Annotated in this window: 67 protein-coding genes and 4 pseudogenes; 45 read left to right on the top strand and 26 right to left on the bottom strand. The window is 65.2% G+C overall.

Translation table 11 applies throughout. From position 1 onward, the window contains the following. The coding region (locus tag IE243_RS23155; RefSeq protein ID WP_210319843.1) for a hypothetical protein at positions 1-196 on the bottom strand (196 nt) is incomplete at its 3' end. A 161-nt stretch (positions 197-357) separates the two neighbouring features. Here IE243_RS23155 and IE243_RS11015 point away from each other — a divergent pair. Beyond that, positions 358-1,659 carry an SAM-dependent methyltransferase gene (locus tag IE243_RS11015; RefSeq protein WP_191319447.1) on the top strand — a complete coding sequence of 434 codons (1,302 nt, stop codon included), beginning with the start codon at positions 358-360 and terminating at the stop codon, positions 1,657-1,659. Between the two features lie 55 nt (positions 1,660-1,714). On the opposite strand, the gene IE243_RS11010 is transcribed toward IE243_RS11015, so the two are convergent. The 3 genes from IE243_RS11010 to IE243_RS11000 form a co-directional block, all read right to left on the bottom strand. Beyond that, the gene (locus IE243_RS11010) at positions 1,715-3,361 is read right to left on the bottom strand and encodes an AMP-binding protein (RefSeq protein ID WP_191319446.1); all 1,647 of its coding nucleotides are present in this window, start codon (positions 3,359-3,361) and stop codon (positions 1,715-1,717) included. Positions 3,362-3,545: 184 nt separating this feature from the next. Then, the gene (locus IE243_RS11005; protein ID WP_191319445.1) at positions 3,546-4,799 is read right to left on the bottom strand and encodes an ABC transporter substrate-binding protein; all 1,254 of its coding nucleotides are present in this window, start codon (positions 4,797-4,799) and stop codon (positions 3,546-3,548) included. A gap of 114 nt (positions 4,800-4,913) precedes the next feature. Further along, on the bottom strand, positions 4,914-5,156 hold the full coding sequence (locus IE243_RS11000) for a hypothetical protein (protein WP_191319444.1): 243 nt from the start codon (positions 5,154-5,156) through the stop codon (positions 4,914-4,916). Between IE243_RS11000 and IE243_RS10995 the strand changes: the two genes are divergently transcribed. The 3 genes from IE243_RS10995 (at position 5,155) to yghU (ending at position 9,728) form a co-directional block, all read left to right on the top strand. After that, positions 5,155-6,216, top strand: a complete 1,062-nt coding sequence (locus IE243_RS10995; RefSeq protein ID WP_191319443.1) for a glycosyltransferase family 4 protein — start codon at positions 5,155-5,157, stop codon at positions 6,214-6,216. The genes IE243_RS11000 and IE243_RS10995 overlap by 2 nt on opposite strands. A gap of 212 nt (positions 6,217-6,428) precedes the next feature. Beyond that, the gene (locus tag IE243_RS10990; RefSeq protein ID WP_373301656.1) at positions 6,429-8,648 is read left to right on the top strand and encodes an amylo-alpha-1,6-glucosidase; all 2,220 of its coding nucleotides are present in this window, start codon (positions 6,429-6,431) and stop codon (positions 8,646-8,648) included. A gap of 207 nt (positions 8,649-8,855) precedes the next feature. Then, on the top strand, positions 8,856-9,728 hold the full coding sequence (gene yghU / locus IE243_RS10985; protein ID WP_191319442.1) for a glutathione-dependent disulfide-bond oxidoreductase: 873 nt from the start codon (positions 8,856-8,858) through the stop codon (positions 9,726-9,728). 192 nt (positions 9,729-9,920) lie between these two features. On the opposite strand, the gene IE243_RS10980 is transcribed toward yghU, so the two are convergent. Both IE243_RS10980 and IE243_RS10975 read right to left on the bottom strand, forming a co-directional pair. Further along, positions 9,921-10,970, bottom strand: coding sequence for an NAD(P)-dependent alcohol dehydrogenase (locus tag IE243_RS10980; RefSeq protein WP_373301661.1), 1,050 nt, complete (start codon positions 10,968-10,970; stop codon positions 9,921-9,923). A gap of 92 nt (positions 10,971-11,062) precedes the next feature. Further along, on the bottom strand, positions 11,063-11,854 hold the full coding sequence (locus IE243_RS10975) for a PaaX family transcriptional regulator (RefSeq protein ID WP_191319440.1): 792 nt from the start codon (positions 11,852-11,854) through the stop codon (positions 11,063-11,065). A 165-nt stretch (positions 11,855-12,019) separates the two neighbouring features. Here IE243_RS10975 and IE243_RS10970 point away from each other — a divergent pair, with 165 nt between their 5' ends. The 7 genes from IE243_RS10970 to IE243_RS10940 all read left to right on the top strand — a co-directional run bounded on the left by IE243_RS10970 (position 12,020) and on the right by IE243_RS10940 (position 21,649). Beyond that, positions 12,020-12,799, top strand: a complete 780-nt coding sequence (locus IE243_RS10970) for a crotonase/enoyl-CoA hydratase family protein (RefSeq protein WP_191319439.1) — start codon at positions 12,020-12,022, stop codon at positions 12,797-12,799. A 54-nt stretch (positions 12,800-12,853) separates the two neighbouring features. Beyond that, positions 12,854-14,383 carry a class I adenylate-forming enzyme family protein gene (locus IE243_RS10965; protein ID WP_191319438.1) on the top strand — a complete coding sequence of 510 codons (1,530 nt, stop codon included), beginning with the start codon at positions 12,854-12,856 and terminating at the stop codon, positions 14,381-14,383. A 323-nt stretch (positions 14,384-14,706) separates the two neighbouring features. Further along, entirely contained in the window at positions 14,707-16,221 is a 1,515-nt protein-coding gene (locus IE243_RS10960) for a protein adenylyltransferase SelO (protein WP_191319437.1), read from the top strand. A 272-nt stretch (positions 16,222-16,493) separates the two neighbouring features. Then, entirely contained in the window at positions 16,494-17,699 is a 1,206-nt protein-coding gene (nhaA, locus tag IE243_RS10955; protein ID WP_191319436.1) for a Na+/H+ antiporter NhaA, read from the top strand. Between the two features lie 171 nt (positions 17,700-17,870). Continuing rightward, the gene (locus IE243_RS10950; RefSeq protein WP_191319435.1) at positions 17,871-18,632 is read left to right on the top strand and encodes a crotonase/enoyl-CoA hydratase family protein; all 762 of its coding nucleotides are present in this window, start codon (positions 17,871-17,873) and stop codon (positions 18,630-18,632) included. Positions 18,633-18,914: 282 nt separating this feature from the next. Further along, positions 18,915-20,003 (top strand): ligase-associated DNA damage response exonuclease, encoded by a 1,089-nt coding sequence (locus tag IE243_RS10945; protein ID WP_191319500.1) that lies wholly within the window; start codon positions 18,915-18,917, stop codon positions 20,001-20,003. Beyond that, positions 20,000-21,649, top strand: coding sequence for a cisplatin damage response ATP-dependent DNA ligase (locus tag IE243_RS10940; RefSeq protein ID WP_191319434.1), 1,650 nt, complete (start codon positions 20,000-20,002; stop codon positions 21,647-21,649). Before IE243_RS10945 ends, IE243_RS10940 begins: the two co-directional genes overlap by 4 nt. A 146-nt stretch (positions 21,650-21,795) precedes the next feature. On the opposite strand, the gene IE243_RS10935 is transcribed toward IE243_RS10940, so the two are convergent. After that, positions 21,796-22,956 (bottom strand): acyl-CoA dehydrogenase family protein, encoded by a 1,161-nt coding sequence (locus tag IE243_RS10935; protein ID WP_191319433.1) that lies wholly within the window; start codon positions 22,954-22,956, stop codon positions 21,796-21,798. Between the two features lie 169 nt (positions 22,957-23,125). After that, positions 23,126-24,463: a PQQ-dependent sugar dehydrogenase gene (locus IE243_RS10930; protein ID WP_244643071.1), complete on the bottom strand. Its 1,338-nt coding sequence runs from the start codon at positions 24,461-24,463 to the stop codon at positions 23,126-23,128. 327 nt (positions 24,464-24,790) lie between these two features. Here IE243_RS10930 and ilvA point away from each other — a divergent pair, with 327 nt between their 5' ends. After that, entirely contained in the window at positions 24,791-26,053 is a 1,263-nt protein-coding gene (gene ilvA / locus IE243_RS10925) for a threonine ammonia-lyase IlvA (protein ID WP_191319432.1), read from the top strand. A gap of 101 nt (positions 26,054-26,154) precedes the next feature. Here ilvA and IE243_RS10920 read toward each other — a convergent pair whose 3' ends face one another. After that, positions 26,155-26,931 (bottom strand): enoyl-CoA hydratase, encoded by a 777-nt coding sequence (locus tag IE243_RS10920; protein WP_191319431.1) that lies wholly within the window; start codon positions 26,929-26,931, stop codon positions 26,155-26,157. Between the two features lie 157 nt (positions 26,932-27,088). On the opposite strand from IE243_RS10920, the gene IE243_RS10915 reads away from it, so the two are divergent. The 4 genes and pseudogenes from IE243_RS10915 to repC all read left to right on the top strand — a co-directional run. Further along, positions 27,089-28,153 carry a hypothetical protein gene (locus IE243_RS10915; RefSeq protein ID WP_191319430.1) on the top strand — a complete coding sequence of 355 codons (1,065 nt, stop codon included), beginning with the start codon at positions 27,089-27,091 and terminating at the stop codon, positions 28,151-28,153. Between the two features lie 86 nt (positions 28,154-28,239). Then, a pseudogene (repA, locus tag IE243_RS10910) lies at positions 28,240-29,395 on the top strand (plasmid partitioning protein RepA). Then, positions 29,395-30,423, top strand: a complete 1,029-nt coding sequence (repB, locus tag IE243_RS10900) for a plasmid partitioning protein RepB (protein WP_191319427.1) — start codon at positions 29,395-29,397, stop codon at positions 30,421-30,423. The pseudogene repA and the gene repB overlap by 1 nt, the downstream one beginning before the upstream one ends. 493 nt (positions 30,424-30,916) lie before the next feature. Further along, a pseudogene (gene repC, locus IE243_RS10895) lies at positions 30,917-32,215 on the top strand (plasmid replication protein RepC); the annotation flags it as partial. 269 nt (positions 32,216-32,484) lie between these two features. Here the strand turns inward: repC and IE243_RS10890 are convergent. Next, positions 32,485-33,621 (bottom strand): HPP family protein, encoded by a 1,137-nt coding sequence (locus IE243_RS10890; protein ID WP_191319425.1) that lies wholly within the window; start codon positions 33,619-33,621, stop codon positions 32,485-32,487. A gap of 320 nt (positions 33,622-33,941) precedes the next feature. On the opposite strand from IE243_RS10890, the gene IE243_RS10885 reads away from it, so the two are divergent. The 5 genes from IE243_RS10885 (at position 33,942) to IE243_RS10865 (ending at position 42,022) form a co-directional block, all read left to right on the top strand. Beyond that, complete coding sequence (locus IE243_RS10885; RefSeq protein WP_191319424.1) at positions 33,942-34,370, top strand: hypothetical protein; 429 nt, start codon at positions 33,942-33,944, stop codon at positions 34,368-34,370. A gap of 239 nt (positions 34,371-34,609) precedes the next feature. Continuing rightward, entirely contained in the window at positions 34,610-36,769 is a 2,160-nt protein-coding gene (locus IE243_RS10880) for a TonB-dependent receptor family protein (protein WP_191319423.1), read from the top strand. 214 nt (positions 36,770-36,983) lie between these two features. Next, positions 36,984-37,568, top strand: a complete 585-nt coding sequence (locus IE243_RS10875) for a TetR/AcrR family transcriptional regulator (protein ID WP_191319422.1) — start codon at positions 36,984-36,986, stop codon at positions 37,566-37,568. A 14-nt stretch (positions 37,569-37,582) separates the two neighbouring features. Continuing rightward, complete coding sequence (locus tag IE243_RS10870; protein ID WP_244643070.1) at positions 37,583-38,842, top strand: efflux RND transporter periplasmic adaptor subunit; 1,260 nt, start codon at positions 37,583-37,585, stop codon at positions 38,840-38,842. Between the two features lie 9 nt (positions 38,843-38,851). Further along, positions 38,852-42,022, top strand: coding sequence for a multidrug efflux RND transporter permease subunit (locus tag IE243_RS10865; RefSeq protein ID WP_191319421.1), 3,171 nt, complete (start codon positions 38,852-38,854; stop codon positions 42,020-42,022). Positions 42,023-42,210: 188 nt separating this feature from the next. Here IE243_RS10865 and IE243_RS10860 read toward each other — a convergent pair whose 3' ends face one another. Further along, positions 42,211-43,434: an aminotransferase-like domain-containing protein gene (locus IE243_RS10860; protein WP_191319420.1), complete on the bottom strand. Its 1,224-nt coding sequence runs from the start codon at positions 43,432-43,434 to the stop codon at positions 42,211-42,213. A gap of 292 nt (positions 43,435-43,726) precedes the next feature. Here IE243_RS10860 and IE243_RS10855 point away from each other — a divergent pair, with 292 nt between their 5' ends. After that, entirely contained in the window at positions 43,727-46,054 is a 2,328-nt protein-coding gene (locus IE243_RS10855; protein WP_244643068.1) for a TonB-dependent receptor, read from the top strand. Positions 46,055-46,220: 166 nt separating this feature from the next. Here IE243_RS10855 and IE243_RS10850 read toward each other — a convergent pair whose 3' ends face one another. Further along, positions 46,221-47,165, bottom strand: coding sequence for a hypothetical protein (locus IE243_RS10850; protein ID WP_191319419.1), 945 nt, complete (start codon positions 47,163-47,165; stop codon positions 46,221-46,223). Positions 47,166-47,544: 379 nt separating this feature from the next. Between IE243_RS10850 and IE243_RS10845 the strand changes: the two genes are divergently transcribed. From IE243_RS10845 to glpK, 10 genes are all read left to right on the top strand, one after another. Further along, complete coding sequence (locus IE243_RS10845) at positions 47,545-48,042, top strand: MarR family winged helix-turn-helix transcriptional regulator (RefSeq protein ID WP_191319418.1); 498 nt, start codon at positions 47,545-47,547, stop codon at positions 48,040-48,042. Further along, a complete protein-coding gene (locus IE243_RS10840; RefSeq protein ID WP_191319417.1) occupies positions 48,035-49,654 on the top strand; it encodes an MFS transporter in 1,620 nt (539 codons plus the stop codon). The genes IE243_RS10845 and IE243_RS10840 overlap by 8 nt, the downstream gene beginning before the upstream one ends. After that, on the top strand, positions 49,654-50,730 hold the full coding sequence (locus IE243_RS10835; protein ID WP_373301660.1) for an HlyD family secretion protein: 1,077 nt from the start codon (positions 49,654-49,656) through the stop codon (positions 50,728-50,730). The genes IE243_RS10840 and IE243_RS10835 overlap by 1 nt, the downstream gene beginning before the upstream one ends. Before the next feature lie 134 nt (positions 50,731-50,864). Then, positions 50,865-52,085 (top strand): acyl-CoA dehydrogenase family protein, encoded by a 1,221-nt coding sequence (locus IE243_RS10830; protein WP_191319415.1) that lies wholly within the window; start codon positions 50,865-50,867, stop codon positions 52,083-52,085. A gap of 210 nt (positions 52,086-52,295) precedes the next feature. Further along, positions 52,296-52,520 (top strand): acyl-CoA carboxylase biotin carboxyl carrier protein subunit, encoded by a 225-nt coding sequence (locus IE243_RS10825; RefSeq protein WP_191319414.1) that lies wholly within the window; start codon positions 52,296-52,298, stop codon positions 52,518-52,520. A gap of 29 nt (positions 52,521-52,549) precedes the next feature. Next, complete coding sequence (locus IE243_RS10820) at positions 52,550-53,518, top strand: NAD(P)-dependent oxidoreductase (protein WP_191319413.1); 969 nt, start codon at positions 52,550-52,552, stop codon at positions 53,516-53,518. Positions 53,519-53,559: 41 nt separating this feature from the next. Further along, on the top strand, positions 53,560-54,546 hold the full coding sequence (locus tag IE243_RS10815) for a glutathione S-transferase family protein (protein WP_191319412.1): 987 nt from the start codon (positions 53,560-53,562) through the stop codon (positions 54,544-54,546). A gap of 354 nt (positions 54,547-54,900) precedes the next feature. Then, positions 54,901-55,731 carry a metallophosphoesterase family protein gene (locus tag IE243_RS10810; RefSeq protein WP_191319411.1) on the top strand — a complete coding sequence of 277 codons (831 nt, stop codon included), beginning with the start codon at positions 54,901-54,903 and terminating at the stop codon, positions 55,729-55,731. A 172-nt stretch (positions 55,732-55,903) separates the two neighbouring features. Further along, positions 55,904-57,451: a glycerol-3-phosphate dehydrogenase gene (glpD, locus tag IE243_RS10805; RefSeq protein WP_191319410.1), complete on the top strand. Its 1,548-nt coding sequence runs from the start codon at positions 55,904-55,906 to the stop codon at positions 57,449-57,451. Between the two features lie 122 nt (positions 57,452-57,573). Next, the gene (glpK, locus tag IE243_RS10800) at positions 57,574-59,076 is read left to right on the top strand and encodes a glycerol kinase GlpK (protein ID WP_191319409.1); all 1,503 of its coding nucleotides are present in this window, start codon (positions 57,574-57,576) and stop codon (positions 59,074-59,076) included. A 38-nt stretch (positions 59,077-59,114) separates the two neighbouring features. Here the strand turns inward: glpK and IE243_RS10795 are convergent, their stop codons facing one another. Together IE243_RS10795 and IE243_RS10790 are read right to left on the bottom strand one after the other, a co-directional pair. Next, positions 59,115-60,365, bottom strand: coding sequence for an NAD(P)/FAD-dependent oxidoreductase (locus IE243_RS10795; RefSeq protein ID WP_191319408.1), 1,251 nt, complete (start codon positions 60,363-60,365; stop codon positions 59,115-59,117). A 246-nt stretch (positions 60,366-60,611) separates the two neighbouring features. Further along, the gene (locus IE243_RS10790; RefSeq protein ID WP_191319407.1) at positions 60,612-61,919 is read right to left on the bottom strand and encodes a glycerate kinase type-2 family protein; all 1,308 of its coding nucleotides are present in this window, start codon (positions 61,917-61,919) and stop codon (positions 60,612-60,614) included. A gap of 163 nt (positions 61,920-62,082) precedes the next feature. Here IE243_RS10790 and IE243_RS10785 point away from each other — a divergent pair, with 163 nt between their 5' ends. Next, positions 62,083-63,279: an ABC transporter substrate-binding protein gene (locus tag IE243_RS10785; protein WP_244643075.1), complete on the top strand. Its 1,197-nt coding sequence runs from the start codon at positions 62,083-62,085 to the stop codon at positions 63,277-63,279. A 128-nt stretch (positions 63,280-63,407) separates the two neighbouring features. Here the strand turns inward: IE243_RS10785 and IE243_RS10780 are convergent, their stop codons facing one another. Next, a complete protein-coding gene (locus IE243_RS10780) occupies positions 63,408-64,307 on the bottom strand; it encodes a glycosyltransferase family 2 protein (protein WP_191319405.1) in 900 nt (299 codons plus the stop codon). A 580-nt stretch (positions 64,308-64,887) separates the two neighbouring features. On the opposite strand from IE243_RS10780, the gene IE243_RS10775 reads away from it, so the two are divergent. After that, a complete protein-coding gene (locus IE243_RS10775) occupies positions 64,888-66,411 on the top strand; it encodes an oligosaccharide flippase family protein (protein WP_191319404.1) in 1,524 nt (507 codons plus the stop codon). Between the two features lie 208 nt (positions 66,412-66,619). Here the strand turns inward: IE243_RS10775 and IE243_RS10770 are convergent. Then, positions 66,620-66,853 (bottom strand): annotated as a pseudogene (locus IE243_RS10770) (transposase); the annotation flags it as partial. A 162-nt stretch (positions 66,854-67,015) separates the two neighbouring features. Then, positions 67,016-67,879, bottom strand: coding sequence for a formyltetrahydrofolate deformylase (gene purU, locus IE243_RS10765; RefSeq protein WP_191319403.1), 864 nt, complete (start codon positions 67,877-67,879; stop codon positions 67,016-67,018). A gap of 368 nt (positions 67,880-68,247) precedes the next feature. Here purU and IE243_RS10760 point away from each other — a divergent pair, with 368 nt between their 5' ends. After that, on the top strand, positions 68,248-68,508 hold the full coding sequence (locus IE243_RS10760) for a hypothetical protein (protein ID WP_191319510.1): 261 nt from the start codon (positions 68,248-68,250) through the stop codon (positions 68,506-68,508). A 155-nt stretch (positions 68,509-68,663) separates the two neighbouring features. Here IE243_RS10760 and IE243_RS10755 read toward each other — a convergent pair whose 3' ends face one another. Continuing rightward, positions 68,664-69,449 (bottom strand): SDR family NAD(P)-dependent oxidoreductase, encoded by a 786-nt coding sequence (locus IE243_RS10755; RefSeq protein ID WP_191319402.1) that lies wholly within the window; start codon positions 69,447-69,449, stop codon positions 68,664-68,666. Between the two features lie 328 nt (positions 69,450-69,777). Between IE243_RS10755 and IE243_RS10750 the strand changes: the two genes are divergently transcribed. Continuing rightward, positions 69,778-71,376 (top strand): long-chain fatty acid--CoA ligase, encoded by a 1,599-nt coding sequence (locus IE243_RS10750; protein WP_210319842.1) that lies wholly within the window; start codon positions 69,778-69,780, stop codon positions 71,374-71,376. Between the two features lie 182 nt (positions 71,377-71,558). On the opposite strand, the gene IE243_RS10745 is transcribed toward IE243_RS10750, so the two are convergent. Both IE243_RS10745 and IE243_RS23925 read right to left on the bottom strand, forming a co-directional pair. Then, positions 71,559-72,683: an ATP-binding cassette domain-containing protein gene (locus IE243_RS10745; protein ID WP_505661110.1), complete on the bottom strand. Its 1,125-nt coding sequence runs from the start codon at positions 72,681-72,683 to the stop codon at positions 71,559-71,561. After that, positions 72,678-73,157 (bottom strand): annotated as a pseudogene (locus IE243_RS23925) (ATP-binding cassette domain-containing protein); the annotation flags it as partial. The pseudogene IE243_RS23925 and the gene IE243_RS10745, both read right to left, overlap by 6 nt. 356 nt (positions 73,158-73,513) lie before the next feature. Here IE243_RS23925 and IE243_RS10740 point away from each other — a divergent pair. From IE243_RS10740 to IE243_RS10715, 6 genes are all read left to right on the top strand, one after another. Next, positions 73,514-74,479 (top strand): metal ABC transporter substrate-binding protein, encoded by a 966-nt coding sequence (locus tag IE243_RS10740; protein ID WP_210319847.1) that lies wholly within the window; start codon positions 73,514-73,516, stop codon positions 74,477-74,479. Then, positions 74,476-75,342 carry a manganese/iron ABC transporter ATP-binding protein gene (locus IE243_RS10735; RefSeq protein WP_191319399.1) on the top strand — a complete coding sequence of 289 codons (867 nt, stop codon included), beginning with the start codon at positions 74,476-74,478 and terminating at the stop codon, positions 75,340-75,342. The genes IE243_RS10740 and IE243_RS10735 overlap by 4 nt, the downstream gene beginning before the upstream one ends. Further along, positions 75,339-76,229 carry a metal ABC transporter permease gene (locus IE243_RS10730; protein ID WP_191319398.1) on the top strand — a complete coding sequence of 297 codons (891 nt, stop codon included), beginning with the start codon at positions 75,339-75,341 and terminating at the stop codon, positions 76,227-76,229. The genes IE243_RS10735 and IE243_RS10730 overlap by 4 nt, the downstream gene beginning before the upstream one ends. Next, positions 76,226-77,080: a metal ABC transporter permease gene (locus IE243_RS10725; protein ID WP_191319397.1), complete on the top strand. Its 855-nt coding sequence runs from the start codon at positions 76,226-76,228 to the stop codon at positions 77,078-77,080. The genes IE243_RS10730 and IE243_RS10725 overlap by 4 nt, the downstream gene beginning before the upstream one ends. A 540-nt stretch (positions 77,081-77,620) precedes the next feature. Beyond that, positions 77,621-78,853, top strand: a complete 1,233-nt coding sequence (locus tag IE243_RS10720) for a multidrug effflux MFS transporter (RefSeq protein WP_244643066.1) — start codon at positions 77,621-77,623, stop codon at positions 78,851-78,853. Positions 78,854-79,053: 200 nt separating this feature from the next. Beyond that, on the top strand, positions 79,054-79,842 hold the full coding sequence (locus IE243_RS10715; RefSeq protein WP_191319396.1) for a hypothetical protein: 789 nt from the start codon (positions 79,054-79,056) through the stop codon (positions 79,840-79,842). 690 nt (positions 79,843-80,532) lie between these two features. Here IE243_RS10715 and IE243_RS10710 read toward each other — a convergent pair. From IE243_RS10710 to IE243_RS10690, 5 genes are all read right to left on the bottom strand, one after another. After that, positions 80,533-81,219, bottom strand: a complete 687-nt coding sequence (locus tag IE243_RS10710; protein ID WP_244643064.1) for a sugar transferase — start codon at positions 81,217-81,219, stop codon at positions 80,533-80,535. Between the two features lie 910 nt (positions 81,220-82,129). Beyond that, a complete protein-coding gene (locus IE243_RS10705; RefSeq protein WP_191319395.1) occupies positions 82,130-83,257 on the bottom strand; it encodes an acyltransferase family protein in 1,128 nt (375 codons plus the stop codon). A gap of 398 nt (positions 83,258-83,655) precedes the next feature. Beyond that, the gene (locus IE243_RS10700) at positions 83,656-85,134 is read right to left on the bottom strand and encodes a hypothetical protein (protein WP_191319394.1); all 1,479 of its coding nucleotides are present in this window, start codon (positions 85,132-85,134) and stop codon (positions 83,656-83,658) included. Positions 85,135-85,732: 598 nt separating this feature from the next. Next, positions 85,733-86,761: a glycosyltransferase family 2 protein gene (locus IE243_RS10695; RefSeq protein WP_191319393.1), complete on the bottom strand. Its 1,029-nt coding sequence runs from the start codon at positions 86,759-86,761 to the stop codon at positions 85,733-85,735. Between the two features lie 340 nt (positions 86,762-87,101). After that, complete coding sequence (locus tag IE243_RS10690; protein WP_191319392.1) at positions 87,102-87,974, bottom strand: hypothetical protein; 873 nt, start codon at positions 87,972-87,974, stop codon at positions 87,102-87,104. Positions 87,975-88,585: 611 nt separating this feature from the next. Between IE243_RS10690 and IE243_RS10685 the strand changes: the two genes are divergently transcribed. Genes IE243_RS10685 through IE243_RS10675 form a run of 3 tightly spaced genes read left to right on the top strand, consistent with a single transcriptional unit; the run spans position 88,586 to position 101,155 of the window. After that, positions 88,586-90,568, top strand: a complete 1,983-nt coding sequence (locus IE243_RS10685; protein ID WP_210319839.1) for a non-ribosomal peptide synthetase — start codon at positions 88,586-88,588, stop codon at positions 90,566-90,568. Further along, entirely contained in the window at positions 90,565-98,589 is an 8,025-nt protein-coding gene (locus IE243_RS10680) for a hybrid non-ribosomal peptide synthetase/type I polyketide synthase (RefSeq protein WP_191319390.1), read from the top strand. The genes IE243_RS10685 and IE243_RS10680 overlap by 4 nt, the downstream gene beginning before the upstream one ends. Before the next feature lie 4 nt (positions 98,590-98,593). Then, complete coding sequence (locus tag IE243_RS10675) at positions 98,594-101,155, top strand: condensation domain-containing protein (protein WP_191319389.1); 2,562 nt, start codon at positions 98,594-98,596, stop codon at positions 101,153-101,155. A gap of 1,088 nt (positions 101,156-102,243) precedes the next feature. Here IE243_RS10675 and IE243_RS23920 read toward each other — a convergent pair. After that, entirely contained in the window at positions 102,244-102,987 is a 744-nt protein-coding gene (locus IE243_RS23920; RefSeq protein WP_373301653.1) for a 4'-phosphopantetheinyl transferase family protein, read from the bottom strand. Positions 102,988-104,292 lie beyond the last annotated feature (1,305 nt).

Below are 104,292 nucleotides of genomic sequence, written 5' to 3'. Positions count from 1 at the left end.
CGCGGCGGCTGGCGCGGCGTCGCGCCACCCGCCGCATGGCTTCGGTAAAGCTGGCGACGCTCCATCTCACCATGATGGCGCGCACCAGGGTTTTCAGGGGAAGCAGTCGCCCCTCCCTGAAAATCCATCGGACCAGGGCGCCGGATAATTGCGCCGCTCCATCGGACCGGGGCCAGCGCGTTACCGGCCCTGTCATAAACCATAGGGAACAATGCGCCTTTGACGGCGCCGTCATGCCTCGCATGATTGCCCCCTGGCGGCCCAGAGCCGTGAGACTGGCCCGACGGGACGCCATGCGGACGGCCGTCTGCGCCCCTCTGCCGGCTCAGTAAATCTGGCGGCGAAACAGGAACAAATATGTCAGCAGAAAAACGCCTCGCCACGTTGACGCAATTGCTGACGCATGTGCGGGAGCGACTGCAGCTGAAACCGGGGTTTTTCCTGTGGGACGGCTCACGGGTTCCGGCGGACTACCCCGATGACGGTCTTGGCGTTTATCTCGGCGATGAAGGGGTGATCGGCGCCTTGGTCCGCCGCCCGTCGGTGGCCACGCTTGCCAATCTGTGGGCGGCCGGCCGCGTCGATATCCGCAATGGCGACGTCTTCGATCTTGTGGCGGCGAAACCCGCCGTGCGCACCCGCGAATTCCGCCGCACCCTCGATCGCAAACTGGCCCTGCGCGCCGGCGCGCAATTCCTGTTCACGCCGCGCGGCGGCCCCTGGCCGCTGGAAGACATCGCCAGATCGGCGCCGAGCGACGGCGACGCTGGCGAGAACCGCAAGAACATCAGTTACCATTACGATGTTTCCAATGAATTTTACCGGCTATTCCTTGATGAACGCATGGTTTATACCTGCGCCTATTACAAGGACTGGACCAATTCGCTGGAACAGGCGCAGGTCGACAAGCTGGAGATGACCTGCCGGCGATTGCGTTTGCAGCCTGGCGAGACTTTCCTCGATATCGGCTGCGGCTGGGGCGCGCTGATGGCCCACGCTGTCACGCATTTTGGCGTCACGGCGCACGGCGTCACCCTATCCGAACAGCAGGCGGAACTGGCGCGCGCCCGCTTCCAGAAGCTGGGAATCGCCGATCGCTGCACGGTTGAGCTGATCGACTACAGCAAGCTGCCCGGCGCGGAGCGCTTCGACAAGATCAGCTCGCTGGGCATGATCGAGCACGTGGGCATCGCCAATTACCCGACCTATTTCAGCACGATGCAGCGTCTGCTGAAGCCCGGCGGCCTGTTCCTCAACCATGGCATTGTCCGGCCCGGCAAAAGCGCCACCAAAAAGAAGAAACGGGCGGATTTCGCCGCCCTCACCCGCTACATTTTCCCCGGCGGCGAGCTGGATACGCTGAGCGGCACGCTGACGGCCATGGAGCGCGGCGGCTTTGAAATCCGCGACGTGGAATGCTGGCGCGAACACTACATGCGCACCTGCCGCGTCTGGCATGACCGGTTGCTGGCCAACCGCGACGCGGCCATCGCCGAAGTCGGCGAGGTGAAATACCGCGTCTGGCTCATGTATCTGGCCGCCTGCTCAATCGCTTTCGAACGCAACAACGTCGGCATATACCAGACGCTGGGTCAGAAGCGCCTGAAGGGCCCTTCCAACCTGCCGCCAACGCGCGCCGACCTCTACCGGGTGGTGTGAGGCGGCGCGTCAGGCAGAACCCGCCGCCTGGCGCGAATTTGCCGCCGTCCGCCATCTACCCCCGCTTTTTCAACGCCCGCAGATCGATGGCGCCATCGGTCTTGCGCGGATCGGCGCCGGCGGCGAACAGTTCGCTCTTCTGCACCTTCTGGGTGCTGGTTTTGGGCAACGCATCCAGGAACAGCACCCAGCCCGGCGGCTTGAAATAGGCCAGCCGCTCATTGGCCCATGTGAACAGCTCCCGCGCCTTGTCCTCGCTGGCCGCCTCCCGGGCCCGCAGCACGATGCAAGCGAAGACTTCCTGCTCGCGCACCTCATCGGGCGCCGCCACCACCGCCACCTCCGCCACATCCGGATGCGCCAGCAACGTCGCTTCGACTTCGGCGGCCGCGATGTTTTCGCCCGAGCGGCGGATGATGTTTTTGTTGCGGTCGACGAAATAGAGCATGCCGGTTTCATCCTGGCGCACCACGTCGCCAGTGTGGAACCAGCCGCCGCGCCAGGCCTCAGCCGTTGCCTCCGGATTTTTCAGATACTCGCGGAACATGCCGAGGCGCGGATTGTCGCCGCAGCGCCGCACCAGTAATTGTCCCTCGTTCCCAACCGGAACGTCGTTGTCATCGGCGTCGACGACGCGGGCGTCGAGATCGAGTCCTGGCCGGCCGAGCGGCCGGCCCATGGCGCGGGTGTGGATCATGCGCGGCTCCGCGTCAGCGAAGAAGCCGCCGCCGGTTTCCGTCATGCCCCACAATTCAAGCAGCGGCGCGCCGAAGCGCTCTTCAAACGCGCCGTGAATCTCGGGTTCGACGCCGGCGCCCAGCATGAAACGCAACCCGTGCGCCCGGTCCTGCGGCGACGGCTCCAGCTTCATCAGCATGCTAGGAATGACCCCGAGATAATGGGCGATGGTGGCGCGGCTGTCGGCCAGCTCCCGCCACCAGCTATGGGGATGGAAACGGTCGGGCAGGATCACGCAACCGCCGTTCATCACCGCCGCCATGAAGCTGAACACGCCGGCGTTGATATGAAACAGCGGCAACGGATTGTAGGTGCGCTCCTGGCCCTCGCGGTATTGTCCAAGGCCGGTATTGCTGCAGCACCCACGTCCAACGCTCAGATAATACTGGTTGGTAGCGACGCAGCCCTTGGGCCGTCCGGTGGTGCCGGACGTATAGTAAAGGCAGGTTTCCGTATCGAGATCCGGCGCCGCCTGCCCCGCCGGCGTTCGCGCCGGAGGAAACGGCGCCCCTGAGGCCACGTCGTGCAGCGGCGGCGGGTCAGCGCACAGGTCGAGCGCCCGCTGCGCCTGCTCAAGGCGCTCCGGCAGGGCGACCAGCAACGACGCCTCCGCGTGCTCGAGCAGATAGCGCATTTCATCGGGCCGGTAGTCCGGATTCACCGGGGCCAGCGATGCGCCGAGGCTGTTAAGGGCGAGAAAATGGAAGAAATGCTCCGGCCGGTTCTCCAGCAGGACCGCAACGCGATGCCCTGGCCCATAGCCACCGGCGCGATAGCGGGCGGCCAGATCGTCAACAATGGCCCGGGTGGCGGCGTAGGTATATTCCACGCCCTCCGGCAGATATGGCCGCGTCGCGAGTGGACCGACGGCGATGAAGGCATTGTCCGGATACAGGCTGGCGACATTGTGGAAGATGGCGGAAACCGTGGGCGCGGCAAGCGTCTCCGGCGTGATGCGGTTCATGGCGGCGTCCCTGCCCTGGAGCGTTTTTGCGGCGCGGACACCGCTCTGTGTCGAGAAAACGCGTCAATTCACATGGGTGGAGCAGAACCTGTCCGGCATGCACGGATTCTGCCCCTGTCCTTTCGCTGAAAAGCTGCCGGCGGCGTCCAGGAATGGCGGCGCCACATGAACGGCCGGCGCGCCGTCAGCGTTTCTTTGAGGAATCGATCACCGGTCCAAACCGCACATACTGCTTTCCATCAAACCGGATGAGCTGCAGTTGCTCGATCGGATAGTGATCATCTGGCGCCGTATTGATCTCGATGCCCGGCAACAGCAGATCAGACCGGAAGTGCCGGATATTGGCCGCCTGCTTCATGATGTTGGCGGGGGTGACGTCGTCGCCGGCCTGGCGCAGCACCTGTTCCATCGCCTGCGCGGCGACATAGGCGTAGACGGTCAGCGCGTCCTTGCGGTCCGCTTCGGGCAGGTATTTGTCATAGAAGGCATTCCATTTCCTGAACGCCGGATCGTCCTTCCACTCGGGATCGTTGGCGTCCTTCAGATAGGCGCTGGAGATAATGTCCTTCGCATTGTCCAGTCCGGCCGGCCCGAGCACCGCCGCGATGGAATTGGCGTTGCTGCCCAGATAATGCGTCGGCTTCCAGCCCAGTTCGGCGATCTTGCGAATGGCCTGGGCGGCGAATTTCGGCGTGGTCATGTTCATGAACACGTCGGCGCCGGAGGCCTTCAGCTTGACGATCTGGGAATCGATGGTCGGATCTGTGGATTCATAGGAGGCTTCGGCGACGATCATCTTCGCCTTGTCGCCAAGACCGTCCTTGAAGCCCTTGAGGACATCGCGGCCGAAATCATCGTTCTGATAAAGAACCGCGATCTTCGCATCTGGTTTGGTCTTGAGAATATTCGCCGCGAACGCCTTGCCCTCGGTCTGGTAGCTGGGCTGGAAGCCCATGGTCCACGGCCATGCCGCCTGATCGCCGAATTTCGTCGCGCCTGAAGCGATGAAGACGTGCGGAATCTTGTGGCCGTTGAGATACTTCAGCGTCGCCGAGCTGGTCGGGGCGCCCAGCGAGCCGTACATCACCGACACCTGATCGTTTTCCACCAGCTTGCGGGTCTGCTCCACCGTTTTCGGCGGGCTGTAGGCGTCGTCGTAGGTGATAAAGCGGATCTGGCGCCCGCCGACGCCGCCCTGATCGTTCATCATGCGGAAATACGCCGCCGGAACCTTGCCAAGCACCGCATAGACAGCGGCGGGACCGCTATAGGCGTTGACGTTGCCGATGCGGATCTCCTCCCTGGCCGCAGGCTTGTCCTGCGCCTGCGCGGCGCCGGTCAACGCCAGCGCGCCCGCCACAACACCCGTCGCGGCGCACAACGCCGTTCCAGCCCGCGCCGCGCGCAGCCATACGTGGATTCTGCCTCTGCCGGCCATCCCGTTTCCTCCAACCCTGTCGTCCTTGCGCCGCCGTCGTCCGGACAGGCCGCGCTTGCGCCGGTTTTCCGGCTTGTGAGCGGGAGTGTCGGATATTGGCGCCGCGCCCGTCAATCATGACGACGGCGCGATGGCCACAACCGGCAGGATTTTGCCGACGGCGGCGCGCCAGTCCCCTTCCCTAAAGTCATGCGACATAGCGCCATATCTGACGGGCGCCCCGGGAACGTTTTTATGGTTAATGCCGTTGTCCGGATGTCTGGCCAGAAACAGTTGCCGCTGCCGTTGCAAAGACAGCCGGCCCGTAAAGTTCTGCGCCGCGCGTCCGCGGCTTTCCAGTACTGACGGTGACGCCATGAAAATTGCCCAGATCGCGCCGCTCGCGGAGCGCTGTCCTCCAAAATTCTATGGAGGCACCGAAAGAATAGTTTCCTATCTGACCGAGCAACTTGTCGACATGGGTCATGACGTAACCCTGTTCGCCAGCGCTGATTCAGTCACCTCGGCCCGTCTGTGCGGATGCTGCGAGATGGCGTTGCGCCTCAATCCTGAGGTGCAGGAACAACTGCCCTGGCATCTGGCGATGATGGATCATGTCCGACGCAAGGCCGCTGAGTTCGATGTCCTGCACTTTCATGTGGACCTGCTGCATTTCCCGACGTTCCGGGACATCGCCGGCAAAACCGTCACAACCCTGCATGGACGCCAGGACCTGCCCGACCTGGCTGCTTTCTACCGGCAATTCCCCGGGTATCCGCTGGTATCCATTTCACATGCCCAGCGGACGCCCATGCCGGCTGGGGTAAATTGGGCCGCCAATGTCTATCATGGTCTGCCAGAACGGCTGCTGACGCCCCTGCCCCATCCGGACGGCGGCTATCTCGCCTTTCTCGGGCGAATTTCGCCGGAAAAGCGGCCTGATCGGGCCATCGCCATCGCCGCGGGCGCCGGCCTGCCGCTGCGGATAGCGGCGAAGATCGACCGGGCCGACGCCTGTTATTGGGCGGAGACAATCGAGCCGCTGGTGCGGACCTGCGACTGCGTGACGTTCTGCGGGGAAATCGGCGAGACCGAGAAGGCGGATTTTCTCGGCAACGCCCGGGCGCTGCTGTTTCCGATCGACTGGCCGGAGCCATTCGGGCTGGTGATGATCGAAGCCATGGCCTGCGGAACGCCGGTCATCGCCTGGCCGTGTGGCTCGACGCCCGAGATCATTGATCATGGCGTAACCGGTTTTCTGGTCCATTCGATCGACGAAGCCGTGGCGGCGGTCAGGAGGGCCGGCGAACTGGACCGGGGGCAGGTGCGCGCCAGGTTCGAGCAGCGGTTTTCCGCCCACCGCATGGCCCGCGACTATCTGGCGGTTTACGAGCGCCTTGCGGGCGCCCGCGCATCGCCGCCGCTGCAGTTTGCCTGACCAGTGGCGGCCGGATCGGGCCCATCCACGCCGGCCGGGCATCTGTCGCTGTTTTTTGCAGGGTCAGAATTTTGCTGCATCTTTTTGCTTGGCTGCATGTCTGGCGGCCCCCGCGCGCCTCGCCCGGCGCAGCACCGCGAGGCGGCGTCCGCGCCGTCTGAACACGCTCCAGGAATTTTCCAGGAGGCCCTGTCTTTTCAGGAGGCCCTGTCATGGAAACCGCCCTACCGACGTCGCTGACAGCGTCCCAGACAATGGCTGGCGGCTCCGCTTCCAGCGAACCCGAGACTGATCTCTGGTCCGTGCAGAGCGACGCCTCCCTGCAGGAGACGCAACCCCGGGCGCTCAAACAGGGCGACGCCTTTGCGGTGTTCGATCACCACGGCGACGCCCTTTCCGGCCCCCGCAGCCCGGAGGGACTGTTCTGGCGCGACACCCGGCACCTGTCGCACCTGGCCATGACGGTGTGCGGGCGCCGGCCCATGCTTCTGTCATCCATCCTGCGCGACGACAACGCAACGCTGACCTGCGACCTGACCAACCCGGAGATCCAGGGCCAGGACGGCGAACTGGAGATTGTCCGCGATGCGCTGCATATCCGGCGCTCCTGCTTTCTGTGGAACGCCGCCTGTTATCAGCGGGTGGTGGTGAAAAACTACGATCAGAAGCCGCATCACGTTACGATCGCCATCACCTTCGCGGCTGACTTCGCCGACCTGTTCGAGGTGCGCGGCTCCCGGCGCGAGCGCCGCGGCGAACGGCATCCGCCGGAGCCCGCCGCAAACCACGTTCGCCTGTCCTATACGGGGCTCGACCGGCGCCGGCGGGTGACAACGCTGGGATTTGATCCGGAACCGTCGCAACTGACCGGCAATCGCGCCGTGTTTGAGCTCACGCTGGCGCCGCGCGAAAGCCGCACCCTGTACATGGAGGTGAGTTGCAGGACCCCCGGCGTCAATCACGCGCCGGCACAGGGATATTTCGCCGCCCTGCGCGACTCGCGGCGCGACCTGCGGCGCCTCTCCGGGCGGGCGGCGGCGGTCAGCAGCTCGAACGACGTGTTCAACGAAGCGCTGCGGCGCAGCGTCTCCGATCTTTACATGCTGGTGACTGATACTGAGGACGGCCCCTACCCTTACGCCGGCATTCCCTGGTTCAGCACGGTGTTCGGCCGTGACGCGCTCATCACCGCCTTGCAGACCTTGTGGCTCGACCCGGAGATCACGCGCGGGGTTCTGCGCCATCTCGCCAGCAACCAGGCGACGCGAACCGATCCGCTGGCCGACGCCGAGCCCGGCAAGATTCTGCACGAGGTTCGCCACGGCGAGATGGCCGAACTGCGGGAGGTGCCGTTCCGCCGCTACTACGGCAGCGTCGATTCCACGCCGCTGTTCGTCGCCCTGTGCGGCGCCTATCTGCGCCGCACAGGCGATGTGCGCGCCATCCAGCAACTGTGGCCCCACGTGGAGGCCGCGCTGGACTGGATCCGCACGTCCGGCGACCGGGATGGCGACGGTTTCGTCGAATACGGCCGCCAGACGCCGGACGGACTGGTGAACCAGGGCTGGAAGGACAGCTTCGATTCCGTCTTTCACGCCGACGGCGCGCTGGCGCGCGGTCCCATCGCCCTGTGCGAGGTGCAGGCCTATGTCTACGCCGCCTGGCAGGCGGCGCGCGACATGGCGGCGGCGCTGGGCGACGGCGCGACCGCCGCCGCCTGCGAGACGCGGGCCCGCGACCTGCGGACGGCCTTCGATGCGGCGTTCTTCGATGAGGAACTGGGCACGTATGTGCTGGCTCTCGACGGCGACAAACGCCCCTGCCGGGTGCGCGCCTCCAACGCTGGCCACGTGCTGACCTTCGGTCTCGCCCTGCCGGAGCGCGCCGCCGCCGTGGCGAAGACCCTGATGGCGCCGGCCAGTTTCTGCGGCTGGGGCGTCCGCACCGTTCCGGACACCGAGGCGCGCTACAATCCCATGAGCTATCACAACGGCTCTGTCTGGCCCCACGACAATGCGCTGGTGGCTTACGGCCTGCGTCGCTACGGCTACCGGACGGAGGCCGGCCGCATCTTTGAGGGCCTGTTCGCCGCCTCCACCTATATCGAGATGCGCCGGTTGCCCGAGCTGTTTTGCGGGTTCGCCCGCCAGCGCGGCCAGGGCCCAACTTTCTATCCGGTCGCCTGCTCGCCCCAGGCCTGGGCGGCGACGGCGCCGCTGTTCATGTTGCAGGCCTGCCTTGGCGTTTCATTCGACCCGGCCGGAAACGCCATTTCCTTCACCGAACCGCTGCTGCCCCCGTTCCTCGACGAAGTGACGATCCGCAACCTGCGCATCGGCGAGGCCTCCTGCGACATCGCTGTGTCAGGCCGGCAGTCCATCGTGCACGTGCTGCGTCGCAGCGGCCCGCTGAAGGTGTTGGTGACGGCCTGAGGCAATTTCAAGCCGCGGGGCGAAAATGGACCACGCGGCAGCCATGCGCGGCCGGCATGTCCAGAGGCTTTCGCCGATGCGGTTTGATGTGAATGATGCTGCCTTCCGAAGTCGCCGGATTCTGCGGTTGCCCCCGCCACAAGCGCCTGACGTTCTGGACGGGAACTCCGGCCCGCCGCGAATCCGGCCATCACAGGAGAATGCTGCATGAGCGATGCGTCCGAATACACGCCGCCGAACGTCTGGACCTGGAGCAAGCCCAGCGGCGGCGCCTTCGCCAGTATCAACCGGCCGGTCGCCGGCCCCACGCACGACAAGGAGCTGCCGGTCGGCAAGCATCCGCTGCAGCTTTATTCACTGGCCACGCCGAACGGCCAGAAAGTCAACATCATGCTGGAGGAGTTGCTGGCGGCGGGCCACAGCGGCGCCGAATACGACGCCTGGCTGATCCGCATCAATGAAGGCGACCAGTTCGGCAGCGGTTTTGTCGAGGTCAATCCGAACTCGAAGATTCCAGCCCTGCTCGACCGCTCGGGCTCCAAACCTGTCCGGGTGTTCGAATCCGGCGCCATCCTCGTTTATCTCGCGGAAAAATTCGGCGCCTTCCTGCCGACCGAGCCAGCGGCGCGGGCGGAGTGCCTGTCGTGGCTGTTCTGGCAAATGGGCAGCGCACCCTATCTCGGCGGTGGCTTCGGCCATTTCTACGCCTACGCTCCGATGAAAATCGAATACGCCATCGACCGTTTTTCGATGGAAGCCAAACGGCAGCTCGACGTGCTGAACCGCCGGCTGGCCGAAGCCCCCTGGCTGGGCGGCGACGCCTACACCATCGCCGACATGGCGGTGTTCCCCTGGTATGGCGCGCTGGCGAAGGGCCAGATGTACGGAACGGCCGGCGAGTTCCTGTCCGTGCACGAATACCCCAACGTCATCGCCTGGGCTGACCGGATACTGGCGCGCCCGGCCGTCCGGCGCGGACGGATGGTCAATAACGTCAACGGCAAGCCAGAGAACCAGCTGCACGAACGGCACGACGCGTCCGATTTTGACACCCGGACCCAGGACAAGATGGGCGGCTGACCATCTGGAGCATTTTCGAGAAACGTGGGGCCCATTTTCCTCGAACAGACGCTCTGGCATTGCGACGTCAGGGCGCTTTCCGATCCGGCGGAACCGACGGATCGAACAGGATTCGCCCAGAACAAGATTGGAAATATTTCCCGATCCGTACAGATCGGGAAATACTCTCGCGCCGCAACGCTTCAGGCAAACTCAACCGCCACGCGGCAGCGTCTGCATATCGATGACGAAGCGATATTTGACGTCGCTTTTCAGCATGCGCGCGTAAGCGTTCTCGATCTCGTCCATGGCGATCATTTCGATGTCGGCGGTGATGCCATGCTCGCCACAGAAATCCAGCATCTCCTGGGTTTCGGCTATGCCGCCGATGATCGAACCCGCGAACCGGCGCCGGTTTGGCAACAGGCTGAAGACATTCACCGGCAACGGCGCATCCGGCGCGCCCACCTGAACCAGCGTGCTGTCGCGCCTGAGCATGCCGAGATAGACGTTGACGTCGTGCGGCGCGGCGACGGCGTCGATGATCAGATCGAGCTTCGAGCGCCAGGCCGCCATCGCCTCACGGTCGGTGGACAGCACCACCTCATCGGCGCCAAGGCGCTTGCCGTCCGCCATCTTGGACGGTGAAGTGGTGAACAGCACGACGCGCGCGCCGAGCGCATGGGCGAATTTCACCGCCATGTGGCCAAGTCCGCCAAGGCCAACAACGCCGACAGTCTTGCCAGGCCCGGCCTCCCAGTGGCGCAACGGCGACCAGGTCGTGACGCCAGCGCAAAGCAGCGGCGCAACGCCAGCCGGATCAAGATTCTGCGGCGCCCGCAGCACGAAATCTTCCGTCACAACCACATGGCTGGAATAGCCGCCAAAGGTGTGGCCGCCGCTGACCCGGTCCTTGCCGTTGTAAGTGCCGGTCCCGCCCTTCTGGCAATATTGCTCCAGCCCTTCCCGGCAGTTTTCACAGGAGCGGCAGGAATCGACCAGGCAACCGACGGCGGCGATATCGCCAACCCGGAATTTCTTCACATCGTCGCCGACCGCCGCCACCCGCCCGACGATCTCGTGGCCCGGCACGCACGGATACAGCGTGCCGCCCCATTCGTTGCGCACCGTGTGCAGGTCCGAATGACAGACGCCGCAGTACTGGATTTCAATCAGCACGTCGGACGGGCCAGGATCACGACGGCTGAAGGAAAAGGCGCCCAGCGGGGCTTCGGAATCTCTGGCCGCAAAGCCGGTGCACATGAACATGCGTTTGCTCCCATTGGGTCTGGCGTCGCCAGCCGGAACGGCCTGCGGGCGCAGCCCGACCCGTCATTGCCGCCATGATGGCGGATTCAGGCCGTGTTGAGAACGGCGCGCCAGATCTCCCTGCTGCGCGTCTGGTAAGCTTCAAGCGCCGCGACCAGATGACGGCGCGGCGCGTCCGGCGTCATCTCTGCCGGCAGCAACGGATCCCGCAGCATCTGCCCGATGAGGGCGCGGCCCAGCAGCAGGCATTCCCGGGCCGCCGCGCGCGGCTCCAGCCCCGGCAGCCGGCGCCCGCTTTCCTCCAGCATACGCAGCCGGTCCGCATAGTCCGCCGCCAGCGCCCGCACATCCCAGAGGGCGTGGATGCAGGCGCATTGCTCCCGGGTGAGGCCGCTGGCGACAAGGACCTGGGCGCCCGCCCCGAGACCCAGCGCCCCAAGATCTTCCCGCAACGCCGTGACGCCGCCGCGCAGATTGTCCGGACGGAGCCACAGTCCGCCGGACCAGCATCGAAACCCCCGCAGATCCAGCGCCCGGTGATGGCGCCGCAACAGGGTGCGGTCTCGCCGGCTCACGCCGGCGTCATGAACCGCCACCCAATCGCCCGACCACGGCGCCACATTGTCGAGGCGCTGACGCCATGCGCTGACATCCCGCTGCAGGGGGCGCCCAGCCGTGTTGAGGGCATATAGCGCCCGCCCCTGCCGCAGGACCTTCTTCTGCCGCAACAACCGGGTGATGGCGACGCGCGCCACCGCCTCGGTCAGCCCGACAATCACGCAGCCCTCGCACACATCCCGGGCCGACATCGGCTCGCCATGGCGGGCGGAAAGCAGATCCAGCACCACGGTTGTTGCGCTGGGCAGCGACGCTTCCATTCCGGCGTGACTCCTGATCCTGGGCGGCAACGCGCCGGGCGCACGCCCCGCGCCCGCCTGCGCGTTCATACGGGAACGCCAACCTCGCGTCACCGCTTGACGCGCCAACAGCAAAATTTCACTATTTGCCGATTTCAAAAAGCAAATGAAATATTGGAGAAACACATGAGCGGCGCTGTGAGGGTTGAACGCGAAGGCCCGGTCACCACGATCATCATGAGCCGGCCTGAACGGCGAAACGCCGTCGACGGCCCCATGGCGGCCGCCCTGCGCGCCGCATTCCACGACTTCGAGGCTGACGAAAGCCAGCGCGTCGCCGTGCTCTGGGGAGAAAATGGCGTGTTCTGCGCCGGCGCCGACCTCACCGCCGTCAATGATCCGGCCCGCACCCATGATCTCGATCCGGATGGCGGCGGCGATGGGCCGATGGGGCCGTCGCGCATGGCGCTATCCAAGCCGCTGATCGCCGCCGTGTCAGGCTACGCGGTGGCCGGCGGCCTGGAGCTGGCCCTGCTCGCCGATATGCGCGTGGCTGAGGAAGGCGCTGTTTTCGGCGTGTTCTGCCGGCGCTGGGGCGTGCCGCTGATCGACGGCGGCACGGTGCGCCTGCCACGTGTTGTCGGCATGGGCCGCGCCCTCGACATGATCCTCACCGGCCGGCCAGTTGACGCTCAGGAAGCGCTGGCCATGGGCCTCGCCAACCGGATCGCGCCGCAGGGGCAGGCCCGCGCCGTCGCCGAGGATCTCGCGCGCCAGATCGCCGCTTTTCCGCAGGCCTGCATGTTGACCGACCGCAAGTCGGCGTTCGCCCAGTGGGATCTGCCGCTTGCTGAAGCCCTGCGTCAGGAGGGCCGCGACGGCGCGCCCATCGTCGCCATGGAAGGCAAGGCCGGCGCCATGCGCTTTGAGCGCGGCGCGGGCCGCCACGGCCGCTTCGGCGAGTGAAACGGGACAAACCCGCACGCCGCAACGGCAACACAATGCAGGGAGGATCTGACCATGTCCGCTTCAGGCGCGACCTGTCTTGAACTGATCGAACGCGGCGCCAGGCAGAACGCCGCCCGAACGGCGCTGGTCTGGGGCGACCGGTCGTGGACCTTCGCCGAGGTCAACGCCCAGGCCAACCGGCTGGCGCAAGCCCTCGTTGCGGCAGGCGCGGTCCAGGGCCAGCGCGTCGCACTGCTGGTCAACAATGGCCCCCACAGCGTGCCCCTGGACTTCGCGTGTGTGAAAAGCGGCGTCAATCGCACGCCGCTTAACGCGCGGCTGTCGGCTGCAGAGCATGCGCGCATGCTGCAGGAGGCGCGGTGCGCCATGCTGGTGTTTGGCGACGACCTGATGGAGCGGGCGCGCGAACTGCAGCTGCTGTGCCCGGGCCTTGCCTGTCACGGCCTCGGCGCCGCCCTGCCCGGCGGCGTCGATCTGCTGCAAACCGCCGCCGGACAGCCGGCCGTCGCGCCAGACGTCGCCGTGGGGCCGGACGACATCCTGCTCACCCTGTACACCTCCGGCACCACCGGCGTGCTCAAGGCGGCCCAGCATACCCAGGGTTCTTACGCCGCCATCTGCCGCAACATTCTCATCAACCTGTTTCCCATAGGCGAGGACGACGTGATGCTGCACGCCGCCTCGCTGATCCACGCCAGCGGCACGTTCGTACTGCCGTTCTGGTTGCGCGGCGCGCGCACGGTGGTGCTGCCGGGCTTCGCCCCCGGCCCGTTCCTCGAGGCAATCGCCACGCATCGCGCCACCGCCGTCAATCTGGTGCCGACCATGTTGCAAATGCTGATGGAGCATCCGGACCTCGACGCTTGCGACCTGTCCTCGCTGCGTCACATCATCTATGGCGCATCACCGATGCCGCGCGCGGTGATCGACCGCGCCATGGCCCGTTTCGGCCAACACCGCTTCTGGCAGTACTACGGCCAGACGGAGGCGCCGCTCTGCCTCGCGGTGCTGCGCCCGGAAGACCATGTGGGCGAGCTGCTCGGCGCCTGTGGCCGGCCATCGCCGGATGTGGAAATCCGGCTTGTCGACGCCGACGGCGCGCCGGTTCAGCAAGGCGAGCCCGGTGAAATTCTGGTGCGCGGGCCAATGTCTGTCGCCGGCTATTTCAACGCGGCCGAACTGACGGCGGAAACGTTTGATGCGGACGGCTGGGTGCACACGCGCGATGTCGGCGTTTTCGATGACCTGGGCTTCCTGCACCTGCGCGACCGCACCTCCGACATGATCATTTCCGGCGGCTACAACGTCTATCCACGTGAAGTGGAGGACGCGTTGCTGACCCATCCGGCGGTGCTGGAATGCGCTGTGGTGGGCGCCCCGGACCCCAAATGGGTCGAGGCGGTGACGGCGTTCGTGGTGCTGCGCCCTGGCGAAACCGCGACGGAAGCCGAGCTGATCGCCCACGTGGCGGGCCAGGTCGCGTCCTACAAAAAGCCGCACCAGGTGCTGTTTGCCGACGCCATTCCGAAGACGGCTGTCGGCAAGCTTGATCGCAAATCATTGCGCGCGCGCCTCGCCTGACCGCCCCGGCGCCGGCCGCACCGACCGTGAGAGACGGTTTGTGGAGGCGGAGCTGAACCGCCTCCAGGTCGGCGCTGGCCCCCTGGGGACATCACGTTCCCAGACATCCGGCTGAGCCGCTGAAGGCCTCGCGGCGGCGCAATCCCGACCGCGATCCGGCTCAACCTTCCGCCAGCACGCGTTTCGGACACAAAACGCCCTTGCCCGACCGGTTTTTCTGGCTGCGCCGCTTCCGCGCCAATAATGTCGGGTAAACGGATTGTTGCGCGCATGGCAAATCCAGAGCCGGTGTTCCGGACAGGCAGGGCGCGCGGGAGTTTCTGATGACTGACGCCGCCACAGGCTCTGATGGCCCGATTTCCGGGCGCGGGGCCCCCGCCAATCGCCTTGCCTGGAAACTCGACAATACATACGCGCGCCTGCCGGAAGCATTCTGGACCGCCGTTGCGCCAACGCCTGCGCGGGCGCCTGGAATGATCATGTTCAACCAGCCGCTGGCAGCGGAGCTTGGACTGCTGGCGGATGGCGCGGACATTGATCCGGACGCGCTGGCGCAGATTTTCTCCGGCAACGCCCTCCCGGAGGGAGCCGCCGCGATCGCCCAGGCCTATGCCGGACACCAGTTCGGCAACTTCACCATGCTGGGCGATGGACGCGCCCTGCTGGTCGGCGAACAGGTCGCGCCCGATGGCCGCCGGTTTGACGTGCAGTTCAAGGGCGCAGGTCCAACGCCATTCTCACGTCAGGGCGACGGGCGCGCGGCGCTTGGGCCGATGCTGCGTGAGTACGTCATTAGCGAAGCCATGCACGCCCTTGGCGTTCCCACCACGCGCAGCCTTGCGGTCGTGGCCACCGGAGAAGGCGTTTTTCGCGAGGAGCCGCTGCCTGGCGCCGTGCTCACCCGCGTCGCCGCCAGCCACCTGCGGTTCGGCACGTTCCAGTACGCAGCCGCGCTCGGCCAGCCGGAGCTGTTACAGGCGCTGGTGGACTATGCGATTGACCGGCATGACCCGGATCTGCGTGGCGCGCCCGCCCCTGCCCTTGGCCTGTTGCGACGGGTGATGGAGCGACATGTGGACCTGGTGCTGAACTGGATCCGCATTGGTTTCGTCCACGGCGTCATGAACACCGACAACATGACGATTTCTGGCGAAACCATCGACTACGGCCCTTGCGCTTTTATCGACGGATTCAACCCCGCCGCCGTATTCAGTTCGATTGACCAGGGCGGCCGCTATGCCTTTGGCGCCCAGCCTGGCGTGGCGCAGTGGAACTTGGCGCGACTGGCGGAAGCGTTGCTGCCGCTGCTCGATCCTGACAAGGACGCCGCCATCCGTCTGGCCGAGGAGCAACTCAATGGCTTCCGCGATCTCTACCAGATCAGGTGGCAGGCAATGATGAGGCGCAAGCTTGGGCTGGCCGCCATCGACGGAGAGGAGGAAAGCGACGCCGCGCTGATGGGCGAGTTGCTGCAATGGATGCGCGCCGCTGGCGCCGATTACGCCAACACGTTCCGGGCGCTTTCGGACGATGACGTCACGCGGCCCGAACAGTTTGCCGACGCAGCTTTCAGCGAATGGCGGACACGCTGGGAGGCGCGGCGCGACAGGAACCCGATCAGCCCCGCCGCCGCGCGCGCCCTGATGCTGGCGGCGAACCCGGCCGTTATCCCCCGCAATCATGTGGTTGAGGACGCCCTTGCCGCCGCGACCGGCGGCAATCTGGCGCCGCTAAAGGCGCTGCTCAACGCCCTGGCGCGCCCTTATGAGCCGTTCCATGGCGATCCAGCCTATACGGAGCCAGGACCAGGCGGTTTCAAGACGTTTTGCGGAACCTGAAAATCAGGCAGGGGCGACCGTGCAAGCCAGGGCGCGCCGCTGCCCCAGGGGAAACTCCGCAAAAGCATCCCGTGAACGCCGGTCGCATTGTCGCCGTTCAGGGTCTGCGTGGCCGCACGGGTTTTGCCAGAAGGCAGACGACGGCGGCTGGCAGGCGCCGATAACAAAACCACCCGTCGCTATGCGGCGCCGCACATGGTTTCCGGCGCCGGGCGCCTACGCAATCCCTCCGGCGAGCGATCGCTGGATGATGCGTCACCAAGAGGAAGGTAATGGCAGGCAGGCTTCGCATTCGCCCTTTTTCCATGTTCCGGGCATTTCTCGACAATCAGGCTTCCGGCGGCCTCGTACTGATGTTTGCCGCCGCCGCCGCTCTGGTTGTCGCCAACTCTCCCCTGTCCGCCAGTTATTTCGGCGCGCTGGCGTCCTACGTTGGTCCCCTGAGCGTGGCGCACTGGATCAACGACGCGCTGATGGCCGTGTTCTTCCTGTTTGTCGGTCTCGAGATCAAGCGCGAGATGCTGGATGGCCAGCTCGCGACCTGGCCCCGCCGGATTCTGCCAGGCGTGGCGGCGCTGGGCGGCATGATCGTTCCCGCCCTGATCTTTGTGGCGCTGAATTATGGCGAGTCAGCCACCATGCGCGGCTGGGCCATTCCCACGGCCACTGACATCGCCTTCGCGCTGGGCGTGCTGTCATTGCTGGGCAACCGGGTTCCGGCGGCGCTGAAGGTGTTTCTGACAGCGTTGGCCATCATCGATGACCTGGGCGCGGTGATCATCATCGCCCTGTTTTATACAGCGGAGATGTCACTCCCGGCGCTCGGCGGCGCCGCGCTTGCCCTTGGTGCGCTCGCCCTGCTGAACCGGCGTGGCGTTCTGGTTTTGTGGCCCTACCTGTTGCTGGGCGTCGTTTTGTGGGTTTTCGTCCTGAAATCCGGCGTGCACGCCACGATCGCCGGCGTCCTGCTGGCGTTGACCATACCTTTGCGCCGCTCCCCGGGGCTCAGCGGCGACCTTCCCGCCTCGCCGTTGCACCGGCTGGAGCATGGCCTGCACTACGTCGCGCCCTTCGTCATCATCCCGGTGTTTGGCTTCGCCAACGCCGGCGTATCGCTGGCGGGCATGACCCTCAAGAACCTGTCGGACCCGTTGACACTTGGCGTGGCCGGCGGACTGCTGTTCGGCAAGCTGGTCGGCGTTTTTGGCTTCGCCTGGGCGACAATCAGGCTGGGCTTTGTGGAGATGCCGGCCAATTCACGCTGGAGCCACATATTCGGCGTCGCGCTGCTCTGCGGCGTCGGGTTCACCATGAGCCTGTTCATCGGTCTGCTGGCGTTCGAAGGCCACCCCGCGCTTCAGAACGAGGTCAAACTCGGCATCATCGTCGGCTCCGTGCTGGCGGCGCTGGCCGGGGCGCTGGTATTGCGACTGTCGCCCATGCCCGCGCCGCAACCGGCTGAACCGCTCCGCGCCTGAGAATGCCCCGGTCATCGGGGCCGCGGCGCGTGTTCTCAAGCGGGCCAGCGCCGCGGCCAGGGATGGCCGGGCTGAAATTCGCCGCGACCTCTGGCAAGGTCCCCGGGCAATCTGATAGGGAACCCGTATCGTCACGTCGCCCCTGCGGGGGCGGCCATGGGAGGACAACGAATGAGCGCTGTTGAATTCACGGTTGATGGCGGCGTCGCCATTATCACCATCAACCGTCCGGAAGCGAAAAACGCCGTCAACGCCGAAGTCGCCAAGGGCGTCGCCGCGGCCGTCGATGAGATCAACAGCCGCGATGACATCCGTCTCGCCATTCTCACCGGCGCCGGCGGCACCTTCTGCGCCGGCATGGATCTCAAGGCCTTCGTGCAGGGTGAGGTCGTCTCGATCGAAGGTCGCGGCTTCGCTGGCCTGACCGAAGCCCCGCCACGCAAGCCGCTCATCGCCGCCATTGAAGGCTACGCCCTCGCCGGCGGCTGCGAGCTGGCCCTGTCCTGCGACCTGATCGTCGCCAGCGAAGGCTCGAAGTTCGGCGTGCCGGAAGTGAAGCGCGGCCTCGTCGCCGCGGCTGGCGGCCTGATGCGCCTGCCGCGCCAGATCCCCTATCGCATCGCCATGGAGCTGGCGCTGACCGGCGATATGGTGCCGGCCGCGACGTTGCAGGGCTATGGCTTGATCAACCGCGTCGTGCCGAATGGCCAGGCGCTGGAAGAAGCCCTGAAACTGGCCCGCATCATCGCCGAAAATGGCCCGCTCGCCGTCGCCGTGTCGCGCCAGATCATCAACGACCAGCAGGAATGGTCCGCCTCCGAGATGTGGGAAAAGCAGAAGGCCTACATCGCGCCGGTGTTCACCTCCAAGGACGCGCGCGAAGGCGCCGTTGCCTTCGCCGAGAAGCGCAAGCCGGTGTGGACGGGCAAGTAAGCGCCCGGACCAGGCGCCGCTCGGGAAGCTTACGCTCCCGGACGACGTCTTTTGATGAACCCGCCAGCCTGCCTGGCGGGTTTTTCTTTGAGTCATGCGCCTTGCGGCCACACGCACTCTCCGGTCACATCCGGAATGGAACCTGGTGCTGGCCCTTGTGGTTGACCGGGAACACGTGGACCGGCGGCAAAGGAGCAGGGCATGGCGCAGCGCCGGGCTTCACCGGATCAGGACCTGCCTGACAACATACTGCCGGAACAGGATAATTCCGGCCGACGCCCCATGACGGGCCGACGCGCGGCGGACCTGCTGACAATCACGCCGCAGGGCCTGTATTGCCCGGCCGGCGACTTCCATATCGATCCACTGCGCCCGGTGGCGCGCGCCCTGGTGACCCATGGGCATGCGGATCACGCCAGGGCAGGCCATGGGCGCGTCCTCGCGACCGCTGAAACGCTCGCCATCATGGGCGTGCGTTACGGCGATAATTTTGCCGGCTCATCACAAACAGCGTCACCGGGCGTTTCGCTTGCCATCGGCAATGCGACGGTCACCTTTTTCCCGGCTGGCCATGTGCTCGGTTCGGCCCAGATCCTGATCGAAGCACGCGACGTCGCCGGCCGGCTGACGCGGCTTGTCGCGTCGGGCGATTACAAGCGGGAAGCAGATCCCACCTGCGCCGCATTCGAGCTGGTTCCCTGCGACATCTTCATTACTGAAGCCACGTTCGCCCTGCCCATCTTCCGGCATCCGCCAGCGGACGCTGAAATCGCGCGTCTGCTCCAGTCGCTGCGCCTGTTTCCCGAGCGCGCCCATCTGCTTGGCGCCTACGCGCTGGGGAAAGCCCAACGCCTGATCGCCCTGCTGCGCGCCGCCGGCTATGACGCCCCGATCTACATGCACGGCGCCATGGAGAAAATAACCGCTTTATATCAAGGTTTTGGCGTCGAACTTGGCGACGTTCGCCCCGTGCCTCCGCGCGAGGGGCGTGGCGGGGGAGACCTTCCCGGCGCCATCGTCCTGTGTCCGCCCGGCGCCCTGCAGGATCGCTGGAGCCGGCGTTTCGCCGATCCGGTGCACGGCCTGGCGTCCGGCTGGATGCGCACGCGGGCGCGCGCCCGGCAACGCGGCGTCGAGTTGCCGCTGGTGATTTCCGATCACGCCGGCTGGCCAGACCTGTGCCGCACCGTGGTTGAAACCGGCGCCGAGGAAATCCGCATCACCCATGGCCAGGAGGACGCCCTCGCCCATTGGTGCGCCACACGCGGCCTCACCGCCTTGCCCCTGCATCTGTTGGGATACGGCGATGACGATGCGGCTGCCGCTGAGGAAGCCGTTACGGACGCTGCCGCCATCGGGGCGGCGCCATGAAGCGCTTCGCCGATCTGATTGATCGCCTCTCCTGTGAAAGCGGACGCAACGCCCGCCTGCGGATGCTGCGCGACTATTTCGCCACAACGCCAGACCCGGATCGCGGCTATGCCCTGGCGGCCCTCACCGGCGATCTGTCATTCGCCAACGCCAAGCCGGCGCTGATCCGGCAAATGATCAGCGCGCGCACCGATCCGACGCTGTTCGCCATGTCCTACGATTATGTGGGCGATCTGTCCGAAACGGCGGCGCTACTCTGGCCTGACGCAGGGGCTGGAACCCGCAACGATCTCTCCCTCACCGCAGTCGTCGAGACCATGACCGCAGCGCTGCGACCGCAAATGGCCGATCTGCTGGCCAGTTGGCTGGACGATCTCGACGAAACCGGTCGCTGGGCCCTGCTCAAGCTGGTGACCGGGAGTTTCCGTATCGGCATTTCGGCGCGGCTGACGCGCACGGCGCTGGCGCAGTATGGCAACCGCGACGTGGAAGAAATCGAGGCGGTCTGGCACGGGCTGACGCCTCCCTATCTGCCGCTGTTCGCCTGGCTCGAAGGGCGTGGGCCACGCCCGAAACCGCAGCATCTGGCGCCATTCCGCTCGCCGATGCTGGCCCAACCCATCAACGAGACGGAGTTGCGCCAGCTCAACCCGCCAGATTTCGTCGCTGAATGGAAATGGGACGGCATCCGGGTGCAGGCGGCCCTGGGAACTGGTGGCGATGGCGCGCCCATCGCCAGACTGTGGTCGCGCAGCGGTGAGGATATTTCCGCCGCCTTTCCCGATCTCATCGCCGAACTGACAGGCAAGGCCCATTTTGAGGGGGCCATCGATGGCGAGCTGCTGGTGGTGCAGAACGGCGCGGTGCAGAGCTTCAACGTTTTGCAGCAGCGCCTGAACCGCAAGACCGCCTCATCAAAACTGCAGGCGCAATATCCGGCGCACATTCGCGCCTGGGACGCGCTGGCGTTGAATGGCGAGGACCTTGCCCCGCTGCCATGGACAGAGCGGCGCGAACATCTCGAAAACCTGGTTTCACGCCTCAACTCACCCCGCATCAGCCTCTCCCCGCTGGTGCCGTTCGCCAGTTGGGATGAACTTGCGGCCGCCCGGGGTGCGCCGGCCGCGACAGATCTGGGCGTCGACGCCGCTGCCGTCGAAGGCTGCATGCTGAAACGGCGCGACAGTCCCTACATCAGTGGACGGCCAAAGGGCCCGTGGTTCAAATGGAAGCGCGATCCGCACCTGATCGACGCGGTGCTGATGTACGCCCAGCGCGGGCATGGCAAGCGTTCGTCATTCCATTCCGACTTCACCTTCGGCGTCTGGCGGACCGGTGATGACGGCGCGCGCGTGCTCACGCCGGTCGGCAAGGCCTATTTCGGCTTTACTGATGAAGAACTTGGCCAGCTCGACCGGTTCGTGCGCGCCAACACCATCAACCGTTTCGGCCCGGTGCGGGAGGTAACGCACACGGCCGCTCACGGTCTTGTCCTCGAAATCGCCTTCGAGGGGCTGCGCCGCTCGCCGCGACACAAATCGGGCGTCGCCATGCGCTTTCCGCGCATTCACCGCATCCGTTGGGACAAGCCGCCAGGCGAGGCGGACGAACTGGCGACCCTGGAGAAGTTGCTGGCGGCGGATTGACCATCCGCCGCCTGACCGGGCGACTTTTGGCCCGCGCGCTTCCGGTTGGCAGGAATTCGCCGGATGCGCGCCATATCATTGATATGTCGAACTTTCTTCGGGAAACGCGGGGGCCCGCGTTTCCCGAAATGCGCCGGCCCCGGCCGTCAGTCGAGCATGCTGCTGTAACGATTCGAGAACACGTCGCGGCCGATAATCAGGCGCATCACTTCCGAGCTGCCGGCGAGAATGCGGTTGATGCGGGCGTCGGTGAACATGCGGCTGATCGGGAACTCATCCATGAAGCCGGCGCCGCCATGCAGCTGCACGCCGAGATCGAGCATCTTCCACTCGATCTCGCTGGCCAACATCTTGGCCTTGGCCGCCATGTTGGCGTTGAGCCGACCTTCGTTCAGCGCCTTGACGCAATGGTCGACATAAACCTGGATCAGGTCGATCTCGGCGTCCATCTCCGCCATGCGGAACTGGGTGTTCTGCTGGTCGGCCAGGGTTTTGCCAAACAGTTTGCGATCCATGCAATAGGCGCGGGTGAGATCGAAAGCGCGGCGGGCGTTGGACGAGGTGCCAACAGCGGAAATGAGACGCTCCTCGGCCAGACCTTCCATCAGCTGGTAGAAGCCGCGCCCGGCGACGCCCAGCACGTTGGCCTTGGGAACCTTCACATCGTGGAAGAACAACTCGGCGGTGTCCTGCCCCGGCATGCCCATCTTCTTCAGATTGCGGCCGCGTTCAAAACCTTCCATGCCGCGCTCGACGATCAGCAGCACCATGGAATGGCGCTCGGAGGCGCTGCCAACCTTGGCGGCGACAATCACCACATCGGCGTTCAGACCATTGGAAATATAGGTCTTGGAGCCATTCAGCACGTAGTGATCGCCGGCGTCGACGGCGGTGCTGCGCATGCCGGCGAGGTCAGAACCGGCGCCCGGCTCGGTCATGGCGATGGCCAGGATCGTGTCGCCGCTGACGCATTTCGGCAGGAAGCGCTCTTTCTGCTCCTCGGTGCCGAAACGCTCGAAATAGGTGCCGACAAGGCGGCTGTGCAGGGTGTTGAACCATTCGTGGCAACCGACGCGCGCGGTTTCCTCGATGATGATCTGCTCATAGCGGAAGTCGGAATCGCCCATGCCGCCGTATTTTTCTTCCGGCCAGATCATGAGGAAGCCAAGGTCGCCAGCCTTCTTGAAGGCGGAGCGGTCAACGATGCCGGCTTCACGCCATTTGTCCATGTTCGGCGCAATCTCGGTTTCGAGGAACTTGCGGTAGGACTGGCGGAACAGGTTCTGCTCTTCCGTGAAACGCGACATGGGTGCTCCCTCAACCAACGGACCTGACGCCTGAAGCCTCCCCTTCAGGGCGAAGGCATGGCCGGACCGGTCTGACGACAATGGCCGGTGGAACCGATTCCACCGGCGCCCGTCGCCAGATAGAGCGATATGAGGCTTCGCCGCAATGGCTGAGGCCGCGGACCTTGCATCATGGGGCCGGGGTCACCCGGATCAGTTCGCCGTCGCTGGCGTCTGTCAGCAGCATGATGGCGCCGTCCCGGCCAACGCGCACGTCGCGCACGCGGCCAATGCCCTTCAGATATCGCGCCTCGCCGGTGACCTTGCCCTCCGCCATGGTGAGACGCACGAGGCTTTCATCGCGCAGGGCGCCAACAAGTGCGCTGCCGCGCCATGTCGGAAACAGCTTTCCGTCATAGAACGCCAGACCGCTGGGAGCGATCACCGGGTCCCAGTAATAGACGGGCTGTTCCATACCCTCCTGCCGCGTGCGCCCCTCCCCTACCTTCTGCCCGCTATATTCAACGCCATAGGTGATGACCGGCCAGCCATAGTTGCGCCCGGCCTGCGGCCGGTTGAGTTCATCGCCGCCACGCGGTCCGTGCTCCACGGTCCAGAGCGCCCCATCCGGCCCGATGGCGGCTGATTGCAGATTGCGGTGGCCCCAGGACCAGATTTCCGGTCGCCCGCCGGGGATTTGAGGGTTGCCCCTGGCAGGTCCCCCCTCCGGATCAAGGCGCACAACCTTTCCCAGCAGCGTGGTCACGTCCTGGGCGAGCTTTCGCGGCTCGTTGTAGGAGCGCTCGCCGGTGGTGACGAACAGCGCGCCGTCCGGCGCGAACGCCAGCCTGGATCCAAAATGCAGGGTCGATTTCCACGGCGGCTCCTGCCTGAAGATCACCCGCACGTCTGACATCGCGGCGCCATCGGGCGACAGCACGCCGGTCGCAACCGCCGTGGCGCTGGCGCCGTCGCCACGTGGCTCCGCAAAGCTCCACCAGACCTTGCGGCTTTTGGCAAAATCATCGCGCACCGCGACATCAAGGAGACCGCCCTGCCCCCGTGCATCAACCGCCGGCAAACCTTTTACCGGCTGTGAAACGCCGCCATCCGCGCCAACAATGCGAAGCCGGCCAGGCCGTTCTGTCACCAGCCATCGCCCGTCCGGAAGCTCAGCCATGCCCCATGGGTGTTCGAGCCCGGTGGCGATCACCCGGGTCTGTAGCCGAACGTCATCCAGAATGACCGGCGCGCGGGTCTGGTTTGGCAAGGCCGGCTTCTGTCCACGGGCGTTGGGCGGGGCGGCGTTGAAGTCTCTGGAGGCGCCGCGCCGGGAGGCAAGATCCCATATCTGGCTTGCGGCGCCGCCATCCTGGGCCTGAGCGGGTCCGACATGGAACAAACTGCAGCCGGTCATGGCGGCGGCGAGCATCACAGCACGCGCCGCGACGGCGCGCCTTCCTCGCGTCGCCCATGGCGGCGACGCTGGAATTGAGCCCCACAGCGCCTTTTGCAGATTGCGCCTCACACCTGAACCCTCCCTCACGTCAGCATCATAAATCGCGGCCGCCGGCTCCAGGTTCCAGGCTCGATGTCCCAGGCGTCCACGCCCGGCCAGCCTACCGCCGCCCTGATCCGGCGTCGCGCCAAACTGCGTCTGTTAACCCTTCGTTAACCTGTTGGCGCGTGATTGTTTTCCGCAGTTGGCCCGCAGCGCAAGTCACGCTGGCGTGCGGCCGGCATTTGCGTCAGGTCGCAGGACGCTGTCTGCGCGTTCTTCTTGATATGCAACGTTTTCGGGCGCAGAAAGCAGCGTTCGATCTTATACGACCATCCCCAAAGGGAGTGCGCGCGCATGACGCTATCAGGGGCCAGTTTCCGGCAGGGCGTGGCAGAGGCTGCGGCTGAATTGCGGGCGTTGTTTCCGCCAACCCCGCTGCAGTTCAACGCACACCTCTCCCGTCGGTATGGCGCGCGCATTTTTCTCAAGCGCGAAGACCTGACGCCAGTCCGTTCTTACAAACTACGCGGCGCCTTCAATTTCATGCGCAAGCGACGCGCCGCAGGTGGCGCGGACATTTCATTCTGCGCGGCGTCCGCCGGGAATCATGCCCAAGGCTTTGCCTTCGCCTGTCGTCACTTTGGCGCGCACGGGCGTATTTTCATGCCCGTCACGACGCCGCAGCAAAAGATCGACAAGACGCGGATGTTTGGCGGCGACGCCATCGAGATTGAACTGGTCGGCGATTTCTTTGACGATTGCTACAAGGCCGCGCAGCAGTTCGCCGGACAGACCGGGGCCATCATGGCTCCGCCTTTCGACGACCCCGACATTATAGAAGGTCAGGCGACCCTGGCGCTGGAAGCAGACAGGCAGGTCGCCGGAATGCCGGTTGACCTCATGCTGCTGCCCGTTGGCGGGGCCGGACTGGCCGCAGGTGTCGCCGGCTACTGGAGCGGCAGAACGGACGCGCCTGAACTGCTTTTCGTTGAGCCTGCTGGCGCGGCGAGTCTGAAGGCCAGCCTCACGGCCGGCGAACGCGTACGCCTCTCTCATATCGATGGCTTTGTCGACGGCGCCGCAGTGGCGCAGATTGGCGCGCTGCCTTTCGCCATGCTTCGGGATTTCCCGGCTGAAACGGTGCTGACCCCGCCTGAGGGGCGGATATGCCAGACGATGCTGGAAATGCTGAATGTCGAAGGCATTGTCCTTGAACCTGCCGGCGCCCTGACCATGGCGGCCCTTCAGGATATTCGCTCCGAGATCTACGGAAAGACCGTCATGCTGGTGGTTTCCGGCGGAAATTTTGATTTTGAGCGACTGCAAGACGTCAAGGAGCGAGCGCTGCGGTTTGAAGGGCGCAAGAAGTATCTGATACTTCGTCTTCCGCAACGCCCGGGTGCGCTGCGCGATTTCCTCGGCCTGCTTGGCCCGGAGGACGACATTACCCGCTTCGAATATCTGAAGAAGTCGGCGCGCGAGTTCGGCTCCATCCTCATCGGCATCGAAACCACGCAGGCGGGGAACTTCGAGAGCCTGTACAGGCAGCTCGAACTGGCCGGCATGCACTATCAGGACATTTCCGACGCCCCTATGATCGCGGACTTGCTTATCTAGGCGCCGTGTGTTGGGAGCTCCCAACGGACCGATTCGACGATAACGAAAAGGCGCCGCCAGATCAGGTCCGACGGCGCCTTTGTGTATGCTGCGACAGCAGATTACTGGGTGCGCCCCCGCGCCAACACAGCGCCGCGCCGCGCCTCAACGTCCTCCGGCTTTACGGCCCTGTTGTTTTTGGTCGAGACCTCGGCCTCCAGCGCCATCGCGTCCGAGAAGGACAGGGCAAAACCCTCATCAATCAGCTTCTTCATGCGGCCCATCATGCCGGGCTCAATCTGCGCCATATCCGACGCGAGCCTGCGCGCGGCCGGAAGCAGTTCGTCCGCCGCAACAACGCGGTTCACGAGGCCCCAGCGCTCAGCCGTCTGGGCGTCAAGGAAGTTGCCAGACAACGACAGTTCTTTCGCCCGGTAAAGGCCAATCAGTCGCGACAGCTTCTGCGACAGCCCCCAGCCCGGCATGATGCCGACACGGGCGTGGGTGTCGGCGAAGCGGGCGTTCTCCGAGGCTATCAACACGTCGCAGGCAAGCGCCAGCTCGAAGCCGCCAGTAATCGCGACGCCGTTGATGGCGCCGATCACCGGCTTCACGCAGCTCTCGATAGCTTTGACCGGGTTCATGTCAGCGGTGGTGGCGTTGGCGGCGCCAAGCGCGGAAGCGTCGCTGCCCAATTCCTTCAGGTCGAGACCAGCGGTGAAGGCGCGCGCGCCAGCGCCGGTAAGAATGACGACCCTGACCTCACTGTCGGCGTTGATCGCCTTGACGGCTTCGGCCAGTTCCGCGCGAAGAGCGCGGGAGAGGGCGTTCATGGCGTCCGGACGGTTCAGGGTGATTGTGGCGACGCCATCAGATTTTTCGACAAGAAGATTGGACATTTCAGCTCCCTTGCGACTGCTTGTGAGTCCGCGATGATTAACCCGGAACAGGCGGCAAAAGAAAGCTGGACGCACTACACGCAACAGCATGTATAGTCCGGATCATACAACCAAAACCCGGTATCTGGGATCGGAGGCGCGCTTGGACCTGGCCATCATGTTAGCCGCGATATCCCTGTGGGGCCTCATCCAGGGCGGCATGCTGCTCTTCCGCTGGAACCGGTCTCCCGAAAGCAGGGATCTGTGGTGGTCTGGCGCCGGCATCCTGGTCGTTGGACTTGGCGCCGGCCTGTCCGGCGCCCGATATTTCGGCGCATCGTTCTTCACCACCGTCGTCGCCGCCAATGTGGCAATGATCACCGGCATCGCCTTCATGGCCCAGGCGGTGCGCGCCGCGGATGGGAAAGCTCCGGCGTGGCTGGAAGTGGTTCTTCCAGGAGGCGTCTGGTGTCTGGCCTGCCTGTTTGAGCATTTCCGGCAGGATCCGCAGTTGCGGCTCGTCCTTTTTTCTCTCCTGTGCTCAGCGCCCGCCATCCTCGCCTGCTATTCCCTGATCCGCGGGGGCCTCCGGCTAACCGGGCGAAAAATACTGCTAAGCCTCTGGATATTCATCGTTATCTCGGCATCCATCCGGGGCATCGATACGGGCCGGGTGTGGGTCGGACTTGAAAACCGCTACGCCGCATCGGCGTGGCACGTGATCTATTTCATAATGGTCGCGGCGTCAGTGGTCAGCGTCGGCTATATCAATCTGGCGTTGTCCGACGCCCTGCCGCGCCTTGGCGTTTTCATGGACCAGCTACAGGCGCGGATGTCCCACGGCCGCCTCACGGCGGACGCCGGAAGTCCGGGCGCTGAACGGGTCATCTGGTCATTGCGGCTGGACAGGCTGTTCATTGGCCGGGCGCTGGTTCAGAATTTCACGGGGAGGGATGTGGACGACCTCGCCCGGGCGTTGATCATGGCCAATCCAGATCTGGTCACCATTCGCCGCGCCGGCGTCGATCGTCTGATCTGGGTCACCCGGCAGGATTCGCGCTCGGCGACACGGCAGTTTCAGACAATTCGTGAGGCGCTCGGAGGAATCGTATCGCGCACGAGCTTCCCCCGACTCACCATGAGCTTCGGCGTCGCGCCCCTTGCCGGCGAGAATATTTTGCTGGCGGCCGCCGCGGCGGACCGGAATGCTGTTCGCATTGCCGCAACGGCAGGCGGTGCTTAACTTTTCATTAACCCATTCGTCATTGACGGGCCTTACGAATCCAATCAGGCTACGCAAAATTATCCAGCAGCGGTATTTTAGCGTAGATGAGCACTGTAACGGAAAATTCCGCGCAACAGCGAAACGTCAACAGTTCGATCGATGAGCTGATCGACGAGCATGCGCGCGTGCTTTCCTCTCAGCTCCACACGCTCCGGTCCCGGCTTTTTTCGCCGGCAACGGAGAAGGAGCTGCGCCTGTTCAGTTCACCAGAGGCGGCGCGGTTGATAGGCGTCACCGACGCCTATCTGCGCCAGCTTGCAAGGGCGGGGGAGGGGCCGGAAGCCGAGCGCGGCCCAGGTGGGCGCCGCTTGTACAGCCTGCCGCAGATCAATCAAATTCGCCGGCTCCTCAGTCAACACAAGCCGGCTTATCTTCCTGGCCGCACAGGCCAGGAGCACTTGCAGGTCATCGCCGTCACCAACTTCAAGGGCGGCTCAGGCAAGACAACGGTCAGCGTCCATCTGGCGCAGTATCTGGCGATGCGCGGCTTTCGCGTTCTGGCTGTCGATCTCGATCCCCAGGCCAGCCTGTCCGCTTTGTTCGGCTATCAGCCGGAGTTCGATATCCGGCCGAATGAGACGCTGTATGGCGCGATCCGTTACGACGACCAGCGCCGGCCGCTTCGCGACATCATCCGCAGCACCTATTTCGATGGGCTCGACCTGGTTCCGGCCAATCTGGAACTGCATGAGTATGAGCACGAAACGCCGCTGATGCTCACCTCGGGCGACCGGAGCGACGGCCTGTTTTTCGCCCGCGTCGCCCAGGCCCTGGGAACCGTCGACCAGGATTACGACGTGGTCGTCATCGACTGCCCGCCGCAGCTTGGGTTTCTCACGCTTGGCGCCCTGTGCGCGGCGACCGGCGTGCTGGGCGGGGCTGCTTGGCGTCGTGCGGCGGGCGGGGGGTAATCTGGAATACGATTTCCTGCGTTACTGCATCACCCGTTTTGAGCCCAACGACGGCCCCCAGGCCCAGGTCGTCGGCTTCCTGCGCAACCTGTTTGGCGATCAGGTGCTGACCCAGACGGCGCTGAAGACAACAGCGGTGACCGAGGCCGGTCTGCGCAAGCAGACGATTTATGAAATCAGCCGCGACCAGATCAACCGGCAAACCTATGAACGGGCGCTGGAATCTTTCGATCTGGTCAATGGTGAAATTGAAAGTCTGATCCGCGCCAGCTGGCGGAGGGCAGGTTGATGAGCCGGAAGAACACTCTCGCTGATCTGATGAAGGCCGCGCCAGACCCGGCGCCCCAGCCGCTGTCGCGCGGCGCCGCGTCCAGTCCGACGTCGCTTGGAGCGCCCGTGGGATCCGGCGCCTTGCGCGCCATGGGCCTGTCGCTTGAAAAGCTCTCCGCCGACGCTGGCAAGGCCCGGGATCTGGAAGCGATGATCGCGGCTGGCGACCGGGTGGTGGAGCTTGATCCAACGCTGATCGACGGTTCGTTCGTGCGCGACCGCATTGGCGAGGAAGCCACGGCCGACGCATCGTTCGACAGCCTGATGCAGAGCATTTCCGAGCAGGGTCAGCAGGTGCCCATTCTGGTGCGGCCGCTGGGCGATAGCGGCCGCTATCAGGTCGCCTACGGTCATCGCCGCCTGCGCGCCGTGGCCCGTCTTGGCGGCAAGGTCCGGGCCATTGTCAGGCCGCTGACCGATGTCGAACTGGTCATCGCCCAGGCGCGGGAGAACCTTGAGCGTCGGGACCTCAGCTATATCGAAAAAGCCATGTTCGCGCGGCGGCTGGAAGAGCAGTTTGACCGCCCGACGCTGATGGCGGCGCTGGGCGTCGACAAGGCGGATCTGTCGCGTTTGCTGACGCTGGCGTCGTCGTTGCCGCAGGACATTGTCAATGCGATCGGACCGGCGCCGCGCGCCGGTCGGCCGCGCTGGAGCCGCCTGGCGGCGATCCTGACGGAACCTCACGCGCAGGAGCGTTTCGCGGCGTTGGCCGCCAGGGCTGATTTTCGCGCCGCGCCCAGCGACCGGCGCTTCATCATGGCCCTGGAGATCCTGTCGCGCGAAACGCCCGCTCAGGGAACTCCGCTGGCCCAGGACAGCGCCCTTGAGTTCTCGGCGCCGTCCGGCGCGCCTCTGGCCCGGCTTGAGCCAGGTCGTGAAGGCGGACGGCTGGTTTTCGCCAATGAAGCGTTCAGCGCATTTGTGCGCGAGAAGTTACCCGAACTGGCGCGTGTGTTCGCGGAAATGCAGCGCACCGGACGCTAGCATATCTTTCAGGGAAAGAAGTCTCCACTTTTCCTGAAGACATTGCGTCAGGTCAGATGGCCGGGGCCTTTCCTGTGAAGCAGGGAGGTTCCGGCGCACTCCAGCAAGGCAACCGCCAACTGTTGTTGGACGGCAGCGAGCGCTGGGCAAACTGTTACGGAATTCCGGCAGCCCAAGCTGGAACCGTACTGCGGCGGGGCAGTGTCTGGCCAGGCCAGATCTCCAGCCCTTGCCAGAAATCTGAAGGATTTCCGCGAAACAGGCCTCCTGTCGCGGCGAATGCTTCAGCAATCCGGTGGCCCGGCGCCGCCGGTACGATCAACCGGCGCCAGTTGATGGCGTTACGACAGGAGAGAGCGGCAAAGAAAAAGGCCCCCGAAACGATGTTCCGGAAGCCCTTCTCATTGGTCTGACAACCTGAGAATCGCACTTCCGAAAATTGCAGTCAAGAGCATAACGTCGTTCTGGCGGTCGATTTCCCACGCCCCGAAGGCAGGGAACGATGACGCATCATGTTTTGGTCGCAAGCCAGATGGCGACGCGAAATACGGCGCCGGAAAGCGCCGTGAACAAATGGCAGGTTTTCCGCAACATCTGTGAAGCGCGCGCATTGCTTGGTCCCTCGGACCGGGCGCTTGTGGTTCTGAACGCGCTGCTGACTTTCCTGCCTGAAACGATGATGACGCCAGACGTCAACCTCGTGGTGTTTCCGTCGAACGCCCAGCTCGCCACGCGCGCCCATGGCATGGCGCCCGCGACCTTGCGCCGGCATCTGGCGGTGCTTGTGCAAACCGGACTGGTAATCCGCCGCGACAGCCCCAACGGCAAACGTTACGCCCGCAAGGGGCGGGGCGGTGAGATCGAAACCGCTTATGGCTTCGACCTGGCTCCGCTTGCAGCGCGCGCAGACGAGTTCAGCGAACTGGCCATCCATGTGGCGGATGAGCGGCGACGGCGCCAGCTGTTACGCGAGCGCATCACCATTGCCCGACGCGACTGCGCAAAACTGCTCGAAACCGGCGCCAACCACTATGCCGGCTCCCTCTGGGAGGACTTTCACGCACGCTATCGACAGCTTGCGGCCAGCCCTGCGCGCTCCGCCAGCCAGAACATTTTGGAACAGCACGCCCGCAACCTTGACCTCCTGCGGGGCGCCATCGCGGAAAAGCTGGAGAAGCATCTGCAAAATCAGGGAAAATTGGAAACAAAGAGCGGCAATGAATCCCAAACTGAGCGCCACATACATAATTCAGATAAAGAAATCTGTTTAATTGAAGAAACCCGAAGCATGGGTTCCGTCATGGGGCCCCCGCGCAGCCAGTCAGTCAACATTCAGCCAGAAATTCACCTGGCGACGGTTCTCGACGCCTGTCCCGATATCTGTGACTACGCCACAAACCCCATTCATGACTGGCGTGATCTGCATCAGGCCGCCGCCATTGCCCGTGCGGCCATGGGCGTCAGTCCCGACCTCTGGAACGCTTTCCGCGACAGGGCAGGCGAGGACCAGGCTGCAACCGTGATCGCCGCCATATTGCAGCGACGCGAACGCATCACACACCCCGGCGGCTATCTGAGAGCCCTCAACAATAGGCTCGAAACGGGGCAATTCTCGGCAAGGCCAATGCTGATGGCGCTGGCCAGAGAGCGGCTGGCGCAAGCAAATGTCCATGCCGCACGGTGGTCGGCTGCTTCGGGAAATGAAACGGATGAAAAGCCGTCTGGCGACTTTCGCGCCCCGGCGGGCCCTGTCCCGGCAGGATTCCCCCACAGACAAACCCCATGGGCCTGAGGCACAGACTTCCGGTGCAATCTGACAGGCCCTGGCCTGGCGGATCGCGGCCGCGTCAGCATCTGTGCGACCCGCTATCAACCGACCGGGCACATCCGTGTCTGAAAACCCGGAAGCAGGCGTCAAAGCTGGAAAGCGCCACCAGGTCCCATTTCAGAATGTGGAAATGCTTCACAATATGCATCCGCCCGCCCCGGGGCGCTCTGGAAGCTCATCGCGGTCTGCGATCGTCCCATGTGCTCCACACTGAGGCGACGGCGGATCACCGGTCAGTTTTTCTGGCTGGTCGCGCGGGCCAGCGCCCAAAGCAGATCAGTCTGGGTAACAAGACCAATGGCGTGTTCATCGTCATCGACAATGACCGCCGCGTGCCCCCTTCCGTCGGTCAGGACAGGCAGCAGCTCAGCGATGGGCGTATCCGGATGCGCGATTGCGGCGGCGGCCATGATGTCGCCGACCGGCGTATCAGCAACAGCCGGCGCCTCTGGAGCGGAGCTTTCCTGCCGCGCGTAGAGCGTGGCAATCTCCCGCAGGCCGACGGAGCCAACGATATGCTTTCTCCGGTCCAGAACCGGCAGCATGCGGATATTGTGAACCAGCAGCAATTCACGCGCGGCGCCAACGGAGGTGTCCGGCGTGACGCTGAAAATGTCGCGCGACATGATGCTGGCGCAACGGATATCGGGGCTGGATCTGGAGATCGCCGCCAGCTCGGCCTGGCGCACGAGCCGCAGCAGGTCGTCCCGGTCAATGTCATAGCTGGCGTCGAGACTGGCGAGGGCGGAGTCGATGTCAGCGGCGTCAACGGCGTTGCGCATGGCCGCCGGAGGATCTTTCGACCCGTGCGCGCCAGGCGGGGCCGCCTCAGGCTGATGTGGGTAGCGACGGCCCATCATCCGGTGAAACACCATGCCGCACGCGAGCAGGACGCCGATATTCAGCAGGGCGGGCGCAAGCGACCGCCAGATGTCCATGGCGGCGGCGTCCTTCATCGTCAGGGCCATCAGCAGGGCCATGGCGCCGCCTGGCGGATGCAGACAGCGGCACAGGCTCATCGCCACAATGCCGACAGGCACGGCCAGGGCGGCGATAACCGGGCCGCTCCAGCCCAACTGGCCGAACAGCTGTGCGAGCGCAACGCCCGCCAGCCCGCCGACGAGATTGCCGCCAAGCACCGGCCAGGGCTGGGCCAAAGGACTGGTTGGGACGGCAAAAACAAGAACCGCCGAGGCCGCGACAGGCCCGACAATAAACGGCAGGGCAAGATCTCCGCCGATGACAAGGCGGGTAACGACGCTGGCGAGGCCCATGCCAACCAGCGCCCCCGCGCAGGCAAGCAGGCGCTCGCGCAAGGTGGCGCCGGCGATGATGGGTCTGAACAGCTGAAAGGGTGACCGGGCGGGCATCAGATGGGTCCTGCCTGAAGCGCCAGAGCCGGTTCAATGGCGCTGGCCTGAAAGCCGACGTTATGGATTTGCGAAACCGGCCGGCGGGGACCGGCCAGAACAGGCGCAGTTCCGGATGGAAAGGAGCATTCACGACCTGATGGAGCAAACTGGGCCGCGTCAGGCCGGACCGGCGGTTTCCTCATCTATCTGAAGCGGGGCGTTTTTGTCGCGTCTGGCGGCGTTTTCGGGCCTGTTCCGGCATTCTGGCCGCCATCCCGGGCGTGTTTGCGCAACCGCAGCCCAGTGACGACTGCAAACAGACGCTTGTCGTGGTCAACATGACATCCTATGCATTCTCCATGGAACTCCAGGCGCGAAGCGTGGGGGTAGCCAGCCGGCTTGCGGCGTTGGTGATCCTCTATGCGTTCCTCGTCAAGACTGTGCTCGTGTTCGCGGCGCCGATGGCGCCGGTGGGAGCGCTTGCCGGCAAGGAGTCTTCTGCTTTCCCGGGCATGATCCTGTGTCTGTCGTCCGCTTCCGCCGGACAGGCTCCGGACGGGCCGGCGACGCCTGTTCATGACGCCAGTTGCTGCCTGCTGCATTGCCAGCTGCAACTCGCCATGCTCGCGCCGCTGGTTCTGGCCGTGCTGGCGCTGCGGTTGCGACCGGCGAAACAGTTCTGGCGACCGGATGTCTGGCGCGACGATATCCGCAACGCCGTTGCCTGGCGCTTCCAGGCGCGCGGACCGCCCCTGTCCGCCATCTGACAGCTTTCGGGCTGACTGACCGCCTGTTGTGACGCAATCGCCTTCCCGCGAGCGTCTGGCGGCAAGTGGCACGCTGGCGCCGCCTGTGAGGCTCGCGCCATTTCCGTTTCCAGTCGCTGGCTGAGGTTTCCGCCCCGCAAGGGCGTGACCGCGCGTCTTCGTCGCGCCGCCCGGGTCCGGGCAGCCGGGAGGCGGCGGCGCCAGACGATGATGCGCCACAGGGCGCGGGTAGCAGATCGATGAACCTTTTTCGCAATGATCCGTGGCGCGCCGCGACCGGCGGGCGCGTGGGCCTGCTGGCCTCCGCCGCCATTCTGGCGATCAGCCCGGCGCCATGCGGCCAGCCTGTTCTGGCCCAGCCCGCGGCGCCGGAGGCCCCCGTGATTGAACTGCCCCAGATTGACGTCAGCGGAGCCGGGCAGGAGTCCCTGACAGCTCCCGGCAACCGGGAGCTCGCCGCCGCCATGGCCCGCAGGCCTGCCGCCGTGAGCTTTGTCGACGCCCGGAGCTTCGCCGGCCGGTCCGCCCTCACCATGCGCGACATGCTGAAGGACACGCCTGGCGTCCAGACCGGTGAGCGCTACGGCCAGGAGCAACGCCTGTCGATCCGGGGCTCGGGGCTGGCGCGCGGCTATCACTTGCGCGGCGTTGAGGCGTTGCAGGACGGCGTTCCGGTCAACAATGCTGACGGCAGCGGCTCGCTATACCAGACCGATCCGCTGTCGGCCCGGGCTGTCGAGGTCTGGCGGGGCGGCAATGCGCTCGCTTTCGGCTCCACCATGCTGGGCGGCGCGGTCAATGTCATCAGCGAGACGGCGCGCACCGTGCGCACGCCAAACCAGGCGCGCCTTGACGTGGGGGCCGACGGCTTCGTGCGCGAGCACCTGAGGGTTTCGAAGGTTTCCGGCCCGGTCGACATGCTGGTCAGCGGCTCGTGGACCAATTCGGACGGCTATCGCGATCATTCCGCCAGCATCTACCGCCAGTTCAACGCCAATCTTGGCTGGAAAATCAGCGATCGGGTCGAGACGCGGTTCTTCATCGGCTATTTCGACACGCGCCAGAAACTGCCTGGTTCACTGCTGCTGTTCGACGCCCTGCATGCGCCCCGCAAAGCGTCGCTGGCGGCGGTGACCGGCAATCAGTCGCGAGAGGAGCGGGCCTTCCGCATCGCCAACACCACCACGGTGCAACTCGACGCCGGCCAGCTTGATCTGTCGACATGGGCGATCCGCAAAACGCTCGATCATCCGATCTTCCAGGTTCTTGCCCAGGACGGCTGGAACTGGGGTGTCTCGCCCCGCTACGCGCAACGCTTTAGCCTGGGCGGCTTTGACAATGAGCTGGTGGTCGGCGCGCGACTGTCGGGCGGTTCGACCGATGCGAAACAGTATGTGAACCTGGCCGGGCGACGCGGGGCCCTGACAGTCAGCGGCGTTCAGGACGCCATGAATCTTGAGGCATGGGCGGAAAACAATCTGTGGCTGACGCGGGAGCTGGCGCTCGTCGCGGGCGTCAAGGCGTTCAACAGCCTGCGGGAGTACAACCAGTCCTACAACGCGTCGCTGCGTCCGGCCTGGGCAGCCCGGGACGACAGCGCCCGTTATGCCGGCGTTAACCCGAAAATCGGCGTGCTCTGGCGCATCACGCCGGACGTGCAGTTGTTCGCCAACCTGACGCGGAGCGTCGATGCGCCGGATTTCACCGACCTGACCCAGACGTTTGCCGGAACCACCGCGTTCACGCCCCTGCGCGCCCAGAAAGCCTGGACGGTCGAGGCTGGCTCGCGTGGCTCCCTGGGACCGGTGACGTGGGAGGCGACCTACTACCGCTCGGCGATCCGCGACGAACTGCTGGCCTACACAGTGAACCCGTCGGTTCCGGCCAATGTCTTCAACGCGCCGCGCACGATGCATCAGGGCGTCGAACTGGCCGCCAGCATGGAGCTGTTCCAGGCGCTTGGCGTTGACGCGGGCGGTTCGCGGCTCGTTCTGCGCCAGGCCTGGACATGGAATGATTTCCGTTTCGACCGCGATCCGGTCTATGGCGACAACCGTCTCGCCGGGGCGCCAGAGCACGTCCTGCGCACGTCGCTGTCATGGCGGCGCCTTGACGGCTTCTACGTGACGCCGTCGATTGACTGGGTTCCGGCCGGCGCATGGGCTGACTACGCCAACACGCTGAAAACGCCGGGTTATGTGCTGCTCAATCTCGAAGCCGGGCTGGAAGCGGACGAGGGCCTGAGCTTTTTCATCGACGCCCGCAACCTCGCCGACCGTCGCCATGTGTCGGATGTATCGACCATCGCCAATGCGGCCACGGCGCCGGCGAGCGGTCTTGCGGTGTTCTATCCAGGCACGGGACGCACGGTCCGGGTCGGCGCGCGCTACGCATTTTAGGACGGATGTCGGGAAAAACCAGGCAAATGCGACGCAAGTGCGCGTTCTCCGGTCAAAATACCGTCACGGACGCCATCGGGGTGTCCTGACGTGCGCTTGCGCACATTCTGAGCTTTGATCGTGTGCAATTCCGCGCAGATGCTGCCGGTTTTGTTTGACGGATTTTTGCGGCGTCAATATTAACCGTCCGGTTGGAAATGAATGGACGCTGCTCATGGGTCGGAAACGCATCATAGGCTGTGACGCTGTGCTTGACGCGGCCGAACGCGTGATCCAGCGCGATGGAGCCGTCAATCTGACCATCAGCGCGGTGGCGGAAGAGGCTGGCGTCAGCAAGGCCACGGTTCTCTACGATTTCAAGACCAAGCACGCGCTGATTGGCGCCCTCGTCGCCCGGCAGATGGAGACCGACGACCGGCGTTTGCAGGATTGCATCGAAGCTGCGGCGGACGCGCCGGACGTCGCCAATCCGGAACTGGTCGGCCGCATCCGTTTTGCGGCCACCATGCCGGACACGCAGGACCGCGCTTCGGTCATGACAATCTGCCTCGCCATGGCGGCGGATGACTCGGTGCGGATGCGCATTCGTGACTTTGTCGGCAAGGACCAGAAGGCCTTTCTTGGCGATGGCGAGACGGCTGCGGAGCTGGGGCCACTCATGGCGTTTCTGGCGCTTCAGGGTTATCTCAGCCTGACCTGCTTCGATTTTTGTGACTTTTCTCCGGAGGTCCGGGATCAGATTTTTTCCGGAATCGGAAAAATGACCCGGATGCCGAACGCCCTTTTTGACGATCTGTGACGGATATGGCCCCAATGCGAAACTCTTCCAGAAAAGCTCCCGCCTGGTTCGCCATGGCCTTGTCCGCGCCAGTCGCCGCGGCGGGATTCTCCACCGTAGCCCTGTTGGGTTTGCCAACGGTCGCCTTCGCCCAGCACGCCATGCCGCCGGCTGTCGTGCAGGTCATGACCATTTCACGCGAAGCCGTGCCGTTGACCCGCGATCTGCCAGGGCGCATCGCCGCCGTCCGCACCGCAGAAGTGCGGCCGCGCGTCAGCGGCATCCTGCAGGAGCGCGTCTTCCAGCAGGGCACGATCGTCAAGGAAGGGGACGTGCTGTATCGCATTGATCCGACCCTGTTCCGCGTGGCGGTCGCCAGCGCGAAGGCGAATCTGGAGCGCGCCAAGGCGGCCAGGGTGTTGGCGCAGCAGAAAGCCGACCGCCAGAAAGAGCTGCAAAAGCGCAATGTGAGCTCGGCGCAGGAATTTGACGTGGCCGTCGCCAATCTTGCCCAGGCGGAGGCCGAGGTCGCGGCTGCCCAGGCCGGGCTCGACCAGGCCACGGTCAACCTCGACTACACCGAGGTGCGGGCCCCGATCAGCGGCCGCATTGGCCGCGCGCTGGTGACGGAAGGCGCGCTGGTCACCACCGGAGAAATCCGGCCGCTCGCGGTTATCCAGCAGCTGGATCCGGTTTACGCCGACTTCACCCAGTCATCGACCGAGGTGCGGCGTTTGCGTCAGGATCTGGCCGCCGGCAATATCGCCAGGGTCACCCCGGACGCCGCCGCCGTCCAGCTGCTGTTCGATGATGGCGAGAGCTATGCTCACAAGGGCAAGCTGCTGTTCTCCGAGGCGTCCGTGGACGCCACCACGGGCCAGATCACGCTGCGCGCTGAATTCCCCAACCCGAAGAATGAGCTGTTGCCGGGCCTGTATGTGCGGGTGCGCATCGAGCAGGGCCGGGTGGATCAGGCGATCGCCATTCCGCAGCAGGCCGTGATGCGTGACGCCAGCGGCGCGGCGCAGGTCTATGTTCTCGGCGAGGGCGACGTTGCCCAGACCCGGCAGATCGAACTTGGCCAGGTGACCGGCGACCGCTGGCTGGTGCGCGGCGGCCTGCAGCCGGGCGACCGGATCATTGTCGAGGGATTCCAGAAGATGGCTCCTGGAGCCAAGGTGGTTCCCCAGCCCTGGGGCGGTCCGGTGGGCGCAAAGTCCGCCACAGCGAAGCCCTCCGGGGCGGGCGACACGGATCCCAAGGCCGCCCCCACGCCCGACGGCAAAAAGAACTGAGGACGGGAGATGGCGCAATTTTTCATTATACGACCCATTTTTGCATGGGTCGTGGCGTTTTTCATCGCCATCGCCGGCCTGATCGCGCTGCCATTCCTGCCGATCGCCCAATATCCGAGGGTGGCGCCGCCGCAGCTGTCGATCTCCACGATGTATCCGGGCGCTTCGCCGTCCGAGATCTATCAGGGCGTGACGAAACAGATCGAAGACGAACTCAACGGCGTGAAGAATCTGGCCTATTTCGAGTCCACTTCGGACGCGACCGGCCAGGTTGAGATCACCGCGACGTTCCGCACCGGCTCCAATATCGACATTGCCTCCGTCAACGCCCAGAACGCCATCCGGCGCGTGCAGCCGCGGCTGCCGGCGACGGTCGTGCAGCAGGGCATCACCACCGAGGAGAGCGGCGCCGGCTTTCTGCTGATCATTTCGTTGACGTCGACAGACGGCACCATGGATGACGTGGGCCTGGGCGATTATCTCAATCGCAACGTGCTCGGCGAAATCCGCCGCATCCCGGGCGTCGGCCGGGCGCAGCTGTTCGCCGCGCCGCGCTCGATGCGCATCTGGATCGACCCGGACAAGATGCTGGGTCTGAACATTTCGACGGACGACATCACCAACGCCATCCGGGCCCAGAACGCCCAGGTGGCCGCGGGCAAGATCGGCGCCGACCCCAACCCGATCAACCAGCAGATCACCGCGACGGTGCTGGTGAAGGGGCAGCTCAGCTCGCCAGACGAATTCGGCAATATCGTGCTGCGCGCCAACCCGGATGGTTCAACCGTGCGGATGCGCGACGTGGCGCGCGTCGAGGTCGGCAGCGAAAGCTACAATTTCGCCACCCGCCTCAACGGCAAGCCCAGCGCCGCCATCGCCGTCCAGCTCTCCGAGAGCGGCAACGCGGTGGCGACCTCCAACGCCATCGAAACCAAGATGAGCGAGCTTGCCCGCTTCTTCCCCAAGGGCATCGAGTATTCGATCCCATACAACACCAGCCCGTTCGTCGAGGCTTCGATCGAGAAGGTGGTGCACACCCTGCTGGAAGCGGTGGGCCTCGTCTTACTCGTGATGTTCCTGTTCCTGCAGAACTTCCGCTACACGGTCATTCCGGCGCTGGTGGTGCCGGTGGCGCTGCTGGGCACGCTGGCGGTGATGCTGGGCTCAGGGTTCTCCATCAACGTGCTCACCATGTTCGCCATGGTTCTCGCTATCGGCATCCTCGTCGACGACGCCATTGTCGTGGTCGAGAACGTCGAACGCATCATGGCGGAGGAGGGGCTGTCGCCGCTGAAGGCGACGCAGAAGGCCATGAGCCAGATCTCTGGCGCCATTATCGGCATCACCCTGGTGCTGGCCGCCGTGTTCGTTCCCATGGCGTTCTTCCCGGGCGCGACGGGCGTGATCTACCGGCAGTTCAGCCTGACGATGGTGGTGTCGATCCTGTTCTCGGCCTTCCTCGCCCTGTCGCTGACGCCGGCCCTGTGCGCCACCTTCCTGAAGCCGGTGCACGGCCATGGCGAAGAGAAGCGCGGCTTCTTTGGGGCGTTCAACCGCTTCTTCGACCGCACCACCCGTCGTTACGCCGGCATGGTCACGGGCGCGACCTCGCGGGCGGGCCGGCTGATGATCATCTTCCTCGCGCTGCTCGTCGGCACGGGCTGGCTGTTCATGCGCCTGCCGACCTCGTTCATTCCGAACGAGGACCAGGGCTATATCATCGTCGACATCCAGACCCCGCCGGAAGCCAGCTCCAACCGGACCCTGCAGGCGATCGAGAAGATCGAGCAGATCGCCCGGACGGAGACCGCAGTGGCCAACATGGTCGCGGTGCGCGGCTTCAGCTTCTCGGGCGCCGGCCAGAACGCCGCCATCATGTTCATCACCCTGAAGGACTGGGGCGAGCGTGGCGCCGGCAACGCGGCCCAGGACATCGCCAACCGCATGAACATGAAGATGTTCGGGATCAGCGACGTGATGTCGTTCGCCCTGTCGCCGCCGCCCATCCAGGGCTTCGGCAACTCGGCCGGCTTCACCTTCCGCCTGCAGGACCGCGGCGGGCTGGGACAGACGGCGTTGGCGGGCGCGACGCAGAAGCTGATGGCGGAGGCGGCCAAAAGCCCGATCCTCACCGGCCTGCGCACCGAGGGACTGCCGGACGCGGCCCAGCTCATGGTGATCATCGACCGTGAGAAGGCCAACACCTTCGGCGTCAGCTTCGCTGACATCAACGCCACCATCACGGCCAATCTGGGTTCGTCGTACATCAACGACTTCCCCAACAATGGCCGCATGCAGCGCGTGATCATCCAGTCGGACGCGGCCAGCCGCCTTCAGGGCGAGGATCTGCTGAACCTGAACGTGCGCAACGCCAGTGGCGGCATGGTGCCGATCTCCTCCTTCGCCAAGTTGCAGTGGATCAAGGGGCCGCAGCAGATCGTCGGCTACAATGGCTATCCGTCGGTTCGCATTTCCGGCGCTCCGGCGCCCGGGTATTCGTCCGGCGCGGCGATCGCCGAGATGGAGCGCATCGCCGCGACCATGCCGCAGGGCATCGGCTACGAATGGACCGGCCAGACGCTTGAGGAAATTTCCTCGGGTTCGCAGGCGCCGATCCTGTTCGCCATGAGCATCCTGTTCGTGTTCCTGCTGTTGGCGGCGCTGTACGAGAGCTGGTCGATCCCGCTGTCGGTGATGCTCGTCGTGCCGCTGGGCGTGATCGGCTGTATCCTCGCCGTGATGCTGCGCGGGTTGCCGAACGACCTCTACTTCAAGGTGGGTCTGCTGGCGATCATCGGCCTGTCGGCGAAGAACGCCATCCTGATCATCGAATTCGCGAAGGATCTCTATGCCGACGGCATGAGCCTGCGCGACGCGGCGATCGAGGCGTGCCGGCTGCGCTTCCGGCCGATCATCATGACCTCGCTGGCGTTCACGCTGGGCGTGGTGCCGCTGGCCATCGCCACCGGCCCCAGCGCGGCGAGCCAGAACGCCATCGGCACCGGCGTGGTGGGCGGCATGATCTCGGCCACCATCCTGGCGGTGATCTTCGTGCCGGCGTTCTTCGTCTTCGTGTTGACGCTGTTCCGCACCAGGCCGCCGGTGCTGCACGGTGAATCGCCGGTGCACGCTCCGCACCCGGCGCCGGATGCGCCAGAGACGCCAAAGCCGTCGGCGTGACGCAATCAGGGCGCGGTCTCCGCGCCCTGCCTCCAGAAGAGGCTGGATCCCGAAAACCAAAAAACCCCCGACCGCAAGGCCGGGGGTTTTGTTGTTGTGCTGTCGGGGCGCCTCCCGGGGAAAGAACCCGGCCTGTCCTGGATCAGGGTGCCCGTCCATCCGGACCCTGGAGTTCAGATATTCTGGCGTCAGGCGGCGACCCGTTCGAGTCCGATCACGCGGCCGAGGCGTGAGATGCCTTCGGCGATGGTCGCAGGATCAGCGCATGAGAAGCTGACGCGCAGGGTGTTGGCGCCGCCGCCATCGGCGTGGAACGCCTGGCCCGGAACGAAAGCCACCTTCTCGGTCTCAATGGCGCGGGCCAGCAGGGCGGCGCCGTCCATGCCGGCGGGCAGGGTGATCCAGATGAACATGCCGCCTTCCGGATGCGTCCAGCGCACGCCGGGCGGCATGTGGCGGGCGAGGGCGTCGAGCATGGCGTCGCGCCGCTCGCGGTAAACCGCGCGGATCTTTGCGACCTGGTTGTCGAAAATCTGCCCGGCCACGTGGGCGATGGCCATCTGGTTGATGGTGGAGGAATGCAGGTCCGCCGCCTGCTTCATCAGCACCAGTTTGCGGATGATGGGCGCGGCGGCGACGATGAAGCCGACGCGCAGGCCGGGCGCCAGCGTCTTGGAAAAGCTGCCGCAATAGATCGTCCGCGATGCGTCGACGCCGCCGCAACGGGCGATGTCCAGCGCCATGATGGGCGGAATCGGCTCGCCTTCGTAACGCAGTGACTGGTAAGCGGCGTCCTCGATCACGGGAACGTCCAACTCGCTGGCCAGATCCAGCAGTTTCTCGCGGCCGGCGCGATCGAGGGTTTCGCCCGTGGGGTTGGCGAAATCCGCCGACAGATAGGCGAACTTGACGCGGCCGCCGGCCTGCGCCGCGGCCGCGCGGTAAGCGTCCGGCGTGCGGTTGCCGCCCAGGTTCAGCTCATCATAGGTCGGTTCATAGGCGTTGAACGCCTGCAATGCGCCCAGATAGGTCGGCCGGGTGACCAGCGCCGTATCTTTCGGCGACAGAAACAGCTTGCCCAAATAGTCGAGGCCCTGCTGTGAACCGGAGACAATGAAAACATTGTCGATGGTGCAGGGAATGGCGAGTTTGGCCAGTTGCCCCACCAGCCATTCGCGCAGGGGAGCGTAGCCCTCGCTCACCGAATATTGCAGGCCGGCGGCGGCGTCAGGGCCGGAAAGCACGTCGGCGTAGGCCCCGGCGAAGGCTTCCTTGGGGAACAGCGCCGGATCCGGTATGCCGCCGGCGAACGAAATGATGTCCGGCCGCTCAAGCAGCTTCAGCAATTCACGGATTTCGGACGCCTTCATGCGCGACGCGCGCGTGGCGAAGACCTGCTCCCAGCTAAACATCGGGACAACCTCGGCTTGTTCGTTGTCCGTACCAATCACAGCCCCCAAGATGTGTCAATAATACTGACGTAATGGCGGCAATTTCGCAGCGCAGGACAGGACCCGACGCGCCGCAGGCTATGCGGCGCCAGCGTGCGCGTCAGCCGCGTCTGTGGACAAACTTGCAACATTGTTGCTTTCCGGGTTGACGGAGTCGCGTTCAATTTATGTAATAACATTACATAAAGAGGTCGCCATGTCATTGTACGTTCCGTTTCCCGCTGCTTCCGCCGTTTCGCGGCAGTCTCAGGCCATGCCTGCACAGGGCCGCATGATGGCGGAGCGAACCGGAGCCGCTTGTGACAGAAACCTGCGCCGCTTGCGCGCGGGAAAACTGGCCGGGGTCGCCCTGTTGGCCCTGTCGGTCGCCAGTCACCCTGGCGCGGCGGCGGCGGCCGGAGAGGCGGACGCGGCGGGACGTGGAAATGCTCAGGTCATCGACCTGCCGACCATCGACGTGACCGCCGACACGCCTGTGTCGGCGCGCCAGAACACGGGCGCCGGTCAGGATCCAGTTCCCGGCATGCTGATCGTGCCGTTGCGCCCGTTCGCGCCGGTGTCGGTCGTGTCGCGCAGCGACATCGAGCGCAATCAGCCGCAGAGCCTTGGCGAGGCGGTCGCCGATATTCCTGGCGTCAGCGCCACGACCTTCGCGCCCGGCGCCAGCCGGCCGGTTATTCGCGGCCTCGACAATTTTCGCGTCAGCATCCAGGAAAACGGCGTTGGCGCTTCGGGCGTTTCAGCCCTCGGCGAGGACCACGCCGCGCCGGTCAATCCGTTGACCGCCGAGCGCATCGAGGTCATCCGTGGGCCGGCGACATTGCGCTTCGGCTCGCAGGCCATTGGCGGCGTTGTCAGCCTCGACAACAACCGGATTCCGGAAAAGGTCGTCAGCGGCTTCAATGCCCGCATCATGAATGGCGTCAGTTCGTCCAATCGCGGCTACTCGTCGGCGGGAGAGGTCAACGCCGGCGCCGGCAATGTTGCGGTGCACGCCGACTTCTTCCGCCAGAAATCGGGCGACTACGCCACGCCCGACGGCCGTCAGGCCAATTCTGGCGTCAATTCCGGCGGCGCCGCCATCGGCGGTTCGGTGATCACCGACAGCGGTTTCATCGGCCTCGCCTACTCGCATCTCAGCAGCAACTACCAGATTCCGGGCGGTGAATCCGCCGCGCTGCGCAGCCGCATCGACATGGTCGAGGACCGGATCGTGCTCAAGGGCGAGCACCGGCCAGCCAGCGCCTGGATCGACGCCATCCGTTTCTGGGCCGGCGCCTCCAGCTATCGCCATCGCGAATATGGCCTTGCGCATGAATCCCACGACCACGGTCACGACGATCATGACCATGATGCTCACGATCATGACGTACACGGCCATGATGACCACAATCACGACCTTGGCGGCGGCGCCGTGGCGGCGGCCGGCGAGACGCTGCACTCAACTTTCTACAACCGCCAGCAGGAGGCGCGCGTCGAGGCGCAGCACACGCCGTGGTCCTCGGCGTTGGGAACGTGGAGCGGGGCTTTCGGCGTGCACGGCGCCCGCCAGAAGCTGAACGCCACGGGCGAGGGAGGCGGCATGATCTCTCCGGCGGAAACCCGCTCGATCGCCGCCTACCTTTTCGAGGAACTGAAAATCAACGACAGCTGGCGGCTGCAGTTCGCCGGGCGCATGGGCTATGTGAATGTCGACGGGTCGGCGGCGCAATTCCCGGCCGATTACCTGCCGGATGGCGTCGAGCCCGCCCTGTCGCCGCGATCACGCGATTTCGCGCCGAAAAGCGTCAGCGCCGGGGTGCAGTACACGCTGCCGTGGCACAACATTGTCGCCACGCTGAACGCGCAATACGTTGAGCGCGCGCCGACCGCCGCCGAACTGTTCTCGCGCGGCGCGCACCATGCCTCCGGCACGTTCGAGATCGGCGATCCCAACCTGAAGATTGAGCGGGCGCGCACCGTCGAGTTCAGCCTGAAAAAGGCCGATGGACCGGTTCGTTTCGAGGGCAGCGTCTATCACACCAAATATTCCGGATTCATCTACAAGCGCCTGACCGGGGTGGACTGCGGCGATACCTTTGCGTCCTGCGGTCATGACGACGAACTGCGCCAGATCGTCTATTCACAGCAGGGCGCCACGTTTACCGGCGCCGAGTTCATTGGCCAGTTCGATCTGGCGAAGCTCGGCGACGGCGCGGTCGGCGTCGAGGGACGCTATGATTATGTCCGCGCCAAATTCGACGATGGCGCCTGGGTCCCGCGCCTGCCGCAGCAACGGCTTGGCGGCGGCGTCTATTATCGCAGCGACGCGCTGTTCGCCCGGGTGCTGCTGACCCACGCCTTCGCCCAGAAGGACGTCGCGGAATATGAAACCCGCACGCCAGGCTACAACAACCTGAAAGCCGAGCTGAACTACCGCGTGAAGCTGCCCGCCAATGGCGTCGGCGCGAAAGAGGCGGTGTTCGGCATCGTTGGCGACAATCTGCTCAATGACCGCATGCGCAACAGTGTCTCGTTCAAGAAAGACGAGGTGCTGCTGCCGGGCCGGACCGTGCGGGCCCACGTGACGGTGTCATTCTGACGGACGGCTGCCCGCCCGATTTCCATGACGCCCGCGCGATGCGGGCGCCAGGAGCTTGCGCCCGTCGCCACCGGAAGCAAAACCGGCCCATGCGAACCAGGTTTTGCCCGATCTTCTGACGTGGCGGGCCACGCAGACAAGGGATCCCGCCTTGCCGGATTATGCCTTATCGCGGCGTGGCCGACGCCGCCAGCTTGAGGAAGCGGTCGCGATACTTCGCCAGGTCCGCCTCGCGGGTGACGAGGATCGAGCGGATAAACCCGTCCTTGTTGAAGCTCGCCACCTGAACAATGGCCACCGGCTGTCCTGAGGCGGCGTCCTTGCCGGTTCCCGAGATGACGATGCGGCCGTCGGCTTCGGTCTTCTCGTCCTTCACAGCGATGTCGCTGACGCCAGCCACAGAGCTGAAGGCTGCCTTGGCGAACGGCTTGCGCTGCGCCTCCGGCGGGGCGCCGGCCATGCTGCCAGCGACGATCACCAGCGGCTGCGCCGCGTTCTTGACCATGTTTTCCGGGCCGTCGGTCAGCAGCAGGGCTGAACCGGCCAGCGTATTCACCAGCCGGAAGCCGGCCTTGTCCTTCACGGCGAAGGGCAGCGCTTCCATTTGCTGTTCCGCCGATGGCTTGGCGCGCGTCTTCAGTCCAAGCAGCGCTTTTTCCACGTCCGCGTCGCTGAGCTTGCTGGCCGCTGCTTCTGGCGATTGCGCCGTGATGAGCAGGGTCGCGTCCTTGCCTTGCGCCACAAGGATCCATTTGCGGAACACGCCGGCGGGAATGGTTTGCTTGCCAACCAGCAGCAGCGCCGGTTCACCGCCGGGCAGCTTTACCTCGCGCGGCGGGCCGGACAGTTCGACGCCCTGGCGTTTCAGCGCCTCGGCCGTCATGCCGGTCTTGAGCTGGGGCCAGGCTTCAGCAGGCATGTCGACGAACAGGATGGACGAGCCGGTCGCCCCGTCCTCGAAGCCCGCGAACTTCCTGGAAGCGGTCATGCCGGCGGGTGGGACGAGACCGGCGCCAGAGGCCCCCGGATAAACCACATCCGCGGCCATCACGGCGGTTGACAGCACCACGCCAGCCAGCGCCGGCAGAATAACTTTCTTTAGCAGCTTCACATGTATCCCCTGTGTTCGCGCCAGACGGGTCGCTTCCGGGAAGAGCAGCAGACGATTGCGGCGTGTTCCGAGCAAAAATCGTCCGGCTGGCGGATTTCGCCCGTCTCCCACATCTCTGGGCGCAGTTTTTTGCCGCGATATGAAATCCGGACTGTGGACGGATGTCCGCGATCACCGGCGCGACGTTCGCCTGTCCTCCCGGAATAGGCGGAACCGGCCGCAAGGCCTACTCACGATCACGCTGGTGCGACGTGCTCCGCCGACGCGCCGGCCGCCATGTGCGGCCGTCATGGCCTCCATGCCCCTGTCACAATTGCTGAAACGGCGCCGGGGATTTAAATGTCCAACTAACAGTTAGCATGCTAACAATTAGGCAGGCATGAATAGTCCGTCCCCCGTCCGGAACGATCCGCGCCAGCGCGCCGCCTTCATGGAAGCGCTCTCGCTCGCCCAGCGGCGCATCCGCACGCTGTTCGATGCGCGCGTTCGCCTTGAGGGCATGACCCTGTCGCGGGCCCGCGTGCTGATGATCCTTGATGACAGGGCGCGGCTGAACCAGCGTGAACTGGCGGACATTCTGGGCATTGAGGGGCCAACGCTGGCCCGTATTCTCGATGGGCTGGAAAAGGGCGGCTGGCTCAGCCGGATGGTGTCCCCCTCCGACAGGCGGGTGCGGGAGCTGGCGTTGACAGGGCCCGGCCAGCGGGCTGCGGCGCGCATGCGGGACATTGCCGGAGCCACGCGCGCTGAAGTGCTGGGCGACGTTTCCGCCGCCGATCTGGAGGCCGCGACCCGGGTCCTGCGCGCTGTGGCGGCGATTTCATCCAGCGTCCATACGGCGGAGAAAGCCGGCGAGGACGGCGACCGCAATGAGTGACGCCGCCGCCTCAGGACCACGGCTCGCCTCGCCAACCTCCTGGGTTGCGGCGCCGCGCGTCCGTCCTTACGCCTGCGCCATTACCGCCCTGTTGCTGGCGCTGGCCCAGGGCATGGGCCAGAATTTCTTCACAGCCAACCTGCAGCAGGTCCAGGGGCAACTTGGCGCCACGCCAACGGAAGGCGCCTGGCTGACGGCGCTCTACATCGCGCCCTACGCCAGCCTGTCGCTGATGCTGCGCAAGCTGCGCGCGCAGTTCGGACTGCGCAGCTTCGCCGAATGCGCCATTCTCGCCTTTGTGCTGGTCACGCTGTTGCATCTGGTCGTGGACGACCTGCGCACCGCCATGCTGGTGCAATTCGCCAGCGGCGTGGCGGCGGCGCCCCTGTCGGCGCTCAACTTTCTCTACATGCTGGAGGCGGTCCCGGCGGACAAACGCCTCACCATGGGGCTGTCGGTCGCCCTGACGACCCAGGCCATTGGCGCGCCGCTGGCGCGGGTGCTGTCGCCGCCATTGCTTGAAATCGGCGGCTGGCACGGCCTGTACCTGCTGACCGCCGCCACCGCCATGGCCGCCTGCGCGATGGTGTTGCTGACGCCGCTGACGCCGGTTCCCCGCGAGAAGGCCATCCATTGGCTGGATATCGTCAGCTATCTGCTCATCGCCGTCGGCTTCGGCCTGACCGCCCTGGCGCTTGGGGTCGGCCGCTACTACTGGTGGACGGACGCGCCGTTTCTCGGCGTGATGATCGCCGCGGCCGTCCTGTGCTGCGCCGGCGCGGCGGTGATAGAGCTGAACCGCAGCGCGCCGTTTCTGGACTTCCGCTGGATCGCCAGCCCCGGCGTGCTGCATTTCGCCGGAGTCATGCTGGTGTTCCGCATGATCACGTCGGAGCAGTCGTCGGGCGTTTACGCCTTCTTCCAGAACCTTGGTCTGCTCAATGAGCAGATGCGGACCATGTGGCTGATCGTGCTGGCAGCCACCGCCGCTGGCGGCCTGAGCTGCGTGTTCCTGCTGCGCTGGCCGCGTTTCGCGCCGCTGCTGCACCTCGCAGCGTTGTTGCTGTTCGGCGCCGGCTCCTGGATGGACGCGGACGCGACCGTGCTGACCCGCCCTGAGCAGATGTATCTGAGCCAGGCGATGATCGGCTTTGGCATGGGGTTGTTCATGCCCCCGGCCATGGCCATTGGCCTGCAGGCCGCCCTGGCGAAAGGTCCACAGAACCTCTTCACCTTCATCATGGTGTTTCTGTCGACCCAAAGCCTCGGCGGCGTCCTGGGGTCGGCGGTGACCGCCTCGTGGGTCGCCATCCGCACCCGCGTCCATCTCGACGCCGTTTATGGGCATCTCACCATGGCGAACCCGCTGGTGAGCGAGCGGCTGGAGCAACTCGCGGCGACGGTGAACGGAACGCCCGGCGCCGGATACAGCTTGCTGGCGCAAAAAGCCCAGCAACAGGCCATGACGCTTGCTTACACCGACGTATTTCGCGGTTTCGGCGCTCTGGCCTTGGGCGCAGCCCTGATTCTCGTGATCCATCTCACCATTGTCTTTGCCGTGCAGGCGCGCGCGAAACGTAACGTTAGCGTCGCGGACGGAACCGAATCATGATGACAGCCTTCAAAACTCACCTGGCGTCCTGGATCGCTGTCTTCATCGGCGTGAGCGGCGCCGTTCTGGCGCTGTACGCCTGGGGGCTGCCGCCGTTTCACAGTCCGGTTGAAACCACCGACAACGCCTATGTGCGCGGCAAGGTGGCGATGCTGTCGCCGCGTATTTCCGGCTATGTCACCGCCGTACTGGTCCAGGATTTCCAGCGGGTGAAGGCGGGGCAGGAGCTGGCGCGCATAGACCCCGATATTTACCGCCGCAGGCTGGAGCAGGCGCAGTCGAACGCAGCCGTGCAGCAGGCGGCGCTCGACGGCTGGAAGCAGAAGATGGCCACGGCCGAGGCGCGGGTGCGCGCCGCCGCCGCCCAGATCGCCAGCGGCCAGGCCGGCCTCAAGGCGGCCCAGGCGCGCTGGGACCGGGTCAGCGCCCTGGTCCAGCGCGGCGTTGCCTCGCAAAAGGAGCGGGACGACGCCCGCGCCGCCCTCGACCAGTCCGCCGCCGCCGTTCGCCAGGGTGAAGCGGCTTTGGACGTGGCCCGGCAGGATGAGGAAACCACCCGCATCAGCCGGCAGTCGCTGGAGGCCGCCGTCGCTGGCGCAGAAGCCGCCGTGCAGCTGGCGCGCCTTGATCTCGACAGCACGCGCATCGTTGCGCCCGCCGATGGCCGGGTGGGCGAGGTGGGCGCGCGCGTCGGCCAGTATGTGGCCGCCGGCACGCAACTGATGGGGCTGGCGCCCGACCAGGTCTGGGTGGTGGCCAACTTCAAGGAAACCCAGGTGCGCCACATGCTGGCGGGCCAGCCGGCCAGCTTCACCGTCGACGCTCTTGGCGGGCTTCGTTTCCAGGGGCGCATCGACAGTTTCTCTCCGGCCACGGCATCCGAGTTCAGCGTGTTGAAAACTGACAACGCCACCGGCAATTTTACCAAGATCGTCCAGCGCGTGCCGGTGCGGATACTCATCGATCCGGACCAGCCGCAGCTTGAGCGTCTCACATCGGGCCTCTCGGTGGTGGCGAGCGTCGACACCACGAGGACAAATGGCGCCGGGGCGCGGGTGGCCGAGACCGGGCGATAGGGCGCCAGAAATTTCCAGCGCATTGCCCATGGGAAAAGCCGGAAAAAGCCGGTCAGGCCTTGCCTGTCCGGCTTTTTCATGTCTGCTTGCGTCAACGCCTTTACATGCCGTCAGGTCCCAGGGAGGAGCCGTTCATGTCCGCACCCGCCGGAGCCGCGCCGTTCGCCGGCCAGTTTGGTTTCGCCATTCCGCAGGAATTCACCGATCTCGCTGACCGGATCGGCGCCTTCGTGCGCGAAAAGGTCATTCCGTATGAAAATGATCCGCGCTGGGGCTCGCATGGGCCGTCAGACGAGATGCGCCGCGAACTTGTGGCGCTGGCCAGGCAGGCCGGCGTATTCGGTCCGCATTCCCCGGTCGAGTTTGGCGGCCTTGGCCTGGGCCATGTCGGCCGCGCCATCACCTTCATCGCCGCTGGCTATTCAATGCTCGGCCCCGTCGCCCTGCATTGCGCCGCGCCGGACGAGGGCAATATCCATCTGCTGGAGCTGGTCGCCAATCCGGAGCAGCGCGAGCGTTATCTGAAGCCGCTGGCCAGCGGCGTCGCCCGCTCCTGCTTCTGCATGACCGAACCGGCCCCGGGCGCCGGCTCCGATCCGCGCCAGCTCGCCGCCGTGGCGAAGCGCGACGGCGACGATTTCCTCATCAGCGGCCTGAAGTGGCTGATCACCGGCGCAGAAGGCGCCGAGTTCGCCATCATCATGGCCAAGATCGAGGGCGGTGAGGGCGACGGTCGTCCCACCATGTTCCTCAGCCCGATGAACGCGCCAGGCATTATCATCGAGCGCGCGCTCGACTCGCTGGATTGCAGCTTCGCCGGCGGTCACGCCGTCGTCCGCTTCGACAATCTGCGCGTGCCCTCCAGCGCCATCCTCGGCGAGCCGGGCCAGGGCCTGCGTTACGCCCAGGTGCGTCTGGCTCCGGCGCGTCTCACCCACTGCATGCGCTGGCTGGGCTCGGCCATGCGCGCCCACGACATCGCCGCCGACTACGCCCGCAAGCGCACCGCTTTCGGCAAGCCGCTTGCGGAGCACGAGGGCGTGTCGTTCATGCTGGCCGACAACCTCATGGACATCCATGTGGCGCGCCTCACCGTCCTGCACGCCGCATGGCTGCTCGACCAGGGCGCCCAGGGCGGCAATGAAAGCTCGATGGCCAAGGTGATCTGTTCGGAAGCCATCTATCGCGTCGCAGACCGCTCCATGCAGATTCTCGGCGGCCTTGGCGTGACCCGCGACACCATGGTGGAGCGCATCTTCCGCGACGTGCGTTCGTTCCGTATCTACGATGGTCCGTCCGAGGTGCATCGCTGGGCCCTGGGCAAGCGCATCGCTGCTGGCGAGCTGGCGCCCTGAGGCCAGAACAGGAGGCGCCGCGTCATCTGACGGGCGCCCCCAAAGACAGCTTCGGCGAAACGGATTGCGGCTGGCAGTCCTGCACGGGCCGCAGCCCCGTTTCCCTGACGCCTGCGTCCCGCGGCCTTGCGATTTCGCTGCGGGACGTTTCAAATGCCGACGCAACATAACGACGCCCGGAGCAGGGCGCATGCAGGAGGAAGCACCCAGATGAGCAGCGTTGAGGCCAAGAGCGAAATTTCCGGTCGCGTGTTCCAGATCGCCGCCGAGGCAGGCCAGCGCGTTGAGGAGGGCGATGCGGTCGTCATTCTCGAAGCCATGAAGATGGAAATCGCCGTCGAGGCGCCAAAGGCCGGCGTAGTGAAGGAAATCCGCGTTGCCATCGAGCAACCGGTCGAAGAAGGCGACGTCATCGCCATCATCGAAACCGCCTGATCCGCCCCACCCCGCCGGGACACGCCAGCATGAACAGCGCCGCCAGCGCCCCGGTCGGGGCGGCTCCCACCGTCATTGCCTGCCAGCTGGGCAGCGCGTTCGCCGGCATCCTGCGCGCGTCGGGGCTTGACGTTCGGGTGCATGACCAGCAGACGCCGCCATGGCTGGTGGATCCGGATGTGAACGTCGTGGTCACCCAGCCAAAATGCTGGGTGGGCGCGCCGGCCGACCAGCCTGCCGGCTGGCCAGGCAACGTGCGCTTCATCCAGCTCGGCTCGGCCGGCATCGACGGCTATCCGGCCTGGATGTTCAATGGCCCGGTGGTGGCCACCAGCCGTGGCGTCGCCGCCCCGCCGATCAGTGAATATGTCCTGGCGGCGATGTTGACCGTCGCCAAGGAATTCGACCGCCTGGCCGTGACCGGGCCGGAGCAGTGGAAGGCGCGCCGGCTTGGCGGCCTCTATGGCGCGCGCCTTGGTCTTGTCGGCTACGGGGCCATTGGCGAGGCAGTGGCGACCCGCGCCCGCGCCTTCGGCATGAAGGTGAGCGCCCTGCGCCGGCGCGGCGGCGTCGCCATGGACGGGGTGGAGCCAGCAGACTCCGTCGCCGGGCTGGCGGCCACCTGCGACCATCTGGTGCTGGCGCTGCCGCTGACGCCGGAAAGTCGCGGCATTGTCAGTCGCGAGGCGCTGATGGCGGCGAAGCCTGGCCTGCACCTGATCAATATTTCGCGCGGCGGCCTCGTGGACCAGGAGGCTCTGCTGGAGGCGCTTGATCACGGCCCGGTCGGCTTCGCCACGCTCGATGTCACCGAGCCGGAGCCGCTGCCGGCCGGTCACGTTTTCTACAGCCACCCGAAAATTCGTCTGACCCCGCATATTTCCTGGGCCGATTCCGACACGCAGGTGCGGCTGGGCGAGAAGGCGGCCGCCAATATCCGCGTCTTTGCGTCGGGCGGGCAACCACAGGACGTGGTGGTGGCCGGCGCGGCTTATTGAACGACACACCGGCGCGAACGCCGGGATCAATGGGGGAACATATGGGCTATCGTCTCATCGGGGCTGAGCTGTCGCCCTATTCGGTGAAAGTGCGTTCGTACCTGCGCTACAAGCAGCTGCCGCACGCGTGGATCAATCGCGGGCCAGCCAGCCAGGACGAGTTCCAGAAATACGCCAAACTGCCGCTCATTCCGCTGCTGATCACGCCGGAAGGGCAGGGCCTGCAGGATTCCACGCCGATCATCGAGGCGCTGGAAGCGCAGCATCCGCAGCCGTCGATCCATCCCGACGATCCGGTCACCGCCTTCGTGTCGGCGCTGGTGGAGGAGTATGGCGACGAATGGGGCAACAAGCCCATGTTCCACTACCGCTGGCGCCGCGACGTCGACGCCCAGTCGGGCGCCGAGCGCATCGTCTCCGGCTCCATGCCCGACCTTGCCGGCGCGGCGAAGGACAAGGCGGTGGCCGGGGTCAAGGAGCGCATGGTGTCGCGCCTGTCGTTCGTTGGCTCGTCGGACGCCACCGCTGCGTTGATCGAGGCCGGTCTGGCCCGGGTTCTCGCCATTCTTGAGCGGCACCTCGCCAGCCGGCCCTATCTGTTTGGCGCCCGGCCGGCGTTTGGCGATTTCGGCCTGTTCGCCCAGTTGTACGAATGCTCCACCGACCCGACCCCGGGCGCGATCATGCGGGAAACCGCGCCGAACACGCTGGCCTGGATCGCCAGGATGCTTGATCCAAAGGCCGAGGGAGCCTTTGAAAACTGGGATAGCCTGAAGGCGACGCTGACGCCGTTGTTGCGCGATGAAGTCGCCGCCGTGTTCCTGCCGTGGACCCGGGCCAACGCCGCCGCCGTTGCCGCCGGCGCGGCGACATTCTCCGTGCAACTGCCGGATGGGCCGTTCTCGCAGGAAACCCAGAAGTATCACGCCCGTTCGCTGGCGGCGCTGGGCAAGAAGTACGCCCAGGCGGCGCAGAACCCGGCTGTGCCGGCGGCGCTGGCCGAGGCGGGCGTGCGGCTCGACGCCTGAGGGGGGCAACCGGCGCCAGGGTCGCCAGCCCTGGCCCGCGCCTTCATGCGAAACCATTTGGCTGGCGGCGCCAGCCCCAGATCGTCCGCCAGGATACCCGCATCGGGGCTCCGGGAGGGCCGATCCGGCGTTTTGCCGGGGCAGGACGGATTTTGCGCAGCCTTCGCAAAACGGTCGTCAGCAGCGGGCAGATTATGGCAGCGCCAGAGCCATGCCGGTGACGCCCGGTTTGCCGGAATGCGCTTCCGGTGCTCTGACTGACGTCGGCGGAACGTAGCGTCCGTTCTGGCGGCGCGCTTTTCCCGCGCCCGGCAAACCACGGTTGGTCCGGTGGCGCCAGGAGGGGGATCCGTCATGAAGCTCGCCTTGATATCCGACACGCACGTCGCCGATCGCGCGGTCGCCTTCACCGATAACCTGCGCGCTACGCTGGATGATATCCGGCGCGAGCAATGCGACCTGATTATCCATCTTGGCGACATAACGGCGGACGGCATTCGCGATCCGGCCGAGTTCGGGCAGGCAAAAGCACTGTTCGCCCACGCCCCGGCCCCAGTCCTGTTCCTGCCCGGCAACCATGATATTGGCGACAATCCCCTGTCTGGCGAGGCGAACAGGGCCGCAGAAACGCAGTTCGACCCGCGCCGGCTGGACCAGTATCGCGCGGTTTTCGGAGCCGACTACTGGTCCGTGGCGGTGAACGGCTGGCGGTTGCTGGGGCTGAACGCCCAGTTGTTCGGCAGTGGAACCCCGGATGAAGCGGCGCAATTCGCCTGGGCGACCGCCGAAGCGGCCACGGACGAACCGGTCGTGCTGTTCCTGCACAAGCCGCTGGTTCTGGAAAGCCCGGCCGATACGCCCGTTCACCCCCGTTACGCGCTGCCCGCCGCCCGCGACCGGCTGCTGGAGCTGTTCGCCGGGACGGATGTGCGCCTGGTTGCGTCCGGCCACGTACATCAGCGCCGCCGGAAACCGATCGCTGGCGTCGACCATCTCTGGACGCCAGCCGTGGCGTTCGTGATTCCGGACCACATGCAGGAACGGATCGGTGAGAAACAGACCGGCTATGTCATCCTGTCCCTGGTCGGGGCGGAGCATAACCTCCGTTTCATCAGGCCGCCTGGCGTGTCCGATCACAGTCTTTCAGATTTTCCAGAGGTTTATCCAGAGTTGCGTGAAGAGTGACAGCGGTTCCGTCCGCTGGACAACGGTTTCCCGGGTCATTGCCAGCTAAAAAGCGCGCGTATAACCTCGGGGACGTGTGTGGAGGCCGGTATTCCTTGCTGGCCTCGCGTAACCGGCGGCAAATTCGTTCGGGCTGAACAGGAATTTTGCTCCAGGGTGTCCGGCGGGGCGTATGGCGCAGGTGGTGGAACAGCGCGCGGCGCCAGACGGCGATGACGGCGTTTTTGATGTCCTGATCGTCGGCGGCGGCGTCAACGGGTGCGGCGTCGCCCGGGATGCCGCCGGTCGCGGCCTGCGCGTCGCGCTTGTCGAGCAGGATGATCTGGCCGCGTGGACGTCATCGGCCAGCACCAAGCTGATTCATGGCGGGCTGCGTTATCTTGAATATTATGCGTTTCGCCTTGTGCGGGAGGCGTTGCAGGAGCGCGAGCGGCTGCTGGCGATCGCACCGCACATCATCCAGCCGCTGCGCTTCGTGCTGCCGCATGAACCAGGACTGCGGCCCGCCTGGCTGATCCGCGCCGGTCTGTTCATCTATGATCATCTGGGCGGACGCAGCAGCCTGCCTGGCGCGCGCGGCGTTCGCCTCAGGGCGAGCCCGGAAGGCGCGCCGTTGCAGGAGCGGTTCGACAGGGGATTTACCTATTACGACTGCGCCGTTGATGACAGCCGGCTGGTTGTTCTCAACGCGGTTGACGCGGCGGAGCGCGGAGCCAGCATCTGGACCGGCGTTCGCCTTGCAGGGGCGACGCGGCGCAGCGACGGCTGGGAGGCGCAACTGGCGCGCGCTGACGGGGAGCGCTTCAGCGTAAGGGCGCGCACGCTCGTCAACGCGGCTGGTCCATGGGTCGCTTCCGTGTTGCATGAGGCCGTCGGCGTCGCCGGGCCGGAGCATCTGCGCCTGGTCAAGGGCAGCCATATCGCGGTTCCCGCCCTCTATGAGGGCGATCACGCTTACATTTTCCAGAACGGCGACGGCCGGATCGTCTTCGCCATACCGTGGCGGAGCGGGCTGACCATGATCGGCACGACGGATGAACCGTTTTCAGGCGACCCGGCCACGGTCGAAATCTCTTCTGGCGAAATCGCCTATCTCTGCGCCTGCGTCAGTGAATACTTCAAACGGCCGGTGCGTCCCCAGGACGTGGTCGCCAGTTTCTCCGGCGTGCGCCCGCTTTATGACGACGCGGCGGCAAGCGCCAGCGCGGTGACGCGCGACTACGTGCTGGCGGTCGACGGCGCCCCTGATGCGCCGCCTGTGCTGTCGGTTTTTGGCGGCAAGATCACCACCTACCGGCGGCTCGCCGAGCACGCTCTTGAAAAACTCGCGCCATGGCTGCCGGGGATGGGCGCGCCCTGGACGGCAGCAGCGCCTCTGCCAGGCGGCGACCTCGACGCCCCGGCGCCCGGCGAGGACAGGCTGGGCGCATTCATCCGCCGCCAGCAGGCGCGCTATGCCTTTGCGCCGCCGCCGATGGTGGCGCGGATGGCGCGCGCTTACGGGACGCGCATGGACCTCATCCTCGCGGGACGCGGTGAACTGGCCGATTTTGGGGAGCACTTCGGCGCGGGTTTGCACGCGGCGGAGGTTGATTATCTCATCGCCAGGGAATGGGCGCGGACAGTGGACGACATCCTGTGGCGCCGCACCCGTCTGGGGCTTTCCATGCGAGAGGAAGGCAAGGAGCGTCTCAGGGCCTATCTGGAGCATTGCCGGTGAAATCCGGTTTGCTGGCATTGCTCCATCGTTTTGATTTCAGGCATTTTCTGCGCGAGGGGTGGAATCCCCTTTTCTCGAAAATGTTTTGGCGCGGGTAGCCAGCGGGGAAGGGGACAGCCGTCATGCGAGACTATGTGGGCGCCATCGATCAGGGCACCACCAGCAGCCGTTTCATCGTGTTCGACCGGGACGGCGGCGTTGTCGGCGTGGCGCAGCGCGAACATGAGCAGATTTACCCCGGCCCGGGAATGGTCGAGCACGATCCGCTGGAGATCTGGCGCAATACCCGCGCCGTCATCACCGATGGTCTGGTCGCGGCGGGCGTCAGTCTGCACCAGCTCGCCGCGGTCGGCATCACCAACCAGCGCGAAACCACCGTCCTGTGGGATCGTCACACCGGCGAGCCGGTGCATAACGCCTTGGTCTGGCAGGACACGCGCGTCAATGAACTCGTCGCCGCCTATGGTCGTGATGGCGGCAAGGACCGGCTGCGGGCCCAGACAGGGCTCCCGCTCGCCAGCTATTTTTCCGGCCTCAAGTTGCGCTGGCTGCTGGATCATGTTCCCGGCGCCCGGGCGCGGGCGCAGGCTGGCGACCTGCTGTTCGGCAACATTGACGCCTGGTTGATGTGGCGACTGACTGGCGGCCCCGGGGGCGGGCTGCATGTCACCGATGTGACCAACGCCAGCCGCACCCAGCTGATGAACCTTGCGACGCTGGACTGGGACCCGGACATCCTGCGCCTGTTCGATATTCCGGCGGCGGTGCTTCCGCGCATCGTCTCGTCCAGCGCCGTGTATGCGGAAGCCCATATCCCCGAGCTGCGCGACATCCCGCTGGCCGGCATCCTGGGCGATCAGCAGGCGGCGTTGTTCGGGCAGGCGTGCCTCGCGCCCGGCGATATCAAAAACACCTATGGCACCGGCTGTTTCATGCTGATGAACACCGGCGGGCAGCCGGTGCAGTCCCGCTCGGGGCTGTTGACCACGGTGGCTTACCGGCTTGGCGAGGAGCCGCCGGTCTATGCGCTGGAGGGCTCGATCGCTGTCACCGGCGCCCTCGTGCAATGGTTGCGCGACAATCTTGGGTTGATCAATCGCAGCGAGGAGGTCGAGGCGCTGGCCCGCAGCGTGCCCGACAACGGCGACGTTTATTTCGTTCCGGCCTTTTCCGGTCTCTACGCGCCACACTGGCGCGAGGACGCGCGCGGCGTGATCGCTGGCCTGACCCGGTTCGCCGGCAAGGGGCATCTGGCGCGGGCGGCGCTGGAGGCCACGGCCTTTCAGACCTGGGAGGTGCTGCAGGCGATGCGCGAGGATTCCGGTCTCGCCGTTACTTCGCTGCGCGCCGACGGCGGCATGGTGGCGAATGAACTGCTGATGCAGTTCCAGGCCGACCTGCTGGGCGCCGAGGTGGTGCTCCCCACCGTCACAGAAACGACGGCGTTGGGAGCTGCCTACGCGGCCGGTCTGGCGGTCGGCTTCTGGCGCGCGCCGGCGGACATCGCCGCCAACTGGCGCGCCGACCGGGTGTTCCGGCCGCATATGCCGGCGGAGGAGCGGACGCGCCTGCTTGGCCGGTGGACCAGGGCGGTGGAGCGCTCCTTCGGCTGGGTGGAGGCGTGAGGGAAACGCGAAGCGGCGTCCGCTTCGCCGGAAACCTGCTATCGCGCCGCCGCCATGACGTCCTTCATGGTGATCGCGGTGTCCGCCAGCAGCGCTGGGTCGACCGATTTACGCTGGTGGATCAGCATTTTCGCCGCCATGAACTCCTGCGGCGCATTGGCGGCCTCCACCGCCAGCAACCGGCCGGCGCCCAGATGAAATACGGCGAAATGGCCGCTGTCCGGCTCGCCGCGCGTCACCCGCAGGTCGGCGTCGAAAGGCAATCCGGCGATCTGCAGCTTCACTTCATACTGGTCTGACCAGAACCACGGCGTCTCGCTGGCCGGCGCCGGCTTGCCGACGATGGCGTTTGCCGCCTGCCTGGCCTGCTCCAGGGCGCTGGGGACGCTTTCCAGTCGCGTCATGCGCTCATACAGCGGCAGCGGACGGCGCGTGACGTCGCCGATGGCGAAGATATGCGGATCGGAGGTGCGGGCGTCGCCATCGACAATGACGCCGTCGTCACAGGCGAGGCCAGCCGCGACAGCCAGCTCCACATTGGGAATGGCGCCGATGCCAACCAGCACGGCGTTGCAGGGCAGCGTTTCCCCGCTGGCGAGGCGCACGCCGGTCACGACGCCATCTTGGGCTTCGATAGCCGCGACAGTGACGCCGGTGCGCAGATCCACGCCCCGCCCGGCGTGCAGCCGGTTGAAGAAACCGGACATCTCCGGGCTGGCGACCCGGGCGAGAACCCGTGGCTCGCGCTCCAGCACCGTGACCTCGCCGCCAGCTGCGAGCGCCGATGCGGCTACTTCGAGCCCCACATAGCCAGCGCCGATGATGACGAGGCGTTTGCCGGGACCAAGGCGTTGCCGGAGCGCGTCAGCGTCGGCGCGGTTGCGCAGGGTCAGCACGCCTGCCAGAGGTTGCGCCATGCCAGGCAGCAGCCGCGCCCGGGCGCCGGTGGCGAGGATGAGCGCGCCATAGGCCAGCGCGGTTCCATCCGAAAGGGTCACGGTCCTGGCCGCCGGATCAAGCGCGCTGGCGGTGACGCCGAGGTGCAGGTCAATGTGGTTGGCGGCGTACCAGTCGTCGCCCTTCAGGGCGAGGGCGTTGTCCGCCGCCTCGCCCTTCAGCCAGGCTTTCGACAGGGGCGGGCGCTGGTAAGGAAGGTGCGGTTCGTCGCCAACCAGCGCGATTGGCCCGGCAAAGCCAGCCTGGCGCAGGGCCACGGCGGCGGATCCGCCGGCATGTCCGGCTCCGACAATAACGACTGGACCCTGTCCGGCTGCTGCTTCCCCCGTCATGGCGCGTGTCTTCTCCCGTGAAGCAATTGTTGATGCGAAACCGCCGCGGCGTCGCATGCATGATATGCGTCAGGCCGGTTGGGCATCGACAAAAATCCGGCCCGGGAGCTGAATTGGTCGCGCCGCCGTCCTGTTATCGTTACGTGATGATATGGATCAAGCGTCCCATATGTCCAGCGCCGACGCGCTTCCGGCATGGTGAATGCTGTGGCTTGTCAGGAAGTTATGTCAAATCAACCAGATATGTCATGTCGCCTGCGTGATGAGCATCGCCCGGAAATCATTGACGTTGGTCAGGGTTGGCCCGGTCACCAGGCTGTCGCCAAGCGCTTCAAAAAAGCCGTGGCCATCGTGGCGGGCAAGGAAGGTGCGGGCGTCCAGGCCGGCGGCGGCGGCCCGCGCCAGCGTGTCGGGCCGGATCAGCGCGCCGGCGATCTCCGCCGCGCCGTCGACGCCGTCGGTGTCGGCGGCCAACGCGTGGACATGATCGGCGCCGCCCAGTTGCAGGCACATGGCCAGCAGAAACTCGACGTTGCGACCGCCGCGCGCCGTCGCGTCCGGTGGTTTCCGCAGGGTTACCGTTGTCTCGCCGCCGCTCAGCAGGACGCAGGGGCGGCCAAACGGCGCGGCGGCGGACGCCGCATGGCGCGCGATGCCCGCGAAGGCCCGGCCCACTTCCGCCGCTTCACCCTCGATAGCGTCGCCGAGAATGACCGGGGTTACGCCTTCACGGCGGGCGACATCCGCCGCCGCCTTCAGCGAAAGGCCCGGCGCGGCGATGATCCGCGTGTCGACATGCGTCAGCCGCGCATCGCCGGGTTTGATGCTCTCGCTCTCCGGATTTTCCAGCCAGGCCTGGACGCTGGCGGGGGCGTCGATGGCGTAACGCGCCAGAACGGCCTGCGCATCCTGGCGGCTGCCCGGGTCGGCCGCTGTCGGCCCCGAGGCGATGACGGCGGGATCATCGCCTGGGACGTCGGAAATCAGTAGCGCGACCACATGCGCCGGCGCGGCGCGGGCCGCCAGACGCCCGCCCTTCACGGCGGAGAGGTGCTTGCGCACCGTATTGATCTCGCTGATCGTGGCGCCGCTGGCCAGCAACGCGTCATTGATCGCCTGTTTGTCGGCGAGCGTGACGCCGCCGGCGGGCGACGTCATCAAGGCCGAGCCGCCGCCGGAAATCAGCGCGATGACCAGATCGTCAGGTCCCAGGTCATCCAGCAGCGCCAGCATGTCGTGGGTGGCGGCGAGGCCGGCGGCGTCTGGCGTCGGGTGCGCCGCTTCAACAACGCGGACGCGCTGGCACGGAACTCCATGGCCATAGCGGGTGATGACGAGACCTTGCAGCGGCCCGTTCCAGGCTTGCTCCAGTGCGCGGGCCATGGCCGCAGACGCCTTGCCGGCGCCAACGACGATGGTGCGTCCTTTTGGCCGTGGCGGCAGGGCGGCCGGCACGATTCGCGCCGGATCGGCGGCGCGGATCGCGGCCTCAAACAGCCGGCGCAGCAAGGCGGAAGGCTCGGCGGGAAATGCGGGTGGGGCCGTTGGGCGCATGCGGTGAAACTGCTGCCGCAAGCCGGTAAATGCAACGGATTTTGTTGTCCGGGTTGACCCGGCGGGACCCTGCGTTGTCAATGGCCGCCGCCGGTTATGTCTCCGGACGTCCTGTCAGCAGGAGCGTGCGGATAACCAAGAGGGAACGGATCCGATGAAACTGATGAAGCTGTGCGGCGGGGTTGCGCTTGCTCTCGTTCTGGGCGCCGCGCCGGCGCTGGCGGAAAAGAAGTACGATCCTGGCGCGACGGACACGACGATCAAGCTTGGCAATACAGTGCCGCATAGCGGTCCTGGCTCGCCTTACGGCGCCCTTGGACGCGCCGCGACCGCCTATTTCGAGATGCTCAACGACACGAAGGGGGGCGTCAACGGGCGCAAGGTGACGGTGCTGTCGCTGGACGACGCCTACAGCCCGCCGAAGACCGTGGAGGCGACGCGGCGTCTGGTTGAAAGCGAGCAGGTGCTCGCCCTGTTCGCCTCGCTCGGCACCGCGACCCAGGGCGCGGTCCAGAAATACCTCAATGCGAAGGGCGTGCCGCAGTTGCTGCTGAACACCGGCGCTGGCCGCTGGAATGATCCGAAGCAGTTCCCGTGGACGACCCCTGGTCTGCCCATGTACGCCACCGAGGCCAAAATTCTGGCCAAGTACATTCTGGCGAAGCAGCCGGATCCGAAGATCGGCATCCTTGCCCAGCACGATGAACTCGGCAAGGAATTCATCCGCGAGCTGCGCGCGGCGCTGGGGCCGAAGGCCGACCAGATGATCGTGCAGGAGCTGAGCTATGAGTTGTCCGACCCCACCGTCGACAGCCAGATCATCAAATTGAAGAATGCCGGGGCCAATGTGTTCTTCAACGTCACCACGGGCAAGGCCACGTCCCAGTCGATCCGCAAGGTCGCGGAAATCGGCTGGAAGCCGCTGCATCTCATCATGAGCGGCTCCACGTCGTCCAATCTGATCCAGGCGGCCGGGCCGGAGAACGCCATCGGCATGGTGACGGTGAAATATCGCAAGAACGCCGGCGATCCCCAGTACGCCGATGATCCGGCGATGAAGGCGTTCGAGGCGTTCCGGGCGAAGTACCTCCCGAACGTCGATCCGGGCAATGATCTTGCCTTCGCCGGCTACGCCCAGGCGGTGGTGATGGGCAAGATCCTTGAGCTGTGCGGCGATGACCTGACGCGGGCCAATGTCCTGAAACAGGCGACGACCATGAAGGACGTCACGTCGCCGGCATTGATTTCAGGTGTGACCTACAACACGACGCCGGATGACTATTCGCCGTTCAGGACGCTCTATGTGGCCGAGTTCGACGGAAAGCTCTGGAAGACCCTGGAGAAGATCAGCGCCGATTGAGGTCTGGGATCACCTGTGGCAACCAGCCCGAAGACCCGCCAGGCTTTGTCTGGCGGGTTTTTTACCCTGCCAGGCCGGGATCGGATCTCATGCCTCCCGCACGCCTCACGGGCCTGCGTGGCGCGTGTTCATGGGCGCTTGCCCTGAAGCTTCAGGATGTATTCCGGCTCGATGCGGCCGAGAAGCACGTGGGCTGCGGCGATGAGGTTGCCGCGCAGGCGGCCGCGACGGTCGATCCATGGTTCCGGTCGCAGGCTTCGCGCGATGTTCGCCGCCAGGTTGCGCAGAATCAGCCGGCGGCCAAAATTGGCGGTCATCGTGCCCTTGCGGATGAGATACACGGGATTGACCACCTGGGAGTAGCCGAAGCACAGGCCGCTGACCCGGCCGCCCTTGACGCCCAGATGCACGCCGGTCAGATTTCCGAGCGCCACAATGCGGCCCCGCGGTCTGAACTGGCTGGTGAAGTCGATATCCTCCTGCCAGCCATAGAGCGGCAGGCGCTCGTCAAACCGCAATCCGCATACGGCGCTGGCCCGGACGCTCATGTTGCAGCCGTAGCCGCCCGCCAGGTCCTGCACCGCCGGATAACGGGCGGCGACCGCGCCAACCTGCGGGAGGCCGGCGATTCCTTCCTCGAAGGTGAAGCCGGCCCCATGGGCGCCATCCATGACGGCGTGTCCCCGGATAACCGCATAGTCAGGGTTCCCGGCGAATGCAGTTTCCAGATTCGCGAGATAGTCCGGTGAGGGCAGGAAATCGTCATCGAAGAAGACGATGATGTCAGTGGCGTGCTCCGCCATGTCGAGCGCGACGTTGCGTTGCGCGCATGAGCCGCGCGCGCCGAACACGCCGCGGACAGTGACGCCGCGCGGGATATTGATCAGCGAGCTGTCGCCGAGGTGCTCCGGCCCAGGGGCCGAGAGAATGATCTGGTCGGGCGCCCGCTGCTGTCCCGCCAGATGTCCCAGGGTCCGGGCGACCAGTTCCGGCCGGTTGATCGTGGCGATGACGACAGTGATGTGCATGCGCTGCCTCATGACCCTTCCGGCAGGCGACGCCGCAAGCCGGGATGGATGGTTTCGCCTCCGGCGCCCGTGCGACGCCCCTGGCTTCTGATGCGCCAGGAATCGGGTTCGCTGACGGCGCCGCCGGCGCCGGGCCATGCCGGCTGCTGGATTTTTTCAGATTGAACAGGGCGACGCTCCGGGCCGAGTACCGAAATAGGACGCGCCCATACGCCAACGGGCGCCCCCCCAGCGCAAAGGTCGTAACGGGAACCCGCGCGGCCCGCTTTTGTATGAGTTGGGGCGCAGCTCCGTCTTCCCGATAGTCGCCATGCTGGTCTGGCGCCTGCGTCGTGTCTTTTGCGCGGTCACGTCCGGTTCCCTGAATGACGTGAAATGGGCGTGAATTTGGCCATGCAATTGCAGTTAGCCCTGTCAGTCAGGGCCGTGATCCGCGACGTGCTGAACCAGGGAGCCGAAGCGCTGGCATGGATGCGCCAGGATCGAGGCTCCGCGAAAACCGGTATGGCGCCCGGCCCGCGCCGCCTTCACCCGTCAAGTCTCCACGCGAGTTTCCACGCATTGGACATTGAGGCGCGGCATGGCTGACACAGCAAACATTCATCCGCGGCAGACCATCAAGGCCGGCTTCTGGGTGATCGGCTCGAAGCTGGCGTCCAAGCTGGTTGATTTTACCGGTCTCCTCATACTGGCGCGCTGCCTCGGGCCGGCGGATTTCGGCCTGGTCGCCATGGCGATGACGACCATCCTGATTGTCGAAGCCATCTTTGAATTGCCGCTGTCCGCCGCCCTTATCCGGTCCATCGACGTTACAGACGGGATGCTGCAGACGGCCTTTACCCTGGGGCTGCTGCGCGGGCTTGCGATTGGCTTGCTGCTGGCGGCGCTGTCCTGGCCGATCGCCTTCCTTTACGGAGAGCCAAGGCTGGTGGAGCTGATCTGCGTTCTGGCGCTTGCGCCCATCATGCGGGGCCTCATCAACCCGCGAATGGTTATTTTCGCCAGGGCGATGAATTTCCGCCCCGAGGTCAAGATGGAGGTCGCAGGCAAGCTGGCCGGCGCGATCACGGCCATTGTCATCGCGGTGGCAACCGGGAGCTATTGGGCGCTTGTCGCCGCCACGGTTCTCGGCCCGGCCATCATGATGGGCATTTCCTACTGGATGGCTCCCATGCCCATCCGGCTAACCCTGATCAACTGGAGGATCTTCTCGGACCTTGTCGGGTGGAACATGCTGTCGCAACTGATTTCGTCCATGAACTGGCAACTCGACCGCCTGATCCTGCCGCGTTTTGTCGATGCGCATACCTTCGGTGGTTATACAATTTCTTCCGATCTGTCGTCGATTCCGCTTCAGTCCGTGCTGTATCCCCTGATCCGCCCGCTCCTCGCCATGCTTCCGAAAGGGCAGGCTTCTTACAGCGATGCATATCTGAAGGCTTCTGGCGGCGTTTTTCTGCTGATGTCGCCCATATTTGTATTCATGATCTGCATGTCGGAGCCGCTCGTCACACTTCTCTTGGGGGAGAAATGGCTTGATGTCACGCCAGTGTTCCAGGCGCTATGCCTGATCGTGATCCTGCACCTTCCTGGCAGCACGATGTGGATCTTCGCCCTGCTGTCGAACCGTCTGAAATCCGTGACCATCAGACTCGTGGTGGAATTGCTGGTTTATGTGCCCATGGCGCTTGTGGGCATCGCGCTGTGGGGCGTCGCCGGCGCTCTTGTGGCCAAGGTCGGAGCCGCGCTCATCACAACCGTCACCAGCATGATCCTCATCCGCGATTTCGCAGGCGCGCGAATTGTTGATCAGTCAGGCGTTCTGTATCGCCCGATCATTTCCAATATATTTGCAGCCGCTACCGTGTATTTTATATTTCATTCTCATGTTTTCGAGGTTGGAATTGTTCTTGAGTTGTTGATATACGGGGTCATATTTTCGGTTGTATACCTTGCTTCCGTCTATTTTACATGGGTTTTGTCTGGTCGTCCCGATCGTTTCGAGGCGGTGGCTTTCAGGATGGCGGCCCAATTTATCGCCAGGATCGACTGGAGAGGATGGGGGCGGAAACTGGCTGGGGTCCGGAGTCTGTCCAAGCCGTGATCCGGCTTGCGCCCTCCCCGTATTGCTCCATGAAAGCTGCGCAACTCCATTGGACCATGATCACGCTCTGGGCGGGCGCTCCGCCCAGAGGAAAAGATCACGTGGTCATCAAGGCCCCGCCAGACGCCAGGGGAGCCGGTCTGGAGTTTGCAGCCGCCTTGAGATCATGCGGCTAACAAATGTCGAATTCATAAATTATATCAATATATTAGTCCGCAGGCCCATAAAGCCGGAGCCACAGGTGCATTGATGCGGGTTGGACCATGGCGAGGAAGTTTTCGGCCAACTTGTCATAGCGCGTTGCCACGCGGCGGAATTGCTTCAGCTTGGAAAAGAAGCGCTCAATCAGGTTCCGCTCTCGATAGAGCCACGTGCTGAAATAGGGCTTCGAACGCCAGTTGGCCTTGGGCGGGATATTGGCGAAAGCGCCCTTATCGCGGAGGGATGCTGCCTTAACGACCTTGCTTGTGGCGTCAGCCTGCCGTTGCCAGCCCGCGATTTATGGGTTCACGACCTGGTTGAATTTTTCCGGGTTCCGACATGCGTCTCGCCACTCCGTATGGAGGGATGCGCATGCCGGAAGCAGGTCTTCGGCGCCGGCCTGTCAGTCCCGGAACACCACGGTCTTGCGGCCATTGAGGAACACCCGGTCGTCAAGGTGCCAGGAGATGGCGCGGGCCAGCACGCGGCGCTCGATGTCGCGTCCCTTGCGCACCAGGTCTTCCGGGCGGTCCTGGTGGGTGATGTGCTCCACGTCCTGGGCGATGATCGGGCCTTCGTCCAGATCGCTGGTGACATAGTGCGCCGTGGCGCCGATCACCTTGACGCCGCGCGCATGGGCCTGGTGGTAGGGCTTCGCGCCCTTGAAACCGGGCAGGAATGAATGATGGATATTGATGCAGCGCCCGGCCAGCTCGTCCGAAAGCTCCGCCGACAGAATTTGCATATAGCGCGCCAGCACAACCAGCTCGGCGCCGGTGTCGGCGATGATGCGGCGGATTTCGCCTTCATGGACGGATTTGTCGCCCGGCGCCACCGGCAGATAATGGAACGGCAGGTCGCCCAGATCGGCGGTGGCGTAGGTTTCACGGGGGTGGTTCGAGACGACGCCGACCACGTCCATGGGGATTTCGCCAATGCGCCAGCGATACAGCAGGTCGGTCAGGCAATGGTCGAATTTCGAGGCCAGCAGCAGCACCTTGCGACGCACGCCGCGATCGCGCACCGACCATTTCATGCCGAACCGCGCCGCCGGGCCGGCGAAGGCGCTGCGCGCCTCCTCAAGCCCTGCCTCGCCCACCACCACGTTGAACGTCACGCGCATGAAAAACACGCCAGTCTCGGTGTCGTCATACTGGTTGGCGTCCAGAATGTTGCCGCCCAGCGTAAACAGCGTATTGGCGACGGCGGCGACGATGCCTGGCTGGTTGGGGCAGGCGAGTGACAGGACGTATTGACGCGACGACATGGCAGGCGGCTCACGATGGTTACGCGGAGCGCAAGCAAAACTGGCCGACGCTCCTCACACCCGGGCGTTAGAGCAGGTTCGGCGGGGATGTGTAAGGGCCCCGGGGCCAGATGCGACAAAATGAAGGTCTGATGGCGGCGGTTTTCGCCGCAAATGGCCGGTTCGGCGGGTGGCGGCGCCATCAACCCATGCCGACGCGCCTGTGCGCCTGACGCCATCCTGCAACGCTCGCGCCGGAAATGCCGCGCCAGATTGGGGGTATGCGGCGCCAACTGTTGTAAGTAACAGGCTAACCGCCACATAAAGACAAACAGACCCTGCGGGCGGGCGATGGCGCGCGTCTGCGAAACACCCATCTGGAGGCCGCCATGATTTTGAAGCAGTTTGTCCCGGCAATGAGCCTCGCGGCGGGCGTCATCATGCTGGGCGTTTCCGGCGCCGCCGCCGCCAGTTCGTCGCCCCAGTCGTGGGGCGCTCCCGAGACGCGGCAGAGCGCCGATCCGCGCTATGGCGTGCAGGGCGGACGCGTTTGCGAGAAAATTTGCCCTACGGACAATCTTCCGTGCGATCCACTGAACTTCAAGATTGCTGATGGACGTTGCCGTGGCGTGATGTCGTCGCCGCGCTAGATCATATGACCGGATGACCGCTGCCCCGGTTCCGAAAATGGGGCAGGGGCGCCGCAGTTCTCCAGTCCGACGGCCAAAATGAAAGGCGCCTTGCGGCGCCTTTGCTGTGTTTGGACAGGGCATGGGCGACGGGCTTGCCGTCGCCCCGATGGCCCTCAGCGGCTGTGCTGGCCGTCGTCAACGCGCACGCAGGTGCCTGTGACGCAGTCGGAGGCTGGCGAAACCAGATACAGCAGGGTGCTGTCGAGCTGGGCCGGCTGGCCGAGGCGCTTGCGCGGGTAGTGCTGGGCGATGTCGCCCATGCGCGCCAGCATGCCGTCCATCATCTCGGAGTGGAATGCGCCAGGGGCAATGGCGTTGACGTTGATGTTGAACTTCGCCCACTCGACGGCGAGCGTCTCGGTGATGCGCACGACGGCCGCTTTGGAGACCGAATACAGCGCCGCGCCATTGCCGGCGTATTCGTAGGCGGCGGCCGAGGCGATGTTGACGATGCGGCCCGGCTTGCCAGCGTCCATCAGGCGGCGGGCGAACTCGCAGGAGAGGATGTAAGGCGCGCGCACATTGGTGTCGAGCACGGAATCGATCAGCTCGACCGACATTTTCACGGCGCGCTGGGCGTCGGGAATGCCGGCGTTGTTGATGAGGATCGTCACCGTTCCCAGCTCTGCTTCCGCTTTCTTCACCACGGCCAGCAGCTGGTCGGCGTCCTGCACGTCAAGCTGCAGCGGCAGGGCGACGCCGCCGGCGGCGCGGATCTCTTCGGCAACCTGCTCGAGCCGCTCAATGCGCCGGCCGGTGATTGCGACCTTCGCGCCGCAGGCGGCCAGCACCTTGGCGAAGCGCAGGCCAAGACCGGACGATGCGCCGGTCACCAGGGCGACCTGGCCGGTCAGGTCGTTCGAAACATGGGGAAGCGGGAAGTCGGTTGCGGCGCTCATGGCGTTTCCTTCTGAATTCAGCCAGGCGTCGGGCCCGGCTCGTTGGATGTTCGGTGATGCGTGCAGCGAACATTGGTTGCCGTGTTGCTACGCAATTCCGGCGCGCCTGGAAACCTGTTTGTCGGAAGATCGCGTGAATGTCCGTGGCGAGGGCGTCGCCGTCCTTGGGAGGCGGCCCGGCGCGGCGCGACCTGCGGCGAAAGTTGGGGGCCGGAACGGTTGCAGGGAAAACCCCACTTCCGCTATGCGAATATTGCAGGGAATCGGCGCGGCTGACGCATGGCGGGCCGTGCCCGTCATGGGGAGCACCAGCGCGATGAAATCCACGATGATGCCGACGCAGCTGTCGCTGAACACGATGTTCGCGCGGCTTGACAGGCTGTTTGGCAGCCGGACCATTACCTCGCGTCTTCCTGACAAGTCGCTGCGGGTGCAGAACTACGCGGAGGTCGCCGATCGCACCCGGGCGCTTGCCCACGCCCTGCAGGGGCTTGGCGTGAAGCCGGGCGATCGCGTCGCCACCCTTTGCTGGAACCATAACGCCCATCTGGAGTGCTATTTCGGCATTCCGCTGGTTGGCGGCGTGATGCACACGCTCAATCTGCGCCTTTCCGGCGAGGAGATTGCCTGGATCGCCGATCACGCCGGTTCAACCGTGCTGATCGTCGACGACGTGCTGCTGCCGCTGTACGAGCAGGTGGCGCGCGCCTACAAATTCGACCATGTGATCGTGTTCCCGTTCAGCGGCGACGTCGCCATTCCGGACGGCCTGCACAACTACGAAACCTTGCTGGGCCCCCACAGGGGCAAGCCGTTCACGCCGGCGCCTCATGACGAGAACGACGCGGTGGGCCTGTGCTACACCTCCGGCACCACCGGCCGGCCGAAGGGCGTCGCCTATTCGCACCGCTCCACGGTGCTGCACTCCCTCACCACCAGCCTGCCGGACCATTGCTGCCTGCGCAGCCGTGACCGGGTGCTGGCGGTGACGCCGATGTTCCACGCCAATTGCTGGGGCCTGCCCTATGCGGCGGTGATGACCGGCGCCAGCATGATCATGCCCGGCCCGCACCTGCATGGCGACGATCTGCTCGACCTGATCCAGGAGACGCAGCCGACCATGGCCCTCGGCGTGCCGACCATCTGGCTGTCGCTGATCCAGTTCATGGAGGCCAATCCGGGCCGGTGGAAGCTGCCGGATGACATGCGCAGCCTCGTCGGCGGCTCCGCCGCGCCGGAAAGCCTGATCCGCTCCTTCGCCGAGCGCGGCGTCACCCTGTTCCAGGGCTGGGGCATGACCGAGACGTCGCCGCTGGGCACAATCAGCTACATCAAGCCGGAGCTGGAAGATGTCAGCGAGGAGGAGAAATTCCGCCTCGCCGCCACCGCCGGCATCCCGGCGACGCTGGTGGAAATCCGCCTCATCGACGATGAGGGCCAGGAGACGCCGTGGGACGGCAAGACCCCGGGCGAACTGCAGATCCGCGGTCCGTACATCACCGGGGAATATTTCCGCGTTCCGGCCGATCCGGACAAGCACACGCCGGACGGCTGGCTGCGCACCGGCGACGTGGCGGTGTTCGACAGGGATGGCTACATGCGCATCACCGATCGCACCAAGGACCTCATCAAGAGCGGCGGCGAGTGGATCAGTTCGGTGGACATGGAAAATGCGCTGATGTCGCATCCGGCGGTGGCCGAGGCGGCGGTCATCGCCATCCCGCACGAGAAGTGGAACGAGCGGCCGCTGGCCTGCATCGTGCTGAAGCCCGGCCAGACGGCGACGGCGGAAGAGCTGAACCAGATTCTCGAGCGTCAGTTCGCCAAATGGCAGCTGCCGGACCGTTACGAGGTGCTGGACGCCATTCCGCGCACCTCCACCGGCAAATTCTTCAAGCTGAAATTGCGCGAGATGTTCCCGGCCTGAACCTGCTGGCGTTTCCGGGCGAAGCGGCGTCCGCTTCGCCCGGGAAAACCCGCCTGGTCCAGCGAGCGATGCGGCGGCCGTCGGGCCGCCGTTTTTCTTTTTGAGCATCTCTGGTGAAAACCCGTTCACCAAAAATGCTCCCTCTCTTTACGCTGACGCATTGTCTCCAAGAAATGCGGGCTTCACTTTTCGCGAAAATGCGCTGGCGCCAGTTCCCGTACGTCAAGGCGGCGCGTGATTCCCAGGCCTTCCAGAAACGCGGCGTCGTGGCTGACTACGAGCAGCGCGCCATCGAAGGCGCCGAGGGCCTGCTCCAGCAATTCGACCGATGCGATGTCCAGATGGTTGGTCGGCTCATCCAGCGCCAGCAACCATGGCGGCGTCGCGCCAGCGAGCGTGCAGGCAAGGCCGGCGCGCATGCGTTCGCCGCCGGACAGGGTTCCGACCAGCCGCAGGGCGTCGCGGTTGCGAAAGGCGAAGCGGGCGCAGGCTGCGAAAGCGTCGTTGATCTCCAGTTGCGGATTGAGCCGGCGGAAGTTGTCGAGAATGCTGGTCCCGGCGTCGAGCAGGCTGACATGCTGGTCGAGCATGACGACGCGACCCTCCGCCCGGCGCGCGTGGCCGCCAGAAGCCGGCAGCAAGCCGGCGGCGATCGCCAGCAACGTGGATTTTCCGGCGCCGTTCGGCCCGCTGACAGCCACCCGCTCGGGGCCGCGCAAATGCAGCGACCACGGACCAAACAGGCGATCGCCCCGCGTCGCGGTCACATGCTCAAGCGTCAGAACGTCCGTGTCTGACGGCAGTTGCGTCGCGGGCAGGCTGATCGTCAGCGGCGTCAGAATTTCCACCCGCGCCTGGGTGACTTCGGCCTGTGTTGCGGCGTTGCTGACAAGGCGCTCGCTGATCCGCCGCGCCCGCCCGCCCGTGTTTTCGGCGCGGTTGGCCCTGGCGCCGAGCAGGATTTTTGGCTCGGCCCCCCGCGCGGCGAAGGCGCGTCCGGCCTTGTCGCGTCTGTCTTTTGCTTCGCGTTGGCGTTGGGCCTCGCGCTCAGCCGCGCGCAGCGCGGCGCTGGCCTGCTCTGCTTCGGCCGCTGCCCGGGCGCGTTCGGCGTCGCGAACGGCGGCGAAGGCTGACCAGCCGCCGCCAACCACATGCACGCCAACCGGGGTCAGTTCGACAATGCGATCCATGTGTTCGAGCAGGCTGCGGTCATGGCTGGCGACGAGAACGCCGCCGCGCCACTCCCTGATCAGACGGTGAACCAGCGCGCGACCCTCCGCATCAAGATTGTTGGTCGGCTCATCCAGCAGCAGCAGATCCGGCGCCTGCAGCAACAGCCGGGCGACGCCGATGCGGACGCGCTCGCCGCCTGACAGCGAGCCGATGCTGCGATCAACGGTCGTGCCCGCCATGGCGGCGCGGGCCATGGCGTCGCCAAGCCGCTCCTCCAGGCTCCAGTCGGCGGCGTCGAAGTCGTCGGCGCTTCAGTTGCCGGCCAGCACGCGCTCCAGAACGGCCAGCGCCCTGTCAACGCCCAGCGCCTGGGCGATGCTCTGGTCCGGCGGCCAGTCCTGCTCCAGCATGCCGACGGAGCCGCGCCGGGCGACGCCGCCGCGCGATGGCGCAAGCGCGCCAGCGGCCATTTTGAGCAGGGTGGATTTGCCTGCGCCGTTGCGACCGACAAGCCCGATGCGCTCCGCCCCGACGGTCAGCGTCAGATCGCGGAACAGGACGTGATGATCCGGCGTCGCCGCCGAAACGGCATCGAAGGTGAGAAACATGTGAGAGAAATCCGGAGTGCGTCAGATTCTGCAGCCCCGCGCGCAGCAATGCCGGTTTCAGCAAACTGGCGCTGCCTGAGGCTGTTGTTCCTGGGTCCGGGCCGTGCGGCCCGCAGGATCAGAACTGGTCCAACGCAGATAACTCCGGAGCAAACGCGAAACGGCGATGCGTCGCCGTCGCGTGTTCATATAAGGCGTTCCGCCCTGAATGGAAAGCAATGATCGTCGCGCGGCTGACGAGGGGCGGCCTTGCCGCCGCCAGAAATCCTGTTAGCGCTTGACGGCGGTTGACGGTGACATTATCTGCAATTCATTCGCAACTGCATCTGATGAGCATGAGGCGACGGTAGATGATGATGCGCAAGCCCTTCTGGCGCCGGTTGGCGTCCGCCCTGATCATTGCCCTGACCATCGTCCCTGGCGTGGCGGCCAGCGCGTCGTCCGCCGCCGCGACGGAGCACCGGCTCAAGGTGGCGACGACCTTCACCATCCTGGCCGACATGGCCCGCAACGTCGCCGGCGATCACGCCGACGTGGTCTCGATTACCCGCCCCGGGGCCGAGATCCACCAGTACCAGCCGACGCCGAAGGATATCATGCGGGCGCGTGACGCTGATCTGGTGCTGAACAACGGCCTGAACCTCGAAGTCTGGTTCGAGAAATTTCTCCAGCATCTGAAGGGCGCCGAGCAGGTGGTGGTCAGCGCCGGCGTGACGCCCATCGGCATCGGCGAGGGGCCCTACAACGGCAAACCCAATCCGCACGCCTGGATGTCGCCGGCGGCGGCGGCGATCTATGTCGACAACATCCGCGACGCCCTGGCGCGCAAGGACCCGGCCAACGCCGCCGCCTACCAGGCCAACGCCGAGGCCTACAAGCAGAAGATCGCCGCGGTGGCGGCGCCGATCCGCGAGCGGCTGGCGGCGATCCCGGAAAACCGTCGCTGGCTGGCGACCAGCGAGGGCGCCTTCAGCTATCTGGCGCGGGATTTCGGTCTGAAGGAAATCTATCTGTGGCCGATCAACGCCGACCAGCAGGGCGCGCCGCAGCAGGTGCGCAAGGTGATCGACGCCGTGCGCCAGCACCAGATTCCGGCTGTGTTCAGTGAAAACACCGTTTCGGACAAGCCGGCGCGCCAGGTGGCCCAGGAAACCGGCGCCCGCTATGGCGGCGTCCTTTATGTCGACAGCCTCAGTGAGCCAGACGGGCCGGCGCCGACCTATCTTGATCTGCTGAAAGTCACGGCGTCGACGATTGCCGATGGCCTGTCCGGACAGCAGAATGACGGCCAGAAGACCGGATCTGGCGGGGCGCAAAAATGAATGACATGGCGTCGGCGGAGGCGCCCGCGATCTCCGTGGATCGGGCCTCCGTGGTCTATCGCAACGGGCGCAAGGCGCTGGACAACGCCGCGTTCGTCGTGCCCTCCGGCTCGATCACCGCGCTGGTGGGCGTGAATGGCAGCGGCAAGTCCACCTTGTTCAAGGCCATCATGGGCATCGCGCCGCTGGCCTCCGGCGCCATCAGCATTTTTGGCGCGCCGGTGGGCGAGGCCCTTCGCCGCCACGCCGTCGCCTATGTGCCACAGAGCGAAGACGTGGACTGGAACTTTCCGGTGCTGGTCGATGATGTGGTCATGATGGGTCGCTATGGCCACATGGGTTTTTTGCGCCGCCCCAAACCGCAGGACCGCGAGGCGGTCGCCACGGCGCTCGGCCGGGTCGGCATGCTGGATTTCCGGCGCAGGCAAATTGGCGAACTCTCCGGCGGCCAGCGCAAGCGGGTGTTCCTGGCCCGCGCTTTGGCCCAGGACGCCCGGCTGATCCTGCTGGACGAACCGTTCACCGGCGTTGACGTCGGGGCCGAGGAGGCCATCATCGCTTTGCTGCGCGACCTGCGCGCCGGCGGTCGCAGCATGCTGGTCTCCACCCACGATCTCGGCGGCGCGCCGACGTTTTGTGACCGCGCCGTGCTGCTGAACCAGACGGTGCTGGCCAGCGGCCCCATTAACCAGGTGTTCACCGAGGACAACCTGCGCAACGCCTTTGGCGGCCGTCTGCGCCGCATCGATTTGCCGGGCGCCGATGGCCGCGCCGTCAATGTGGTCTCCGATGACGAGCGCGCGCTGGTGCTGCCGGCGACATCCCCCGCCAGCGATGACCACACGCGGGGAGGGGCCGCGTGAGCGCGCTGCTCGAACCCTTTTCCTACGCCTATATGGTCAACGCCATGTGGGTGTCGGCGCTGGTGGGTGGGGTCTGCGCCTTTCTCGCCGCCTTTCTGATGCTGAAGGGCTGGTCGCTGATTGGCGACGCCCTGTCGCACGCCATCGTGCCCGGCGTCGCGGGCGCCTGGATGCTGGGGCTGCCGTTTTCCATCGGCGCCTTCTTCTCCGGTGGTCTCGCCGCCGCGGCCATCCTGTTCCTCAACCAGCGCACCCGGCTGAAAGAGGACGTCATCATCGGCCTGACGTTCTCGACCTTCTTCGCCCTTGGCCTGTTCATGACCTCAGTGTCGCCGACGCCGGTCGACATCCAGACCATCATCATGGGCAACATTCTGGCGATCACCCGCGGCGACACGGTGCAACTGGTGGTTATCGCCGGCGCATCGCTTGCGGCGCTGTTGCTGACGTGGCGCGATCTGGCCGCCATGTTCTTCGACGAAACCCACGCGCGTGCGGTTGGGCTGCGGGTCACCGCCCTGCGGCTGATGTTCTTCACCCTGCTGGCCGCCTGCACCGTGGCGGCGATGCAGACGGTGGGCGCGTTTCTGGTGATCTGCCTGGTGGTGACCCCAGGCGCCACGGCGTTTCTGCTCAGCGACCGTTTTGGCCGGGTGCTGGCCATCAGCGTCGCCATCGGCTCTGTCACCAGCTTTCTCGGCGCCTGGATCAGCTATTACCTCAACGGCGCCACCGGCGGCGTGATCGTGGTGTTGCAGACGCTGGTGTTCCTGCTGGCCTTCGTTTTCGCGCCCCGGCGCGGCCTGCTCGCCGCACGGCGGCTGCTGGCCGCGTCGGGCGCGGAAAATCCGCCCGGCAAGGATACGCAGGAAAGATCCGCGTCATGACTGCGCTTTCCGCTTTTCTGGCCGGGCCGTTCAGCGCCGATTTCATGCGTCAGGCCTTTCTCGTGGCGCAACTGGTGGCGATTCCGACCGCCCTGCTTTCCTGCTTTATGGTTCTGCGTGGCTGGGCGTTGCTGGGCGACGCCATTTCCCACGCCGTCTTCCCCGGCGTGGTTCTCGCCTACATCCTTGGCATACCGTTTGGCGTTGGCGCCTTCGCCGCAGGCATGGGCTGCGCCCTGGCGGCCGGCTATCTGCAGGAGAACAGCCGCATCCGTCAGGACACCCTGCTGGGCGTGGTGTTCGCCGGCATGTTTGGTCTCGGCCTGGTGTTGTATCGCGCCGTCGACACCGACATACACCTGGAGCACATCCTGTTCGGCGATCTGCTTGGCGTCGGGCCGAAGGACCTGATCCTCTCCGGAGCGATCGCCGCCGCCGTTGTGCTGGTGATGGCGCTGCGCTGGCGCGACCTGGCGCTGCACGCCTTCGACCCGGTGCAGGCGCGCGTCGTCGGCCTGCCCGTCAGGCTGTTGCACTACGGCTTGCTGGCGCTGATTTCGCTGGCCATCGTCGGCGCGTTGAGCACCGCGGGGCTGGTGCTCGCCATCGCCCTGCTGATCGCCCCCGGCGCCATCGGCTTCCTGCTCACCCGCCGCCTGTCGCGCATGCTGCCGATCGCTGTGGCGGCCAACATGCTGGCGGCGGTCGCCGGCGTCTTCGCCAGCTATCACCTCGATAGCGCGCCAGGGCCGACGATCGTGCTGTGCCTTGCCGTGATGTTCATCGCCGCCATGCTGGTCAGCCGCTGGCGCCAGCGTCGCGCCCGCGAGGCTGGAGGGGCTGGCGCCTGAACTCCGTCAAGGCCAGCGGGATGTGGCTGCGGCGCATCACCGGTATTCATGTGATGGGCGCATGTCTGTCATCCGCTTGCAACTTGTTGTGATCAATGGGATGAAGGCGCCCTTTTCTCGGACGCCTGATCATCTGGAGTGGACGTCGTGACCATGCATGACATGCCTTATGCCAGGAACTGATGAGCCTCATCGGGTTCTGGCAGATCCCTGGCGGCGTTCAGGACTTTGCTGGCGGATGCGCCGGCGGCGGCCAGGCCACAGGCGCGACGTCGCAATGACGCCGTGAGTTACGGGCGCTCCCGACCGGAGACCCGCCAGACCGGGCGGGCGCTTCCTGTCAGGAAACAGCGTCAAATCAAAGCGACAAGAGCGTGTCCGCGCCCTGGTTCTACCTGACGCGCTCCAACCTGTCCTGCTGGATGCGGCCATGGCCGCCCAGTCCGGACAGTGAAGCTGTTTTTTCATGTATTGAGACGCGGCGTCCGGGAGCGCTCCGCGTCAGGACGCGTTCCTGCGCCCGCTACCCCAGGCATCGCCATGCAAAGCACCACACGCGAGTCGCATCCCCCTGGACGCATGAGTTACCGGGAGTTTGTCGCTTTCATCGCCGCCCTGATGGCGACCAACGCCCTGGCCATCGATTCGATGTTGCCGGCCCTGGCCGAGATCGGGCGTGACCTTGGTCTGAGCAGCGACAATCAGCGCCAGTGGATCATCACCGCCTATCTGCTCGGCTTCGGCGGGGCGCAGATCTTCTACGGCCCGGCGGCTGACCGCTTCGGCCGCAGGCCGGTGCTGATCTTTGGCCTGGCCATGTATTTCATCTTTGGCGCGCTGGCGGGACTGGCCAATACCTTTGAGACCATGATCATCGCCCGCGTCGCCCAGGGCGTCGGCGCGGCGGCGACGCGCGTGCTGGCGGTGTCCATCGTTCGCGACTGCTACGCCGGCCGCCAGATGGCGCGCGTCATGTCGATGGCGATGATCATTTTCATGCTGGTGCCGATCCTGGCGCCGTCGTTCGGCCAGGCGATCATGTTGTTCGCCCCCTGGCACTGGGTGTTCGGCCTGCTGGCGATTTTCGGCGCCGTCGTGCTGGTGTGGATGCTGCTGCGCATGCCGGAGACCCTGCATCCGCGGGACCGTCGCTCCATTGACCCGGCGGGCGTGTTCGCCGCCATGCGACAGTGCTTCGCCTCCCGCGAAGCGGTGGGCTACATGCTGGGCAACACCCTGGCTCTGGGCGCGCTGTTCGGCTACATCAACTCCACCCAGCAGATCTTCTCAGACGTGTTTCACGCAGAGCATCTGTTCACCACCATGTTCGCGTTGACGGCGGGCTTCATGGCCGTGGCGTCGTTGCTGAACGCCCGGTTGGTCGAGCGCTTCGGCATGCGCCTGCTCTCACATACGGCGTTGCTGGGTTATATCCTGGTCGCGCTGGCCCACTTCCTCATCGCGCTGGCGGGCTTCGAGAATCTGGTGACGTTCGTTGTGCTGCAGGCCTGCGTCATGTTCTGTTTCGGCATGATGAGCGGCAATTTCGGCGCCATGTCGATGCAGCCGCTGGGGCATATCGCCGGCACGGCCTCTTCTGTTCACGGGTTCGTCACCACCGTTGGCGGGGCGCTGACCGGCTTCTGGATTGGCCAGCATTTCAACGGAACCACCGTGCCAATGACAGCAGGTTCCGCCATTTGCGGCGTATTGATCCTGATCGTCGTAATTATAACCGAGCGCGGTCGTCTGTTTCGCCCCCATAATGCCTGAAAATCTTGCGGATTGGCAAACATATAAAGCGTTGCCAATCCGTAACGCCTCCATAAAACCAGAGCATGACGTCTGAAAGCGCATGACTTCGTGCTGACGACTCGCCTACAATTTGCGCGTTGCTCAGCTCTGCCCGAAGCGGTCCGATCCGGTGGGGCCGAATTCGGGCATGGGCTTCAGGGCGTGGGGTTGGGGGTGATATGTTGCAGAAATTCTTGCGGTTTGCTGCGATTGGTCTGCTGTCCGGGACGTCGGCCATGGCGGCGGATCTGTCAGCGCGGGTGGACCCACTGGAGCCTGTCGCGCCCGCAGCGGCGGCCGGGGGCTGGCAGTTCAGCCTGACGCCCTATATGTGGGCGGCCGGCGTGAGCGGCGACGTTGGGCATGGCGACCGCACGCTCGCCCATCTGCGTTACGACTTCCCGAAGATCATCGATACGTTGAACTTCGCCGCCATGGGCATGGCGGAGGCGCGCCTGGGCCGGTTCTCGCTGTCTTCCGACCTGATCTACATGCGGATCACCGATCATGTCGCCATATCCCGCATCGGGCTGGCGCGGTCGCGGGTCGGCGTCGGCATGCTGCAATGGACGCCGCTGGCGGGCTACGCCGTCCTTGACGACGGGCGCAGTCGTCTGGAACTGGTGGCGGGCGCCCGCGTGTGGTCGGTCAAGACCCTCATTGGCGCGGAGTTTGTGCGCTTCGGCGATCACGAGGCGCAGCGCACGAAGACATGGGTCGACGCTGTCGGCGGCGTGCGCGGCCAGACCTTCCTGACCGGCAATTTGTTCCTGAACGGCTGGGCCCTCGCGGGCGGCGGTGGTTCTGATTACATGTGGGACCTGATGGGCGGCGTCGGCTACCGTTTCAATCCCATGTTCTCGGCGAACCTGGGCTATCGCGCCCAGCAGGTGAAGCTCCGGCAGTCCGGCTTCCTGTTCGATGTCGCGGTCCATGGCCCCATCGCCGGCGTGCAGATCGCTTTCTGACGCCAAAACCGGTTGAGCCTGACGCCTTGGGTTTTGGTGAAGCCCGGGGGCCGCAAGGCATTCCAGCAGGAAACCCGTTACGCTGACCTTGCTTTGCAAACCGCGGAGGTCCCGGCATCTTCCTGGTCTGCGCATCGCGGGTCGTCGCCTGACCAAGCGTCTGGCAGGCCAACCAGAGGACATGGGCCCGGGGCGTTTCCGGCAGGCGACAGGATCAAACGAAACCTGACGACCCGCAGTGTATTCTCGCGGGACGGGGTTTGGGAAACACGTTATTCTCGCCGTCAGGGGCGCCGGAATGGCGCGCCTGGCGGACCGCCACAGATCTGGTCCGGGCTGGAACGACCAGGGGGCATATATGGGAGCAGTCTGGATGGCTGTGAGTGCGGCGGCGGGTTTTCTACTTGGGATGAGGTTCGGTTACCCTGTTGCGTTCCTTGCCAGCGTGTTCGTTGCGGCTGCGGGCGCGGGTTTCGCGCGTCATGATGGCTGGAGCGCCGCAGCCTGGATGGCTATTGGCGCCTGGTGCACACTGCAGATCGCCTATTTTCTCGGCGCGCTGGCAAAAACCGCTGTGTCGCGGCGCGCCCGGTAGCGCCAGACTCGCGGCTGGCTTGAAACCCGCCTGAGCTGGGCGCGAAACGCGCCGTCGCCATGGACCAGGCCGGCGGCATGGCGATGGCGCAAGCCTCACGAGGTCTGGTTTGAACGCGCCACGGCGGGAATGGTGCGCGCAAGGATCGTCACGTCGGTCCAAAGGCTCCAGTTGCGGACATAGTGGGAATCAAGCGCCACGCGATCGGCATATGAAAGGGCATTGCGGCCGCTGACCTGCCAGGGGCCGGTCATGCCAGGACGTGCGGCGAGATAGTCGTCAATGTAGCGACCGTAAAGCGCGAGTTCGTCGGGAACCACAGGACGCGGGCCGACGCAACTCATCTCTCCGCCAAGAACGTTAAACAGTTGCGGCAGTTCATCGAGGCTGGTGAGGCGCAGGGTCTGGCCGACAAGGGTCACGCGCGGGTCGTGACGCAGCTTCCGGTTCTCCCGCCATTCGGCGGCGGCGGCCGGGTTGTCGCGCAAATGCTCGCTGAGCCGCCTTTCGGCGTCGCGAGACATCGTACGGAACTTGTAGCAGAAGAAGGGCGCGCCGCCGAGGCCAACGCGTCGCTGGGCGAACAGGACTGGCCGCCCCATGGTGATCGCGATCGCCAGGGCGGTCAGCAGCATCAGCGGCGACAACACGAGCAGCGCGGTGACAGCCACGATGATGTCGAGCGTACGTTTCCACGTCCCGCCGATCGCTGGCTTGCCCTCGATAACGCGAGATCCTGTGTAAGATGCGCCTCCGCGCGTGGTGATGGGATCGTTCAGCACCGTGAGTCGCCCTCCGCAACAGGTCTAATTAGAGGTGCGGCCAATCCGTCTCCGCTCCAAGGTGTTAGAAGGTGTATGGCCGCCGGATTTGCGGGCGCCCGCTTAATACCTTTGCGCGCGTTGGGCGCTCCTGGTGGGGCTCATCGTTACCACCGGCGACCCAGGGCTGCTCGATTGGGGGAGACGCTACGGCAACGGCGCCGGACCAGGTAAACGGTCTTCTGCATGCCGGGGCGAAATGGATGCGGCTGCATGGGATGCGCGGCGCCGTTCGGTGGGTCTGGGGCAACGCGGGCTTGCAAGGGGAGGGAGCGACAGGGACGCATCGCGTAATCATCCTTGGGGAGTCTGGCCTTGCTGACGTATCGCGCGGCTTTCCGCTGCCCTGAAGATTGGCGGTCTGATCGGCGGCCGCAGACCGCCTGACTGATCAACCTGAAGACGAAAAGCGGGGCACATCTGTTCAGGATCGCCGCGCCCGGGATCAGGCGCCTTTCAAACCGCGCGTTCGGGCGCCTCAGGAGGCCGCCTGTGCGTCATCCTGCTCGCTATGGCCCATCCTCAGGAAAGGAGCCGGCAGGCCTGGGAGTGCTTGGGAGCCTGGCGTTTGGTCCGCCCTTTGTGCGCCCGTTGCCGGGGGGAGAGGGCGCCGGTCGGCAGACACGCTGCAGGGCTGGGCGGCTACGGGCGTTTCCCGCCGCTGCGATCTGTTGCGGATCACGTAAACGATCCCCTGTCAGCGCCCAGGTCATCAATCGGGGTGAGCGCCGTGCGACCGCTGGAAACACGCGCCAGTTGCAGCTTGCCGAAAATGGGGGGCACCAGCCAGCACCGCTTGCATCGTGACGGCAGCGCAGCACGCATTACCGCAAATGAGTTGGCCCAGCATCTGGCGACGCCCAAAACCTGATTATCTCCCATCCTTCCTGGCGGCGGCCTCACTTCCCTGCGCGCTGTGTCCACGCCACGGAGCGACAGGCGCAAGCCGTAATTCCGTTGACGCCAGTTTCGTATTTTCTTGTGAACTCAAGCGTTTTAGCAAGACGTCTATGGGCTTCTCAATGTAACGACGCGCCATGACGCCAACAATGATGCATACAAATGTTACAATCAGAATAAACGGTATCTGGTTCATGGAGCCAAAGGTGTTGGTTTTGAGAATTTTTCCATAAGCGATCATACAGAACACATGAGTCAGGTACATTGAGTATGATGCGTCGCCAAGTTCGATCAATGCGCCGCCAAGTTGGCCACTGGCGCTGTCGAGTTTCAGGCACGCCGCAACGATGATTAGCGCCGGTATTCCCCATGCGATCACGCGATTCCATCCCTCAAGGCCAGCTGTGGATGAATGAGCGACGATGTACGGCGCAAACATCGCGAATATGGCGGCTGCCACGCCGACCAGAAAGCGTCGCTGGGCCGCGCTAGCCAGGACTATGGGCTGACAATAAAACAGCAGCATGCCGAAGCAAAATTCCAGCATGATGGGGTTTGCCAGAAACTCATTTTTCGCAACGGTCCCGCCAACCAATGACAATGAAAGCACAAGAATAGTTGAGTATGTTGTCAGCCTGGCGGACCTGAAAAACAGTGACGCAGCAAAGACCAGATAAAACAGCATCTCATAGCTGAGCGTCCAGGCGACATTGATAATTCCCCCGCCCGGAAACAGGATCGCCGATCTCCAGAACGTGGATAACGTAACATCCAGGCTTTTCATGAAGCCAACGCCCCACAATGCGAGCATGGTCACCAGACAAAACCAATAGAATGGGTAAATTCGCAGGGCTCTGTTTCTGAAAAACGGATATGGCGACGTTAACGGTCGGGCTGGCCCGAACGTCGTGTACATCATGATGAAACCACTGATGACGAAGAAGATATCGACCCCAAACGCGCCGCAGGTCGTGAGCCAGTCAGGACTGAAGCGCCCGGCGCTTCCATTCGACATTTCAAGCGCATGATGGATCACGACGGACAGGGCGGCCATGCCGCGCAGCATCTGGATGCCGTAAAGTTCCTGGGGCTTGCCCATTCCTCGCCACCCTTCCCCGAGACGTCGTCAGATCTGGATATGACGATCTGTATGGATTTACTTGCTGAACCAGCAAGGCAATATCACGAAAAGGGTCGGAATATCCACCCACAAAGGTCAATGAAGAAAGCAAACGGCTTTATGTATACTCCGAAAGATAGAGTGCGGCATCGTTGCCGGCGAATGTTCGTGGCCGCGCATGTCCGGCAAACCGGTCACCCGAACCGCATGACGGCCCGTCACTGTCGCCCGGGGGCGCCGCGACTGGGCCCCTTCGAGAATGTCCGACAGTTTGTGCGCGACAACTGGCTCCCAAAAACGGAGCCTTCCCTCCCGCGACGGCGCCATGGATCACTGCGGCAATGCAAGGAACCGGCTCGTGGAACAGCCATGGCGCATCATGTTCGCCGGACCGCCCGAACGGGCGCAGGTCCTGAGCAGGGCGATCCGGTATGAACATTGTCGCCGGCCGCCAGCCGGCGCGCCGGCGAGGACGCCGCAACGGGCGCCTGCGCCTGCATGGATTGGCGGGCGCTTTGCGCCACCGCGACGCAGATGAAAAACAGCATGCCTGGGTCAGCGCTGCCGCCCGCCAGCAGGGATGGAACCAGGGTTGCGAGGCCGGTCATGCGCGCGGCTTCGTATAGCGCCGGCAGGTTGGAGGCGTCGCTGCGCGATGGCGGCAGGGCGCGCAGCAGCGTCGCCGCCAGCAACGCCTGGAGCACGGCTCCGATGACGCCGGTTTGGCTGAGCACGGCGATGAGCCAGTTCGAGGCGCGCGAGCTGCCCATGCCGACGCCCAGGCCGCCGGTTTCCAGGAACGTCGTCAGGCTGCGGCTGTTCCAGTAGCCGCGTTCAGCCGCTGATGCGGAACTTGCCTTGTTAAAGATCGCTGCGTCGAGCAGTTGTTGTATGCGATCGAAGGCATTGCCATTGTGCAAATAAATCGCGATTACCGCCGCCACGCAGACCAGGGCCGCAAAAACCAGCAAGAGGTCCACTTTGCGGACGCGGCCTTGCAGCAAATTGAACAACGCCTTCCCGGCAAGGCAGATCATGTAGATGGCGAGACATCCATAGGCGGACGAACTCGTCGACAGGAGCAAAAGCGCCAGCGACGCCACCGCCAGCATGCCCACGCGCCGGTCCCCTGTCAGGCGGCTGTAGGTCGAGCAGAATACCATGCTGATGAAGATCGCCGCGCCAAACGCCGACGCCTCGGAGTGAGCGCCCGAGATGCGGAAGAAGCCGGCGTGCTCCACATCTGTCAGCATGGCGTAGCTGGCGGTGCGGATGACTTCAAGCACATCCCCAACGCCACTGGCCTTGGCGGCAAGGTCAATGGCGCCCAGCGTGACGTTCAGCAATGCGCACAGTATCAAACCCTTGCTGACCAGCACGAGGCGGCCAGTGTTATTCAGGGTGGCGCCGAGCGCAATGCAGGTCATAATGCCCAAAACGAAATAAGCTGTCTGCGAAATATTCCCTGTGACGGGCGCCAGCACGGTCTCCACAATGGCGCCGTTTACCGGGACAAAGACGCTGGTTTCACCAGCAAACAGGCGCGGTAGAATGATCGCTGTCATTACCGAATAGACCATGAGCGCCAGCAGCGTGAGCGATAGCATGGGCGCGCGGCCCGTCGAGACCACCAGTGAGCGCACGCCGCCTCGCCGCAGGAACTGCTCCGCCACGAGGCAAATGGCAAACAAGGTGTAGATCTGTGGCGATGACCCGCCCAGCGCCGGCAGTGTCGCAAAGGCTGTGGCGCCGAAGGCCAGTGAGACGGGCAGTCCGATCAGGGTGGCTGAGCCAAGCATGCGGCCGGCGATAGCGATCACCAGGCAAACCAGCAGTCCGACAGGGGAAGGCGTCATGTGCTGTTTTCCTGCCATCCCGCTGGGGCAACAGGGGCGCGCCGTTGAACGCCCTGACGCTGCTGCCGTGCCGCGACGGGCATGGCGCGAAACCTGTGGCAATGAAGCGGTGCGCCGCCATGGCAAACGCGTCGTCGGGCTGGCGGGATTGAGCGCCTCACGTCGGTGGCCATGGCTGGCGCCGCTGGCGGCGTCAGCAGGGAGAGCACGATTGGCGCGCGCACGGCAACGGCGGCGTCGCGCCAGCGCGGCCACGGACCGTCAATCGCGGACGTGGCCCGAATGATGCTGGAGCGCGCGCCAGACGCGCTCACATGCGCATTCGTACAAACATCTGGCACGGCAAGTATCCCTCCTTTTATTGCCCCCGTTATTGCCCCCAATTTGTGGCCAGATCTGCATCTGGCCCAAGTTGTGAGAAGCGGCGGCCTGTCCGGATTTGTGCGAGGGGCCTGGTTCCCCTGCGCATGGCGACCATCTGGACCGCGTTGCCTTGCGACCGGTGAGGGGCGCTGAAGCGTTCCGGCCAGCTCCGTGACATTGGCCACGCGGGCCGGCGGCTCATACATTCTGCGCGCAGGACAGGGGCCCCTGCGCGTCAGGAGAATGCCTTGTCCTGATCCCGTGCTGAACTGCCCGTCCCGCCAGGCTTGCCGGAGGCGCGCCATGGCCCCAGATCAAGCGCCAGGTACCAGGCGCAGCGCGCCAGGAGGTGCAATGACACCGACGGACTGGTCTTCAAAGCTCCTTTCAGGGCCAGAAGGCCTGCGTCGTAAAGGGCGCGCGTTTGCGCCAGACCCAGTTGACGCTCCCTGCGATAACGCCGGATGCCGACCCAACCGGCGAAGGTCGGTCCGGATATTCTCTGCCGCCGCAGGCCACGCGCTTGCCTGTTGTCCCGCACGCGGACAACGTCGCAGCGGGCGGCGTTTTGCTCCTGCTCGTGAAGCTTGCGCACCGAAATATTGTTGCCGTGAATCCGGTAAAGCATAAGGATTTCTGGAATTTCCGCTATGAGTCCGGCGGAGCTTGCTCGCAAATAGAGGTCATAATCTTCGACGTGTTCAAATTCTTCCGAGTAAGCGCCAATGGCGCGAATGCAATCTGTCCGCATCATCGTGGTTGGATGGAGAACTTGCAAAATTGAGGGGGGGAACCGGTTTGTTTTATTGTTGCCGAGTATGCAGCGGATTTTCTCCGTGGTCTCTGGCGCTGTCGCCCCATCGCTGGAATCGTCGGGACCTATTGTCCGCGACCCGGTGCCAAGAATCATGATGCGCGGGTCGGCGTTCATGATCGCAAGTTGCCGGATGAAACGCGTCGAGATGGCGACATCATCAGCATCCATGCGGGCGATGTATTTCCCCCGGGCAACAGCGAGGCCAGCATTCAGGGCAGCGACAATGCCCTGATTGGGCTGGTGAATGACGGTCACGCGCGTGTCCCTTGCCGCCGCAGCGTCAATGATGTCACCGCTACCGTCCGTGCTTCCGTCATTGACGATAATCAGTTCAAAACAGGTAAATGTTTGTTGCAATATCGAGTTTATGGCAATTTTTAACCATCGGTCTCCGTTGTAAACTGGCATTATGCATGAAATTACCGGTTTAGTTTCAGGAACCACCATGACGCTACCCCGGATTCGACGCGATGGCGTCGGCGACGTTGCCTGTCCTGCGGCCGGCTGGCCCTGAGGACTGGCTCCGCCATGTCTGAAACACCTGTATCCGTGCAAGATTGCGCGTGACGGTTCATCAGCCCCAGTACCGAAATGGCGTCCGACAGTTCGCAGATGGGACATTGCGACGGCCCAAACGCCGTATATCCGGCTCCAGCCATCCGCCTTTGGACGGCTCCGCATAAGGCGCCCGCGTGAGCCTGCATGCGCTCCCGTGGTTCGCTGGCCTTTTCCTGGGCTGGGCCCGTCGGCTTGCCGTGGTCCGGGGGCCAACGCGAGGCGCCCCCGTTTATGGCGCCGCAGCGTTGCGGAAGGCGTCAAAGGCGGGTTTGCGTGCGCCCGTACGCCAGCCATTGCCTCCGTCGCGCTCAAGTTCCACCAGGCCCATGTAGGCTTCGAAGTGCGGCGCCCAGTAGGCTTCATCCAGCAGCTCGTAAACGTGGGCGGCTTCAATGCGGTAGGGGCTGGCCAGCCGTTTCAGGGAATCCATGATGGCGACAAGTCCTTTGGCCTGCCCATCCTTGCCGTCGCGATAGCTGCCGGAATCGTGGTTGAACTCGGTGATCCAGATCGGTTTGCCGTAGCTGGCCAAAATTTTGAGCGCCCATTCCGGGTCCACGGAGTAAAGGTGCCAGACGGAAATTTCCCACGGCACGCCATCCTTCGCCAGGCGGCTAAAAATTCCGGTGTGGCCCCAGCCGGCAGAGCCGAGCGCCCGGCGGGCTTTCGGATTGGCGGCGGCGACGCCCTCGGCCAGGCCTGAGAGCACGGCGGCGACCTTCCGGTAGCGCGGGCCATAATAATCCAGTTCGCCGAGGCCTCCCGCGGGGCCCCACTCGCAGGGATATTGCGTGCCGTCATCACGCATCTCGCAGGGCTGGATGATGGCGTAATTCTCCATCTCGTTGCCCAGCTCCCAGACCGGAACGTCAGGCAACCGGCGGACGAAGGCTTCCGCGAAGGCGCGGGCCCTGGCCTTAAGGGTCGGTTCGTCGTTGTCCTTGAGGCTCAACGGGGGGGTGAGCACAGGCAGGACTTCGATTCCGCGCGCAGCCAGCGTCTCGCGCAGCCGCGCCAGTTCTTCCATCTGGTTCAGGCTGGTGACGTCCACCCTGTAGGAACGGGCGTTCAGCTCGCTGAGAAGCGACGCCTGCTGTTCCATCGATACGCCGGGATAGGAGACCAGGGGATGTCCATTAACGCCCCATGTGATGCCGGACCGGGGCGCCGGGGCGGCCTCCTGTCCAGCGCGCGCCGGCGCGCCCAGGCAACAGAGGGCGAGCATGATGACTGCCATCAGCCGGCGTGGAGACGGTAGGCGGAGTAATGATGGCGAGGCCGACACGCTCCTGACTCTCCTGTCTGCCGGTGAGCCGGGCGCGTTGCGCCCGCTTTGTCGGGCTGGAGTCTGACTCCGTCCGTGGCTGGAGAACAGGCCGCCAATCAGCCGCGACTTACCGCCAAAGGCGTTAATCGGGCCAGCCCGGGATACAGAAACTCATCCAAAGGGCGCAGGCGCGTTCACCCATTGCGCCTCATCGCGCGCCGACTGACCTGGCGCAAACTGGACACAGGCCCAGGCAGGTTGGGGATTGGGCCGGGGCCATGTCGCTGCATGGAGATTTTCCAGGGCTGCGATCCAGCGCGGCGGGCTTCTCCCGTCGGCGCGCCCGGGCTGGCTGGACGCAGGGCCTGGGCTTTCCCCGGAAAGTCGCGGCCCATGCGGGCAACAGACAAACCAGATAGCGATGTTTCGGAGTGATGGAGCAGGCAATGCAACAGGCTGGTTCTGTCAGGATGGAAGGGTTGTCCGTGGACGTTGTCGACGCCGCGGGTCCCGGGGAGGCCGGAGCAGGGCCACGGCGCGACATGGCCTGGGAGACGGTGACGTCGGCCTTCGCGCGCCAGGCGCGCGCTACGCCCAATCGCACGGCGGTGCGGCGCGGCGACGTTTTGCTGACCTATGCAGGTCTTGACGCGGCCGCCAACAGGCTGGCGCGTCAACTGATGGGGCAGGGCGTCGGCCGGGGCGACAGGGTGGCGCTGCTGCTGCCGCGCGACGTCGACGCGGTTGTCGCCATCCTTGGCGTGCTCAGGGCTGGCGCGGCCTATGTGCCGGTCGACATGTCCTACCCGGAGGCGCGCATCCACTTTATTGTCGGGGACTGCGGCTGTCGGGTGGCGATCACCACGTCGGCCGGCCTGTCCAGGTTGCCGCCGGGGATCGTCAGTCTGGCGCTGGACGCCCAGGCGCAGGCCATCGCCGAAACCCCAGGCGATGCGCTGCCCGCCGTGGCGGGAGCAGACGACCCCATTTATGTCATCTACACCTCTGGATCCACCGGCCTGCCGAAGGGCGCCGCCGTCACGCACCGGTCCTTCGCCAACCTGCTTCAGTGGTACATCAGGACGCTGGGCCTCGATGGCGGCGATTCAACGTTGCTGGTGAGCGCGCTGGGCTTCGATCTGACCCAGAAGAATATCTACGCGCCGTTGCTGGTCGGTGGCACGCTTTATCTGCCGGACTTTGACGTGTTTGATCCGGAAGCCATTGTGGCGACGGTCGAAAGCCGGTCCGTCACCTTCCTGAACTGCACGCCCAGCACGTTTCTGCCGCTCGTGGAGGGCGCGGCGGCTGGCCGTATGGAACGGCTGGCGTCGCTGCGTTGGGCGGTTCTGGGCGGCGAGCCGATCCCGATCCGGCGTCTGCTGCCCTGGCTTGGCCATCCGGCGTGCCGGGGGCAAATCCTCAACAGCTATGGTCCGACGGAGTGCACGGACATCTGCGCCGCCTGGGCGATGGGAGCGGCGAACTGGGAGGATCCCGTACCGCTCGGCCGACCGGTCGACAATGTGTTCCTGGCTGTTCTCGATGAGATGCGGCGGCCGGTGGCCCCCGGCGTGGAGGGCGAATTGTGGATCGGCGGCCTGGGCGTCGGGCTTGGCTATCTCGGCCGCCCGGAACTGAACGCCGAACGCTTCATGACATTGCGCGTTCCAGGCCATGAGGGCCGGATGTATCGCACGGGCGACCGGGTCAGCTGGCGCGCCGACGGCGTGCTGGATTTCTTCGGTCGCCTCGATCACCAGATCAAGATCCGGGGGCACCGGGTCGAGCCTGGCGAGATCGAGGCCGCGCTTTGCAGTCACGCCGATATCCGCGAGGCCTGCGTGGCGGTGCGCCGCGATGGCGACGCCGAGCCGCGGCTGGTGGCCTGGCTGGTGATGCGCCAGACCGCGACCATGCCGCTGGAAGCCGGGTTGCGACGCTACCTGGCGGAGAGACTTCCCGAGCACATGATCCCCGCCGCTTTCGCCGCTCTGCCGGCTTTGCCGCTGTCGCCAAACGGCAAGATCGATCGCCAGGCCCTGCCGGATATCGTCGCCCGGAGCCCTGACGCCGTCCGGTCGCCGCATGGCGACGGGGCGTCTGACGGCCACGACATGGAAAGCCTGGTTCTCGGCGTCTGGCGCGATGTGCTTGGACAGGTTCCGGCAAGCCCGGACCAGAACTTTTTTGACGCTGGCGGCACGTCAATTGGCCTTGCCAGGGTCCAGGCCGCGATCAGGGAGCGCACGGGCCGGGATCTGCCAGTGGTCGAGCTGTTCGCGCATCCAACCGTCGCGAGTCTCGCCCGGCTGCTTGGCCAGAAGGCGGGGGGACCGACGGCTGGCGGAAGGGTGACGCCCGCATCCGGCAACAGGCAGGCCGAGGCCCTGCGCAGGATGGCGCAGGTCAGGGGAGGGGGAAGATGAACAGCGATCATGATGCAGCCTCCGGGGCGGCCGACATCACTGACAACCTGGACGGCGTGGCGATTATCGGTATGGCCGGACGGTTTCCCGGCGCCGGCGACGTTGGGGCATTCTGGCGGAATATCTGCGCTGGCGTCGATTCCGCCAGCCGGTTTGACGAGGGTGAGCTGGAGGACAGCTATACGGCGGATGAGCGGGCGCAGCCCGATTTCGTTCCCGTGCGCCCACTGCTCGCCGATGTGGACCAGTTTGACGCGCAGCTGTTCCGCATGCGCCCGCGAGAAGCCTCCCTGACCGATCCGCAGCACCGGATTTTCCTCGAGATTTCCTGGTCTGCGATCGAGGACGCCGGCTACGACCCGCAGGCGCTCGCCGGGCGCGCCGTCGGTGTGTTCGCGGGGTGCAGCTACAACACCTATCTGTTGCGTCACGTCTGTGGCGACCGGGCGGCGGCGGAGCGGTTCACCAACGATTTTCAGGTGAGTGGCTACGAAACGCTCACCGGCGCCATCGCCGACGCCCTGGCGACCCGCGTTTCCTACAAGCTGGACCTGCGCGGTCCCAGCATGACCATCGCCACCGCCTGCTCGACCTCGTTGACGGCGGTCGCCCAGGCGGTGCAGTCGCTGCTGCTTTGCCAGTGCGACATGGCGCTGGCCGGGGGCGTGTCGGTCACATTCCCACAAAAGCGCGGTTACTTCGCCCAGGACGGCGGCATGGTTTCGACCGACGGCGTCTGCCGGCCGTTCGACGCCAGCGCCAATGGCACGCTGTTTGGCTCCGGCGCCGGGGTGGTGCTGCTGAAACGTCTGGAGGACGCCGTCGCCGACGGCGATCACATCTATGCGGTGATCCGCGGCGCAGCCGTCAACAATGACGGCGCCTCGAAGGTCGGCTTCACGGCTCCAAGCGTTGACGCGCAGGCCGAGGTGGTGGCGACGGCGCAACTGATCGCCGGCTTTGATCCGGCGACGGTGGGGTACGTTGAGTGCCATGGCACCGCGACGCCGCTTGGAGATCCGATTGAGGTCACGGCGCTGGCCCGCGCCTTTGGCGAGGGCGGCGGCCCCGGTCGCACCTGGCTCGGCTCCGTGAAGGGAAATGTCGGCCATCTTGACGCGGCGGCGGGCGTGACCGGCCTGATCAAGACAGCCCTCGCCGTCAATCACGGCGTCATTCCGCCCACCTGCCACTTCACCACGCCCAATCCGCGTCTCGAACTGGAAAAAACGCCGTTCGCCATTGCCGGCGGGCTGGTGGACTGGCTGGAGCCGGACGGCCCGCGTCGCGCCGGCGTGTCGGCGCTCGGCGTCGGCGGCGTCAACGTGCACATCTGCCTGGAGCAGGCGCCGCAGCGTCCATCCATGGCGGCCGGGGAAGCCGCCCGCGCCGTACTGATGCTGTCGGCGCGGAGCGAGGACGGCCTGAAGCGCGCGCGCACCGCGCTGGCGGACACATTGCGCGCAGCGCCACAGACCAGCCTGGCGGACGTCGCCCATACCCTGGCGACGGGACGGGGCGCCTACGCGCATCGCGCAGCGATCATCGCCGACAGCGTTGCGATGGCCATCGACCGTCTGGAAGCTGATGGCGGCGTGGGAGTTGTCGCGGGTGAGGCGGCGGCGGCCGGGCGACCCGTGATCTTCATGTTCCCGGGCCAGGGCGCGCAATATCCCGCCATGGGCGTTGGCCTGTACGAACATGAGCCAGCGTTCCGGAACGCTGTTGACCGCTGCGCCGAAATCCTGAAGCCGAGCCTGGGCCTTGACCTGCGCGAGCCGCTGTATGGCGCTGAAGCCCGTGATGGAGCTGGCGCGGAAACCATCCGCCAGACCATCCTCGCCCAACCGGCGATCTTCACCGTGGAGTATGCCCTGGCGCAGCTCTGGCTCAGCCGGGGCGTGCGGCCGGCGGCGATGATCGGGCACAGCATTGGTGAGTTCGTCGCGGCGACCCTGGCCGGTGTTCTGACTCTGGAAGAGGCGCTCGGACTGGTCGCCGTGCGCGGCCGGCTGATGCAGGCCGTGGCGGCCGGCGCCATGCTGGCGGTGCGGCTGCCGGAGGCGGATGTGCGGGCGGCGTTGCCGGCAGGGGTCGATATCGCAGCCGTGAATGCGCCGGGCCTGACGGTGGCGGCGGGTCAGTTCGCCGCTATTGAACAGCTCGAAAGCGTCCTGACCGGCATGGGCGCGATGCACCGGCGGCTGCATACCAGCCATGCCTTCCATTCGGCGATGATGGAGCCGGTGCTGGCTGATCTCGCCATTGAGGCGGCGCGGATCGGGCCGGAGCCTGCGACGATCCCCTATGTGTCGTGCGTCACCGGCGACTGGATCACCGAAGCCGAAACTGGCGCCAGCGACTACTGGGCGCGCCACTGTCGCGCCGCCGTGCGCTTCAGCGACGGCGTTGCGGCGCTGCTGAAGCGCTTCGAGACCCCGGTGCTGCTCGAAGTTGGTCCGGGCTCGACCCTGCTGACCTTGTGCCGGCAGGGCGCCGCGAAGGGGCGGAGCGTCGCCACGGTCGCCTCATTGCCCGATCCGGGCGCGGATCACGACGATATCGAGACGTTTTATGGCGCTCTCGGCCAGCTCTGGCGTCATGGCGCGGCCTTCGACCACGACCGCGCCTGTCCGGGCCAGCGTATCTCGCTCCCTGGCGTTCCTTTCGAACGGCAGCGCTACTGGGTCGCGACACCGGCGTCCGCCACGATGGCGGAGCCGGCAGGCGTCATCCAGGCGGCGCCATCCCTGTCCCCAGCCTCCATGCAAGTGGATCCAGTCCAGATGAATACGCATACGCCAGTTGTCAGCGCCGGCAACGCCGGGGCCGGGCTCGCCAGCAAGGTCGCCGGGCTGTTTGAAGAGCTTTCCGGCGAGAGCGTCGCTCAGGCCGATTATGCGAGCCCGTTCCTTGAACTGGGCTTCGATTCCCTGTTTCTGGCCCAGGTCGCGACCCAGGTGCAGAAGACTTTCAAGGTCAAGGTGACGTTCCGGCAACTGCTGAACGACATGCCGTCGATCGCCCGGCTGGCCGAATATCTCGCCGACAAGGTTCCTGCGCCGGCGGTTCCCGCCCAGGCGGCGCCCGCCCCGATGCAGACGCAGGCCATATTCCAGGCCCCTGCAATGGCGCAGGTCGCGCCTCCCCTTCTGGCGGCGCAGGCGCCTGGCGCCGCCGCGGGTGTGGAAGGCCTGTTCCGCGATCAACTCGCGGCATTGCAAGGTCTCATCGCCCAGCAGAACCAGATCCTGCTCGGTCAGGCCAGCGTCGCGCCCGCGCCGCTGGCCGCCGCCGCCATTCAGGTCGCGCCGCAGGTCGCCGTCGCTCCGGCAGCCGCCACGGCCGCCGCGGCGTCGCGGCCGGCAGAGGCGGTGGAAGACGCTGGCGCATCGCGTCATCAGCTCTATCGCCCCGGCGGCGCCGCCGCTGGCGGTGATATGACCGCCGCGCAAACCGCGTTCCTGACCGATCTCATCGCCCGCTACACGGCGCGTACGCCTGGCTCGAAGCGCATGACCGACGCGCGTCGCGACGTGCTGGCCGACCCCCGCACCGCCGCCGGCTTCCGGCCGGAGTGGAAAGAAATCGTCTATCCGATCGTTTGCAGCCGCTCCAAGGGCAGCCGGATCTGGGACGTCGACGGCAATGAGTACATCGACGTCGTCAATGGCTACGGGCAGACGGCGTTCGGCCATGCGCCGGACTTCGTGCTGGAGGCCATGCAACGGCAAATGCGCGACGGCTTCGCCATCGGCCCGCAATCGCCGCTGGCCGGTGAGGTCGCCGAGCTGTTCGCCGCGATGACGGGCAATGAACGCGTCACCTTCTGCAACACGGGTTCCGAGGCTGTGATGGCGGCGATGCGCGTGGCGCGCGCCGTGACCGGGCGCGACCGCATCGTCGTTTTCAGCGGCGGTTACCATGGCCAGTTCGACGAGGTGCTGGTGAAGGGCAAGGCCCGCCAGGATGACGATCCGCGCGGTCTGCCGATCGCGCCGGGCATCCCCTTCGGCTCGGTTGGCAACATGGTGGTGTTGCCGTGGGCGAAGCCGGAAAGCCTCGACTGGATCCGCCAGCATGGCGATGACATCGCCGCCGTGATCGCCGAGCCGGTGCAGAGCCGCCATCCGGAGGTGCAGCCCGCCGGGTTCCTGCGGGAGTTGCGCGCGATTACCGAAGCGGCTGGCTCCGCGCTTGTGTTCGATGAGGTGGTGACCGGTTTCAGGGTGCATCCCGGCGGCATGCAGGCGGTGTTCGGCATTCGCGCCGATATGGCGACTTACGGCAAGGTGGTCGGCGGCGGCATGCCGGTCGGCGTCCTCGCCGGCAAGCGCAGCTTCATGGACGCCCTTGACGGCGGCGCCTGGCGCTATGGCGACGACTCGGTTCCGGAGGTTGCGCCGACCTTCTTCGCAGGCACCTTCGTGCGTCACCCGATGGTGATGGCGGCGGCGAAAGCGGTGCTGCTGCATCTGAAGGACCAGGGCCCCGCCCTGCAGGAGCAGCTCGCCGCCCGCGCCCAGGGTTTGGCGAACCGCATTAACGCCGAACTGGCGCGACGCGGCGTTGGCGCCCGGGCCGAGAGCTACAGCAGCTGGTTCTATCTGGCGCTGGGCGGCGAGGACCGGTTGGCCAGCCTGTTCTACCATCACATGCGTCTGCTGGGCGTGCACTGGCAGGAGGGCTTCCCCTGCTACTTCACGACGGAGCATTCCGACGCCGACATGGCGTTCATCTATGATGCGTTCGTAAAGACCCTCGATGCGCTCCAGGGCGCCGGCATCCTGACCGGATCTGGCGTTGCGGCCCCCATGGGAGCCCAGGCGTTGTCCGGGGCCGGAACAGTGGCCGCCCCGACGCAGCAGGCGCCCGTTTCATGGCCGATGTCGTCGCCGCTGACCGAGCCGCAGATGGAGGTATGGCTGGCGGCGCAGCTCGGCGACGAAGCTTCTTGCGCCTTCAATGAATCCATCTCGCTGACCCTGTCGGGCGTGCTTGACCGGACGGCCCTGAAGCAGGCGCTGGACGAGGTCGTGGCGCGCCATGACGCCCTGCGGGCGCGCTTCGCCCCGGACGGGTCGCACATGCTCATTGATGCGCCGGCGGCCGTACCGCTGGCGGAGCGGGACTTTTCTGGCGCCGCCGCCGGGTTGGCCGACCTGAAGGACGATGAGGCCCGCACGCCGTTTGATCTCGTCAACGGCCCGCTGATGCGCGCGACCCTGGCCCGACTGTCGCCAACCGTGCATGTGCTGGTGTTCACGGCCCATCACATCGTGTGCGACGGTTGGTCAACCAATGTCATTCTTGATGAGATGGCGCAGGTCTACCAGGCGCTGCGCCAGGGGCGCGCGGCGGATCTGCCTGCGCCGCTGCCGTTCCGCAGCTATGCGCTGGAGCAGACCTCGCACGACAGCCCTGAGACCCGCAACTGGTGGACGGAACAGTTCCGGGTCTTGCCGCCGGACGCTGATCTGCCGGCCGACCGTCCTCGTGGAGACGTGAAGGACTGGTCGGGCGACACGCTTTGCGCCCGGATTCCGGGTGATCTGCTGAAGCAGGTGAAGCAGGCCGGCGCGAAACAGGGCGCCACCCTGTTCTCCACCCTCGCGGCTGCTTTCAACGTGGTGTTGTGGCGGCTCACCGGCGAAACCGACCAGGTGATGGCCATCCCCACGGCCGGGCAGAGCCTGGCGGAAGGCGGGCCGCTGGTCGGCCATTGCGTCAACTTCCTGCCGCTGCGCGCGCAGGTTGATCCTGACGCCCCTGTCTCGGTTCTGCTGAAAACCGTGCAGAAGGCGATGCTCGATATGAATGAGCATCAGGACTACACCTTTGGCGCGCTGGTCCGGGAGCTGGGCGTCGCTCGCAACCCCTCGCGTCTGCCGCTGACCCAGGTGCAGTTCAATCTGGAGCGCGTTGGCGAAGGGCTGGACTTTGGCGAGGTGACCGCCCGGGTCGCCACCAACGCCAAGGCGTTTGTCAATTTCGACATTTTCCTCAACATCATTGAGGACGCCGATGGCCTGTCGCTGGCCTGCGATTACAGCACCGGACTGTATGACGCGACGACCATTGCCCGCTGGATAGGTCACTTCGAGCAGGCATTGCGCGCCATCGTCGCTGACGCCGCCCAGCCGGTGAAAGCCTTGCGCCTGTTGGACGGCGATACGGTCGACCGGTTGGTCGATGGGCTGAACGCCACCGCGCGCGACGGACTCGACCTGCGGCCGGTCCCTCTTCAGGTGGAAGGCGTCGCGGCCCGCCACCCGGACGCCATCGCCCTGGTCTGGCGCGACCAGATCATGACCTATGGCCAGCTCGACGCCGCGACCGGCGCGCTGGCGGCGCGCATCGCCGCCGTTGCGCCTGGCGGCGGCGGCCGGGTTGGCGTGCTCGTGGAGCGCTCGCCAGCCATGGTTGTGGCCATGCTCGCTGTCATGCGGGCCGGCCACGCCTTCACGCCGCTTGATCCGGCGCATCCGGAAAGCCGGCTGCAGCAGGTCGTTGACGCCGCCAGCATCTGCGCCTTGGTCTGCGATGACCCGGCGCGGGCCAGCGTCGCTGGCGGGGCGCCGCTGGTGGACGTGCGGGCCGGAGCGGCCCCCGATTCCAGCGCGGCGCAGCTGCCAGATTGCGCCGGTGCGTCCGCCGCTTACGTCATCTTCACCTCCGGCTCGACCGGGACGCCGAAAGGCGTGGAGATCGGCCACGCGGCGCTCGCCAACCTGTTGTGGTCGTTCGCGGAGCGTCCCGGGTTCACCGCGGCGGATTCAATGCTGGCGGTGACCACCACCACCTTCGACATCGCCATGCTTGAGCTGTTCATGCCACTGGTCACTGGCGGGCGGGTGATCATCGCCGACCGTCAGGCGGTGCAGGACGGGTTCGCCCTGGCGCGACTGATCGCCGAGAAGCAGCCAAGCCATATCCAGGCGACGCCCTCCCTGTGGCGCATGCTGTCCGAGGCAGGCTTCCAGCCCTGGCCCGGCCTGACCATGCTGTGCGGCGGCGAGCCGTTGCCGCGCGATCTCGCCAGGGAGCTGTCAGCCGGCGCGGGCGCGCTCTGGAACGTCTATGGTCCGACGGAAACCACCATCTGGTCGAGCGCCGGCCAGGTCAGGCCAGACGATGATCTCATCACCATCGGCGCGCCGGTGCTGAACACCGGGCTGTATGTCATCGACGCCAGCGGCCAACTGGCGCTGCCCGGCGCCGCGGGCGAACTGGCGATCGGAGGTCTTGGCCTCGCCAATGGCTATTTTGGCCAGCCGGACCTGACCGCCGCCGCCTTCCGTCGCCATACGCTTGATGATGGCGCGCCGCGTCGCCTGTACTTCACCGGCGACATGGCGAAGCGGCTGCCGGATGGGCGCATCCAGCACCTTGGCCGCCGTGATTTGCAGATCAAGCTGCGGGGTTTCCGTATCGAGCTGGAGGATATCGAAAGCGCCCTGCGGGCCATTCCAGGCGTGGCCGACGCAGCCGCTGGCGTGGTCGGCGCTGATCCGGACCGCCGCCTGGCCGCCTGGGTGGCGATGGCGGGCGGACAGCCCCTTGATGAAGCGATGTTGCGCGAGAAAGCCCGTCAGGCGTTGCCAGACTATATGGTTCCCGCGATCTGGACCCGTCTCGACGCCCTGCCGCTGACGGCGAACGGCAAGCTCAACCGCAAGGTGTTGCCGCAGCCGGAGCGCGTGGCGGCCAAGCCGGTGGGCCGGATGGGCTTGCCGCCGCAGAACGCCACCCAGAGACTGCTTTGCAGCGTCTGGTCGGAAGTGCTCGGCGGCGAGGCCATCGGCATTGACGCCGACATCCTCGATCTGGGCGCGGATTCGATCCAGATCTTCCAGATCGTCGCCCGCGCCCGTCGGGCGGGCGTCAATCTGGCCGCCAGGGATGTACTGCGTTGCCGGACCATCGGGGCGCTCGCCGAGGCCATTGATAGTTCGCCTGGCGATATGGCGGCGGCGTCGGTGGGCCCGTTGCCCCGCCTCGCTGACTTCCGCCGGAGGTAACCCAATGAACATGAGCCATCAGGGGAACGCCGCCTTGAGCCTGCCTGAGCCTCTCGAATTCGGAGCGACCTGCGCGCAATCTTACTACTGGCGCCGCAGCCAGCGGCGTCCGGGAGATCCGTGTCTCAACATCGCCGCGCGCTGGCGCCTGGAAGGGCCGGTATCGATTGCCCTGATGGAGCGCGCCTGGCAGCAGGTGGTCGACCGTCACGAGGTGCTGCGCACGGTGTTTGTCGAACAGGATGACCAGCTCGTGCAGCGCGTGCTTCCCCACGCGCAGTTCCGGATCCGGCATGTCGATCTGCGTGGAACGCCCCCACCTGAGCAGAACGAGCTGAGCGAGCGGTTGGGGCGTGAAGAAGCGGCGACGCCCTTCGATCCATTCGCGCCGCCCCTGCTCCGGATAACGGTGCTGCAGCAGGCGGATGACAGGGCTCACATGCTGCTCACCACGCATCATCTCGCGGGAGACTGTTGGGCCAACCTGACGCTGGTGCGCGAGTTCGCCGCCATCTGCGACGCCCTGTCAGTGGGGGCGACGCCCCATTTGCCCGATGCGCCGATGCAATTCGGTGACTTCGCCTCGTGGCAGAACGCCTGGCTGGCGGCTGGCGGCGCGGCGACGGTGGAACAGTACTGGATGAGGCAACTGGATGGGCTGTCCGACTTCACGGTTCCGACAGACCGTGCGCCGCCGGTCAAGCCGACCCGACGCGGCGATATCTTCGGCATGATGGTCCCGCCCGGCGTCGCAGAGGCGACGCTGGGCGCGGCGCGGGCGCGGGGTTCAACATTCTTCGCCTTCGGTCTCGCGACCTTCGCCGCCCTGCTGCACCGCTGGAGCGGGCATCACGATATCCTGGTCACCACCCAGATCGCCGGGCGCGATGAACTCGAACTCGAAACGGTTGTCGGCCCGTTCATCAACACCCTGGCCCTGCGCATGGCGTGCGCGCCGGAAACCCGCTTCTCCGATTTGCTGGACCAGACGCTGACGACGGTCGGCGAGGCGCTGGAAAACGGCGCCCTGCCGTTCGAGAAACTGACGGAACGCATCGCGCTGCCGGTCAGCGATCGTCGTGGTCCGCTGAATGGCGTCAACTTTCAGGTCCTGAACAGCGCATTCCTCAAGGACACCCGCGCCGGCGCCATGGCGCTTCGGGGTTTCCCAAGCCTTTCGCCGGGCGCCAAACGCGATCTCGACGTTTATCTCGTGGAGCGGGAAGTCGGCTGGCGGGCCCAGTGTGAGTACGATCCGGACCTGTTTGACGAGGCGACAGTCGCCTGGGTGGTGCGGTCATTCGTCGAGCTGCTGGCGGCTGTCAGCTCCGACCCGACGCAGACGCTCGCCGGGCTGCCCTTCTCCCCGCCAGCGGCGCAGCTGGCCGGCGTGGAACGGTCGCCCCGCATGACCGCTGTCCGGGCTGTCCCTGTCGAGGTCATGGAAACCGGCGCGTCGTCCACGCCGGCGGCCGACAATGGCGTCCGCGCTGAGCGCCTGATGCAATTATGGCGGGAGGCGGTGCGATGTGATGATCCGCCGCCGGCCGCCAGTTTTTTCGAGCTGGGCGGAGATTCCATGCGGGCGGCCCGACTGGTGGCCCGCATCCACGACGCGTTCGGGCAACGGGTCGGCCTCGCGCGGTTCTTCCAGAAGCCGACGCTGGCGGGCCTGGCGGAAAGGCTCGGCGTCGAACTTGCCAGTGCGCCGGCGCCGGCGGCGGTGATGCAAAAGGAAGAAGATGAGGATGATGACTGGCGGGTCATGGAGGTCAGTCCTCGCGGCTCCCGCACGCCAGTGATCGGCATCAACAGCGTGGAGACGCTGTTCGCCCTGGCCCGCGAATTCGGCGAGGACCGGCACATTTTCGGGGTGCGGCTGTTCGAACCGGGCAAGCCCCATGGCATCGCCGGCAAGACATTCCCCGAGATCGCCGCCGATTACATCGACGTTATCCGCTCGATTGAGCCAAAGGGCCCTTACATCCTGTTCGGACTCTGCGTTCATGGCGTGCTCGCCCTTGAGATCGCCCGCCAGTTGCGCGCGGCTGGGGACGAGGTCGAAATGGTGTGCGTCGTCAACGCATGGCATCCGAGTTACGCCCGCAGGCTGAACTTCCTGAACCGGCAGCTGGTGCGGCTGAACGACGTGTCCTGGAACCTGCGGAGGGTGTTCAGGCGGGAAAAGACCTTTGTCGAGTTTCTTGGCAACTACCGCCTCGCGCAAAGCAGCGGCGTTCTTCAGCTCGCCGCCCGGATGGGGCTTATCGACCGGGCGCCGACACGCACTGGCTCGGAGTTCAATGACGATTTCCTGCTGACCCTGATGAGGGCCCGCGACGCCTGTGAGCCGCGCGACGTCAGCGGACCGGTGATGCAGTTCCTCGGCCCGGATACGCCGAAGTGGCCTGGCATTGACCACACGCTGGGGTGGAAGCCAGTCGTCAACGGCGCCATCCATGTTCACTACATGCCGGCGGCAAGGCCTGGTCCCGACGATCCGGGCCTGGCCTGCATCGTCACGCACTTCGGGCGCATGATCGAAACGGGGGCCGCACGGGGGTAAAGCATGCCTGGCGATGGTGCATCCAGCAGCGCAATAACCCGGCGGGTTGCCGTTGCGGCGGTTGTCGCCGCCAGCATTGCCGGCGTCGCCGTGGCGATGGCGGGGCCATTGCCTGTCAAGGAGTATGCGCGGGCGCTCTGGTTCATGGGCGCGCCGCGCCCCACGCCGGGCGGGCCGTTCGCTGTCGGCCGTCGGGAGATCGCCCTGACATTGCCGTCCTGGGGCCGGTTGACCGTGGTTCTCTGGTATCCCGCAGCGGCCTCCCGCATGGGCCTTGTGGACCGGGCGTGGCTCCGCCTCCGGAGACCGACGTCGGCGGACTACTCGGAAGATGCGCCGTGGGCGGAGACGCAGCGGCCGTTCCCGCTGATTGTTCACTTCCCGTCGTGGTTCGGGCGTGGATCCGAGGCCTCCTTCAATCTGGCGGGCCTCGCCAGCCACGGCTACGTGACGGTGGCGCTGGATGACATCGTTCACCTCGACAGACAGGAGGGCGTCGCCGGCAGGCTCCAGGCGACGTCATTTGACTTCACGTCGCCCGAAGCGTTTCAGGCGTCGCGGGCGCCGGCGGCGCAGCGGGCCGGTCTGGAGGCGCGCCTTGGCCGCGATGTGCTGGACGCGCTGCTGGCGCATCCGGTGACCGGACCACACCTTGATGCGACCCGTATCGGCGCGTCGGGCTTCTCGTTCGGCGGCGCCGCGGCGCTGGAGCTCAGTCTCGCGGATCCGCGAATTCGCGCCGTGGTCAATCTCGATGGACTGGTTCTGGGGCGCGCGGCGCGCGGCGGCGTGCAGGCTCCTTATCTCTTCCTGTCCGCGGATATCGGGCCGCCAACCCCGAAGGAACTGGCCCAGCCTGATCTGGCGGCCCGGTTTGATCGCATGCTGGACGGTGAAGTTCTGGCGTATCAGAAACGACAGGCCGCGCGGCCCGACAATTTTACGTTCTTCATCAAAGAGACCAGCCATCTGGATTTCACCGACCGCCTGTTGATGCCGGCGTTTGCCGAGGCATTTCGTCCCTCCGGACGCGACCGTTCCGGAATCTGGCGGCAGATCAATGGACGCCTGCTGGCCTTCTTCGACCGTTATCTGGCGGCCCAGCCTGACGATCCAGGCAAAGCATCTGCCGGCGTCCAGCGCCTGAAAGAAATCTCGTGGCCTGACAATGGCGCGGCGAAGGCGCCAAGAATGTCGTCCGCTGGCGCGAAGTGAGCAAGCTGCCACTGTGAGGGCGCTTCAGGGTGACCGGCCAGTCGCAGCAACCGTGGGGGAGCGTCGGGCGCCAGCGTGACGTCGAAGGCGTCGAGCGGCTGCGCCAGACCCAGGCCCAGCGCCTTGATCACCGCCTCTTTGCGCGTCCAGCAACGATAAAAACCCTGCAGCCAGTCCCGCTGCGGCAGACGGGACAGCTCTGCCAGTTCCGCTGGCGAGAAAGAGTGACGCGCCACGTCCTGTTCCACCGGGCGCACCTGCTCCACGTCGACGCCGATGGGGCAGCGCCAGCCGATGGCGAAGGCGCCGAGGTTCTCCGTATGGCTGAGATTGATGAACGGCGCGCCTGCTTCCGTCAGTTCTGGCTTGCCCCAGGCATTGCTGGCGAAGACAAGATTCCCGGGAGCCCGGCCGAGTGTTTCGCCCAGGATACAGCGCATGGCGCCATGGGCGACGATGTAGCGGTTGCGATGCCGGTCATGAATGAACCGCGCGGCGCGCTCCCGTTCGTCTGTCGACAACAGGCCGGCGAGCATCGCGCGCGCCGGCGCCGGGGCCTGCAGGCTGAACAGCCAGATGGCGACGTCGCAACGGGAAGCTGGCTGGTCCAACGTCACTGAGGCCTCCATGGTGCGTCGTGGGCCCGGCGTGCGGGTCTGCGGGTGAAAGCCGTACAGACAGGATCGGCGGGCCTCTCGCGTCGGTGGGCTGAACCCGGGGCGAGGGCCAGACCGTGACGCCGTGATACCGCAGATGACCGTCCTGTAGAAATCTCAGGCATGCGCGCGGAAATTTCCATCATTGGTTGCGAGGCTGGCCGGCGACGCCCGCCCGTGGTCGCATGACCATGGCCATCCTTGCCGGGGCAATAACATGGCCACGTTATTGGAGAGATCGATGGGGCTGTCAGGCTCTTGAGAGATCAAATCATCCCCGCATCGCATGAAGCGCAGCAAACCCGCCGGGAGGGGCGCCGATCGCAGCCGGCGCGTCCCGCGGAACTGGCGGCCTCACCTGCGCGCACTGTGTTTGATGGTATTGCCCCATGGAGAAACGCGCCGCTGCTGTGAATGGCGGGGGCTTGAGGCGCAACGCCTTACCTTGATGTGGAGCATGTGGTTCACATTGACGTGCGCAAAGGACGTAGGCGCATTTTTGTTGATTGACAGGCTTCGTACCGAAAGTCGTATATTAATCACGAATACGCTTGATTGCTGCCGCTTTTGTACTAAGGCTCACCTGCGTGTGATTAATAATTGGGCGAACTTACGCAAAAGCCGTTATTTTTCAATCATCACGAATGCATCCAATCAAATTTTCCAACACCTAAAAGACTTCAACTTGGCAGTGATCACGAAAATGTGAACACCCAAAGGATGGGGTGCAAACCATCCGGCGAGGGCGCCCGCTCCGTCGATTAGTCCGTCCGGATTCAATAAAAAGCACGATCACCGTTTTGTTATGCGGCGGATTTCATGCGGCCGCCAAGGGTCGCGGCATGGAAGATTGACTGATAAAATATCCGTGATGATAAATTAACTCTCAATATAAGCTGTGTAATATCGGTTAATTATTGGTTAAATTGTACTGCAAATAAGAAGATGCTTGTCAATATGCCCGGCTATCGCGAATTTAAGTGTAAGAATTCATGGTGTGCGGCGGCCAGAAAACGTGGCTGTTACGAGGTGTTTCCTGAAACTTGACAGTTATCCTGCATGGAACAAACCGTTCCCTCGGTGCTTTCTGTTTTTGACGATGATAAAGTGCTGACACAGGCCAGATGCGCAGACAGAGGGGGATGGATATCCAGCGGTGACCTTCGGGATCTCCGGAGCAGGATTATCTCATCTATACACAAATTTTCTTAGTGTCTGATTCAAAATTATCCTGTGCGATTTCATGCCCTTGCGATGCGTCTGGTG

It is taken from the genome of Camelimonas fluminis, assembly GCF_014656355.1.
GTDB classification, from domain to species: Bacteria; Pseudomonadota; Alphaproteobacteria; order Rhizobiales; family Beijerinckiaceae; genus Camelimonas; species Camelimonas fluminis.
The sequence above is the reverse complement of the archived record's forward strand: the minus strand, read 5'-3'. Positions and strand labels throughout refer to the sequence as shown.

What these genes read in the sequence shown, in the direction of transcription:
- IE243_RS11015 (WP_191319447.1), top strand. Translation starts at nt 358, where the DNA reads ATGTCAGCAGAAAAACGCCTCGCCACGTTGACGCAATTGCTGACGCAT.
- IE243_RS11010 (WP_191319446.1), bottom strand. Translation starts at nt 3,361, where the DNA reads ATGAACCGCATCACGCCGGAGACGCTTGCCGCGCCCACGGTTTCCGCC.
- IE243_RS11005 (WP_191319445.1), bottom strand. Translation starts at nt 4,799, where the DNA reads ATGGCCGGCAGAGGCAGAATCCACGTATGGCTGCGCGCGGCGCGGGCT.
- IE243_RS10995 (WP_191319443.1), top strand. Translation starts at nt 5,155, where the DNA reads ATGAAAATTGCCCAGATCGCGCCGCTCGCGGAGCGCTGTCCTCCAAAA.
- IE243_RS11000 (WP_191319444.1), bottom strand. Translation starts at nt 5,156, where the DNA reads ATGGCGTCACCGTCAGTACTGGAAAGCCGCGGACGCGCGGCGCAGAAC.
- IE243_RS10990 (WP_373301656.1), top strand. Translation starts at nt 6,429, where the DNA reads ATGGAAACCGCCCTACCGACGTCGCTGACAGCGTCCCAGACAATGGCT.
- yghU (WP_191319442.1), top strand. Translation starts at nt 8,856, where the DNA reads ATGAGCGATGCGTCCGAATACACGCCGCCGAACGTCTGGACCTGGAGC.
- IE243_RS10980 (WP_373301661.1), bottom strand. Translation starts at nt 10,970, where the DNA reads ATGTGCACCGGCTTTGCGGCCAGAGATTCCGAAGCCCCGCTGGGCGCC.
- IE243_RS10975 (WP_191319440.1), bottom strand. Translation starts at nt 11,854, where the DNA reads ATGGAAGCGTCGCTGCCCAGCGCAACAACCGTGGTGCTGGATCTGCTT.
- IE243_RS10970 (WP_191319439.1), top strand. Translation starts at nt 12,020, where the DNA reads ATGAGCGGCGCTGTGAGGGTTGAACGCGAAGGCCCGGTCACCACGATC.
- IE243_RS10965 (WP_191319438.1), top strand. Translation starts at nt 12,854, where the DNA reads ATGTCCGCTTCAGGCGCGACCTGTCTTGAACTGATCGAACGCGGCGCC.
- IE243_RS10960 (WP_191319437.1), top strand. Translation starts at nt 14,707, where the DNA reads ATGACTGACGCCGCCACAGGCTCTGATGGCCCGATTTCCGGGCGCGGG.
- nhaA (WP_191319436.1), top strand. Translation starts at nt 16,494, where the DNA reads ATGGCAGGCAGGCTTCGCATTCGCCCTTTTTCCATGTTCCGGGCATTT.
- IE243_RS10950 (WP_191319435.1), top strand. Translation starts at nt 17,871, where the DNA reads ATGAGCGCTGTTGAATTCACGGTTGATGGCGGCGTCGCCATTATCACC.
- IE243_RS10945 (WP_191319500.1), top strand. Translation starts at nt 18,915, where the DNA reads ATGACGGGCCGACGCGCGGCGGACCTGCTGACAATCACGCCGCAGGGC.
- IE243_RS10940 (WP_191319434.1), top strand. Translation starts at nt 20,000, where the DNA reads ATGAAGCGCTTCGCCGATCTGATTGATCGCCTCTCCTGTGAAAGCGGA.
- IE243_RS10935 (WP_191319433.1), bottom strand. Translation starts at nt 22,956, where the DNA reads ATGTCGCGTTTCACGGAAGAGCAGAACCTGTTCCGCCAGTCCTACCGC.
- ilvA (WP_191319432.1), top strand. Translation starts at nt 24,791, where the DNA reads ATGACGCTATCAGGGGCCAGTTTCCGGCAGGGCGTGGCAGAGGCTGCG.
- IE243_RS10920 (WP_191319431.1), bottom strand. Translation starts at nt 26,931, where the DNA reads ATGTCCAATCTTCTTGTCGAAAAATCTGATGGCGTCGCCACAATCACC.
- IE243_RS10915 (WP_191319430.1), top strand. Translation starts at nt 27,089, where the DNA reads ATGTTAGCCGCGATATCCCTGTGGGGCCTCATCCAGGGCGGCATGCTG.
- repB (WP_191319427.1), top strand. Translation starts at nt 29,395, where the DNA reads ATGAGCCGGAAGAACACTCTCGCTGATCTGATGAAGGCCGCGCCAGAC.
- IE243_RS10890 (WP_191319425.1), bottom strand. Translation starts at nt 33,621, where the DNA reads ATGCCCGCCCGGTCACCCTTTCAGCTGTTCAGACCCATCATCGCCGGC.
- IE243_RS10885 (WP_191319424.1), top strand. Translation starts at nt 33,942, where the DNA reads ATGACATCCTATGCATTCTCCATGGAACTCCAGGCGCGAAGCGTGGGG.
- IE243_RS10880 (WP_191319423.1), top strand. Translation starts at nt 34,610, where the DNA reads ATGAACCTTTTTCGCAATGATCCGTGGCGCGCCGCGACCGGCGGGCGC.
- IE243_RS10875 (WP_191319422.1), top strand. Translation starts at nt 36,984, where the DNA reads ATGGGTCGGAAACGCATCATAGGCTGTGACGCTGTGCTTGACGCGGCC.
- IE243_RS10870 (WP_244643070.1), top strand. Translation starts at nt 37,583, where the DNA reads ATGCGAAACTCTTCCAGAAAAGCTCCCGCCTGGTTCGCCATGGCCTTG.
- IE243_RS10865 (WP_191319421.1), top strand. Translation starts at nt 38,852, where the DNA reads ATGGCGCAATTTTTCATTATACGACCCATTTTTGCATGGGTCGTGGCG.
- IE243_RS10860 (WP_191319420.1), bottom strand. Translation starts at nt 43,434, where the DNA reads ATGTTTAGCTGGGAGCAGGTCTTCGCCACGCGCGCGTCGCGCATGAAG.
- IE243_RS10855 (WP_244643068.1), top strand. Translation starts at nt 43,727, where the DNA reads ATGCCTGCACAGGGCCGCATGATGGCGGAGCGAACCGGAGCCGCTTGT.
- IE243_RS10845 (WP_191319418.1), top strand. Translation starts at nt 47,545, where the DNA reads ATGAATAGTCCGTCCCCCGTCCGGAACGATCCGCGCCAGCGCGCCGCC.
- IE243_RS10840 (WP_191319417.1), top strand. Translation starts at nt 48,035, where the DNA reads ATGAGTGACGCCGCCGCCTCAGGACCACGGCTCGCCTCGCCAACCTCC.
- IE243_RS10835 (WP_373301660.1), top strand. Translation starts at nt 49,654, where the DNA reads ATGACAGCCTTCAAAACTCACCTGGCGTCCTGGATCGCTGTCTTCATC.
- IE243_RS10830 (WP_191319415.1), top strand. Translation starts at nt 50,865, where the DNA reads ATGTCCGCACCCGCCGGAGCCGCGCCGTTCGCCGGCCAGTTTGGTTTC.
- IE243_RS10825 (WP_191319414.1), top strand. Translation starts at nt 52,296, where the DNA reads ATGAGCAGCGTTGAGGCCAAGAGCGAAATTTCCGGTCGCGTGTTCCAG.
- IE243_RS10820 (WP_191319413.1), top strand. Translation starts at nt 52,550, where the DNA reads ATGAACAGCGCCGCCAGCGCCCCGGTCGGGGCGGCTCCCACCGTCATT.
- IE243_RS10815 (WP_191319412.1), top strand. Translation starts at nt 53,560, where the DNA reads ATGGGCTATCGTCTCATCGGGGCTGAGCTGTCGCCCTATTCGGTGAAA.
- IE243_RS10810 (WP_191319411.1), top strand. Translation starts at nt 54,901, where the DNA reads ATGAAGCTCGCCTTGATATCCGACACGCACGTCGCCGATCGCGCGGTC.
- glpD (WP_191319410.1), top strand. Translation starts at nt 55,904, where the DNA reads ATGGCGCAGGTGGTGGAACAGCGCGCGGCGCCAGACGGCGATGACGGC.
- glpK (WP_191319409.1), top strand. Translation starts at nt 57,574, where the DNA reads ATGCGAGACTATGTGGGCGCCATCGATCAGGGCACCACCAGCAGCCGT.
- IE243_RS10795 (WP_191319408.1), bottom strand. Translation starts at nt 60,365, where the DNA reads ATGACGGGGGAAGCAGCAGCCGGACAGGGTCCAGTCGTTATTGTCGGA.
- IE243_RS10790 (WP_191319407.1), bottom strand. Translation starts at nt 61,919, where the DNA reads ATGCGCCCAACGGCCCCACCCGCATTTCCCGCCGAGCCTTCCGCCTTG.
- IE243_RS10785 (WP_244643075.1), top strand. Translation starts at nt 62,083, where the DNA reads ATGAAGCTGTGCGGCGGGGTTGCGCTTGCTCTCGTTCTGGGCGCCGCG.
- IE243_RS10780 (WP_191319405.1), bottom strand. Translation starts at nt 64,307, where the DNA reads ATGCACATCACTGTCGTCATCGCCACGATCAACCGGCCGGAACTGGTC.
- IE243_RS10775 (WP_191319404.1), top strand. Translation starts at nt 64,888, where the DNA reads ATGGCTGACACAGCAAACATTCATCCGCGGCAGACCATCAAGGCCGGC.
- purU (WP_191319403.1), bottom strand. Translation starts at nt 67,879, where the DNA reads ATGTCGTCGCGTCAATACGTCCTGTCACTCGCCTGCCCCAACCAGCCA.
- IE243_RS10760 (WP_191319510.1), top strand. Translation starts at nt 68,248, where the DNA reads ATGATTTTGAAGCAGTTTGTCCCGGCAATGAGCCTCGCGGCGGGCGTC.
- IE243_RS10755 (WP_191319402.1), bottom strand. Translation starts at nt 69,449, where the DNA reads ATGAGCGCCGCAACCGACTTCCCGCTTCCCCATGTTTCGAACGACCTG.
- IE243_RS10750 (WP_210319842.1), top strand. Translation starts at nt 69,778, where the DNA reads ATGATGCCGACGCAGCTGTCGCTGAACACGATGTTCGCGCGGCTTGAC.
- IE243_RS10740 (WP_210319847.1), top strand. Translation starts at nt 73,514, where the DNA reads ATGCGCAAGCCCTTCTGGCGCCGGTTGGCGTCCGCCCTGATCATTGCC.
- IE243_RS10735 (WP_191319399.1), top strand. Translation starts at nt 74,476, where the DNA reads ATGAATGACATGGCGTCGGCGGAGGCGCCCGCGATCTCCGTGGATCGG.
- IE243_RS10725 (WP_191319397.1), top strand. Translation starts at nt 76,226, where the DNA reads ATGACTGCGCTTTCCGCTTTTCTGGCCGGGCCGTTCAGCGCCGATTTC.
- IE243_RS10720 (WP_244643066.1), top strand. Translation starts at nt 77,621, where the DNA reads ATGCAAAGCACCACACGCGAGTCGCATCCCCCTGGACGCATGAGTTAC.
- IE243_RS10715 (WP_191319396.1), top strand. Translation starts at nt 79,054, where the DNA reads ATGTTGCAGAAATTCTTGCGGTTTGCTGCGATTGGTCTGCTGTCCGGG.
- IE243_RS10705 (WP_191319395.1), bottom strand. Translation starts at nt 83,257, where the DNA reads ATGGGCAAGCCCCAGGAACTTTACGGCATCCAGATGCTGCGCGGCATG.
- IE243_RS10700 (WP_191319394.1), bottom strand. Translation starts at nt 85,134, where the DNA reads ATGACGCCTTCCCCTGTCGGACTGCTGGTTTGCCTGGTGATCGCTATC.
- IE243_RS10695 (WP_191319393.1), bottom strand. Translation starts at nt 86,761, where the DNA reads ATGGTGGTTCCTGAAACTAAACCGGTAATTTCATGCATAATGCCAGTT.
- IE243_RS10690 (WP_191319392.1), bottom strand. Translation starts at nt 87,974, where the DNA reads ATGGAACAGCAGGCGTCGCTTCTCAGCGAGCTGAACGCCCGTTCCTAC.
- IE243_RS10685 (WP_210319839.1), top strand. Translation starts at nt 88,586, where the DNA reads ATGCAACAGGCTGGTTCTGTCAGGATGGAAGGGTTGTCCGTGGACGTT.
- IE243_RS10680 (WP_191319390.1), top strand. Translation starts at nt 90,565, where the DNA reads ATGAACAGCGATCATGATGCAGCCTCCGGGGCGGCCGACATCACTGAC.
- IE243_RS10675 (WP_191319389.1), top strand. Translation starts at nt 98,594, where the DNA reads ATGAACATGAGCCATCAGGGGAACGCCGCCTTGAGCCTGCCTGAGCCT.